Here is a 109,531-nt window from a genome sequence, read left to right on the forward strand (position 1 = left end):
CGGACGTCCCGTCGTCGTCCGTCGTCGCCATGATCGACTCGCACGATGCGGCCGTGGGCGGATGGCAGAAGCACCGCGCGCAGCTCGAGCTGCGGCACACGAAGTCGTGGGAGGCGTGGACGAAGGTCGACGGGAAGCTCCTCGAGCAGACCGACTTCGCCGAGTTCATCGAGCAGCAGTCGCTCGACGTCCGCTCCCCCGAGACCGCCGTGCTCATCGAGATCGCGCAATCGTTCCAGGCGAAGACGTCGGTCGACTTCGAGGGCGGCGAGCGCCTCGACTCCGGGCAGGTCCGCCTCGAGTACAAGGAGACCGTCACGGCGAAGGCCGGCCAGAAGGGGCACATCGACATCCCCACCGAGCTCGAGCTGCTGCTCCGCCCGTACATCGGCGGCCCGGTCTACGTCGTCGTCGCGCGGTTCCGCTACCGCCTCCGCGGGTCGCAGCTCGGTCTCGGGATCGTCCTGCAGCGGCCGCAGGAGATCCTCGACGCCGCGTTCGCCGACATCGTCACCGAGATCCGCGACGGCAAGACCGTCGTGAAGGGCGACGAGAAGACGGTCGTGCACGAGGGCATCCCCTCGAGCGTGCCGATCTTCTCCGGCCGCCCGTAGCTCAGCCGGGGCGGTGGCCGACTGCAACGGCCGCCGCCCCACCCACACTCCATCCCCTTGCGAGAGACACCAGCATGGACACCCAGGATCGCATGAGCCTGCCGATCGGCGGACTCGACCTCTCCCTCACCGACACCGGCATCGCGCTCGCGAGCCCGGACGGCAGCATCGTCGTCCGGCGAGCACGGTCCTCCGGGAAGAAGACCGACAGCCTCGCCGTGAAGGCTCGGCGGTTCGAGCAGCACGCCGACGCGATCGTCGCGGCCGTCGAGGACTGCGGCGACGTCGTCGTCGAGTCCCCCGCCTACGGCATGCCGCAGGGCGCCGTGGACCTTGGCGGGCTCCGCTGGCTCGTACTCACCCGGCTCGTCGCGGCCGGGCACCGCGTGCACGAGGTCAATCCGATGCACGTGAAGAAGTACGCCACCGGAGAGACCCGCGCGGACAAGGACGTCGTCGTCGCGATGGTCGTCCGCCGCTACCCACAGGCCGACGTCACGAACAACAACACCGCCGACGCAGTCGTCCTCGTCGCGATGCTCGCCCGCCACCTCGGCCACCCGCTCGAGACCGGCGTCCTGTCGCAGACCCGGCAGGACGCGTTCGACAAGGTCGCGTGGTCCGCATGAGCGGCCGCCCGATCACCACCCGCACGCGCATGGCGGTTGCCGCGGCCCTCATCGCCGGCAAGCGCGAACGGCACGTCGCCGCCGAGTTCGGGATCGCCCGAGCGTCGGTCCAGCGCATCCGCGACGAGCGCGGCCTCACCCCCGCCTACCGACCCGGCCGACCCACCCGAGAGGAGACCCACTCTTGAAGATCGGATCGCTGTTCAGCGGCTACGGCGGACTCGACCTCGGCGTGCAGCAGGTCCTCGGCGGCACCGTCGCGTGGCACGTCGAGTTCGACGACGCCCCGTCCGCGATCCTCGACCACCACTGGCCGGGTATGCCGAACTACGGCGACGTCACCGCGGTCGACTGGGACGCGGTCGAGCCCGTCGACGTCCTCACGGGCGGGTTCCCATGCCAGGACGTCTCCCTCGCCGGTCTGAGGCGGGGGCTGAGGGACGGCACTCGCTCCGGTCTGTGGTCGGAGTTTGCCCGGGCGATCGACGCGCTGCGGCCGTCGCTCGTCGTCATCGAGAACGTGAGAGGACTGCTCAGTGCAACGGCTGATCGGCAGATGGAATCCAGCCCGTGGGGTGTGGGAGACCGACACGATGGACCTGCTCTCCGAGCACTCGGAGCCGTTCTCGGCGACCTGGCCGAGCTCGGGTATGACTCGGAATGGTGTGGCCTACGAGCTGCCGATGCCGGCGCTCCCCACGGACGGTTCCGCGTCTTCGTCATTGCCCACCCCTCGGGCGAGCCGGGGCGCGTCAGGGACCGAGACGATGTACGCGCTCGGCGCAGTGCGCTCGGACGCTTCGAGGCCGCAGGGCGAGGTGCTGATGCTCAAGACACCGACGGCGCAGCTCGCGGTAAACGGCGGCTCGCAGCACCCGGAGAAGCGCCGCGAGGGCGGCCACGGGCCGACGCTGGCGGACGAGGTGGAGCACTTGCTGCCGACGCCGGCCGCGCACGACTCGGGGAACACCCCGGAGAACCACCTGCGGAAGAAGCCGGGACGCTCGGTAGTGACCTCACTGCAGGTGCTGGTCGACCACGATCTGATCGCGACTGGGGGCCGTATCGTCCCGCCGTCGACCGCTGGGAACGAGTCACCGGACGAGTAGCACCCGCCCCGACGAACCCGGACGGCCGCGACGGCGCACACCGCCTTGCGCCCGAGTTCGTCGAGTGGATGATGGGCCTCCCCGCCGGTCACGTCACCGGCGCGCCCATCACTCGGGCGCAGCAGCTCAAGGCGCTCGGCAACGGCGTCGTCCCGCAGCAGGCTGCTCTCGCGGTTCGGACTCTACTCGAGCGCGAGGTGGTGGCGGCGTGAGGTCAGAAGTCCATCGTTCCGGGGTTCAGGTCGCCGGGCTCGCGAGGCACCCCACGCGGGACCGCGTAGCCGCCTCCGGCCGGCGGGTTCTCGGGATCGATGCCCTGCAGTTTCGCAAGGGCTTCGACCGCCGCGTGGAGGCTGAGCAGCGCGGACTGCACGTCCGTGCTCACGGCGGAGTCCTGCCGGGCCCGCTTGATGCTCGCTTGCGCGAGACGGAGCTGGTGCGCGACGACGTTGGTCGGGTCGGGAGCGTTCATGCCCGCACCCTACCGGGGACTGCCTCGTGACCGGGCCGCGAGCGCCTTCCGAGCGCGGGTGCTCATCAAGCGCCGAGGAGAGCAGCCAGGACGTCCCGGATGGCGCTCCCGCTCTCGTCCACGAGGCATGCGGTCACGGGGAGCTCGTGCAGGTCATGGAGCAGCAGGAGCCACTGGATGGAAAGTCGGACGGTGAGGGCGCGGATGGCGGTCATGCCGGCTCTATGCCGTTGGCACCGCGGGAGGTGCTTGCTCATGCTCTGTCTACAGCGATGAGGCGCGGTTCATCTCGATGCGTTTCGTCCCCGACGAGCATCGACGTCGGACAGGGGCCTGGGCGCGCAACTGGTCTCACCCTCCGTTCTACGGACGTGCGCGCCGAAGTCTCAGGAGATGTCTCGTGATCGGCCCGAAGACATCAGCTCCTACCGCGGCTGAGGAGTCCCGTGCGTACGCGCTCGTCACGGAGCGGGACGAGGAGCGCTGCCAACGCTGCCACCGTGGCGGCGTCGCGCAGCGGGACCACCGGAAGAACCGCTCGCAGGGCGGCCGCACCGCGGCATCGAACCTGCACCTGCTCTGCCCCGATTGCCACCTCTGGAAGACGGACCACCCCGTCGAGGCGGCGCACGACGGATGGGGAGTGCCCGGCTGGGCCGACCCTGCCACGTTCCCCGCCCGCCGTTGGCTCCGGACCGAGCTTGGGACGCTCCGGCAGGCGTGGGTCCTCTACGACGACGTCGGCACCTGGCGCGAAATCAGCGCCGAGCAAGCACGAAGACAGATGGGAGGTGACGGCTGATGCCGTGGTTCAAGGTCGACGACGGGCTGCCGTCGTCGCGGAAGGTGCTCGGCATCCCTCGCCGGGACCGTCTCGCCGCGATCGGTCTGTGGACGCTCGCCGGCGCGTGGAGCGCGAAGGAGCTGCAGGACGGGGCCGTCCCGACCTACATGATCGTCGAGCTGGGCGCCACGCGACGTGTTGCCGAGGCTCTCGTGACGGCCGGCCTCTGGTCGCGCACCTCATCGGGCTACTCCTTCGTGAACTGGGACGAGTTCCAACCCACGAAGGCGGACGTGCTGTCGGCTCGGGAGAAGAACGCCGAGAAGCTGCGGAAGTGGCGGCAACGTAACCGCGCCCGAGACGAGGGTGAAACCGAGTCGGTAACCGGGTTACAGCCCGGTTCGAAAGAGGTTCGTAACCCTGCCCCCGTCCCGACCCGTCCCGACCCGACCTCTTCTCCTAACGGAGAAGAGAAGACCACCCCGCGCAAGCGCGGGACACGGCTCGACGAGCACTGGGTGCCCGAGGACGACCTCATCGCCCAGATGCGCGTCGAGTGCCCGAGCGTCGACCTCCGCGCGGAGCACCGCGTGTTCGTCGACTACTGGATCGCTCAGCCCGGGCAGAAGGGCGTGAAGACCGACTGGCCGGCGACCTGGCGCAACTGGATGCGCCGGAAGGCCGGAGACGGCCGCCCCGGCCGGGCAGCGCCCCCGTCCCGCGGGCAGCAGCGCGACGCCGAGCTCATGGCGTTCATGACCGAGCACGACCCCACCACCATGCGACAGGAGATCACCTCGTGAACGAGCCCGAAGTCCGGCGCCTCCTCGGCTACATCTCGGCCGGCTACGACAACCGCCAGCTCTCCGCCGCGACCGCGACGGTGTGGACCGAGGAGCTCGGCGACGTCGACTACGACACCGCGAAGCAGGCGGTCCGGAACCACTTCCGCAAGCCGTCGCCCCGCGCGTACCTGTCGCTGGACGTGCTGCTCGAGCAGATCCGCGTCGACACCCGCCAGACGCCGACGGCGATCGAGGAGGACGTGCGGTCCGCGAAGGCACGGGGCTTCATCGAGGCGTCGTGGCCGGCGCGGCAGGCGCTCCCTCGGCCGGTGGCGGCGCGGCTCGCTCAGGCGCGGATGGAGTTCGCGATCGCTGCGGAGGCGATCGAGGCCGGCGTCGTCGAGACCCCGCGCGCGCTCGAAGTGGGCTCGGTCGGCAGGAAGGTCCCGGAGCCGTGAGCGACGACGCGTGGGCGAACTTCATCGCGCAGCTCGACCCGGCCGCCGTCGAGGCAGAGCGGTTCCGGCCGCCCGGCGACGACGAGCGCCCCGGCTCGGTCACCGACCAGCGGATGCGGACCGCGCACGCGTTCCTCGCGTCGGACTACTGGGACCGCGTCCGAGCCGGACACCCGCTCCCCCTGACCGACGACGAGTGGGCAGCCCGGCGGGCAGCCCAGTACGCCGACGCCGAAGCCGAGATCGAGCGGCGCGGCTTCAACCAGCCAGACATCGAGGCGGCCATCCGGTCGTACTCGCAGAACCGAGCGGCAGCAGCCGCGCACCCGAGAGGACAGGCAGCATGAGCAAGCCCCGCAACCCCCGCTACTTCCCGACGATGAAGGTCCGCGGTGCTCGTCGTCGACGCATCGCTCCGTACCAGCGCGCGACCGGCAGCTTCGAACGGCTGGCAGCGGCCTTCGCCACCTTGGTCGACGAGGCGATCACCACTTCGCTCGCGGTCCGCCAACTCGACCGGACCACCTCGACCGCGACCGCTGAGGAGGACGCGGCATGAGCGGCGAGACCGTCATCACCGTCGTCGGCAACCTCACCGCCGACCCCGAGCTGCGGTACACGCAGAACGGCCTCGCGGTTGCGAACTTCACCATCGCTTCCACGCCGCGCACCTTCGACCGGCAGGCGAACGAGTGGAAGGACGGCGACGCGCTCTTCCTCCGCGCTTCGGTCTGGCGCGAGTTCGCCGAGCACCTCGCCGGCAGCCTGACGAAGGGCGCTCGGGTCATCGCGCAGGGCCGCCTTCGGCAGACGTCGTGGACGGACCGCGAGGGGCAGCAGCGCACCGGATTCGTGCTCGACGTCGACGAGATCGGCCCTTCGCTCCGATACGCGACCGCGCAGGTCACCCGCGCGCAGCGCAACGGCGGCGGTCAGCAGCAGGGCGGCGGTCAGCCGTGGGGCGGGCAGCAGCAGTCCGGACCGCAGCAGGACCAGTCGTGGTCGCCGCAGCAGGGCGCCCAGCAGCAGGGCGGCGCGCAGGGACAGGACGTGTGGTCGCAGCCCGGCCAGTACGACGACGAGACCCCGTTCTGATGCCGAAGCGGATCCAGCTCAGCCGCCGCAAGGGTTGGCGGAAGCCCGAGGGCGCGATCGTTGTCGCCCGACCCAGTAAGTGGGGTAACCCGTACTGCGTCGGCGACCTCACCCCGGTCTTCCGACGGGACGAGTGGCCGGAGCGGTACGACCGAGCGTCCGCAGTCCAGGCGTATCGCGAGACCACGGCGCGCCACCTGCGACAGGCAGCGCGGTCCGAGCTGGCCGGTCACGATCTGGCCTGCTGGTGCCCGCTCGACCAGCCCTGCCACGCCGACGTCCTGCTCGAGCTCGCGAACGGACCGACGCCGTGACCCTCACGCAGGGCAACGACCTCGGCCCGCACGACTACGGCGACCCGAAGTCCCCCACCCACCAGGCCGCGGCCGAGCAACGAGCCGCGCAAGCAGTACAGCTCCGCGAGGAGCACAACCTCAGGAGAGACCAGTGACCATCACCGAGACCTACGACAGCGACGCGCTCGCTCTCGCATCCGCCCGGGCCCGCATCGCGCTCGGGTCCGCGGCGGAGCTCGTCGAGTTCGTGCTCATGCACCGCGTGCCCGGCCGGGTCGCCTCCGACGGCCAGCCCGGCGTCCCGATGGAGTCCCGCACCGCGGCGATGCCCGTCAACGCGGTCGCGCTCGACGACGCGGACGAGATCGTCGTCACCCTGCTCGAGTGGGCGCACCGCTGGCGCACACGCCTCGGCATCGTGCAGCGGCCCCTGATCCGATCGCTCCGGTACACGTACCAGGTGCCGCTCGGGTTCCGGCCGGAGACGACGCCGGCGGGCGCCCGGGAGTCAGTCGAGCACCTGACGTACTGGCTGCTGCTGCACCACGACACCATCGGCCGGCACGTCGGCGCCGGCGCCTACTTCAACCTCGTCGCGGCGCTGATCGAGCGCGTAGCGAACCGATTCCCCGCCGACTCCCGGCCGCCGCGCCCGCACTGGCAGCGGCAGTGCCCCATCTGCGGCCGCGAGGGCGTCACCGCGGCATGGGCGCCCGAGGCCGACGTCCGCGACGTCCGCGTCTGGTGCGAGAGCTGCTCCACCGTGCTCGTGTCCACGTCCGCCGACGGCGACATCCGTCCCTCGGAGCGGCTCACGCGCAGCCGCGACCACGTCAACCCGGGCGACATCCTCCCGGCCCGGAAGCTCGTCTCCGTCGTCCGGCAGATCGCCGCCGGCACCACCGTCCCCCGCATCGAAGGAGTACCCGCATGACCGAGAAGCAGCCCACCACCGCCGAGGTGCTCAACGCGCGCCGGGTCCGGTGGAAGTTCAACCACGACCGGGACTGGCAGTACGGCCGCCCGATCTCGTACACGGACCAGCCGTCGTACATCGTCGAGCGGGAGTCCGACGGCCTTCGTGTTGGCGTCCTCGCGTCGTTCAACCCGCACCCGGTGCCCGCTGACGAGCTCTTCGGAGACGTCCCCGAGAACTGGGACCAGATCGTCGAGCTGGCGAAGGTGCTGAACACCGCGGCCGGCTTGGGCACGCCCGTCGGCGTGACCGAGATCGCACAGGCGGAAGCGGCCCTGAAGCACCTCGCTGCCGATCGCGCCGCGAACCCGACTGCAGACGCTGCGCGTGCGCTCGACGCGCTCCCCCGCGACTCGGTCATCATGGTCGAGAACGAGGGCACCCGCCACCGGTGGCTCGCGTGGCGATCGACCGCCGGCGACTGGGACGTCATCAGCCCGCGCGGTGAAGCCGACCGGATGACCAGCACCAAGCTCGCCGGGCTGGGCGCATGGCAGCTGCTGCAGACGACCGGGCCGACCGCGACCCGAAGCGTGCACGACGCGCGCGGAAGCCGTGAGGATGCGCTACTCCGCGTCCCCTGACGAGCCGTCGAGGTAGCCTGCCGGTAGGTGCGCCTTCCACCGATCGAAATCAGCTTCGTACCGGCGGGCTTCCTGTTCTCGCACCCACCATGCCTCATGGTCAGCCACCCACGCGGCGATCGACTGCAGCGAGTACCGATGGCCGAGGATCGTCAGCGCTCGCCCTCTCGAGGTGTCGAGATTCCCCATCTGATCGAGCCGATCGGCGATCGACTTCACCAGCTCTCTACCGTGCTGACCGACCGACGCAGCGCGGACGTCGAGCTCCTGCTTGAGATCACCGCTCGACCGATCGGAAACCCTGCGACTGAAGGACCCGCTGACGCCATGTCCCCCCGCGGTCACTTCGTTGTGCAGGGGATGCAGGATCTCGTCAACCGCTGCTGTCAGCCACTGACTGCACAGCAGGCCAAGCTCTGCACGATGGGCCCGCTTGGCTGCGGCATCGGCATCCTCACGCGCCTTGGTTTCCCGTTCGACCGCTCGCTGCGCAATTCGGTTGCCGTGCAGCGCGACGACGATCGCCCCCGCCCCAACCGCGATCGCTCCCATTGCTCCGAGGGTCGGCACTCCGATGTCGTGCCACCACCCGTAGGAGAACCACGGCTGCCACTCGATCGTCAGGAGCATCACGGGCTGACGCTACCGCGCGGCCGGATACACCAGAAAGGGAACCGCATCATGCACAGCCCGACCCAGCTGCACCATGACCCGCGCGACGACCTCATCCCACTCGCCACCGCAGCGCGCACCATCCGCCGCGATGAGCGCACGCTCCGGAGATGGGCGGCCGCCGGCCTCGAGGTCCGCGAGATCGACGGCACCCGTTACACGACGCTCCGACAGGTCACCGCCTGGGCCGCCGAGCACGGCCGCCGCCGAGGCCGCGCAGACCGCTGACACCCGAACAAGGGACGTCTCGAATGTCCGCGTCGTACGGTATGCTTCGCGTAAGCCACGATTCGGCCCGGACCCCAGCAGGTCCGGGCCGTTCGTGCTTCCGGGCCGGGTTGAGGATCGCACTCGGCGCAAGCAGCGGACGTCCCGGGCCGCTGACCCGGACATGGTGGTAGCCCACTCGCAGCACTCCGCGCCTGCGACAACAACCGCGGTTCTTCTTCCCCGTGCCCGCCGACACGCACCGACACCGCACCCGCCGCCGCCCCAGGCCACCTGACCGGCCACCAGTGGGGATCTCGGTCGCGCAGCGACTTCCGGACCACGGCGCCGAGCACGGGGAACCCTTCACCGGGGTGGACGTCAACGCGACGCCCGCCATGCACGCGATGGACGACCCACGACGGCCACGACTCCTGGCCGAGGCGTACCAGCGTCCACCCCGGACACCACTTCGGCAGGGACGTCAACGCGGTCCAGAAGTACCGCGAAGGACGCCCACGACGGGAGATGTGCCCCCAGGCGCACCTGCGACCCTGCCGAACTCACTCAGGCCGAGACCCCCGTGGGAAGCCACGCTGACGATGCGGACCCCGGCAGGACCGGCCGCCCACTTCGCGGACGAAACGTCGGTGGCCGACGATAGGAACGCCCCGTGTCCTGCACGAAGATCCGCTACCGCGACCGCATCGCCGCGCTCCTCGCGATGGCGAACGCACAGCACCGCGACAGTTCCAGCAGGCCGAAGACCGAACAGCGCGCCTACCGCTGCCCGCTCTGCTACGGCTGGCACCTCACGTCCCGCCGCGAGCGGAGACGCCCGACCGCCTAGGAGGCCACGCCGTGACGCTCACCCAGCTCCGCGCACTCCTGAAGGCCGCCGGCTACAAGTCCAACGTCGAGGTGGACCGCTTCGACGTGAAGCGCGCGGCCAGCGAGGTAGTCGGCGTCGACGTCATGTTCACGGACGGGCGCGTCGAGTACGTGCCACTCACCGACGCGGCAACCGACTCTCAGCCGTGAGTGACGTCCCGCTCCGCCGACTCCTCGTCAACTTCGTCTAGATCCTGCTCGATCGCTGAATCTGCGACGATCACGTCGACCTGCAGACGGATGGCCTCACTCACCATGCCTTGGACAAGCGACTGCAACCTGCGAACCTCATCGGCATCTGTGAAGCGGCTTGCCAACAGCGTCACGTTCCCCGATTCTCGTCCGAGGCGGGCACTCAGAACGGTCACCGCGCCATGCGACTCCGTCTCCACGACCCGGCGAACAGCGCGCTGGAAGCGATCACTGCGAGTCGGCATCCCGACTGAGGAATCGGACGTCCGCGTTCGTCTTGAGCGCTCGTCCGCGAGGATGGCGCGGTGTTGCGCGTCAATCGACATGGAGTGAGTAGCATCACCGGTTTCCTCGATTCTGCGCACCCGCTCAACGAGTTCGGAGAGCATGTCGCTGTCACTTCGAAGGGGCGCTTCGTCGGCGTCCTCGGGTGATGGGTCCCACGCATCGCGAATTTTTGGCCAGACGGAGCCCAGCACTGCCGCGAAGGCTTCGTCATGCAGTCCGGGATTAGCGGTCTTCGCAACCTGACGAAGGAGTTCTGCCATGTCCTCAGCATCTGCGAAGTTCGTCGCTTGGCGGGGGGCCAGCGGAGTTGTGATGTCACTGATGCGGAGGTCAAGCAATACGGTTGAAACAGGACGATCGAGACTCGCAAGCCAGCCTCCCTCGTAGTTCAGCCACGGCTCAGTCTGGTTAGAGCGCGAGACGAGGACGATGCCGTACTCCGCTGACGCAAGCTCGGCGTTGATGACTTCAATGCCCGCAGCGCCCTTGGCAATGCTCTTACTCGACACGAAGACATCCACCTCGGCCGTGCACAGGATCGGCAGTGTGTCTCGCAGGGCCTCGGCCACTGCCTTCTCTCGCGGACCAGACCAGCTGATGAAGATCTTCACCTGGCCGAGGCTACCGGTATCTGAGGCACCCTCGGCCACGTGACCCGTCGCGACCCAACGACGACAGGGGCTGACGATGACGCAGCACGAGGCCCGGGCGACGGGCATCACGGGCTGGCTGATCCGCCACCGAGAGCGGGCAGACCAGCGACTGCAGGCCACGCTCCGCCTCAGGGCAGCGACCCTCAGCCTGCGCCAGACCCTGGACCACCCGTACCGGCACCGGGATGCCGTGATCGCCTGGGCCGAAGCACGCGCCGCACTCCGCCGCGCCGACTTCCTCCTCGACGTGCGGACACGACGAAGGTGACGCTGACGTGAGCACGCAGCCACGCAACACCAGGCAGCGAGACAGAGACAGGGCAGCACTCCGGAAGCGACGCCCAGCCTGCGGCATCTGCGGTGAGCCCATCGACTACGACCTCGACTGGCGCGACCCACGATCCTTCACCGCGGACCACGTCATCCCCCTCGCACTCGGGGGTGCCGACACCCTCGAGAACAAGCAGGCCGCGCACCGAGAGTGCAACAGCAAGAAGCGGGCACGACTCGTCGCTCCCATCGTCCGACGAAGCGGCTCGCTCACACGGTGACACGAGCACGCGAGAGCGACTCGACCGAAGGGAACGATCGACACCTCGATCGACGACCCTGACCCCAGGGGGAGGACCCCCCACGCCACCCTACGAAGTACCTCCGGGGATAGGCGCTCTCTCCCCCCACGCTTTTTTCCACACTGACCGTTCCGGCCTCCCTGACCGTCTCCTGCCGACCTCCGGGGCTTCGATGACGCCGAGGAGGTGGTCCTGGTGGCTGATCGGAAGCTGCGCGCGGTCACCGAGGACGATCTGCCGGTTCGGGCGAAGACGGTCTCGGAGGCGGCTCGGACAGGCACGGTCCGGGAGCTGCTCGAGGCGACGCGTGACCGGATCGCGGTCGCGGTTGAGAACCCGAACACCCCTGCACGCGATCTCGCGGCGCTGACGAAGCGTCTGCTCGAGACGGTGCGTGAGATCGAGGCGTTCGACGCCCGGGAGGACGCAGACAATGCCAGCAGCGGCGCCGACGCAGTCGAAGACGGGGACTTCGACGTCGACGCCGTCTGACCTGCGGCTGTCGCAGTACGCGAAGAAGTTCGTCTTCCCGTCCGGCATCGCGAAGACGGTTTGGCCGCGGGTGGAGGCGAAGGGCTCGGAGATCGGGCTCGGCTTCGACTGGTGGCAGCAGCAGCTCGGCACGGTCTGCCTCGGTTACGGCGTCGACGGGAAGTACGTCGCGACGGTGGGTGGCATCGGCATGTCGATCCCCCGCCAGGTCGGGAAGACGTACTTCGTGCTCGCGATGCTCGTGGTGCTGTGCATCCTGTACCCGGGGCTGCAGGTCGTGTGGACCGCACACCACCTGAGTACGTCGACGAAGACGTTCACGTCGCTGCGCGGCATCTGCCAGCGGAAGCTCGTCCGGCCGCACCTCGCTCCGGGCCGGAAGGGGCTGCGGTCCTCCCACAGCGAGCAGCAGGCCGTGTTCCGCAACGGGTCGACGATCATGTTCGGCTCTCGGAAGATGGGCTTCGGTCGCGGCTTCGATGAGGTCGACATCGAGGTCTTCGACGAGGCGCAAATCCTCGACACGAAGGCGCTCGAGGACATGGTCGCCGCGACGAACCAGGCCCGGCACGAGCACGGAGCGCTCCTGTTCTTCATGGGCACGCCGCCTCGTGAGGCGGATCCGTCGGAGTCGTTCCGTCAGCGCCGCGACGAGGCGCACGACGGCGAGGCCGAGGACGCCATCTGGCTCGAGATCAGCGCCGACCCCGACTCGGACCCGAACGACGAGACGCAATGGCCGGTCATGAACCCGTCCTACCCGCTGCGCACGCCGCGGGAGTCGCTGCTGCGACTGCGGAAGAACCTGAAGGACGACGACTCGTGGAACCGCGAGGGTCGTGGCATCTGGGACCCGAAGAACGACGCGGTCGTCATCGACGAGCCGACGTGGAGCAAGGTCCAGGACCCGTCCTCGATGGCGATCGACCGGCTGACGCTCGCGATCGACGTCCCGCCGGACCGTTCCGTCGCCGCCGTCGCGCTCAGCGGCCTCCGCCCCGACGGGCTGTGGCACGTCGAGCTCGACGAGCAGCGCAAGGGCGTCGACTGGGTCATCCCGTGGGTCGTGAAGACGACGGAGAAGAACCAGCTCCACGCGGTCGTCGTCGACGAGATGGCCGGCCTCACCGAGGAGCGCCGCGGCCGGCACTTCCTGACCGGCACCGATGTCGAGGTCACCCTCGCAGCTGCGGAGGGACGTGACATGGCCATCGCCTGCGCGAAGTTCTTCGATGCCGTGCACGACGAGTCCGTCCGGCACACGAACCAGCCGCAGGTGAACGTCGCCCTGTCGGTCGCGCGGAAGCGGACCGTCGGCGGCGGCTGGGCGTGGAACCGCAAGGACAAGGCGTCCGACATCACCCCGATCGTCGCCGAGACCCTCGCCCTCTGGGGCGCGCAGAGCACCAACGTGAAGCGGCCGACGCGGCGCCGCACCGGAGACAGGAAGGCGGTCGTGCTGTGACCGAAACGCTCCGCGTGAACGCGCTGTCCGACGACGAGAACGACATCGTGAACGAGCTGCTGACGCAGCTCGACGAGAAGACGTACCGGAACCTCCGCCGGGCCGCGATCTACGACGGGAAGCGCGCGACGAGCCAGGTCGGCGGGGTCATCCCGCCGCAGTACCAGAAGCTCGGCCTCGTGCTCGGCTGGTGCGCGAAGGGCGTCGACGGGCTTGCCCGCCGCTGCAACATCGACCGGTTCGCGTGGACCGGGGGCGACCTCGACTCGATCGGCATGCAGGACCTCGAGGACAGCACGTTCCTGCTGTCGGAGCTGTCGCAGGCCCGCACCGACTCGCTCGTGCACGGCGTCTCCTACCTCGTCACCACCCGGGGCGGGGACGGCGAGCCCGACGTGCTCGTCACCGCTCGTGACGGCCTCAACGCGACCGGGATGTGGAACCCCCGAACCCGCATGCTCGACAGCTTCATCTCGGTGACCTCGCGCGACCTGAACGGCTCGAACACGGTGACCGGCTTCGCCCTGTACCTCCCCGACCTGGTCATCAACGCCTGGCAGGAGGACGGGTGGTGGCAGGTCGAGCGGTCCGAGCACACGTTCGGCGTCCCGGTCGAGCCGCAGATCTACAAGCCGCGCGCCGGCCGCCGCATGGGCCGGTCTCGCATGACTCGTCCCGCGATCTCGCACCAGGAAGCCGCCATCCGGGCGATGATGCGCCTCGAGGCGCACATGGACATCTACGCCATCCCGAAGATGGTTCTCCTCGGCGGCAGCGACTCGATGTTCAAGAACGAGGACGGCACCTACAAGTCGTCCTGGCAGGTCGCGATGGGACGCATCTTCGGCATCCCCGACGACGACGACACCGACCCCGAACTCGGCCGGCCGGACGTGAAGCAGTTCGCCGCGGAGTCGCCGCAGCCGCACCTCGCCCAGCTCAACGCTCTCGCCAAGCTCGAGGCTCGCGAGTTCGACCTGCCCGACCAGGACTTCGCGCTCACCGACATGGCGAACCCGACGTCGGAGGGCTCCTACGTCCAAGGACGCGACGCGCTCCTCGCCGAGGCGGAAGGAGCGATGTCGGACTGGGGCATCGGGATCCGGCGGACGGTCGCCCGGGCGCTCGCAATGAAGAACGGTCTCACCGAGGTCCCGAAGGCGTACAACACGATCGTCCCGGACTGGCGGAACCCGCTCTACCTGTCGAAGGCGGCGCAGGCCGACGCCGGCAGCAAGCAGATCTCCGCCGTGTCGTGGCTCGGCGAGACGCGCGTGGGCCTGAAGCTCCTCGGCCTGTCCGAGCCGGACATCAAGGAGGCGCTCGCCGAGAAGCAGCGCATCCAGGGCCGCGCGGTGATCGCCGCGCTCGCGAACCGGACGCCGACCAGTGGCAACGCCGAGTGAGTCGCGCGCGGACCTGCAGCTCGTCACCGCCGCGGCGGTCGAAGACGCGCAGGCCGTGTTCGCCTCCACCTCCGGGACACCCGAGGCTCGGCGGCTGCAGCTGCTCGACACCGTCCCGTCACTCATCGGCTACTACTCCGACGGCTCCGCGGCGCTCGCGGCGGACTTCTACGAGGAGTCGCGAGAGCTCGCGCGGGCGCGGACGTCGTTCCAGGTGACGGTCACCGTCGCGGACCGGGTCGTGAAGATCCGCCGCGGCATCGCCTGGGCGGCCGAGCCGCTGTTCGGCGCCACGCACGACGGCGACGACGTCGACGGTCGGCTGGCGCAGGTAGTGCAGCTCGAGACGGCGCGGCCGTACCGGGACACGATCCTCGACAACCGGAAGCGCGACCCGGACTCGATCGGCTGGGCCCGCTCGGCGGCCGGCGGCTGCAAGTTCTGCCGGATGCTCGCCGACCGCGGCGCCGTGTACCGCGAGCGCTCGGCGAACTTCGCCGCACACCCGCACTGCCACTGCACCGCCTACCCGGTCTTCAAGGGCGGCGAGCACGGCCCCGAGGCGAACGCGGTGCAGTACCTCGCGTCGAAGCGCAGCCGGACGCCGGCGCAGCGCGCCTACATCCGCGCCTACCTCAACGAGAACTACCCGGACACCCACGGGTGACACGACTTCCCCGCTGGGGAGAACGCTACGGCCGCGTTTCAGGCCGGTCTGACGTCCGACGGGACAGAAACGGAACGTACCGATGAACACCACCCCCATCACCGCCCGAGGACCGCTGTTCCAGCCTGCGCACTACCGCCCCTGGCTCCGGTTCATCGACTCCACCGACCCCGCCGACGGCGGCGCAGGTGGTGGCGACAACGGCAAGCAGGGTGACGAGGACAAGCAGAGCAAGACCTTCACCCAGGCCGAACTCGACCAGATCGTCCGGGACCGTGTCGGCCGCGAGAAGGCCAAGTACGCGGACTACGACGACCTGAAGTCGAAGGCCGAAGGCGCGAAGAGCGTCGAGGACAAGCTCTCGGACCTCGAGGGGAAGTACGCGGCCGCCGAGGCCCGCGCGCTCCGCAGCGACATCGCCGCGAAGCACGGGATCAGTGCCGAGGACCGCGATCTGTTCCTCACCGGCACGGACGAGGAAACCCTCACGAACCAGGCGAAGCGCCTGGCCGAGCGTGAGGCAGACCGGAAGAAGCAGGGCCCCCACGCGCCGCGCGAGGGCCGTCACACCATCCCGAAGGTCGACGACGAGCGCGCTGCGGTGCGCACGCTGTTCGGCTCCGGGGACTGACCTCCGAAAGGACACCACGTCATGGCCGTTTTCGGCACCAACGACGCCAAGGTGCTCATGCCGCGGAACATCGCTGACGGCATGGTCAAGGGCACCAAGACCACGTCGACCGTCGCGCGACTCTCGCCCCGTGAGCCCCAGCGCTTCGGCACGACCGACTACATCACCTTCAACGACATCCCGAAGATGGAGTTCGTCGAGGAAGGCGCCGACAAGGCCTCCCAGGGCACGTCGTTCGGCTCCGTGACCGCCAAGCCCCACAAGGGCCAGGTCACGCTGCGGTTCAACGAGGAGGTGCAGTGGCTGGACGAGGACTACCAGCTCGGTGTCCTCCGCGAGGTCGCCGACGCCGGCGAGGTCGCGCTCTCCCGCGGCCTGGACCTGGGCCTCGTGCACCGCATCAACCCGCTGAGCGGCACGGTCATCAACGGGTGGGACAACTACGTCACCGCGACCACGAAGCGCGTCATCCGCCAGGCCGGCGTCGACGCGGACGCGGAGGTGCGCGCGGCCGTCGGCCTGCTCGTCAACGACAGCAAGGCCGTGAACGGCTTCGCGATCGACCCGAAGCTCTCGTGGGACCTCGCGGGCCTGCAGGCGCTCTCGGGTGGTCAGCCGACCGGTACGCCCCGGTACCCGGGGCTCGGCTTCGGTACGAACATCACCGACTTCCTCGGGATCCCCGCCGCACAGGGCGACACGGTCTCCGGTCTCCCGGAGGCAGCGGCCGACACTCGCGTCCGCGGCATCGTCGGCGACTTCCAGAACGGCATCCGCTGGGGTGTCCAGCGGGAGCTGCCCGTCGAGATCATCCGGTACGGCGACCCGGATGGCCAGGGTGACCTCAAGCGCAAGAACCAGATCGCCCTGCGTCTCGAGATCGTCTACGGCTGGTACGTCTTCGCCGACCGCTTCGCCGTCATCCAGGAGGCCGCAGCATGACCCAGTTCAAGACGGAGCACGGCGTGCTCCTCGACGTCGACGACGAGCTCGCCGCCCGCATCGGCGGGAAGTGGAAGCCGGTCGAGGGCGCGGTCGAGGTCCCCGAAGGCGACCCGGCCGTGTCGTGGAAGGTGCCGCAGCTCAAGGCGTACGCCGTCGAGCACGACATCGACCTCGGCGACGCCAAGTCGAAGCCCGACATCCTCGCCGCCCTCGGCGTCGAGTCGGAGTGACAGGAAGGGGGCGGTCATGACCGTCGAACTCGCGAAGGTCGCGATCGAACTCGGTCGGGCCGCCCCCGACCCCGACACTGCCCTCGCGGCGCAGTGGCAGCTGTGGATCGACGACGCCGAGATGCTCATCGAGGATCGCGCCGCCGAGCTCAAGAAGCCGATGCCCGACGAGAAGAAGGTCGACTACGTCGTCCGGCAGGCCGTCGTCAAGCACATCCGCAAGCCCGACGACGCCACGCAGGTGACCGTGTCTGTCGACGACGGCTCTTCGTCGAAGACGTACCAGTCTGGCCAGGGCCGCGTCGTCATCCTCGACGAGTGGTGGGCGCAGCTCGGCCTCTTGAAGGCCAGCGGCGGCGCGTACTCCTTCGACTCGGCTCCCGGGTCCGGGTCTGTGCACGTGCCCTGGTGCAACCTCCTCTGGGGCGCCACCTACTGCTCGTGCGGTGCTGACATCGCCGGCACCCCGATCTACGAGAACCGGCCGTGACGGACCTCGGCGCTGACCTTCAAGCCGCGCTGCCCGACCTGCGCGCCGCCGCCGAGTCGAAGATGGTCGACTCCTGCACGATCGTCGAGGTCACGACCTCCGGCGATCCCGACCCCGCGACCTCGCTGCCCGCTGAGACGCGAACCACGATCTACGCCGGCAAGTGCGAGTACCGCGCCGCGGACACGCAGGCCCGCAGCGTCGACTCCGGCGGCCGACAGCTCGTCCAGCAGGGCGCCACGCTCAAGATCCCCGTCGACGCTCCTGGCTCCGCATCGGTGCGAGTCGGTCACGTCGCGACGATCAGCCTCGCCACGAACGATCCGACAGCGAGCCCCGTCGTGGTGACCGTCTCCGGCACTCACCAGCAGACGTACGCGACCGCGCGACGACTCCCCGTGGAGGTGACCAGCAGTGGCTGACGCAGTCACCATCGACACATCCGAGTTCGATCGCGCCATCGCGCAGCTCGCGAGGATCTCCGACGAGGCGCGTCCGCTGGTACGCAAGGCCGTGCAGGTCAACGTCACGAAGGTGAAGGAAGCCTGGCGCGAGAAGCTGCAGGGGACCCCGTCTGCGCCGCGGGTGCCGTACTCGATCACGTACGACACCAAGGAGCTCGCCGGCGGCGTGGAGGCCGAAATCGGTGCGACCAAGGGCACGGGCAACCAGGGCGGTGTCGCGCTCCTGCTCGAGTACGGGGCACCGAACAACCCGTCTGGACTGCCGGCCCACGGCTACGGCCTCGCCTCTCTGCAGGAGAACGTCGAGGACCTCGAGTACGGCGTCGGTGAGGCGATCGACGGGGCAGTGAAGGCGGTCGGTCTGTGAGCGAGTACGACGAGACGGTCGCGCTCCGTGCGCTGATCGAGGAGGTCCCGCAGCTCGAGGGCCGGGTCGGCGTCGGAACCGCGCCGAAGACCGCGGACGGGACCCCGCTCGCCCCGCCGTACGCCGTACTCACCGGGTCGAACGAAGCGGCCGCCACCGACCGGTTCTCGAGCCCGGTCGCATCGCGCCGGCCGTCGTGGATCGTCCACGCAGTCGGCACAACTGAGCTCGGCGCCGTGCAGGTCCTCGAGTGGATCGACGCCCGCCTGCGACCCCGCGGCCGCGGAGTCGTCCCCGTCGTGCCCGGCCGAAACACACAGCCCATCAGCCGTCTCGAGCGTCCGGGCAACGCCGAGGACAACGCCGTGCAGCCCTCGGTCTGGTACGCGATCGCTGTCTACGGCTTCGAGTCGAACCCCGCCCGATCCACCACCTGAGAAGGAGACCCGCTCATGCGAGAGAAGCCCCTCGTCGAGAAGGTCGACGTCGTGATCGGTCAGGACGGCGACGAACGCCTCGTGACCGTCGCGAAGGCGACCGCCGACCGCTGGCCGGACGTGTACCGGCCCGCGGAGACCGCGTCCGGGAAGCCGACCGCGGCCGCCAAGCGTGCCGTCGACGAGACCGAAGTCTCGCCGGTGGACGCGAAGCCGGAGGACGCCAAGCCGCGTCGTTCCCGCGCGAAGAAGTCGCCCGTCAGCAAGGACACCGGCCCGAAGACGCCGGACGAGCTGCCCGCGGCCCCCAACACGTCCTCGGCGCCCGCCGTGGCCGACACCCTCGCCGGTGACTCCGGCGTGACCACGGAAGGAGTCACGTCGTGACTCGCGATCTCATCCTGCCCCCGAGCGTCGACGTCGACGGGAACTTCGCTCTCCTCGCCGCTCCGAAGTCCGCCATCACGACCTGGCCGCCGACCCTGGCGGACGTGAAGGCCGCGACGACGGTCGACATCACCTACTCGCTCACCACGGACGGGTGGACCCACGGCAAGTCGCAGGACACCACCACGGACCCGCGCTTCGCGCTCCGTCAGGTGCTCGGCGGCTTCGGCCCCACCACGCACACGGCCTCGCTGACCTACGTCTACGGCGGCGAGGAGGACGAGGCCGACCCGCTGCTGCAGGAGGGCGAGGAGTACATCCTCTTCGCGCGCTACGCGACGCCGTGGGAGGACGAGCTGACCGCGACGGACAAGTTCGACGTCTTCCACGTCATCGCCGGCACGAAGGTCCGCAACACGGCCTCCGGCAACAAGTTCACGAAGACGCAGGCCCTCGCGCCGCGTCGGAACGTGCTCGAGGACTACACGCTCGCCGCGTAGCACCTCCCACCACGTGCGGGCGGCGGTCCTTTCCGGGAGCCGCCGCCCGCACCTGACCACGCACTCATCCCGGAGCATCCCGGAAGGAACACCATGGGCAACATCGCCAAGGCTCGCGAGGGCTACAAGCCGCCGACAGGCACGGTGCAGGTCGTGCTCGACGTCGAGCTCGCGCGAGAGCGGAATACGCTCCTGCAGCGTCAGGCGCAGGAGGAGCAGACGCTCTCCGATGAGATCGACCGCGTCGCCGCACCGGCTGCCGGCCGCACCGTCCCGCCGAAGCTGAAGAAGCTGCGCGACGAGATGGACGCGCTGCAGGTACGTCACCGCGAGCAGCTCGAGGAGCTCACCGAGCGCGAACGCGAGCACCTGCACAAGCTGCACATGACGAAGCTGTCGGGTGTCGAGTGGAGCGACCTCGCCGACAAGTTCCCGCCGCGCCTGGACGTGCAGTTCGACCTAGACCTCGGCTACAACCACCACGCGGTCGCTCTCGCCGCCGCGCGCCGGTCCACGGTGGACGTCAAGGAGGCGCTGCTCGACGGCGCGAAGCGTGACCCCGAGCAGTCGTACGTCGAGGTGAACGGGATCCCGCACCGCGTCGAGCCCGTCGACGAGGCCGACTGGGACTACATCCTCGAGATCGCGTCCGGTTGGGACGTCTCGAACATCATCAACCTGCAGATCAACCTCAACGTCCTGCAGGCGTCGAACCGGCTGGGGCGCCTGAAAAAAGACTGACCGAGGACCCCACGCTGCGGGCGCTGGTCACGCTGTCGCGAGACACCGGCAGGTCCGTCCGCAAGCTGCAGGGGTGGGAGCCGTCCGCGCGCACGTCGTACGAGTACGACGAGGCGACCGGACGGCTCTCGTCGTCCACGACGACCCTCGAGCCAGAGTTCGGTCCGACCGACCTCGAGTGGCTGCACGCCCTCCACGAGGTCGAGCGCGAGCAGGGCTCCCACGGCTTCCTGATCTCGGAAGCAACTGACCCGGACGCCGACCCGGACCGGCCCGACTCGCACTACCGGTTCCTGGCGGGAACGCCGCAGACGACGCCGGAGGGTGACGTCGTGTTCTCGCCGACGTACGACCTCGCCGAGCGCGTGAAGCAGCACTACATCTCCGACATCCGCGGCGAAGACCGAGACCCCCACGCCGGCCTGATCGTCCCCGTTCACCGGGTCCGAGTCGAGCCGCGTTCGGCTCGGAAGCGACGCCGCAGGACGCCCACTTCACCTCCACCCGAGTGAGGCCCTGAGCGGGGCAGAGAGCAGGTGCCCCGTGGCGTTCGGTTCCGACCGCAGCGTGAAGCTCACCGTCGCGGCGACGATGGACGGGTTCGTCAACGAGCTCGACCGCGGCACCCGCGCCGGTCAGCAGTGGTCTCGGTCGATCGCGGCCAACGCGAAGCAGGCCGCCGTCGCCCTGCACTCGGTCAAGGACGAGGCGAAGGAGGTGGCGGTCCCGCTCCTCGCGATCGGGACCGTCGCCGCCGCCGGCGTCGCCTACGCGGTCAAGTCCTACGCCGACTTCGACGAGAAGATGTCGTCGGTCAAGTCACTGTCGCACGCGACCGCGGAGGAGCAGCAGAAGCTCAAGCAGGCCGCGCTCGAGACCGGCACCGCCATCGGCTACTCGGCCACGCAGGCCGCGGACGCCGAGATCGAGCTCGTCAAGGCCGGCGTCTCGGCGAACGACATCTACGGCGGCGCCCTCGCGGGCTCCCTGAAGCTCGCCGCGGCCGGCCAGATTGACGTCGCCGACGCCACGTCGATCGCCGCGTCCACGCTCACCCAGTTCAACCTCAAGGGCAAGGACGTCACCCACGTCGCCGACCTCCTCGCGGCCGGCGCCGACAAGGCGCTCGGTGGCGTCTCCGACCTCGGCGAGGGCCTGAAGTACATCGGGCCGGTCGCCGCCTCGTCGAACGTCTCGCTCGAGCAGACCGTCGGTTCCCTCGCGCTCCTCGCGCAGAACGGCATCCTCGGCGAGCAGGCCGGCACCAGCCTCCGCGGCATGCTGCTGTCCCTCACCGCGCCGTCCGAGCTCGCGGCGAAGACGATGCAGCGCTACGGCATCGAGGTGTACGACGCGCAGGGCAAGTTCATCGGCTTCAACGGCGTCGCGCAGCAGCTCCACGACCGCCTCGGCACCCTCGACGACGCGCAGCGCGACGCGGCGCTCGGCACGATCTTCGGCAACGCGCAGATCACCGCCGCGACGATCCTGATGAAGGACGGCGCGTCCGCGGTCGACAAGTGGACGGCCGCCGTCAACGAGCAGGGGTTCGCGACCGAGCAGGCGCTCGGCAAGATGAACAACCTCAACGGCGACCTCACCAAGCTGAAGGCGTCCTTCCAGACCGCGGCGATCGTCACCGGCGAGGCCGCGAACGGGCCTCTCCGCGGCGCAGTGCAGGTCGTCACCGACCTCATCGACAGCTACAACCGGGCGCCCGGCGCCGTTCAGGGCGTCGTCCTCGGGGTAGGTGCGCTCACCGCCGCGGTCGCCCTCACCGGCGGAACGGCGCTGATCGCGGTCCCGAAGATCGTCGCGTTCGGCGTGGCGCTGCAGACCCTGTCCCAGTCGCAGATCCCCGGCGTCTCCCGCGCCGCAGGCCTCGGGATCAAGGCCGCTAGCGGACTCGCGAAGGGCTTCGGCGCCGTCTCCAACGTCCTGCTCGGGCCCTTCGGCCTGGCACTCGCCGCGGGCGCGCTGGCGCTGCACACCCTCGACCTCGCAGCCGACTCCGGACGCGTCTCGCAGGAGAAGCTCACCAACGCCATCTCGACGTCGGCGTCCGCGGTGGACCTCCTGGCGATGGCGGGCAAGCGGACGGACCTCTCGAAGCTCGTCGCGGGCGACACCGAGAAGCGCCTGCAGAACCTGAAGGCCGTCATCGGCGAGCTCAAGAACGAGCAGGTCGGCCTGTTCTCCTCCTTCGGGATCAAGGAGGAGTCCAAGGCGGTCACGGACCTCGGCAGTGCGCTCGCGCAGGTCGGGTCCGCGGACGCGCCGGCCGCGGCGCGTGCCTTCAAGTCGCTCAAGGAGCAGCAGCGCCTTACCCGCGCCGAGACGCTGCAGCTGCTTGACCTGATGCCCGACTACAAGGCCGAGCTCACGAATCAGGCGACAGCCCTCGGGATCAGCGCGTCGAAGTCGAACCTCCTGAAGCTCGCCACCGGTGACTACAAGTCGGCGGCGGAGTCGGCGAAGAACCCGACGAAGGAGAACGCCGACGCCCTGCAGCAGATGGACAAGTCTGCCGAGGACGCGGCGAAGGCCATCCAGGACACCTCGAACGCGCTGAAGGGGCTCACGTCCCCGACGCTCGACGCCCGGGAAGCGGAGCGCCAGTTCCAGGCCGCGATCGACGCCGTCACGCAGTCGATCAAGGACAACAAGGAGACGTACAAGGACGCTGGCACCTCCCTCGACATCCACACCGAGGAGGGCCGGAAGAACCAGGCTGCGCTCGACGGGATCGCACAGTCGGCCGAGAACGCGGCGAGCGCGCTCTACACGCAGACGGGGTCGCAGGACAAGGCGACCGCGGCGCTGCAGGCTGGCCGGGACGAGCTCATGAAGGCGCTCGGCCAGTACGGCATCACCGGGGCAGCGGCCCAGGCGTACGCCGACAAGATCATCGGCACGCCGAAGGACTGGGCCACGCTGTTCTCGAACAACGCGGCGGCCGCCGGCGGTCCGGTCGACGGGCTCAACGGCAAGATCCGCGCGATCCCTACCGGCTACAACTCGACGATCAACGTCAACGTCAGCGGGGCGGCGAACGTCGAGGCGACGAAGAACGCGATCGATCGGCTCAAGGCGGCGATCCAGCAGGCGGCAGCCGTCGGAGCGGCGACGCCGATCGTCGCGCACGCCTCCGGCGGGAACGTCGCCTTCGCTGGCGGTGGCGCGGTCTACGGCCCTGGGACGGGCACCAGCGACTCGATCGCTGCACGACTGTCCAACGGCGAGCACATCGTCACCGCGGCGGAGGTACGGGCGCTCGGCGGTCAGGCGGCGATGTACGAGCTGCGCGCTGCGATCCGCAGCAACGCGGCCGGGCAGATGACGAAGCGGCAACTCGTCGAGGCCGTCCGGTCCGTGTCGACATCTGGTGTCCCCGGGTTCGCGAATGGCGGCGCGGTCGTCACCGGCCAGTACGCACCGCCGCCGGCACAGCGGATCGTCGTGCAGGCCGGCGGTGGCGGTGGTGACGTCTTCGCTCCGACGTTCGTGTCCTCCGGCAGTCAGTCGGCGGACCTCGACCGAACGATGTTCGTGTACCGCACCCAGGTGCGAGGGAGGCGGCGCCGATGACCGGCTACTGGTCCCTGCTGTTCCCGGGGGAAGACCCGGTGGAGTTCTCGGACGACTCCGGCATCTTCCTCCGGGACGACCCGGAGCTGCAGGACTACGACATCGCCGACCAGGACGTGAGCCTCGATGGCGTCGACGGCACGCTGTTCGGCGTCGACACGCACGGCGGTGCCACGTTCGCGCTCACCTTCGGTGTCGTCGGGTCGTCGCCTGATGACGCGCGTGACCGGGAAGGCACGCTGAAGCTCCTGTGGCGCGGCGACAGCATCCGGGCGACCCCGGACGCCGTCGCCGAGCTCGTCTCGCCGCGGGGCCGTTCGTCGTTCGGGCGGCCGCGCCGGATCGCCACCTCGGATCGGCGCTACTTCGACTACCCCGCCTCGGCCGACGTCGGAGCCGAGTGGCGAGCGGCGGACCCGGTCTGGTACGGCGCCACCCGGTCCGCCGATGTGGGGCTCGTCGCTTCCCGCAGCGGCGGCATCACGACGCCACTCCGGGTCCCACTCCGCGTCGGGATCGCTTCTGGCAGCCGGTCCGTGCAGTTCGTCGTCGACAGCGAGATCCGCACGTGGCCGACGATCCGCATCAGAGGGCCGATCAAGTCGCCGACGGTCCTCGTCATCGGGCCGGGCGGGTTTCGGTGGCAGGTGTCGTTCCCGTCGCTGAACCTCGCCTACGACGACTGGGTCGATCTGACGACCGTGCCGTGGAACCGCGGCGTCGTCCGGCGCAACAGCGGCGGCAACGTCCCGCTCGGTGCTGCGTCGTCGCGGTTCGACGCCGCGTACCTCGAGGCCGGCACCTACGAGCTCGTCCTGACGGGCGTCTCACTCTCGGGCAGTCCCCGGGCGTTCATCGAGTGGCGCGACGCGCACTCCACCCCCTGAGAGGAACGAACACATGACCTGGTCGAACCCGTGGCTCGTCGGTGGCAATGCTGAGACGAGCGAGCAGACCGCTCGCACCCTCGCCTTCATCGCGTCCGGCGGTGCGGAGGGCATCGCGCAGCCCGCCGACCTGAAGGTGGTCGCCACCCCGGTTCCGAGCTCGCAGCTCGCCGTGTCGATCGGCGGCGCGATCATCCTCAACCGCGGCGCCGACAGCTACGAGCAGTCGTACGTCGGGGTGAACGCCGACCCCGACACGGTCACGATCAACCCGACGAACTCGACAGGGGTGCGCCGGGACCTCGTGGCCGTTCGTGTCGAGGACCCGAACGCGGTAGGTGGGACGCAGTGGGCGGGCAACGGCGCGGACCCGGACGAGGGCCCGTTCCTGTTCACGCGGGTCATCGAGAACGTCCCCGCGGGCACCACTCGCCTGCAGGACGTCCCGGGCCACGGCAACGACGTCGGCTTCGCGCTGGCACTCGTCACCATCCCGGCGAACACGGCGACCATCACGAGCGCGATGCTGACCGATCTGCGGCAAATCGCCCGGCCGCGCGAGACGCGCGTCGTGGCCCGCGACCTCGGCCAGTCGGTCAGCACGCTGACGCAGACCGCGGACCGGGTGTTCCCGGCGTTCCAGCCGTCGTTCGTCGTGCCGGACTGGGCCACCCACGTCGAGATCGAGGTGACGGTGTCGCAGATTTCCGCTGCGTCGAACTCGAACGGCTACGCAGCGCTGCAGCTCCGTGAGTCGGACGGGCAAACGATCATCCTCCCGGGCGACACGATGGCGTACAACGCGGACGCGTCCGGCGGCGGGAACACCCGGTTCGTGCACCTGTCGTCGACCTACGGCGACGTCCGCTCGTACCGCGGGCGCACCATTCGGCCGTCGAACGTCATGCGGAAGGCCTCGGCCGCCGCGGGCGACCTGTCCTACGACCAGTACGCGCAGATCAAGTTCGTGGCGACGTTCTACGAGCGGATCGTCTGATGGGTGACCGGTGGTTCCTCAAGCGGGCACTGACCGGCGCGACCCTGACGAACGACGCTCCGCTGAAGATCATCGAGGCGCCCACTCGCGGCCTCAACGGCGCCGGGTCGATGCGGTTCACCCTGACGGGCTCGATCGCCGCCCGGCCGTCCGACGTCGACGGTCTGCCGCTCATCCAGGAGTGGAACACGCGCGTGTACCGCGTCACCGACGAGGGGCAGGTGACGTGGGGCGGCATCGTCATCAGCTCCGACGACAGCGCGACCGAGTGGATCGTCGAGGCCGCGACCGACTCGACGATCCTGTTCGGCACCGCGTACCTCGGGCCCGTGCAGCGCCTCGCCCAGGTCGACCCCGCCGACATCGTCCGGCTGATCTTCCACCACGTGCAGGGACAGCCCGGCGGCGACCTCGGCATCCAGATCGTCGGCTCCACCGGGCTGAAGGTCGGCAGCGCCTCCTCGCGGGATGCGCTCGAGTACGAGCGCGCCTACAACGACGCCGTGAAGACCTACAAGGCCGCCGTCGCTGAGCGGAAGCGGCTGGCCGCGATCGTCGCCGACTCCCGCAAGACCTACAGCGGCTACGTGAAGCAGGGCGTCGCGGCGAACGCGGAGCTGTCTGCGGCGAAGAAGGTCAAGCCGAAGGCGACCGCCCGAATCGCCGCAGCGCAGGCCGAGGTGAACCGGATCGCGGCGCTGAAGTCGCAGCAGAACGGCTACATCAAGGACCACCAGGCGGACGTCAACGCGCAGCAGAAGGTTGTCGCGCAGGCGTCGTCCGAGAAGAAGCTCGCGTACGAGCGCAAGGTGAAGGCGAACGACCGTGCCCGCGAAGACGGCGGCGCGTATGAGCTGCTCTGGTGGGAGGCGCCCGACTGCGGCGAACTGGTCCAGGACCTCGCCGACGACGGCCCGTTCGACTACGTCGACGAGTGGGCGATGTCGGGCGACACGATCACGTCGACGTTCCACATCTACTACCCGCGCGCCGGTCGGAAGCGCGACGACGTGGTTTTCGAGCAGGGTCGGAACGTCGTCGACGTCATCGAGGCGACCGTCCCCGGCGATGACTACGCGTCCGAGGTCGTCGGGATCGGCGCCGGCGAGGGGTCCGGCTCGGTCCGACGTTCCACGTCGACGCGGACCGGCCGGATCCGCCGAGTGGCAGTCGTCACGGACAAGACCGTGAAGACGGGCGCGCAGATGGACCGGATCATCAACCGCGAGCTCGTCGTCCGGCAGCGCGTGCTCGAGGTACAGAAGCTCCGCGTGAAGCGCACGGCCGGCACCTCGTGGGACCTCGGAGACGACGTCCACGTGAAGGTGACACTCCGTGGCCACGGCCCAATCGACCTCCTCCACCGCATCGTCGAGGAGCAGCCAGACGCCACAGACCCGCGGTTCGTCGACCTGACGCTGCGCCGATCGGACTCATTCCAGTACGGAGGTTGACGGTGGCGAACGACGAGGAGCTCGGCGCGAAGGTCGCGGAACTCGAGCGGATCGTCCGACGTCTCGTGTCGGGCGATCAGCTCGGGTCGTCGACGTTCGGCGGGACGGACGAGGACGACGTCGAGTCGGTTCCGCTCAACGTGACCGACGCCCTGGCGGACGCGAACGACGCCTCGACGGCGATCCCGCTGCTGCAGGACGACATCGACGAGCACGGCGAGGCCGTGTCGGACCTCGCGGACCAGATCGACGCGACGATGGACGAGCTCGACGCCCGCCTCGAGCTCGCGGACACGAACCTCGCGGTCGCCCGGGAGGAGATCGAGGAAGCACAAGCCGCGATCAACACCGCCTTCGGGACCCGTGTCGACGGACTCTCCGACGACGTCGACACCGCAATCAGCGCCGCCGGCTCTGCGAAGACCGAAGCCGAGGCCGCCACCGACGCCGCACAAGCGGCCGCCGGGCTTGCAGGGTCGCTCGGGCAGACGTTCATCCAGGTCTCGAAGCCGACAGGTTCGAGGGCGGACCCAAAGAACCTGTGGATCAACATCAGCCCGGACAGCAACGGGGTTCCGAAGAACCAGCCGAACCGGTACGACTCGTCCATCCCGGACTGGGTGCCGATCACCGACGCCCAGGCCGTCGCCGCGGCGCAGACCGCCGCGACCGCGGTCGCCGCCGCGCAGGCAGCGAAGGACATCGCCGACCAGGCCAACACGGCCGCCGGTGTCGCGAAGACCGCCGCCGACAACGCGAACACCGCCGCGCTGCAGGCAGCCGGCATCGCGAACGGCAAGGGCAAGGTCATCTCGCAGGTGTCCAAGCCGACCGGCGCGAACGCGGCCGCGGGGAACCTCTGGATCCGCACGACCGACAACACCCCCTGGGTCTACGACACGACGATCCCGGACTGGGTGCAGGTCACCGACCAGAACGCCACGAACGCTGCCGCGGCCGCCGTGCAGGCGCAGCAGGCCGCCACCGCGGCCGCGAACGCCGCGTCTGCCGCGCAGGCGACGGCGGACAGCAAGCCCCTGATCCTGTTCTCGTCGACGTCGGGCCCGTCCGGAACCGCGCCGACCGGGTCGACGTGGTTCCTCTGGGACTCTGCGAAGAACATCGCCGGGCAGTGGCTGCAGTCCGGGACGCTCGCGAACCCTGTCTGGACCCCGCAGCAGATCACCTCGCAGGTCATCGCGAACCTCGACCTCGGCAAGCTCACCGCAGGCTCGGCAGCGATTGCCACGCTCGTCGCGCAGAAGATCGCCGCGTCGACGGCGAACTTCCAGACCGCGAACGTGTCGAACCTGTTCGTCACGTCCGGCGCGACGATGTCGCAGGCGGTCATCGACTTCCTGTTCGCGAACGTCGTGCAGGCGAAGAAGATCACCGCCGGGATGATCGACGTCGACAGCCTGAACGGCATCACCCTCACCGGCACGATCGTGCAGACCTCGGCGACCGGCAAGCGGACCGTGCTCGGCGACAACGTCATCACGTTCTTCGGGTCCGACGGCACCACCGCGGTGAAGGCCGGCGTCATCGAGGGACTGCCCAACGGCGCATCGGGCGGCATGGTGCACATCGGGCCCGCGCAGGGCGGCGGCGACGGCATCTACATCGGCACCAGGTCGCTGCCGTTCGCCGGGTCCGTCGGCTGCTATGCCGACAACGCGTGGATCCCGGCCCTGTACGTCAGCAGCGTCTACAGCGCCGGCACCGGCAAGGAGCTCGTCGGCGACACGCAGTGGCAGAACCTCAACGTCACCGCCGGCAACAACGACACCACGAACCCAGTGCAGTACCGCCGCCTCAACGGTCAGGTAGTCCTGCAGGGCCTCATCACGCCGACCGTCGTCGGTCAGACCATCGGCCAGCTGCCCGCTGGCTTCCGGCCTGGCGTCGCCCGGCAGATGTGGCTCGACCGGAACGGCGCAACGCAGTGGGTCGTCCGCGTCCAGGCAGGCGGCAACATCGCGCTCCTCGGACCGTCCGGCGGCTCGGGCGCGATCAACATGGGCGGCTTCACGCCCTTCCCCGCAGACAACTAGGAGTCACCATGACCGAGGAAGCGCTCCCCGAAGTCGCACCAGACGTCGAGCCGGCACTGCAGGTGTACCCGGACAGCACCGTTGGCGTCCTGCTCCGACAGCGCGACGACCTGCAGCGAGCGATCGACGCCGACCGCGTCACCGTCGGCATCATCGCCGCGCGCATCGACGAGGCCGCGGCCCGGGTGGCGCAGCTCGAGCAGTCGATAGACGTGCTCGGCGGCGCACCCGCGTAGCGAGCTCAACCCACCACCAGGCCGTCCTACGGGGCGGCCTTCGCTGTCCTAGGAGAGGCTGCCCATGCAGTGGAAGTTCAGCAACATCTACAGCGTCGGCCCGTCGTCGTACGGCGACCGGCGCGGCATCGAGCAGTTCGTCACGAACGCCCGCGTCGCGCTGCAGGTGTTGACCGTCATCATCCTGTTCAACGCCTACCTGAGGCAGAACGGCCGGTCCGGGTCCCTGTCGGTCAACGAGGCGAAGCGCACACGGAAGCGCCAGGACTACCTCTGGTCGATCCGGTTCATCCTCGGCGTCGTCGTCGCCCGGCCGTACACGTCGCCGCACGACGAGGTGGAGCACGGCAACGCGATCGACTTCGGCATCACGATGCCGGACGGCTCGAATCGTGCGCTCTCACCCGACGAGTTCACCGTGCTCCACGCGCTCGTCGCAGCGCACGGCGGCATCTGGACGGGGGTCAACTTCGGCGAGCAGTGGCACCACGAGATGGGCACGGCTGCCGAGCGCGAGCTGCCGTTCCCCGACGCTCGCCAGCGACTCGCGGCGAAGCCGACCACCTCCACCCCGCCGGCGGCACCTGCACCGGCCCCGAAGCCCCCAACACCGAAGGTCGAGAACGACATGCTCTACGTCACGTCGAAGAAGTCCAAGCAGCGGTACGTGATCGGTGAGCTCACCCTCACCACGCCGTCCGACACCAACGCCATCGCATACTCGCACGCGATCCCCGGCGACGACAACCTCTTCCAGGAGCTCGAGTCCAAGCAGGTCGCCGGCCTCATCCAGGACTGCCGCGAACGGCGCGACTCCCTCGGCGTCGCGATCTCCGCGAAGTTCGAGGCGGCCGTCACCAAGGCGCTCGCGACGGAGGACCGCGCATGACCGGCGAGCACGAGGCGTCCACGCCGAAGAAGTTCGACGTCGAGGCCATCTGGCACAAGGGGCAGCGGGTGCTCCGCACGAGCCTCACGACCGCGCTGACGGTCCTGCCGCTGATCCCGCAGGTCGTGCAGATCGTGCAGGGCCAGTGGCCCTCGGCGACCGGCCTGACCGCGGTCGCCGTGCAGGCCGTCGCGATCAACGCGGCGCTGACGGCGATCATCGCGCTCCCGACCGTGAACCGATGGCTCACACCCCTCGGGCTCGGCTCGGTCCCGCGGAAGGCCGCGAAGGAGGCCGCCGCCGCGAAGTCGCAGGAACTGCAGCCGGCGCTGTTCGCGCCGTCGACGACCGACTACCGGAACGACCAGGGCAGTCCCGGATCGGAGGACTGATGGTCACCACCGACCCGAAGCTCAACCAGCGGCGCCTCTGGTGGGAGCGGCTGCTCTGGATCATCGACATGGCCGCCTACGGTGTGATCGGCCTGTCCGGGGCGCTCGCACTCGTGCACGTGTCCGACTACGTCCTCGACACCCTCCTCGGCCAGCGGTGGATCATCAGCCTCTTCGCGTGGCTGATGGTCGCCGCCTGGCTCGGCCTTGCAGGCCGAGCGTCCCGCGTCTGGGCGGTCGAGTACATCGGCAACGTCGCGTCGGGCTGGGGGGCGTTCGTCTACGCCGTGGTGCTCTCCTCCGGAGCGCTCTCCGGAACGGCATCATTCGCCGCATTCGGCGTGGCCGTCGTGGCGATGCTCGCCATGGTGCGCCGGTACGCGGAGCTGCGGATCTTCACGTCCGAGCCGGGGGTGAAGACGAGGGGGTGGCTGCGTGACGTCCTCGACCGGCGCACGAAGAACGTCGTGCCGCGGAAGCACTACTGAGGGGGGACGGCATGAACTGGGACATCGTCCCCAGCCTCGCGGCCGTCGGCGGCGGCGCCGGTGTGCTCGCGCTCGCGCAGGCGATCGTCACGGTCGTCCGGCTCGTCCGGCAGGGCGTCTCCGTGCGTGAGGGCAAGCGTCGAGTCGACATCGTGCAGCAGCGCGACGAGGCACTCGCCGCGGCCATTCGGGAGCGCGACCGCGCCGACGAGCAACAGCGCCGAGCCGACGTCGAGCAGGCTCGAGCCGACTGGGCGGAGACCAATCGGCAGATCGCCGTCGAGAACGAGCAGCGTGCGCGTGAGCATGCCGCGGACCTTCGAGTCCGGCTGATCGAGGCAGGGCAAGCACGCGAAGACCTGCCTGACTGGCCTGACATGGACCGCACGATCCCTCGTGCCGAGTTCGACCGGATGCGGCGGCAGCAGGCCACATGAACGAAAGACCCCCTCGAGGCTCCTTGCGGAGTCTCGAGGGGGTCTTTCGTCGTTCCTACCTAGGCGCTCCGCTTCACACGGAAGTCCTCCGGGCGGAGACCGCCCGGCATTGATCCACTGGGCGAGCCATCACTGCGCACTCGATACCGTCGTGCGACGCCGCATGCCGCCGCGAACTCGTGCACGTTGAAGTTGGGGTCGATGGACGCGAGCTGCTGAGCTACGACCCACATGACGTTGACCACGACGGTCTCGGTCTCTTCCGGAGACAGTTGCTTGGCGCTGCGCTTCGCGCCGTCGGTCGCTCGGTTGTGGCCTGCTCGATCGGCGCGGAACGGCGCATCTGACCAATCGTGTGCCGCGATCTCCGCGGCGAAGTCCTGCGCAACTTGGCTGAGCATGGGTCCTCCTCAGGACGCTCGGTGGTCCCTGCCGATCAGGGGCCGTGATGTAGACCGTAGCCGCGAGCGCCGACACTCCGAGCTGTGCTCAGCCGAGGGTGAGCGCGATCCCGTCCTTCAGCTGCGCGGCGGTGAACGTCTGCTCGCCGCGGTTCGTGTTGCCGACGTGGACGGAGTAGAACTTCGACGTCGGCGGGATGTCGTCGACGGAGATCGCGAACTCGCAGACTGACTGGTAGAACGCGTCTCCAGAGGGCCCGTTCTGAAGCCCGTTCGGGCTGAGCTGTCCAACCGCGATCGTCTCGCCGGCTGCGTTCGCGACGGTCACCTGCGCTCCGCTCTCGATGTCGGAGTAGCCCGCCTGCGGGACGCACGGGTTCCCGATCGTGGGGTTCCCGTCCTGCAGCGGGAGGGACGCGCTGATGTCCATCGGGACGGTGATCGTCCCGGAGGCACTGAATGGCTCCGGCGTGGGCGTGGGCGTGGCGCCGACCTGACCGTCGACCGCGCACCCGCCCAGCGCGAAGATGAGCACCGGGATCGCCAACGCAGCAGATTTCACGTCGCCGAGCGTATCCAGCGGCTCGTTGGATGAGTAGCCCTCATCCACGGGGCGCAGGCGCCACGTCGTCGCACGTTGCTCCTGCATGACAGCCCCCGCGCCCGGGCTTCGCACCGGGAACGGGGGCCATCGTGGTGAAGTCGGATCAGGGAAGCTCTTCGGCGTGCGCGAAGAGCCACATGGCGATGCTCGACACATCGTGCTCTCCTCGACCGACGGCCTTCGAGAACTCTGCTGCTTCGGTCTGCGCAACCACCAGGCGGAAGCCGTTCGCTCGAAGGAAAGCTGCAGTTGAGAACCAGGCCGTTCGCTTGTTCCCGTCGCCAAAGGCCTGGGCGCGATCAATCGCATGCAGGAGCGAGGCGGCCTGCGTCCACAAGGTTGCGTGAACGAGGTGCCCGCCGAAGCCTGACATCGGCCTCGCAACCGCACTCTCGAGCTTTCCTCGGTCGTTCAGAGCAGCTGAACTCTCACGATCGTGGTACCGGATGACCTGTGCGACCGTGAGGAAGACAGTCAAGCGTTCGCGAGAAGAGACAGAGTCTCTTCCCACTCGGCACTCACGACGTCGCCGATCGCATCCGCACTGTCGTCCGTTAGCACGAACAGACTTGTTTGACGAGTCGGACCATCCGGGTCACAGATGGCACGCTGCGTGTAGAAACTGCGCAGCGTGCCGTCGTTGAGGTGTGCTTGCGACGGCGCGGTGGGTGCGAGACTGCCGCGAGCTTCTAGCCACGGGGTGTGCTCGTGCGTCAGATCGATCAAGTCCTGGTGACCCAGCTGCCCGTAGTAGGCAAGCACTGAATCGATGATCTCGCGCTGCGCAAGTGGAAGAGAGCCGTCATACGCCGGAAGCTCATAGTGCTTCTGCATCCTGAAGAGCTCACGAACTACCGGTCCATCTGGCCACGCCTCGAACTGGTTGGGGAAGATCTTCTTCCCGGTCCATGCAAGGGACCAGGCCTGGGCGAAGTAGACGAGCTTCTGAAGCTTCTTGGTGTCGTAACGAGGAAGCTTGAGCGTCTCCTCGATGTAGCTCGCAACGGTCAGCACATCAGTCATCTCGACACCTCCCAGTCCAGGTTGTGCACCGGGTAGTCCACAACTTATCCCCAACTCGAGGGGCAGTTATCCACAGTGCTACTGGACATCATACGGAACAAGCGTCGGCGAATCACTCATGTAACCGACATACCTGACGAGGTCCCGTTGGAGATCGACGCAGCGTCAGGTCACCCACGGTGCGATCCGACGGTGCGTGACCTGCCGCCGCTCCACCCACACGTGATGCGTCCTGCCGAGGTACTGCAACTGCACATAGACGGCGAGCGGCGAAGCCTTGAACGCGAACCCGACACACTTCTCGACGCCATGCCCCTCGACGTCGATGCGGACCCACACGGGAGGGTGCGGGTCGAGCTCCTGGGCGTCCGGGTCCGGCGCCATCTCGACGATGTGCGGCATCCGCGGATCCGGATGATGGGGCGGCGACCAGCGAGACTCGGGCATGCGGGGAGCGTGGCACCGACGACCGACACGACTACCCCACAGGGTTGATTCGGTCCAAATCAACCCTGCTCGGTTGGTTCCTCCTCGAGGCACCTCGCGCAGACACGTGGGCCGTCGACGCCGACCCCTGCGTGCACCCAGATGTGAGTGGAGCACGCGGCGACCGGGCGCGCATCCTCTGGGTGTCCTGGGTAGCCGTCCTCGACGACGCGCAGCTCGACCGGCCACGTGGCGTCAGCTGCCAGGCCGAGCTCGCAGGGCTCGCACCAGATGAAGTCCACCGCGACGAACGAACCGCTCGGCTGACGCTGCCACGCCTGTTCGATCGGACGCCCGCAGGACGCGCAGAACCGATTCGCGAACGGGGCGAATCGGGCGGTCATCGCCACAACGGTAGTCGCGCCCGCTGACATCGTCCCGGCGTGCACGGTAACTCACCGCTTTCATCGAAAACCGTGCCCGCGGAGCCACGCGGGATGCGCCGGGCGGGACCGTTCCAAATGGAACGCGATCGGGGATATTGCTAAGTGGCAAATCACTCATGATCGGTCAGCCCGTGAACGGGGGTTGCGGGTTCGAGTCCCGCTGCCGGCCCTCTGCACCGACGATGCTGGCCGCGCGTGATCGCCGGGAAGACGGAGGCCCGGGCGAGTGATCGCCCGGGCCTCCGGCGTACGTGGAACACGGATCAGGGGGTGTTCCTCATCGCTCGACACGGTAACCAGCCGGTCGTGAGAAGAGGATGACACCGCACCGAAACGGAAGTCCACACTCGCGTGCCGATTGCGCGGCTTTCCGCATGGACGTCGCAGCGGGCGGTCAGCGGCCTCCCGTGATCTTCCGTTCGCGCTGCGCCACACCTGCGGTTCCGTACGGGTAGTCGTCGATCCGGGGAGCGCTGGCATCGGTCAGCCTGCGGAGTTCGGACTCGTCGAGGACGAGGTCGGCGGCACCGAGGTTGTCCTCGAGCTGCGAGACCGTCCGGGCGCCGAGGATGACGCTCGTGACGGCGGGCTGGGCGAGCAGCCAGGCGAGGGCGACCTGGGACTTCGAGGCGCCGTGCGCGTCGGCGACAGCGGCCACGGCGTCGAGGACGGCCCACGTGCGCTCGTCCCCGTTGCGGGCCTCCCAGGCCTCCATGCCGCGCTGCGGGTTCTCGCCGAGGCGGGTCGCGCCGGTGGGTGCCTCGTCGCGCTGGTACTTCCCGGACAGCCATCCGCCGGCGAGGGGCGACCACGGCAGCAGGCCGATGCCGGCGTCGAGGCAGGCGGGGACGACCTCGTGCTCGATGTCGCGGACGAGGAGGTTGTACTGCGGCTGGAGCGTCACGGGCGGCGCCCATCCGTGGCCGCGGGCCTCGTACACGGCCTTGGTGATCTGGTAGCCGAGGTAGTTCGAGAACCCGTACGACCCGATCTTGCCGGCGGACACGGCGTCGTCGAGGAAGCGCAGGGTCTCCTCGATCGGGGTGAGGGCGTCCCACGCGTGCATCTGGTACAGGTCGATCGTCTCGACGCCGAGCCGGTCGAGCGAGGCGTCGAGCGCCCGCGCGAGGTGGCGGCGGGAGAGCCCGACGTCGTTCGGCCCGTCGCCCTGGGGGAAGCGGCCCTTGGTCGCGAGGACGACCTGCTGCGCCTCGGTGGGGTGCGCCGTGAGCCAGCGCCCGATGATGCGCTCGGACTCGTTGCCCGAGTACACGTCGGCGGTGTCGACGAGCGTGCCGCCGGCCGCGACGAACGTGTCGAGCATCTGGTGGGAGGTGGGTTCGTCGGCTTCGCTGCCGAACGTCATGGTGCCGAGGGTCAGCGTCGACACCGATGTCCCGCTGTTGCCGAGGAGTCTGTAGTCCATGGCCGGGACGCTACGCCCGGAGCGCGTGGACCGAGGGGATCCACGAGTACCTGTCAGCGGCCCTCGGACAGGAACGCGATCGCCGCCTGCCGGAAGTCCCGCGACGTCGGGGCGTTGAAGTGGTTGCGCCCCGGGATCTCGAAGAACCGCGCGTCCGGTGCTGCCGCAGCGAGCCGCACCGCGCTGTCCTTGATGCCGTCCTCGCTGCCCGCCGCCATGAGCAGCGGCTGCGACGGGGCGTTCGCCGGCGTCGGCTCGATGCTGTCCCGCATCCCCTCGACCATCGCGACGAGGGCCCGGAGGTCGTTCCCCTCGACGCCCGACGCCATCGTGAGGTACCCGTTCGTCACGCGGTCCTCGATCGGGGTGCCGTCCGCGAGGAACGCCCTCGCCTGGTCGACCGCGACGCGACGCATCGGGTCGGCGTCCGGGATGCCGCCGAACACGGCCCGGGAGACCCGGTCGGGCAGCCGCTCGGCGGTGTGCCAGCCGACGCGTGCCCCGAGCGAGTAGCCGAGGTAGGCGACGTCGTCGAGCAGGTAGGTGTCGATGACACTGACGACGTCCGCGACGAGGAGCTCCATCGAGTACGCGTCGGGGTCGTGCGGCTTCGCGGACGCGCCGTGCCCGCGCTGGTCGAGCGCGACGACGCGGTACCCGGCGCGGAGCAGGTCGCGGGTCCAGCCCGACGCGTGCCAGTTGAGCAGGGCGCCGGACGCGAACCCGTGCACCGCGACGACGACCGGAGCGTCCGGGTCCCCGAAGTCGTACGTGGCGATCGGGAGGCCGTCCGGGGACATCACTGCACGGGGACGGGGCGCTTCGGGGACGAGTGACATGGCGACCCCAGGCTAGCGGGGCACTGTGGTCGCCATGGACGGCTACGGAGCGGACCAGATCCGGGCGGCGGAGCGGCCGCACCTCGACGCGGGCGAACCCCTCATGCAGCGCGCGGCCGACGGGCTCGCCCGGGTCGTCGCGGACCTCCTCGACGACCCCGCCGTGCGACCGGGTGACGGACCGGGTTCGGTCCTGCTGCTGGTCGGGAGCGGCGACAACGGCGGTGACGCGCTGTTCGCGGGTGCGCGGCTGGCGTCGGCCGGGAGGCGCGTGGCGGTGCTGCGCGTCGGCTCACGCGTCCACGAGGCGGGCCTGGCAGCGGCGCTGGACGCCGGGGCGCGCCTCCTGGCGGGTCCCGGTGACAGCGGATCCACCGGGACGGACGCGGGTGCTGCGGACATCCTGCGCGCCGCGGTGCCGGACGAGGGCGGCCGCCTCGCGGCGGTCGCCGCGGAGGCGGCGCTCGACGCCGACCTCGTGCTCGACGGGATCCTGGGCATCGGGGCGTCCGGTCCCCTGCGCTCCCCCGCCCGGGAGGTCGTGGACGCGCTGCGGGAACTCGCCCGCGACCAGCGGGCCCCGTTCGTCGTGGCTGTCGACGTGCCGAGCGGCATCGACGTCGACACGGGCGGTGTCGCGGACGAGCACGTGCTGCACGCCGACGTGACCGTCACCTTCGGCGGGGTCAAGGCAGGGCTGTTGGTCGGCCCCGCGGCGACCCTCGCCGGCCGGATCGAGCTCGTCGACGTCGGGATCGCCGCGGACCTCGCGGGCGTGGAGCCACTGGTCCGTACCTGACCCGGACGGTCAGGAGGCGCCGGCGTCCACTCCGTGCACCACGTCGGGGCGCGCCTCGAGCCAGGTGTCGACGAAGTGCCGGTAGTTCGCCGCGATGAGCCGCTCGGCCGCCTCGTGGTCGAGCCCCTGCTGCACGACGTCGTCGAGCGCGTCCTGCCAGTTGCTCCGGCCGATGGCGAAGCCGACGAAGCCGTCGACCGGCGCCGCGACCCGGAGCCAGTGGTCGAGCTGCTCCTCGGGGGCGTCCCGTCCGAGCACGATGCACTGCACGCCGTCGCGCCCACCGGCCCGGACCGCGGCGACGACGCGCTCGGCGTCCTCGGAGCGGTCGAGACCCTCGAGCTTCCACACGTCCGGCTCGACGCCGTGCTCCTGCAGGTACCCGACGACCTCGACGACGAGCCCGGGGCGAACGTCGCGGTCGTAGTCGTCCGCGGCTGCCTGCTGTTCGTCGGTGCCCGGCACGAGCAGCTCGACCAGGAACGCCCGACCGGCCCCGTGCAGGGTGCGGGAGACCTCGGCGAGACGCTCCGCCTGCGCCGCACGGTCGTCGGCGTCGAACGCGGGGTTGTCCCGGACGAGGACCTTCACGAAGTCGGGGTCGAACGCGTCGACGTGCGCGGTCCAGTCGTCGCCGTACTCGAGCTCGAACCAGTCGCGGCCGGAGCGCTCGATCGGCATGGCGAGCTGGAGCCCTGCCTCCCGGACGAGCCGGGCGACGTCGGCGCCGTACCGCTCGTCCACGAGGACGCCGGTCCGGTCCCGTGACGCCCCGGCGGCGAGGGCGCCGAGGAGACCGCGGTAGACGAGCTGCTTGCCGGCCCGGACGCGTTCGGCGTCGGCCTCGTCGGCGGGCTCGCCGGAATCGTCGCCGTAGGTGTGCTCCAGGAGCGAGGACCGCTGGTCCATCGCGAGGAGGAAGAGGGGGTGCTGTTCGTCGAGGTCGGCCATGCCGCCATGCTGCTCGCGACCCCTCGATGCCCGCTCAGTGGGCGCACCCCGCCCGGTGTGAGCACCGCGCTGCCGCCGTCCGTACATTCGGGGCATGACGTTCAACGACGACTCGCAGCTGTCCGGCGGCAGGGTCAAGCGGCGCGGGCGCACGGCCGCGGTGGGTGGCGGGGCGCTCGGTGTCGGCGCGATCGTGGTGTTCCTGATCGCGCAGTTCACCGGGGTGGACCTGTCCGGGGTGCTCGGCGGCGGCAGCGGCGTCACGACGATCCAGCAGGGCGGCGACACCGTGGACGCCGCGCCCGAGTGCCGGACCGGCCGGGACGCGAACGCCTCGGTGGAGTGCCGGATGGAGGGGGCCGCCGAGTCGCTCGACGCGTACTGGTCGGCGGAGGCGCCGAAGCTCGGGGCCTCGTACACGAGGCCGGACTTCTACCTCTTCCAGGACTCGACCGACACGGGCTGCGGGACGGCGTCGTCCGCGACCGGGCCGTTCTACTGCCCGCCGGACCGCGCGCTGTACGTCGACACGTCGTTCTACGACGAGCTCCAGTCGCGGTACGGGTCGTCGGGCGGACCGCTCGCGCAGATGTACGTCGTCGCGCACGAGTGGGGCCACCACGTGCAGCAGCTGCAGGGCACGTTCGCCGACACGGACCGGTCGGGCACCGGCGCGACCTCGGGCAGTGTCCGCGTCGAGCTCCAAGCCGACTGCTACGCGGGCGCTTGGGTCGGCGATGCTGCGAACACCGAGGACGCGAACGGGCAGACCTTCTTCGAGCCGATCACCCGGTCACAGATCGACGACGCGCTGTCCGCGGCGAGCGCCGTGGGCGACGACAGCATCCAGCGGCGGGCGACCGGCTCGGTGGACCCCGACTCGTTCACGCACGGGTCGAGCGAGCAGCGCCAGCGGTGGTTCCTCCGCGGCTACCAGCAGGGCGCGACGTCGTGCGACACCCTCAGCGTGCCCGGCTCGGCCCTCTGACCGTGTCCGGCTGGGCCCGCTGAGCCCGGCGGTCAGTCGGAGCTGGCGCTGGCCGACGGGGTCGGCGTCGGCGTCGGCGTCGGGGTCGGCGTCGTGGTGGCGTCGGTCGACCCGGCCGCGCTGAGCACGAACGTCCGGAAGTCGTCGTTCGTGATCGGGTCGGTGAGCTGGTACTGCTGCCCGTTCACGAGCACGAGCGGCGTGCCCGGGAAGCTCGTCAGGTCGGTCCCCGGGATCTTCCCGTCGGAGACGTCGTTCGTGCGCTCGGTCACCCAGCGCGCGTAGGTCTGGTCGCGGATGCAGTCGGCGATCGCCCGCTGGTCGCGCACGCCGTCGACGCTGCGGACGACGCTCACGAGGTCGGCGTCGCTGAGGCCCGCGGTGCCCTCCTCGGGCTGCTCGGCGAACAGGGCGGTGTTGAACGCGAAGAACTGGTCCGGCGAACGGTCCGCGACGCACGCGGCTGCGTTCGCGGCCCGGAGCGAGTACTTCGTGCCCTGCGAGCGGTTCGCCAGGATCGCCACCGGGTGGATGTCGACCGTGGCGGCACCGGAGTCGACGAGGCCCTGGATGTACTCGCCGTTCGCCTTCTCGAACTGCCCGCACGTCGGGCAGAGGTAGTCGATGTAGGTCGTGATGTGCACCGTGCCGGAGCCGTCCGACGACGATGCGGACGGGGTGGCGCCGGTGGTCTGCGCCTTCAGGCCCTGCCCGATCGTGATGCCGCCCTGCGACATGTTCGATGGCCCGGGGCCTGCCGGCCGTGCCGAGTCGACGAGGACGAGCGTGACGATGGTGGCCGCTGCGAGGAGCACGACGCCGATGCCGATCTGGATGCCGAGCCTCGTCCCGCGCTGCCGACGCTTCTGCCGGGTGCGGTGCCGCTGCGCGCGCTGCCGGGCAGCCTCGCGGCGGTGGTTCCGACCGGCGGCTGCCCGCGCGGCACGATCAGCGGCTGCACGCTCGGGGCGGGCGTCACCCTCGGGGCGGTTGGTCATCGGTGTGGAGTCCTCCTGATCGGGTGTCCGCACGCTCCGCGCCCCCACTCGGCGGACGGACCCGGCGATTGTAGTGGGCTGCTCTGGGAACCACCCAACCAGCCGGGAACCACTGGCGCTCCACGGGGAAGTCGTGTTGTATGAGCACCGATGGTCGACGGCGACCATCCGGGGCCCCCACGGGCAACCGCTTCACTACGGATCGTCCGGCACGTACCTGCCGGTGAAGGAAGGATCGAACGCTCATGGCGTCCGTCACCTACGACAAGGCAACCCGTCTCTACCCCGGAGGCACCCGCCCCGCGGTCGACTCCCTCGACCTGGACGTCGCCGACGGCGAGTTCCTCGTCCTCGTCGGCCCGTCGGGCTGTGGCAAGTCGACCTCGCTCCGCATGCTCGCGGGGCTCGAGGAGGTCAACTCCGGCGCGATCCGCATCGGCGAGCGCGACGTCACCGACGTCCCGCCGAAGGACCGCGACATCGCGATGGTCTTCCAGAACTACGCGCTGTACCCGCACATGACCGTCGCCGAGAACATGGGCTTCGCGCTCAAGATCGCCGGTGTCGGCAAGGAAGAGCGCGCCACCCGCGTGCAGGAGGCTGCGAAGCTCCTCGACCTCGAGCAGTACCTCGGCCGCAAGCCGAAGGCGCTCTCCGGTGGTCAGCGTCAGCGCGTCGCGATGGGCCGCGCGATCGTCCGTCAGCCGCAGGTGTTCCTCATGGACGAGCCGCTGTCGAACCTCGACGCCAAGCTCCGCGTCCAGACCCGCACCCAGATCGCCTCGCTGCAGCGCCGCCTCGGTGTCACCACGGTCTACGTCACGCACGACCAGACCGAGGCCCTCACCATGGGTGACCGCATCGCGGTGCTCAAGGACGGCATCCTCCAGCAGGTCGGCTCCCCGCGCGACCTCTACGAGAAGCCGAACAACGTGTTCGTCGCCGGCTTCATCGGCTCGCCAGCCATGAACCTGCTGCCGGCCGACGTGGTCGAGGGCGGCATCAAGTTCGGCACGCTGAACCACCCGATCGACCGCGACACGCTGTCGAACGCCCGCTCCGGCAACATCACGGTCGGCATCCGCCCCGAGGACGTCATCGTCTCGAGCTCGGGCGAGGGGCTGCCGGTCACGGTCGACGTCGTCGAGGAGCTCGGCGCCGACGGCTACCTGTACGGTCACGCCGACGTGAACGGCCAGCGCACCGACATCGTCGCGCGCGTCGACGGTCGTTCGCACCCCTCGATCGGCGACACGATCGTCATCTCGCCGAAGCAGGGCCACGTCCACGCCTTCGACACCGAGTCGGGCGACCGCCTCGACGACAAGGCCGTCGTCAGCGCCTGACGCTGGAACAGACGAACAGGAGGCGCGGTGCCAGCTGGCACCGCGCCTCCCGTCTGTCAGACTGCCGAACGGAAGCAGACTGCGCGACCGACGCAACGTGCCGGACCGACGCAGTCTGCGGGACCGACGCAGTCTGCGGGACCGACGCAGCCCGCCGAACCGACGCAGCCACCGCACGACCAGGAGCCAACCGTGCCCGACTCCCTCGCCATCACCGCAGCCACCGTCGACCCGGGCCTCCTCGACCTGCCGTGGGACCAACCGCTCGAGGACTGGCCGGACGACGTCATCGTCGCGCTGCCGAAGGGCATCTCGCGACACCTGGTGCGTTTCGTGCACCTCAGCGGGTACGTCGCCGCGGTGAAGGAGACCGGGGAAGAGGTCGCGCGCGCCGAGTACGAGATGCTCCGCACGTTGCAGCGCATGGACGTCCCGTGCGTGGACCCGGTCGCGGTCATCACGAACCGCGTCGACGCGGACGGCGAACCCCTGCACCCGGTGCTCGTCACCCGGCACCTCCGCTTCTCGCTGCCGTACCGCGCGCTCTACTCCCAGACGCTCCGCCCGGAGACCGCGACCCGACTCGTCGACGCCCTCGCCCTGCTGCTCGTGCGCCTGCACGTCATCGGGTTCTACTGGGGCGACGTCTCGCTCTCGAACACGCTCTTCCGCCGCGACGCCGGGGCCTTCGCCGCCTACCTCGTCGACGCCGAGACCGGCAAGCTCTACCCCGGCGGCCTGTCGAACGGGCAGCGCGAGAACGACCTCGAGGTCGCCCGCGTCAACATCGCCGGCGAGCTGCTGGACCTCGAGGCCGGTGGTCGCCTCGACGAGAACGCCGACGCGGTCGACGTCTCGAACCGGATCGTGGCGCAGTACCGGACGCTCTGGAAGGAGCTGACGGGTACCGAGCAGTTCGACATCAAGGAGCGCTGGCGCATCAACGACCGGGTCGAGCGGCTCAACGCCCTCGGCTTCGACATCGAGGAGCTCTCGATCCACACGACCGAGGGCGGTTCACAGGTGCGCATCCAGCCCAAGGTGGTGGACGCCGGGCACCACCAGCGACGGCTGCTCCGCCTCACCGGTCTCGACGCCGGTGAGAACCAGGCCCGGCGCCTGCTCAACGACCTCGACTCGTACCGTGCACGCAACGGCCGCGAGGCCCTCGACGAGGAGATGGTCGCGCACGAGTGGGTCTCGCGGGTGTTCGAGCCCGTCGTCCGGTCGATCCCGCGCGACCTCCGCGGACGGCTGGAGCCCGCCGAGGTCTTCCACGAGCTGCTCGAACACCGCTGGTTCATGTCGCAGGCCGAGGAACGGTCGGTGTCGCTGCCCGAGGCCACGACCGCATACATCAACGACGTGCTGCGGCACCGGCGGGACGAGCGGCTGCTCATCAACCCGCCGACTTCCTCGATGACGCTACCGATCCCGGTGTCGCTCGACGACGACGTCGACGCGGACGAGGACGTGGAGGACTGGCGCGCGGGCGTCTGACGCGGTCCCCGGTCGGTCACGGCACCCCGCCGGGTGGCCGCGGACCGCTCACGACCGTCGCCTGCGGCGTCGCTCAGCGGACCCCTCGTGACCACACGACCGACACCGGCCGACGGGTCGTGACCCGAGGGGTTCGGGAGTGCGACCGCCTCGGAGGCCCGGGGGCGTCCCGGAGACCGGCGCCGGCCGTCCGGACCGCCACACCTCCACCGCCGGTGGTGATGTCGGACGTCGAGCGGTCGCAACACCCCGACAGACGCACGTCCGCCGGTCACGAACCGTCGCCTGCGGGGTGGCGCAGCGACGACTCGCGACCGTGCGGCGGGCATCATCCGACGTGTCGTGACCCCGCCGGCTCCGTGCGGGTCGCTACGCGGCGCGACGACGCCGCGCGACCTCCCACAGGGTCACGCTCGCCGCGATGCCCGCGTTGAGCGACTCGGTCGCGCTCGAGATCGGGATCGACACGATGGCGTCGCAGGTCTCGGTGACCAGGCGCGACAGCCCCTTGCCCTCCGAGCCGACGACGATCACGATCGGGCGGTCGGCGAGCTCGAGGCCGTCGAGTTCCACGTCGCCGTCGCCGTCGAGTCCGAGGACGAAGAGGCCCATCGACTTGAGCGACTTGAGCGTCTGGGTCAGGTTCGGCGCCATCGCGACCGGGGTGCGGGCCGCGGCACCGGCGGAGGTCTTCCACGCGCTCGCGGTCACACCGACCGAACGACGCTGGGGCACGATGACGCCGTGCCCGCCGAACGCCGCGGTGGAGCGGATGATGGCACCGAGGTTCCGCGGGTCGGTGATGCCGTCGAGGGCGACCATGAGCGGGACCTCGTCCTTCGCGAACGCCCGCTCGACGATGTCCTCGGACACCGCGTACTCGTACGCGGGGACCTTGAGCGCGACGCCCTGGTGCACGCTGTCGTGCCCGGTGATGCGGTCCAGCTCCGGCCGCATCAGCTCGATGATGGGCACGCCGCGGTGGTTGGCGAGCGCGAGGATCTCCTTGACGCGGTCGTCGACCTCGATGCGGGACGCGATGTAGAGCGTCGTCGACGGCGTCTTCGTGCGCAGCGCCTCGAGCACGGAGTTGCGCCCGGTGACCAGCTCGGAGTCGTCGCTCTTGCGCTGCGGCGGACGACCGGTCCGCTGCTGCGGGGCGCTCGAGGCACCGTGACGACCACGGGCCGCCTCTAGCCGCTCCTTGGCGGCCTTGCGCTTGCCGGCCGGGTGGTACGGACGGTCCTCGGCCTTCGGGGTGGGCTTGCGCCCCTCGAGCGCCTGGGCGCCCTGTCCGCCGGAGCCGACCTGCTTGTTGCCCTTGCGGCCGGACCGGACGGCGCCCGGACGGCCCTTCTTGCTCCCGGAAACGTTCTTCATGCTCAGCTCCTGTTCGGCACGGCCGTGGTCAGGCGATGCTCCAGCGTGTACCCGCTGCGGTGTCCTCGATGGTGATGCCCGCGGCGGCGAGGTCGTCACGCACGCGGTCGGCCGTCGCGAAGTCCCGTGCGGCCCGGGCGTCGGCGCGCTCCTGCACGAGGCGTTCGACGAGGGCTGCGAGCGGGGCGGCCGAGGGGTCCTGACCGCCGCTCGACCAGTGGGCCGCTCGCGGGTCGATGCCGAGCACCTCCACCATCGCGGCCACCTGATGGTACGCGAGACCGAGCGCTTCCGCATCGTCGGCGTCGAGGGCGGCGTTCCCGGCGCGGACCGTCTCGTGCAGCACGGCGAGCGCCTGGGGCACCGAGAGGTCGTCGTCCATCGCGGCCGCGAAGGTCTCGGGGACGGCGGGGGCGTCGCGGAGCGGGATCCCCTCGAGCCGGGGTTCCGCACGGGTCAGGAAGCCCTCGATGCGGTCGTACGCCGCCTCGGCCTCGGCCAGGGAACCGGCGTGGTGGTCGATCGACGAGCGGTAGTGCGCCGCGCCGAGGAAGTACCGCACGACCTCGGGTCGCGCGGAACCGAGGAAGTCCGCCGCGAAGATCGAGTTGCCGAGCGACTTCGACATCTTCTGACCGTCGACGGTCACGAGTCCGTTGTGCAGCCAGTACGTCGCGAACGGGTCACCCGCGGCGGTCGACTGCGCGAGCTCGTTCTCGTGGTGCGGGAACCGGAGGTCGAGGCCGCCACCGTGGATGTCGAACGCCGGACCGAGGTAGCGCCGGCTCATCGCCGAGCACTCGATGTGCCAGCCCGGTCGACCGGGACCCCACGGGCTGTCCCACACGGCGGTGTCGGGCTCGCCGGTCTTGCGGCCCTTCCAGAGCGCGAAGTCGCGCGGGTCCCGCTTGCCGCGGGGGTCGGCGTCGGCAGCGTCGACCATGTCCTCGCGGCGCTGCCGGGTGAGGGCGCCGTAGGACTCCCAGCTGCCGGTGTCGAAGTAGACGTCCCCGGAGCCGTCCTGTGCGGCGTAGGCGTGGCCGCGCTCGATCAGGCGCTCGATGATCTCGTGCATCTGCGGCACGCTCGCGGTCGCCCGGGGTTCGTAGGTCGGCGGCAGGATCCCGAGCGCGCGGTAGGCGGCCGTGAACTCGAGCTCGACGCGGTACGCACGGGCGAACCACGCCTCGTCGGTGCCCGCGGCCAGGTCGAGCACCTTGTCGTCGATGTCGGTGACGTTCCGGACGAGGGTGACCGAGTAGCCGCGGTACGTCAGCCACCGACGCCAGACGTCGTAGACGAGCGCCGAGCGCAGGTGGCCGATGTGCGGCGACGACTGCACCGTGGGACCACAGACGTAGACGCTCACGTGTCCGTCGACCAGGGGCACGAGGTCGACGACGGCGGCGGCGCGGGAGTCGTAGAGGCGAACGGTCACGCTCCAAGACTAGGGCGCGGCCGGTGCCGCGGTCCGTCAGACCGGCCGGACGACGGCGGTCGCGATCGCCGCGAGGCCCTCGCCGCGGCCGGTGAACCCGAGGCCGTCGGTGGTCGTGCCGGACACCGCGACCGGCGCTCCGACGACGGCGGCCAGTGCGTCCTGCATCTCCGTGCGCCGAGCGCCGATGCGCGGGCGGTTCCCGACGACCTGCACGGTCACGGACACGGGTGCGAGTCCGGCCTCGGCGAGCAGCGACACCGCACCCCGCACGAAGACGCCTCCGGCGGCTCCGGCGTACCGCGGGTCGGCGGTGCCGAAGCGGCCGCCGATGTCGCCCAGGCCGCCGGCGGAGAGCAGGGCGTCGCACACGGCGTGCGCCACCGCGTCGCCGTCGCTGTGCCCCGAGAGGCCGGGTTCGCCCGGGAAGTCGAGCAGCCCGACGCGGCACGGTGACCCCGCGTCGAACGCGTGCACGTCGACCCCGAGGCCGATCCGCACGGCGGGGCCGTCGGCGCCGTTCCGTGCCCGGACGATCGACTCGGCCCGGCCGAGGTCCCAGCGGGTGGTGACCTTGAACGCGTCCGCGTCGCCCGGGACGGACCGGACCGTGCGTCCGGCCGCCTGGAACACCCCGGCGTCGTCGGTCTCGGACCGCGCCGAGACCGCGTACGCCTGCCGGAGCGCCGCGAGCGGGAAGCCCTGCGGGGTCTGGACACCGACGAGCGCCGAGCGGTCGACGGTCTCGCGCACGACGTCTCCGTCGACGCGCTTCACGGTGTCCACGACCGGCAGCGCGGGGACGACGCCGTCACCCGACGTCTCCACGGCGTCGAACACGCGCTCGAACTGCGACGCGGGCGTCAGGCAGCGTGCGGCGTCGTGCACCAGCACGACGTCGACGGAGTCGGGCAGCGCTGCCAGGCCGGCCTGGACCGACGCGTGGCGATCCGTGCCTCCCGGGACGACCGCCGTGTACGGCACCGCGGCCCCGGCGGCCGTGGCGACCACCTGACGGCACTCGTCGAGCCGGTCCGCAGGGGCGACCACCACGACCAGGGTCGGCAGCGCCAGGGTGAAGAGCGGCTCGAGGGCACGGGCGAGCATGAGCGAGCCGGCGACCGGCACGAACGCCTTCGCCGTGCCGATGCCCAGTCGCGTCCCGGACCCGGCCGCGACGACGACGACCGCCCTGCTCACCCCGGAGGGGAGCAGAGCGGTCGTCGTGGCGTCCAGTGGTCCGGACGCGCTAGGAGGCGAGGACCTCGTCGAGGACGGTCGATGCCTTGTCCTCGTCGGTCTTCTCGGCCAGCGCGAGCTCGGAGATCAGGATCTGCCGGGCCTTCGCGAGCATGCGCTTCTCGCCCGCGGAGAGCCCGCGGTCCTGGTCGCGACGCCAGAGGTCGCGGACGACCTCGGAGACCTTGATCACGTCGCCGGAAGCGAGCTTCTCGAGGTTCGCCTTGTACCGGCGCGACCAGTTGGTGGGTTCCTCGGTGAACGGTGCGCGGAGGACCTCGAACACCTTGTCGAGCCCTTCCTTGCCGATCACGTCGCGCACGCCGACCAGGTCGACGTTGTCCGCCGGGACCTCGATCGTCAGGTCACCCTGCGTCACACGCAGCTTCAGGTAGACCTTTTCCTCGCCCTTGATGACGCGCGTCTTCACTTCAGAGATGGTTGCCGCCCCGTGATGGGGGTAGACCACGGTCTCGCCGACCTCGAATTGCATGTATCAGGCTCCGTTCCGAGACGCCCAGTTTACCACAAGGGGTGTTCGGGTAAGGGGCCGCTGGGCACTCGCCCTCCCAGGTGATCGCTAGAATGGGGTCGGACCGTCCGGTCCCCAAACGTGATCTTCCGGAGGATTCTCTTGCGAGCTCGGGTACTCGTGTCCGTCGCCGTTGCGGCAACCATCGCGCTCGGCGCCACCGGCTGCGAGTTCGTCTCGCCGGTCGGCACGGCGGAGATCCAGCAGGTCACCGACGGCGTCAACGGCCGCACGGGCTCGATCGACATCCGGAACGCGCTGCTCATCTCGGACGACGGCGAGCAGGCCCGGTTCATCGGCACGCTCGTGAACAGCTCCGACTCGGACGACGCCACGCTCTCGATCGAGGTCGGTGGCGACACCCAGACCGTCGACGTGCCCGCGAACTCCCGCGTCGACCTGGCCGCCCCGAGCGCTTCGTCCACGCCGACCCCGACGCGCGGCGCCGAGACGAACGGCGACCGCACCCAGGGCACGACCCCGGCCGCCGGCGACGACGTCGTGTTCGAGCAGGCCGACGTCACGCCGGGCTCGCTCGTCAAGGTCTACTTCTCGTACTCGGGCTCCGAGGGCGTCTCGCTCAACGTGCCGGTCCTGACCACCTCGCAGGAGGAGTACACGACGCTCGCCCCGACGCCCGCGGCGTCCGAGACCCCCAGCGGCGAGACGACCACCGGCGAGGCCACCGGCGACGCGACGGACACCCCGATCAACCCGTAGCGCACAGCGCGCAGCGCACGACGCAACCGCCTGGAGGCGCGGCGCCGGTCCCCGAGACCGGCACCGCGCCTCCGGTGCGTTGCGGCTACGCCTCGATGCGGTATCCGAGGCCGCGGACCGTGACGAGGATCTCCGGCGCACTCGGCACCCGCTCGATCTTCGACCGGAGCCGCTTGATGTGCACGTCGAGGGTCTTGGTGTCCCCGAAGTAGTCGGAGCCCCACACCCGGTCGATGAGCTGCCCGCGCGTGAGCACCCGACCGGCGTTGCGGAGGAGCAGCTCCAGGAGCTCGAACTCCTTGAGGGGCATCGGCGTCTCGGAACCGTCGACCGACACCGTGTGGCGCTCCACGTCCATCCGGATGCCGCCGACCTGGAGGATGCCGGAGTCGCCCGGGTCGTCCTCGGTCCGACGACGGAGCACGGCTCGGATGCGCGCGAGGAGTTCCCGGGTCGAGTACGGCTTCGTGACGTAGTCGTCGGCGCCGAGTTCGAGCCCGACCACGATGTCCACCTCGGAGTCCTTCGCCGTGAGCATGATGATCGGTGCGTTCGACCGGGTCCGGATCTGCCGGCAGACCTCGGTGCCGGACAGCCCCGGCAGCATCAGGTCGAGCAGCACGAGGTCGGGGTTCTCCGCGTCGAACTTCGACAGCGCCGTCACGCCGTCGGCAGCGACGGAGGTCTCGTACCCCTCGCGCTGCAGCAGGAACTCCAGGGGCTCGCTCAGGGCCGGCTCGTCGTCGACGATGAGGATCTTGGTCACGATGGCTGCTCTTCCAGTTGCTCTTCGAGTGCGGTGGTCAGGTCGGTGTCCGCCTCGGGCAGGCGGATGGTGAAGGTCGAGCCCTTGCCGGGCTGCGACCACACGCGCACGTCGCCGCCGTGGTTGCCGACGACGTGCTTGACGATGGCGAGCCCGAGGCCGGTGCCGCCGGTGGCCCGCGACCGGGCGGGGTCCACGCGGTAGAACCGTTCGAACACGCGGTCGAGGTCGGCCTCCGGGATGCCGACGCCCTGGTCGGTGACGGCGATCTCCACGAAGCCCTTCGTGCTGCGGACGCCCACGCCGACACGGGTGCCGTCCGGCGAGTACTTCACGGCGTTGGCGATGAGGTTCGACACCGCCACCTGCAGCAGGCCCGGGTCGCCCATCACCATGAGCTTCGTCTTCTTCGCGCGGACGATGTCGATGTCGCGGGCGCTGGCGACGACCTCGTTGGCGTCGACGGCGGCCTGCACGATGCGGTCGATCGACGTCTCCTCGCTGGACTCGAGCGCGTCGACGGACTGCAGACGGGACAGCTCGATGATGTCCTTCGTGAGCGCCCCGAGCCGCTCCGACTCGGTGACGAGCTGGGCGGCGAACTTCCGCACGTGCTCGGGCGAGTCCGCCGCGGCCACGAGCGTCTCGGACAGCAGGCCGATCGCGCCGATCGGGGTCTTCAGCTCGTGGGAGATGTTCGCGACGAAGTCCCGCCGGACCTCGTCGATGCGCCGGCTCTCGGTGAGGTCGTCCGCGGTGACGAGGACGTACCGGTTGCCGAGCTGCGCGGCCCGGAAGCTCAGGTAGCCGATCAGCTCACCGCGTCGGCCGCGGGGCAGCTCCATGTCCTCGGAGCCCATCTCCCCGCTCGCGCGTACCCGGTCCACGAGGTCGCGGAGTTCCTTGTGCACGAGCCGTCGGCGCACGACCAGGCCGACCGTGAGCGCCTGCGGCGAGGCGGCCACGACGGTGTTCGAGGGGTCGACGACCACGGCGGGGTTGTGCATCGTGGCGATCACCGCTGCCACACCGTCCGGGAGCGTCCGCTCCGCGACGTCGGCTGCACGCGCCGTGCGCTCGGCGGTGATGATCAGCACCACGACGCCCGCGCCGAACACCCCGCCGAGGAGCATCGACAGTGGCACGAGCCACGCGTTGTCCATGGCGCCAGTGTAGGGATGGTCACGCGCGGTTCGGACACCGTTCACCGCCCTCCCGCGCGGTTCCGGCGCCGTCCGACGAGACGTTCAACCGCACGTCACCGTTCGTTCACCTCGGGTGACGACACTCGTCCGGTACCGCAGAGAGAGGCACTCCCCCATGCGCGAAGTCTTCCAGCAGGAGCTCCAGGACGTCCAGGAGCGACTGACCGAGATCGCCGGGCTCGTCGAGTCCGCCATCACCCGCGCCACCCAGGCGTTCAGCGACTCCGACGTCGCCCTCGCCGAGGAGGTCATCGCGGACGACGCGAAGATCGACGAGGCCGCGAACAGCCTCGACGAGATCGCGATCGACATCCTCGCTCGCCAGGCCCCCGTGGCCCGCGACCTCCGCGTCGTCGTGACCGCGCTCCGGGTCAGCTCCTCGCTCGAGCGCATGGGCGACATGGCCGAGCACATCGCGCAGCTCGCCCGCCAGCGCTTCCCGGAGAAGGTCGTGCCGAAGGGCCTCCGCGGCACGTTCAAGAAGATGGGCGCCCACGACGTCGCCATGGCGCAGAAGCTGACGCGCCTGCTCGCGACCGAGGACATCGCGCTCTCGGCGGAGATCCGCGACGAGGACGACGCCGTCGACGAGCTCCACGCGAGCGTCTTCGACTTCGTGCTCGGCGAGACGTGGAAGGGCAACCCGATCGACACGGTCGACGCGACCCTGGCGTCCCGCTACCACGAGCGCTTCGCCGACCACGCGGTCTCGATCGCGAAGAAGGTCGAGTACCTGGCGACGGGCGACTGGGCAGGCGCGTCCTCGGTGACGGTCTCCCCGGCCTGAGTCGGCACTGCACGACGGGAGTCGGCCCGCACCGCGCGTACGCGTGGTGCGGGCCGACTCCCGTTTTGCGGTCTCCCCGCTCGGACGGGAGGATCGTGGCATGGCTCAGGTCGCGATCGTCGTCAACGGGATGCCCGGTTCGGGCAAGAGCACCGTGGGCGCCGCCCTCGCGGAGGTCCTCGGGTGCCCGTTCCTGTCGAAGGACCGGATCAAGGAGCCCTTGGCCGACATCGCCGGCCCGATGATCGCCTCGCGCGACCTCGGCGCGATCGCGATGGACACGATGTGGTCGATGGCGCGGGCCGTCGAGAACGGGGTCGTCCTCGACGCCGTCTGGCTCCCGTCACGTGACCGCGCCCTCCTGGAGGCAGGGCTCGCCTCCGCAGGGTCCCCTCGCGTCGTCGAGGTGTGGTGCGACGTCGACCGCGCGACCGCCGACGAGCGGCTGCGGGAGCGCTACGAGCCGGGCACGCTCCCGGTCCGGCACGACGTGCACGGCGACCTCGCCTCGGTGCTCGCGTTCTGGGACGAGCACGGTCCCACGGCGGGGCCGGTCGGCCTGCCCGGCGCCCCGGTCGTCCGGGTCGACACCGCGAAGCCCTACGACGTCGGCGCCCTCGTGCAGGAGATCGCCGCGCACTTCGTCTGACGCACGAACGCCCCGCCGGTGTCGGCGAGGCGTTCGTCGTGGGACGGGGTGCTACTTCTTGGCGCCCTGGGCGGCGACGGCAGCGGCACCCGCCGCGGCGGCCTCGGGGTCGAGGTAGTACGAGGGCTTCGTCGGACGGAAGTCGTCGTCGAGCTCGTACACGAGCGGGATGCCCGTCGGGATGTTGAGCCCGGCGATGTCGTCGTCGGAGATGCCGTCGAGGTGCTTGACGAGCGCGCGGAGCGAGTTGCCGTGCGCGGTGACGAGGACGGTCTTGCCGGCGGCGAGGTCCTTCGTGATGTCCGACTCCCAGTACGGCAGGAGACGGTCGATCACGAGCTTGAGCGACTCGGTGCGGGGCAGTTGGTCGCCGAGGTCGGCGTAGCGGCGGTCCCCGGCCTGCGACCACTCGGCGTCGTCGGCGATGGGGGGCGGCGGCACGTCGAACGAGCGACGCCACTCCATGAACTGCTGCTCGCCGTACTGCTCGAGCGTCTGGGCCTTGTCCTTGCCCTGCAGGTCGCCGTAGTGGCGCTCGTTGAGCCGCCAGTCGCGCTTCACCGGGAGCCAGGCGAGGTCGGCCTCGAGCAGGGCGATGTCGGCGGTCTGGATCGCGCGGGTCAGGAGCGAGGTGTACAGGACGTCCGGCACGATGCCCGACCCGGCGATGAGCTCGCCGGCGCGCTTCGCCTCCTTCTCGCCCAGCTCGCTGAGTCGGACGTCGACCCAACCGGTGAACAGGTTCTTCTGGTTCCAGTCACTGTTGCCGTGACGGAGCAGGACGAGCGTGGAGGTCATGCACCCGAGTCTACCGAGCGGGTGCGCCTCGCTACCCTGGGGCCATGCCCATCGGGAACGTCACGCGCGGGACCACCGGGGTCAACCGGCTCCGTCGCGTCGACCGGTGGATCGCCGCGCTCCCGGTCCTCCGCCGGACCGCTGACCCGCTCGTGGCCGACATCGGGTACGGCGCCCGCCCGACCACGACGCTCGAGATGCGCGACCGGCTCGCCCGCGTCCGCCCGGACGTCGAGGTGACCGGCATCGAGATCGAACCCGAGCGGGTGGCGCTCGCGAACGCCGGCACGCGGGACGGTGTGACCTTCCGGCTCGGCGGCTTCGAGACCCCGACGCCAGGGGGTCGTCGTCCCGCGGTGATCCGGGCGTTCAACGTCCTGCGGCAGTACGACGAGTCGGCCGTCGTCGACTCCTGGCGGATCATGCAGGACCGCCTGCAGCCCGGCGGCGCGCTCGTCGAGGGCACGTGCAACGAGGTCGGACGGGTGGCCTCGTGGGTGACGCTCGACGACGTCGCCCCGCGGTCCTTCACGGTGTCGCTCCGGTTGGCCGGGCTCGAGGTGCCCTCGGTGGTGGCGGAGCGGCTGCCGAAGGCGCTCATCCACCGGAACGTCCCCGGGGAACGCGTGCACGACTTCCTCCGCGACCTCGACCTGGCCTGGGCGGTTGCGGCACCGCTCGGCACCTACGGCCCGCGGCAGCGGTGGCTCGCGGCCGTCGGGGGCCTGCGGGACCGCGGCTGGCCGGTGCTGCACGGGGGCTCGCGGTGGCGCCTCGGCGAGCTCACCGTCCCGTGGGAGGCCGTGGCCCCGGCCGACTGACGCCGGGGTCGCCCGCGTCGCGCGGTGCGAGGTCGCACGGTGCGAGGTCGCGCGGCGGGACGTCGCACGGTGCGAGGTCGCGCGGTGGGACGTCGCACGGTGCGACGTCGTCCACACGGTGCGAGGTTGCAACGCCGCACCGTGTGAGAAACCCCGCACCGAGCGGCCGAGCGGCTTCGCGGCCGAGCGCAAGCCACCGCGGGCGTCGGCGCGCTACGAGCGGCGGACCGCGCCGAGCCGTGGCAGCCGCGGCACGTTCGCCGTCGCCCCGGCACCCGGCGGCACGATGACCTGTTGCGCCGCGGTCACGACCACATCGTCCGCGTGCAGGGTCAGCGTCGCGTCCGGGTCGAGGGACCGCTTGACGACCGCGAGCCCGATCGGCCCGAGCTCGTGGTGCACGGCCGAGGCGGCGAGACGGCCGACCTCGTTCTCCCCGAGCAGCACCGGCGTCCCCGGCACCGGCAGCACCGCGTCCGACCCGTCGAGGTGGAGCAGCACCGCACGACGCGGCGGGTGCCCGAGGTTGTGGACCTTCGCGACCGTCTCCTGACCGCGGTAGCAGCCCTTCGACAGGTGCACGGCGGACCGGAGCCAGTCGAGCTCGTGCGGGATCGTGCGCTCGTCGACGTCGGAGAGCGACGGACGCCAGGCGGCGATCCGCAGGGCCTCGTACGCGAGGAGGCCCGCGGCGGCCACGTCGGACGCAGCGATCGCGGCCGCGGTGCCGGGCTCGACCACCGCGATCCGGAGGGTCCAGTCGGACGCGGGGTGGGCCTCCAGGGCGGCGTAGCCCCAACCGCCGGGCGCGACCTCCGACCACGGGTCGACCCACTCGGCCGCCGCGTCGGCGGGGCCGACGGCACCGTCGAACCGACCGAGGGTGACGAAGTCGGCGGAGCGGTCGGCGACCTCGACGCGCAGCATGAACCGCATCGTGTCGAGCCACGCGGCGAGCGGCGCGGCATCGGCGGGCTCGGTGAGCAACCAGGTGGCCGTGCCGTCGTCGACGACGCGGGCGGCGTGCTCGACCCGGCCGGAGGCGTCCAGGACGAGCGTCTCCGTGGAGACCCCGGGCACGAGACCGAGCAGGAGCTGCGAGGTGATCGAGTTGAGCCACGAGAGCCGGTCGGGGCCGGTGACGGTCACGACGCCGAGCCCGAGTTCGACGACCGCGCGACCCCGATCGAGGAGTCGCTGCTCGGCGAGCGGGTTGCCGTAGTGCGCGGCCACACCCGTGTCGGCGGCCACGAAGCCCGGCCGCGACGCGAACGGCGTCGGCATCAGTCGACCTTCGCGAGCTGCCCCGAGGCGTGCGAGGTCAGCTCCCGTCCGAGCGCCGCGATGTCCCACGCCCAGAACAGCTTGCCCTCGACGAGGCCGTACAGCCGCGTCGCCGCGGAGTACTCCTTCGCGTTCGGCGAGCGCACGACGGTGTCGGTCGCGAGGTCGATCCGACCCTTCGCCACCCGTCCGACGTAGAGCTCGTTCACGCCCGTCGGGTGCACGATCGCCGCCTCGACGTCGAAGCCGTCGGTCGCGTTGCGCAGGGTCTCGACGCTCTGGGTCGTGCTGAACGGGGTCGGCCCGTCGCCCAGGAGCATCGCCGGGCCGCGGTCGCCGGGCTCGTGCGGCCGGTCGAGCCGCCAGTAGCCCATCTCGGCCGCGAGCGGGGTGTGCTCGTCGTCGAGCAGCCACGTCGTGGACGAGTAGTTGAGGTAGGGCAGGCCGTCGTGGCTGAAGCTCACGCGCTGGCCGAAGTCGTACTTCCGGGGCTCGTCCTCGTCGCCGACGGGGTACTCGACGACGCCGGTGCCCTCCCAGACGCCGACGAGCCAGGACAGCGGCACGAGTTCGGGTGCGAGGCCCTCAGGCAGTTCGATCAACGCTGACCCTTGAACAGCTTCACGACGACGGTCACCGAGATGAACGCGATCGCGAGCGACGCCAAGCCGAGGAGGCCCACGTAGAAGAGCTCGAGCGCAAGCAGCGAATCCATGCCCCGAGTCTACGCGGCGCGGCTCAACGCGCCAGGAGCACCACGGCGGTGACGAGCACGACGACGAACGCGCCGGACGAGGCGATGCTGATCCGTTCGACCAGGCCGTCCTTCGTCGCCGTGATGAGCTGCAGCACGAAGCTGACGAGCACGCAGAGCACGAAGACGAGGAGGAGCCAGGCGAACGAGTCCTTCTGCGCGAGCGTGATCACGAGGACGGCGCCGACGACCGCGAGCAGCCACACGGGGAGCACGGACGTCAGCTTGAGGCGACGCTGGTCGGCGGGCGGCACGGGCTCGGTCACGCGCCCCATCATGACAGAGGGTGTCCGGGCGCCGGGCGGGGCGGCGGTGGGGCGGGCCCGGTCGCGGGCCGGGCCGCCCGCGCCCGCTGGGTACCGCGCCAGCGGCCGCGGCCGCGGCCGCGTCCGCATCCGCATCCGCGGGCGCACCGTCCGCCCGGACGGCGGGCCGCTTCCCGAGCATCACTAGGATGTGTCCACGTCGTCCCCCACGCTCTGGAGGTCCTGTGGCCCAGCTCCTGGTACTCACCTCGGCCGCGCCCGGCGACGTCCTGCCGAGCCTCGGTCTCCTGAGCCACCGGATCCGCCACGTCCCCGCCGAGGCCGCGCAGCTCGTGAACGCGCCGCAGAGCGACCTGGTCTTCGTCGACGCCCGGGTCGACCTCGTCGGCGCCAAGGCCCTGTGCAAGATCCTCGTCACCAGCGGGTCGCCGACGCCGATCGTCCTCGTGGTCACCGAGGGCGGCCTGACCGCGGTGAACAGCGAGTGGAACGTGGACGACGTCGTGCTCGAGTCGGCCGGCCCGGCCGAGGTCGACGCCCGCATCCGGCTCGCCGCCGGTCGTGCGGCGAAGCAGCCGGCCAGCACCAAGATCCAGGCGTCCGGCGTCGTCATCGACGAGGCCAGCTACTCGGCGAAGGTCCGCGGACGGCCGCTCGACCTCACCTTCAAGGAGTTCGAGCTCCTCCGCTTCTTCGCGACGCATCCCTCGCGCGTGTTCACCCGCGAGCAGCTGCTCAGCGAGGTCTGGGGCTACGACTACTTCGGCGGCACGCGCACGGTCGACGTGCACGTGCGACGGCTCCGCGCCAAGCTCGGTGACCTCGAGTCGCTCATCGGCACGGTCCGGAACGTCGGCTACCGCTTCAACGTCTACGAGGACGAGGCCGAGCGACTGGCCGGACAGTGACGATCGCGCTCGACGCGTTCACGGTCGCGGGCGAGCCACGGCCGTTCTCCGACCAGACGCTGGTGGACGTCCGAGCCGGGCGCGCGACGGTGCTCGGCGACGAGCACGGGGTCGCCGTCGTGCGCGACGGGGAACTCGAGGTGGCGGTCGCCCTGGAGGCCCGTGGGCGCGGCCTCGGGACCGCCCTCGTCACGCAGGCGCTCGCCCTGGGCGACGGGGCGCCCGGCGCGTCGTCGCGTGCTCCGCGGCTCGCGTGGGCGCACGGGGACCACCCGGCTGCACGGGCGCTCGCGGCGCGGTTCGGCTGGCGTGCCGTCCGCACGCTGCTCCAGCTCCGGGCGCCGGTGCCGTCGGTCGCGCCGGACGTGGCGCTGCCGGACGGCTCCTCGCTCGCGGCGTTCCGGGCCGGTGACCCGGAGGACGAGGCCGCCTGGCTCGAACTCAACGCCGCCGCCTTCGCGCACCACCCCGAGCAGGGCCGGATGACGCTCGACGACCTCCGTGCCCGCGAGGCCGACCCCTGGTTCTCCGGGGACGACCTCCTGCTCGTGCGGGATGCGACCGGCCGGCTCGCCGGGTCCTGCTGGCTCAAGGTCGAGGACGGCACGGGCGAGTTCTACGCCGTGGCCGTCCGGCCCGACCTGCAAGGACAGGGACTCGGCGGGGTGCTCATGCGCGCCGGGTGGGGGCGACTGGTCGGGCGCGGCCTCACCGCCGCCGCGCTGTACGTCGAGGGCGACAACGAGCCCGCGCTGGCGCTCTACCGGCGGTCCGGGTTCACGCAGCACGCGATCGACGTCCAGTACGCGGCCGCCTGACCCCTGCACACCGGGTCCGTTCACGCCGCGTTTCCACAGCCGTCACGAACAGCCCTCGTCGCGGAGGCCGCGGGTGGCAGGATGTGGGCATGGACACCGAACCGCAGCTCGACGGCGAATCCGTCGCACCGGACCTCGACGACTTCGACGAGGTCGTCGAGGTGGAGCACGAGTCGCTGCCCTCGGACCGCTACTTCGACCGCGAGCTCAGCTGGCTCCGGTTCAACCAGCGTGTGCTCGAGCTCGGTGAGGACCGCACGCAGCCGCTGCTGGAGCGGGCGAACTTCCTCGCCATCTTCGCGTCCAACCTCGACGAGTTCTTCATGGTCCGCGTCGCCGGGCTCAAGCGCCGCATCGACACCGGCATCGCCGTGCCGACGAACGTCGGGCGCGCCCCGAGCGACGTCCTCCGCGACATCGCCCAGAAGGCCCACGAGCTGCAGGACCGCCACGCAGCGGCGTTCATCGACTCGCTGAAGCCCGACCTCGACGCCGCGGGCATCCACATCGAGCACTGGTCCGACCTCGACGAAGCCGACCGGCTGCGCATGCGCGAGTACTTCAACGAGCAGATCTTCCCGGTGCTCATGCCGCTCGCGGTCGACCCGGCACACCCGTTCCCCTACATCTCGGGGCTGTCGCTCAACCTGGCCGTGCGGGTGCGGAACCCGAAGTCGCAGCGGCAGGAGTTCGCGCGCCTCAAGGTCCCGCAGAACTTCTCCCGGTTCATCGCCCTGCCCGACGACGGCTCCGGGCGGCAGCGGTACATCCCGCTCGAGGACCTCATCGCGAACCACCTCGACGACCTCTTCCCCGGGATGGAGGTGCTCGAGCACCACGTGTTCCGCGTGACCCGCAACGAGGACGTCGAGATCGAGGAGGACGAGGCCGAGAACCTCATCCAGGCCCTCGAGCGCGAGCTCCTCCGCCGTCGGTTCGGACCGCCCATCCGCCTCGAGATCACCGAGGACATGGACCCGGTGACGCTCGACCTCCTCGTCCGCGAGCTCGACATCACGGAGCAAGAGGTCTACCGCCTCCCGTCGCCGCTCGACCTCGGCGGCCTGTTCGAGATCGCGAAGATCAGCCGACCGGACCTGCACTACCCCAAGCACGTGCCGACCACGCCCGTGCAGTTCCAGCCGGGCGAGCCGAACACGAAGCCGGACCTGTTCCGAGCGATCGGCCGGTCGGACGTCCTCGTGCACCACCCGTACGAGTCCTTCGCGACGAGCGTGCAGGCGTTCCTCGAACAGGCGGCTGCCGACCCGAACGTCCTCGCGATCAAGCAGACGCTCTACCGCACCTCGGGCGACAGCCCCATCGTCGAGGCCCTCATCGACGCCGCCGCCGCGGGCAAGCAGGTGCTCGCCCTCGTCGAGATCAAGGCGCGCTTCGACGAGCAGAACAACATCGGCTGGGCGCGCAAGCTCGAGAAGGCCGGCGTGCACGTCGTCTACGGCCTCGTCGGGCTGAAGACGCACTCGAAGCTCGTCCTCGTCATCCGTCAGGAAGGCGGGACGCTCCGGCACTACAGCCACATCGGCACCGGCAACTACAACCCCAAGACCTCGCGCATCTACGAGGACATGGGCCTGTTCACCGCCGACGACACCGTGGGCAAGGACCTGACCCGCCTCTTCAACGAGCTGTCCGGCTACGCCATCGAGAAGAAGTTCAAGCGGCTGCTCGTCGCGCCGCTGCACCTGCGCAAGGGACTGATCAAGCGCATCCAGGCCGAGGCCGACAACGCCCGCGCGGGCAAGCCCTCGGGCATCCGGATCAAGGTCAACTCGATGGTCGACGAGCAGATCATCGACGCGCTGTACCTCGCCAGCCAGGCCGGCGTGCCCGTCGACGTCTGGGTGCGCGGCATCTGCTCGCTCAAGCCGGGGATGGAAGGCGTCTCGGAGACCATCCGGGTCCGGAGCGTCGTCGGCCGGTACCTCGAGCACTCGCGGGCGTTCGCGTTCCACAACGACGGCGACCCGGTCGTGTTCATCGGCTCCGCGGACATGATGCACCGCAACCTCGACCGGCGCGTCGAGGCCCTCGTGCGCCTGTCCGACCCCGCCCACGTGGCCGAGGTCCAGGACATGTTCGACCTCGCGATGGCCGACACGACGAGCTCGTGGCACCTGGAGTCCGACGGCGAGTGGACACGCCACTCGACCGATGCGGACGGGCGCCCCCTCGCGGACGTGCAGAATGTCCTCATGCGCAAGATCTCGGCCCGGAAGCGCTCCACTCGGTGAGCGGCGGTCCCGCGGGTCCCGTCGTCGCAGCCGGAGCCGTCGTCTGGCGTGAGCAGGACGGGCGGCCGCTCGTGCTGCTCATCCACCGCGGGCACCACCACGACGTCTCCTTCCCGAAGGGCAAGGTCGACCCGGGCGAGAGCGTCCCGACGACCGCGGTCCGCGAGATCGACGAGGAGACCGGCTACCGGGTCCACCTCGGGGCGCCGCTCGGCACCGCCGAGTACGTCCTGCCGAACGGCCGCGACAAGGTCGTGCACTACTGGTCCGCCCGGGTGTCGAACAAGGAGTTCGAACGCGCCGGGACGTTCCGGCCGAACGACGAGGTCGCCGCGGTCGAGTGGGTGTCGATCGACGACGCCCGCGGCCGGCTGACCTACGAGCGCGACGTCGAGGTCCTCGACCGGTTCGCCGACCGCGCCGCCGCCGGCGAGCACAAGACCTTCGCCCTCATCGCACTCCGGCACGCGAAGACCGTCCCCGGCTCGGACTGGGACGGACCGGACGCCACCCGGCCACTGCTGCCGGTCGGCCGCTCGCAGGCCCGGGCGGTCGTCGCACCGGTCGCGGCGTTCGGCCCGAAGAAGATCGTCTCGAGCACGGCGGCGCGGTGCCTCGCGACCGTCGAGCCCCTCTCCGCACGGACGAAGGTCGGCGTCTCGTCGACCCCGGACATCAGCCAGGACGCCCACGACCGCGGCGCCGCCAACGTCAAGGGCGTCGTGCTGCGTCGGATCGACAAGGCGAAGTCGACCGTCCTGTGCTCGCATGGGCCCGTCCTGCCCGACATCATCGCCCGCATCGCCGGCGCGACGGCCGACGGCAGCCGACACTTCGACCTCCGTCGGGCAGCGATGCTCTCCGTCGGCGACTTCGCCGTGATGCACATCGCCGGCGGCAAGCTCGTCGCCGTCGAGACGCACCGGAACACCATCGCCTCGTAGGCCTCGGACAACGCCTTCCCAGGCCGACCGGCCCGTCGCCGGAGGCCTCGCGGCGGCGGTGATCCGTGCCTCCCGGCCGACACCGCCGAGCATGCGAACGCATGCGCCGCGCGCGGGCGCAGTGGCCCGATCCTGCACCCGCACCGGCCTGCGCGTCCACGCGCCGCGAGCGGGGCAAGCCCTCGTTCACCTCCCGTTCACCCCCGGGCACCTCCCGGGTCACCTCTCGTCCCTACAGTCGCTCCCGGGTCAGCACCGGCCCGCGGGACCCGCAGCGGTCCCACCTGCACTGACATTCCCGAAGGGACCCCTGTGAACATCAAGCGAATCGGCACGGTCGCGGCGATCGCGATCGTCGGCGCCGTCGCGCTGTCCTCCTGCGCCTCGAACGAGGGCGGCGCGGGCGACAACGCCTCCGGCTCGTCGAGCTCGGGCACGGACTACTCGAAGCTCTCCGGCACCCTGACCGGCTCGGGCTCGTCCGCGCAGCAGACCGCGCAGGCCACGTGGACCGCCGGGTTCCAGAACGTCGCTTCCGGCGTCACGGTCAACTACTCGCCCGACGGCTCGGGCGCCGGCCGCAAGAACTTCATCTCGGGTGCCGCGGACTTCGCCGGCTCCGACGCCGCCCTCTCGGACGACGAGCTCTCGGGCTCGTTCGCCAAGTGCGCCGCGGACTCCAAGGCCATCGACATCCCGGTCTACATCTCCCCGATCGCGATCGCCTACAAGGTCGACGGTGTCAAGGACCTCACGCTCGACGCGAAGACCATCGCGGGCATCTTCTCCGGCAAGATCACCAAGTGGAACGACTCGGAGATCAAGGACCTGAACAAGGACGCCTCGCTCCCCGACGCGAACATCACCGTCGTGCACCGCTCGGACGACTCGGGCACGACCGAGAACTTCTCCGAGTACCTCGACGCGAACGCGAAGGACGTCTGGGGCAAGGAGCCGAGCCAGACCTTCCCGTACCAGGTCGGTGACGCCGCCGCGAAGACCTCGGGTGTCGCCTCCTCGATGGCCAGCGCCTCGAACGCCATCACCTACATCGACGACTCGGGCGCGGGCTCGCTCGACAAGGCGAAGCTCATGGTCGGCGACAAGGCCACCACGATCTCGGCCGAGGGTGCCGCCACCGTCGTCGCGGACTCCGAGACGGTCTCGGGCCGCGCGGACAACGACCTCGCGATCGACATCAACCGCACCGACACCGCCGACAACGCGTGGCCGCTGGTGCTCGTCTCCTACGCCATCGCGTGCCAGGAGTACAAGGACTCGGCGACGGGTGAGCTCGTGAAGGGCTACCTCGACTACGTCGTGTCGAAGGACGCGCAGGACGCCGCCGCGAAGGAGGCCAAGTCGGCCGCCCTCTCGAGCGACCTCTCGGAGAAGGCCGCGAAGGCCGTCGCCTCCATCAAGTAACGCCCGCTGAGCGCCCGGACGCCGGTCCCACCCATCTCGACCGGCGTCCGGGCACTCGCCCGTCACGGCACCACCTCCCCACCTCCCCCGCTCTCCCGTTCCCGGGCGATCCTCCGACAGGAGTCCCATGACGACCGCACCGGCCCGCGAAGGGGCCACCGTCATCCCGAAGCCCAAGGCCGTCGTCCGCATCGGCGACCGGGTGTTCTCTGCCGCCTCGGTCATCTCCGGCGGCCTCATCCTCGTCGTCCTCGTGCTCGTCGCCGCGTTCCTCGTCTGGCAGAGCATCCCGGCGCTCGTCGCCAAGGCCGGCACGCTGCCGAACGGTTCCGCCAACTTCTGGGACTACGTCGGCCCGCTCGTCTTCGGCACGGTGTGGTCCGCGCTCATCGCGCTCGTGATCTCCGTCCCGCTGGCGCTCGGCATCGCGCTCTTCATCTCGCACTACGCACCGCGGCGGCTCGCCCCGGTGCTCGGCTACGTCGTCGACCTGCTGGCAGCGGTGCCGTCGGTCGTCTACGGCCTGTGGGGCATCGTCGTCCTCGCGCCGTTCGTGAAGCCGTTCTACGTCTTCCTCAACACGTACTTCGGTTGGTTCCCGCTCTTCTCCGGACAGGTGACCGGCACCGGCCGCACCATCCTCACGGCGTCGATCGTGCTCGCCGTGATGGCGATCCCGATCATGACCGCCGTCATGCGCGAGATCTTCCTGCAGGCGCCGACCCTCAACGAGGAGGCCGCCCTGGCCCTCGGCGCGACCCGGTGGGAGATGATCCGCCTGTCCGTCCTGCCGTTCGCGAAGTCCGGCATCGTGTCCGCGATCATGCTCGGCCTGGGTCGCGCGCTCGGCGAGACGATGGCCGTCGCCCTCGTGCTGTCGGTGTCGACGAACGTGACCCTCCAAGTGCTCACGTCGCTCAACCCCTCGACCATCGCCGCGAACATCGCCCTGCAGTTCGCCGAGGCCTCCGGCACCGCCCTGAACGCCCTCGTCGCGTCGGGCCTGGTCCTCTTCGTCATCACCCTGGTCATCAACATGCTCGCGCGGTACATCGTCCGCAAGCGAGTGAGCTGAGAGGTACGGCCCGATGTCCCTCGCCCTCCGTCAGTCCGGCATGACCGGCAACGCCTACGCCAACGGCAAGCTCCACAAGTCGGTGCCGTGGCTCCTCCTCATCGGCTCGTGGGTCGCGCTGATCGCCGTCTTCGCGCTGCTCAACGCCGGCGGTGCCGTGAAGGACTTCAACGTCGTCGCCGCGCTGTTCCTCGGCACGGTCCTGTTCGACGTCCTCATCGTGGTCGTCTCGCGGATCGTCGAAGGTGGCCGCAAGGCGGTCGACCGCCTCGTCACCTCGCTCGTCGTCACGGCGTTCGTGATCGCGGTGCTCCCGCTGGTCTCCCTGCTCTGGACGGTCCTCGCCGACGGCCTCGCCCGCTTCGACGCGGAGTTCTTCTCGTACTCGATGCGCGGCGTCATCTCCGAGGGCGGCGGCGCCGTGCACGCGCTCGTCGGCACGCTCGAGATCACGCTCTTCGCGGCCCTCATCTCGGTCCCGATCGGCCTGCTCACCTCGATCTACCTCGTCGAGTACGGCAAGGGCGCGCTCGCGAAGGGCATCACGTTCTTCGTCGACGTCATGACGGGCATCCCCTCGATCGTCGCGGGTCTGTTCGCCTACTCGCTCTTCGCCCTCTTCCTCGGCCCCGGCGCCCGCTTCGGCCTCGTCGGCTCGATAGCCCTGAGCGTGCTGATGATCCCGATCGTCGTGCGCTCCACCGAAGAGGTGCTGAAGATCGTCCCGATGGAGCTCCGCGAAGCCTCGTACGCTCTGGGTGTGCCGAAGTGGCTGACCATCGTGAAGGTCGTGCTGCCCACGTCCCTCGCGGGCATCACCACCGGTGTCATGCTGTCGATCGCCCGGGTCATCGGCGAGACCGCGCCGCTGCTCGTCACGGCCGGGTTCACCGCATCGATGAACTACGACCTCTTCAAAGACCCGATGATGACGCTGCCCGTGTTCGCGTACACGCAGTACTCGCAGCAGGGCGCCAACCCGGTCCCGTTCGTGGACCGGGCGTGGACGGCCGCGCTGCTCCTCATCCTCATCGTGATGGCGCTCAACCTGCTCGCGCGCTTCATCACCCGCCTCTTCGCCCCCAAGCTCCCCCGCTAGCGCGGCACCGACCACCACTCCGAAGGAATCCACGTGTCCAAGCGCATCGAGGTCGACGGCCTCAACGTCTACTACTCGAAGTTCAAGGCGGTCGAGGGTGTCGACATCACCATCGAACCCCGCACCGTCACCGCGTTCATCGGTCCGTCCGGCTGCGGCAAGTCCACGTTCCTCCGCACCCTGAACCGCATGCACGAGGTCATCCCCGGCGCCTGGGTCGAGGGCTCGGTCAAGGTCGACGGCGACGACCTCTACGGCGCGGGCGTCGACCCGGTGCTCGTGCGACGTCAGGTCGGCATGGTGTTCCAGCGGCCGAACCCGTTCCCCACGATGTCGATCAAGGACAACGTGCTCGCGGGCGTGAAGCTCAACAACAAGCGCATCTCGAAGTCCGAGGCCGACGACATCGTCGAGCGCTCCCTGCAGGGCGCGAACCTCTGGAACGAGGTCAAGGACCGCCTCGACAAGCCCGGCATGGGCCTCTCCGGCGGTCAGCAGCAGCGTCTGTGCATCGCCCGCGCGATCGCGGTGCAGCCCGACGTGCTCCTCATGGACGAGCCGTGCTCGGCACTCGACCCGATCTCGACGCTCGCCATCGAGGACCTCATCGAGGAGCTGAAGAAGGAGTACACGATCGTCATCGTGACCCACAACATGCAGCAGGCCTCGCGCGTCTCCGACAAGACGGCGTTCTTCAACATCGCCGGCACCGGTCACCCCGGCAAGCTGATCGAGTACGACGACACCGCGACGATCTTCTCGAACCCGTCCGTGCAGGCCACCGAGGACTACGTCTCCGGCCGCTTCGGGTGATCGGCTGACGCAGCGTCACGCACGCTCGGCCCCGTCGGACCACGGTCCGGTGGGGCCGTCGGCATCGTAGGGTGCGCCGAGGAGCTTCGACGGTCGTGCTCGTGCGACGCCGCCGCTGTCAGACGACAACGGGCCGGTCGCTCCGTGCGGACGCGGCAGGTTGCACGCGCCCAACAACGACGCCGCCGCTGTCGGACGACAGCGGCGGCGTCGTGAGACAGCGGCAGCGAACGATGCGACCGCCTGGGGCCAGCGATCTCCCGGGACCGACCGCCCGGGGCCAGGGCCCGCCCGGCGCTACGCGTCGAGCGGGACCGCGGCGATCGGCGTGGTCGTCGGCTGCTCGGAACCACCGGCCGGCTCGACCGTGATGCCCACGGTCACACCGTCCTGCAGGTCGCCGGTCAGCACAGCCGAGTGGACGCCGTCGGAGGACTGCTCCATGAGGCCAGCGGGCTTGATCGCACCACCGGACGCCTTCGACGCGATGTACCAGAGCTCGTAGGTCTTGCCCTTCGGCGCGGCCTGGACCCCGTCGAGGATCACGGCCGACTTGCCGATGTCCTTCGACCAGACGACGGTGGCGGTGCCCCCTCCTTCGACCGGCGTGCTGCTGCGCTGGAAGTCCGACGCCGCGTAGATGCCGTCGAGGACGCTCGAGCTCTGCGACGAACCAGCACCCGGGCCGGGCTCCGAACCGGGGTTCAGGACACCACCGACGCTGAGCCCGACGCCGAGGAAGACCACCGCCACGGCGGCTGCCGCGGACATGGCCGCTGCCGGGCGCTGGAACCAACGACGGCGAGCCGCGGACTCCGCCGGACCCGGCACCACGGAGGACGTGGGTGACGGGGCGGAAGCGGATCGTGCCTCCAGGCCGTCGTCGAGCGCGGGAGTGTCCGCGAAGGACGCAGCGGGAGCCGCGACCTGCGGCGTGGTCTGGATCTGCGCCATCAGCGATGCCTTGAGCGACGCCGGCGGCTCGATCGGGTCGGTCGAGTACGCCAGCTGCAGCGCGGTCTCGCGCAGCGAGTCGGCCTCGGCCCGGAGGTCGGACGAGAACGCGAGCGCGTCCTCGACCTGGGTGCGCTCCTCATCGGAGAGCGCATCGAGCGCGTACGAACCTGTCAGGGAGGACGGGTCGTCGTGTCGGTCGGTCATGAGGTCACCCCCATCTCGTCTCGGAGTCGGATCATCCCGTCGCGGAGACGGGTCTTGACGGTGCCGATCGGGACACCGAGTTGTTCGGCCATCTCGCTGTGCGAGAAGCCTCCGTAGTACGCGAGCTGCACCGCCTGGCGCTGGAACTCGGTGAGCTTCGCCAGTGCCCGGCTCACCCGCTCGTGCTCGATGCGGATCTCGACCGATTCGGTCACCTGGTCGAAGCCGGACTCGAAGTCACGGATGCCGATCCGGGTGTCACGGTCATGCGAGGCCTGTGAGGCCCGCACCCGGTCGACCGCGCGGCGGTGCGCCATCGTGAGGACCCAGCTCGCGGCGGTCCCACGGCTGCGGTCGAACCGGGTGGCCTGCTGCCAGACCTCCAGGAAGACCTCCTGCGTGACCTCCTCGGACTGGGCACGGTCCCGCAGGAGCCGGGTCACGAGGCCGAGCACACGCCCGGAGAGTTCGTCGTACAGGTCGGAGAAAGCCGCCTGGTCGCCGTTCGCAACCCTGGTGAGGAGTTCATCGGGCGACGGCGGCGCCGGCTCGGCAGAGCCCCAGCGCTTCGTGTCGCGTTCCACGATGGCAAGCATTGCAGGTTTCCCCCCTCTCGGTGCACGGGGCGCTGCATGTGCTCAGGCATCGTGCAGCTGTTCGGGTGTGTGGGCGAGGGGGCCACGTGGTCCGCAGGGAATTGACCGACTGACGCCGGACCGGGCCGCGTGGGACCCCTCGCTGTGACCGGGACAGGGCCTGGCCACGGTGATGATTCGGTGCCCTCGACCGGGCGGATTGGACGGGTCCTGGATCGGTGCGGTGTCCGACGTGCGAGAGCGGATTCGACGTGTCCAGGGTCGTTCCGTAGAGTGGACGTCGCCGGGCCGCAGCAAGCCCCGGGCTCCAAATTTCGCCGCTTCGAGCGGCCTCGCGCCGAGAGGCGCTTCTGCGGCCCGGTTCTTCTGTGTCTGCCGGTCGGTCGGCCGGTGCTGTTCCGTCGTCGGTGGCGTGCTGTCGGTGGCGTTCCGTCGGCGCCGTTCCGTCGATGGGCGGGACGGCCTGGAGGCGCGGGGCGGGGTCGCACCGTGCCTCCCGTCCGGCGGCGGGTGCTGTCCGGACGCGGCGCGCGCGGGATCAGTCGAGGCTGTCGCGGCGCCAGAGCGCCGCAGCCTCCGTCAGGTCCGCCGCGAGTTCGGTGAGGCGGAACGCCCGCGTCGTGAGCTCGGTCGCACGCGCGGACGCCGTGAGGTCGGCCTCGTCCGCGACCGCCGTGGCTCCCGCCGCGGTCAGCCGGCAGAACGCCGCGCCGCGGTCCAGCGCCACGGCGAGGTCACCCGTGTAGAGGCCGTGCAGGATCCGGTCCGCGAGGGTGAGGATCTCCGCCGGACCGGTCGGCTGCTCGGCGCCCGCGACCGCTTGGTCGATGGTGCCGATGCGCTCGGTGCCGCGCTGGAAGAAGTACGCGATCTCGTCCGGGGCCTGCCGGATGACCGTGCGGACGAGGTAGATGCGCCAGAGCGCCCCGGGCAGCGTGTGCGCCCCGACCCGCGCCCAGAGCTCCGCGATCGCATCGATGCCGTGCACGTCCGTGTAGGTCACGAGTCGCTCCACCACCGCGGGGTCCGGGTCCTGCCGCACGCGGTGGAGCAGGGCGTTCGCCGTCTCGTGCGCGACGCGGTTCACCACCGCAGGGTCCTCGCCGCCCTGGATCGCGGCGAACTCGGCATCGGTGAAGTGGACGGGACGGTGGTGATCGCGAGGCACCGCGACAGTGTAGGCGCGGCCACCGACGCCCCACGTCCCCCGTTCGCCCAGAACGCAACGAGCGCTCCGCGGGTACGGTGCTCCGGCAGGGAGGGACCACTCCCGGACGTCACGGAGAGGACCCCCATGAACGCCCTGCTCATCATCCTGGCCGTGATCGCGGTCATCCTGCTGTTCGTCGGTGGCTTCGCCGCAAGCCTCAAATTCCTGCTCTACGTGGGCATCGTGCTCGCCGTCATCGCACTCGTCCTCTGGCTACTGCGGACGCTGACCGGCCGTCGGAGCTGACGAGCCCGGTCCCCGGTGCCCGTGTGGAGGCCCGTACCCGCTAGCCTTGCGGGTGCGGGCCTCTAGCTCAGTTGGTAGAGCACCGGACTTTTAATCCGAGGGTCGTGGGTTCGAGCCCCACGGGGCCCACCGTTCCCGAACACCGCCTTTTCATCCGAGGGTCGTGGGTTCGAGCCCCACGGGGCCCACCGCTTCGCCCCACAGGATGCGCCCGGACCGGTTTCCCTAGGATGTCGGTCGTGTCGTGGCGGAACAGACGAGCGCGAGCGGGGACGGACCACCCCGCCGTCCAGCGTCCCCGCCGCTCCCGGCTGCCCCTCGTGGGCCTCGGCGCGATGGCGGTCGGTGTCGCCGGACTCCTCGTGCTGCTGCCGAGCGTCTCGAGCGCCTGCCAACCGACCGTCTCGCCACGCAGCGAGTCGGCGGTGCGCACTGCCTCGGCCATCGCCACCGGGTCGGACGTGCTCGTCATCGGCGACTCGTACTCGACGGGCGTCGGCTCGTCGAGCGGTCGACACGGCTGGGCGCAGGACCTCGTGGCGGATCGGCACTGGAACGCGACGATCGACGCCTACCCCGGCACCGGGTACGTCGACACCGGTCGGCCGAGCACGTCGTACTACTCCTACGAGGCCCGCATCGAGCGGATGGCGCGACGGATGACGCCGGACCTCGTGATCGTCCAGGGCAGCCAGAACGACTGGCTCGTGGACGCGGCGACCCTGCAGGCCACGGTCGAGCGCACGCTCCGGAAGGTGCAGCAGCAGTGGCCGAACGCGACCGTGATCGCACTCGGGCCCTCAGCGCCGTACCCGCGGTCCACGGCGAACAGCGGGATCTCGGCTTCCGTGGCCGCCGGAGCCGAGGCGGTCGACGTGCCGTACATCGACGCACTGTCGGACGGCTGGTTCACCCCGTCGAACAGCCGCCGCTACGTGTCGGACGACGGCGGGCACCTCGACGACGCCGGGTACCAGTACCTCGCGGACCGTGTCAGCGCGGCACTCGACGACCTGGCCTCGGCGCCGAGCGGCGACGAGCACTGCGCCTGACGTCCAGGACGCTCGGTCCGGGGTACAAGTCGTCCACAGGCACCTCTTGTCCGTTCCACGGCACAGCCCAGTGTGCGTTCAGCGGTCTGTTGGGTTGACGCCGATAGTGTCGTTCCCGGATCCGAGCAACGGGTCCGGCACCACAGCACCATCGAAGAACGAACGGGGTACACCGTGATCGAGCCCATCGAAGCCACGCACACCAGCGCCGACGGCGCGCGCCGCATCGTCGAGCTCGCAGCAGCAACCAAGACGACCATGAGCGACGAGCTGCTGCTCGACACGCTCCGCCGCAACGCGAAGGTGTCGACGCGGCACATCCGCGAGGACTTCCTCGAGGTCGCCAACACCACCACCGTGCTCGGCTACGTGTGTCGGCAGCGCTCGGAGTACATCGCGCTCCGTGGCGACGACCCGGCCTGGGCGCAGGAGGTCGGGCGTTACCGCACCGAGTCCCTCGCGGTCGAGGCGCTCCGCATGCGCCGCGCCTGACGCCAGCGCCGCTCCTGGTACCGCACGCGGTACGCCGAAGGCCGCCCCGAACCGGGGCGGCCTTCGTCGTGTGCGGCCGCGCGCTCGGGCAGCTGCGTGCCCGAGACTCGGCCTCAGCGACCGATCTCGGACCGCCGACCACGAGAACGGTCGCTGAGCGCGAGACTCGGCAGCGCGAGCGCGAGACTCGGCAGCGCGAGCGCGAGCGCGCGACTCGGGGCCTGCGGCAGCGCGCGGAACCCTCAGGACCAGACGCGCCGGATGCCCCAGGTACCGGTCCAGGTCTCGTCGGGCTCGAGCCAGCGCAGCCCCTCCCCGGAGTTGAGCGCGTTCGCCGGCGCCGTCATCGGTTCGACCGCCACGGCCAGCCCGGTGCCGTCGCCGCGGGGGAACGTCCGGGACGTGAAGACCTGCACGTACGGGAACGACTCGTCCTGCCAGAGCTCGACGCCGTCGCCCTCGGGTCCGTGGAGTGTCGTCCGCCGGACGCCGTCCTGGTCGGCCGCGATGTCCGTGTAGGCGGTGTCGAGGTCGGAATCGCCCGCCCGGCGCCCCCCGCGCAGGTCGGAGTCCGTGCCGGTGACGTCGAAGGAACCGTCGGGCACCTTCTGCTCGTTCGTCGAGAAGGCCGTGGCGGCGTCGAGGGTCACGACGAGGTCCTCGGCGGGGGTGTCGCCCGCGCGCAGGTACGGGTGCGCTCCCACGGCGAACGGCGCTCGGACACCGGAGCGGTTCGTGATCGTGTGGGTGACGCGGATGCCGTCGTCGACGAGCTCGTGGTGCACGCGGGTCTCCAGGGTGAACGGCCAGCCGTGCTGCGGGTGGATCGTCGCCTCCTGCTCGATCGACGACTCGGTCTGCGACACCGTGCGGTACGGGGCGAAGCGGAGCAGCCCGTGTGAGGCGTTGCCGTACTTCGGCTCGGAGACGTCGAGCTGTTGCGCGACTCCGTCGAGCTCCCAGCGACCGCCGGCGACACGGTTGGGCCAGGGCACGAGCACGATGCCGTCCGCTCCGGGCGGTGCCTGGTCGACGTCGAACGGCTCGGTGAGGTCGAAGCCGGCGACCCGGAGTTCCCGGATACCGGCGGCGACCTCGGTCACGACGGCCTCGACGACGCCGTCCGGTCCGGCGTGGCGGAGGTGGTACTGGCCTCCGGTGGGGGCTGCGGTCATGGCGGGCTGGTCCTTCCTGGGCAACGCAGTGGTTCAGCGCTCGTCGGCCACGACGACCTCGACCCCGGCGGCGCGCACGGCGTCCACCTGGTCCGCCGAGGCCTCGGCGGTGACGACGACGTCGATGTCCTCGAGCGCACGGACGACCCCGAGGTGGGCACGGCCGAACTTCGACCCGTCCGCGACCACGACCGTACGCCGTGCCGTCGCCGCGAGCATCCGCTTCGTCTCCGTCTCGGGCAGGTTCACGTTCGTCAGACCGTGGTCCACGTCGACGCCCGTCCCACCGAGGAACACGACGTCGGCGGCGATCATCGGCACGACGGTGTTGTTGAACGGCGCGACGAGCGAGTGCTGGAGCGGCCGGAGCGTGCCGCCGGTGACAATGACCGTGAAGCGTGGGACGGCGGGCTCCAGCGCGAGCGCGGTGGTCAGGGAGTTCGTGACGACGGTCACGTCGACCAGGTCGGTGCGCGCGACGAGGGCGGACGCGACGGCTGCGGGCGTGGTGCCGACGTCGAGCACGACGCACTCCCCCGAGCGCACGAGGGCAGCGGCGGCGCGACCGATCGCCGCCTTCGCGACCTGGTGCTCCACGGCCGTCTCCTCGAGGGGCCGTTCGCCGGACCCGGCCACGAGACGGACCGCACCGCCGTGCACCCGCCGGATCCGGGCCTCCAGGTCGAGTGCGGCGAGGTCCTGCCGGACCGTCACCTCGCTCGTCCCCAGCGCCGCCGCCAGGGCGGCCGTCCGGACGAGCCCGGGTGCCCCCTCGACGATGGCGACGATGCGGTCCTGGCGGAGGGGCGCCGGGAGCGCGCCGTCGAGGAAGAGGTCGTCGTCGCTCACGCCCCCAGTTTCGTCCGCTTCCGTCTGCTTTCGCAACACTTCGGATCGCGGTAGGATCCTCCGGTGATCACCAAGCGCGCGACGAAGCTCGCGGACGGCCGCGACCTCTTCTACTTCGACGACGCCGACTCGACACTGCCCGTGGAGCGCAGCATCGACCAGCGTGTGCTCGATCCACGGCCGGAGACCGCCCGCATGCGGCAGGACGTCCTCACGGGCGAGTGGGTGTCGATCGCGGCGAGCCGGCAGAACCGGGTGTTCCTGCCGCCGGCCGACCAGGACCCCCTCGCGCCGCAGACCGCGGCGAACCCGTCGGAGATCCCGAGCCAGTACGACGTCGCGGTGTTCGAGAACCGCTCGCCGTCGTTCGGCCCGATGCTCGGCGGACCCGACGGAGCCGAGGACGCCCCGCCGTCGCTCGACGCCCTGACCGAGGTCGGGCTCAACCGGCAGTTCCGCAGCGTCGGCCGGTGCGAGGTCGTCTGCTTCTCCCCCGCGACCGAGGGCTCCTTCGCGTCGATCTCCGAGTCCCGCGCCCGCACGGTCGTGGAGGCCTGGGCGGACCGCACCGCCGCGCTCTCCGAGCTGCCCGGCATCCAGCAGGTCTTCCCGTTCGAGAACCGCGGCGAAGCGATCGGTGTCACTCTGCACCACCCGCACGGCCAGATCTACGCCTACCCGTACGTCACCCCCCGCACGCAGCGACTCCTGGCCTCGATCGAGCGCTTCGGCCCGGACCTCTTCGAGCAGCACCTCGCGAACGAGCGGGCGTCCGACCGTGTCGTCCTCGCCGGCGAGCACTTCACCGCGTTCGTGCCGTTCGCCGCACGCTGGCCGATCGAGGTCCACATGCTGCCGCACCGGCACGTGCCGGACTTCGCCGGGCTCACCGACGCCGAGAAGGACGAGCTGGCACACATGCACCTCCGGCTCACCCGCGGGATGGACCAGCTCTACGGGGACCCGACGCCGTACATCGCCGCCTGGCACCAGGCGCCGGTGCACACCGCCCGTGACACCGTGCGGCTCATGCTGCAGATCACGTCCCCGCGCCGCGCGGCGGACAAGCTCAAGTTCCTGGCCGGCAGTGAGGCCGCCATGGGTGCCTGGATCGGGGACCTCGTGCCCGAGAAGGCGGCCGAGTTCATCCGAGGAGGGATCGAACGCGCATGACGTTCCAGCAGGTCTACGGGTACGAGCCGACGGTGCGGTACTCCGCGCCGGGTCGGGTCAACCTCATCGGCGAGCACACCGACTACAACGACGGGTACGTACTGCCCTTCGCGATCGACCGGCGGACCGTCGCCTCGATCGGGCAGCGGGACGACCGGGTGCTGCGCGTCGCGTCCGCGTTCGACCCGTCGTCGGTCGTCGAGCTGACCCTCGACGAGCTCGACCCGTCGCGGATGCACGGCTGGTCGGCGTACGTCCTCGGCATCGCCTGGGCACTGCGTGAGCAGGCCGGAGCGGACCTGTCGGACAAGCACGGGTTCGACGTGTTCATCGAGTCGGACGTCCCCGTCGGCGCCGGCCTGTCGTCGAGCGCGGCGATCGAGTGCGGCGTCGCCCTGGCGTTCAACGACCTCTGGGAGCTCGGGCTCGACCGCAAGACGCTCGCCCGGGTGGGTCAGTACTCCGAGAACCACGCGGTCGGTGCCCCCACCGGGATCATGGACCAGTCCGCGTCGCTGCTCGGTGAGCAGGACGCGGTCGTGTTCCTCGACTGCCGCACGCTCGACACCGCCGTGGTCGACCTGGCGCTCGAGGCGAACGGCCTCGAGGTCCTCGTCATCGACACCCGGGTGGAGCACGCCCACGCGACCGGCGGCTACAAGGCCCGCCGTGAGTCGTGCGAGCGCGGCGCGCGCATCCTCGGCGTCGAGGCCCTCCGCGACGTGAGCGTCGAGGACCTCCCCCGCGCCGAGGAGCTGCTCGACGACGAGACCTTCCGCCGCGTCCGGCACATCGTCACGGAGGACCAGCGCGTCCTCGACACGGTGCGCACCCTCCGCGAGGACGGCCCGCGCGCGATCGGATCGCTGCTCGTGGCGTCGCACGAGTCCATGCGCGACGACTTCGAGATCTCCGTGCCGGAGCTCGACCTCGCGGTCGCGACCGCTGTGGAGCACGGCGCCGTCGGCGCACGGATGACGGGTGGCGGGTTCGGTGGAGCGGCGATCGCGCTGGTCGACCGGGAGGCCCGTGGCGCGATCGCGGACGCCGTCACGTCCGCCTTCGCCGCGGCCGGGTACCGCGAGCCGACCGTCTTCACCGTGCACGCCGCGCAGGGCGCCCGGCGCGACTGACGGGCGGCGCGCCGTCGCCGGCGCTGCGTCGTGTGCGGTGCGGTGCGGTGCGGCGCGGCGCGGCGCGGCGCGAGCGGTGCGCAAGGCACCCTCCGAGTCCGCACAACCAAAGGTGCTTCGCACCATGGGATCCCGTGGTGCGGGGCTCCTTTGGTCGTGCGGCGCTGCACAGCACAGTGGCCAGAGCGGGAGCACGCCGGTCACGCCGGGCGCGCGGGTAGGCAGGCCGGCGGGTGCGTTCAGCCCGTGTAGTCGGCGTAACGGGACACCAGGTCCACGTTCCCGATGACGAACGGGTGCGGGTTGCCGTGTTCGACGGCCCACTGCACCCAGGTCATCTCGACCGGGATGAGCAACCACACGAGCACGGTCGTCCCGATGACCCCGGCGAGCGCCAGACCCATGACGGTGTGTTCGTCGAACCGCGGGGCTCCTCGGCGGGCGATCGCGACGACGAACCCCACGACCGCGAAGCCCACGGTCAGGAGTGTCCATCCGACCCACGGGTGGCTCGTGATCGTCGTCTCGACACCGTCGCGCGAGAACCCGGTCGACCACCTCGCGCCGAACTGCTGGACGACGAGTGCGAGCAGGACGATGAGCACCATCCACCGCGCGTCCTTCGTGAGCTGCGAGGGCTCCGGGCGTGCTCGGAGCACCGGCTCGGTCAGCGCTCGTTCGTCCCCCATGGGGCGACCGTAGCACCCGGCGCGCGGTCTGGCGGAGGTGATCCGTGCCTCCAGTCCGGGGCGGACGCGACCGGAACGCGGAAGCGACAGATCCCCGTGGGCGGGCCAGGGCGATCTGTCGCTTCCGCGAGGGTGGCCGTCAGCGCAGGTGGCGCTCCGCCGCCTCGACGACGTTCTTCATGAGCATCGCGCGGGTCATCGGCCCGACGCCACCCGGCGTCGGCGACAGGAACCCGGCGACCGAGGCCACGGCGGGGTCGACGTCGCCGCGGAGCTTCGCCTTCCCGGTGGCCTCGTCGACGACGCGGCTGATGCCCACGTCGATGACCGCCGCACCGGGCTTGACCCAGTCCGGCTGCACGAGCCCGGCGACCCCGGCAGCGGCCACGATGATGTCCGCCCGTCGGCACTCGGCGGCGACGTCCTCGGTCAGCGAGTGGGTCAGGGTCGCGGTCGCCTCGAGGCGGGTGAGGAGCAGACCGAGCGGGCGCCCGACCGTCAGGCCCTGCCCGATGATCGTGACGTGCTGCCCCCGGATCGGGACGTCGTACGCCTCGAGCATCGCGACGATGCCGCGCGGGGTGCACGGCAGGGGCGCGTCGATCGTGCCGGCACCACCGGGGACGGCGAGCACGAGCTCACCGAGGTTCGTCGGGTGCAGGCCGTCGGCGTCCTTCGCCGGGTTCATGAGTTCGAGCATCGGGATCGGGTCGATGCCCTGCGGCAGCGGGAGCTGCACGATGAAGGCAGTCACCCGGGGGTCGTCGTTCATCTGCAGGATCGCCGCGCGGATGTCGGCCGCGGAGGCCGTCTCGGGCAGGTCGATGCGGACCGAGTCGAGCCCGATCTGCGCCGAGTCCTTGTGCTTGCCGGCGACGTAGGACACCGAACCCGGGTTCTGGCCGACCATGATCGTGCCGAGTCCGGGTCGGAACCCGTGGTCGTGCAGGCGGTCGATGCGGAGCTTCAGGTCGTCGAGCGTCCGGGCGGCGAGGGCGGCGCCGTCGATGCGGACGGCAGAGCCCTCCCCCGCCCAGAGCGCCCGCGGCAGGTCAGCCACGGCGGCGCTCACGCGTAGAGCGGGAACGCGTCGGTCAGGGCCTTCACCCGGGCCGACAGCGCGGCGATGTCCGGGTTCGGCATGAGCGTCAGCGCGATGATGTCCGCGACCTCGGTGAACTCGGCGTCGCCGAACCCGCGGGTCGCGAGCGCCGAGGTGCCGATGCGGACACCCGAGGTGACCATCGGCGGACGCGGGTCGAAGGGCACCGAGTTGCGGTTCACAGTGATGCCGACCTCGTGCAGGAGGTCCTCGGCCTGCTTGCCGTCGACCTCGGACTCGCGGAGGTCCACGAGCACCAGGTGCACGTCGGTGCCACCGGTGAGGACGTCGATCCCCGCAGCCTTGGCGTCGTCCTGGGTGAGGCGCGTCGCGAGGGCCTTCGCACCGCGGAGCGTACGCTCCTGGCGGTCCTTGAACTCCGGCTGGCCGGCGAGGAGGAACGCGGTGGCCTTGGCGGCGATCACGTGCATGAGCGGGCCACCCTGCTGCCCCGGGAAGACCGCGGAGTTCAGCTTCTTGAAGAGCGACTCCTCGTTGGACAGGATGATGCCCGAGCGCGGGCCGGCGAGCGTCTTGTGCACGGTCGAGGACACGACGTGTGCGTGCGGCAGGGGCGACGGGTGCAGCCCGGCGGCGACGAGGCCGGCGAAGTGCGCCATGTCCACCCAGAGCGTCGCGCCGACCTCGTCCGCGATCTCGCGGAACTTCGCGAAGTCGAGCTGGCGCGGGTAGGCCGACCACCCGGCGATGAGGACCTTCGGCTGGTGCTCGATCGCCTTCGCGCGGATGTCGTCGTAGTCGACCTCGAAGGTCTCCGGGTCGACGCCGTACGACACGGCGTTGTAGATCCGGCCGGAGAAGTTGAGCTTCATGCCGTGGGTCAGGTGACCGCCGTGGGCGAGCTCCAGGCCGAGGATCGTGTCGCCCGCGGAGGCGATGGCGTGCAGGACCGCGGCGTTCGCGCTGGCACCGGAGTGCGGCTGGACGTTCGCGTACTCGGCGCCGAAGAGCGCCTTGGCCCGGTCGATCGCGAGCTGCTCGGCGACGTCGACGAACTCGCAGCCGCCGTAGTAGCGCTTGCCGGGGTAGCCCTCGGCGTACTTGTTCGTGAGCACGGAGCCCTGCGACTCGAGGACGGCCCGGGGGACGAAGTTCTCGGACGCGATCATCTCGAGGGTGTCGCGCTGACGGCCGAGCTCCTGCTCGAGGACCTTCGCGATCTCGGGGTCGACCTCGCTGAGCGGGGCGTTGAAGCTGGTCTGCGTGGAGGCAGGGGGCAGATCGGTGATGGACACGGGACTCCTCGTTGTCGGTTCCGCCGCGCGCAGCACGACGAGGTGGACGGGTGGGCGCGGCCCAGGCGTACGGCCGCGCACCGTGTCAGGTGTCGCTCCCCGATGGTGACCCATCCAACGCCAGTCGCGACCCCTCGATCGTACCGAGCGGGCCGGTTCGTGTCACCCTGGAGGCATGACCCTGCTGCACCCCGACGTCGACGAGCGGACGGCGACCCGCTCCGACACCCCGTGGGTCACCGTGGTCTGGGACGACCCGGTCAACCTGATGTCGTACGTGACCTACGTCTTCCAGTCCTACTTCGGGTTCGGGCGCGCGAAGGCGGAGCGGCTCATGCACCAGGTGGACGAGGACGGTCGGGCGATCGTCGCGACCGGTGCCCGCGAGGCCATGGAGGCCCACGTCGAGGCGATGCACGGCTACGGCCTGCAGGCGACCGTCGACCGGGCACCGACCCCGTGACGCCGTTCGTCCGCCGCGCCGACGGCGTCCACCTCGGCATGTCCGCCGGGGAGCGGGCCGTGCTGACGTCGCTGACCGAGCAGCTCCGGCAGGTGCTCGACGGCGACCTGGGCGCCGACCCCGTCGCCGCGCGGCTGTTCCCGGACGCCTACCCCGACGACGAGGCGGCGAGCGCCGAGTTCCGCCGGTGGACACGGTCGGACCTGCTGACGCAGAAGACGGCGAACGCGGCGATCGTGCACGAGTGGTTGACCGGGGTGCGCGACGGCGGGTTCGCCCCCGAGGACGAGCAGGCGTGGCTGCGGTGCTTGACGGACCTGCGGCTGACGATCGCCGAACGCCTCGGCATCACCGACGCGGCGAGCGAGGAAGCGTCGTACCGCGCCGAGGCCGGGGTCGGCCTGCGGGACGTCTACGACTGGGTCGGGTACGTGCAGGAGCACCTGGTCGGCACGATCACCGGTCGGTGAGCGTCAGGCAGCGGCACGGGGACCGAGCAGTTCCTCGCGGTGCCGGCGAGCCCAGTCCGCGAGCGAGCGGGGAGGCTCCCCGGTGATGCGCTCGACCTCGTCGGTGAACGCGTCCACGCCGTCGAGGCCCCGTCGCGCGACTCGACCGAACTGCTGACGGAGGCCCTCGGCCTGCCAGGCGTCGACCCCGCTCGCGCGGAGCACGGTCCGGAACACCCGGCTCGGCAGGTGGAGGTAGCGGACCGGTCGCCCGAGCCCCTCCGCGAGCCCGCGTGCGACACCAGGGCCGTCGAGGAGCTCGGGGCCGGTGAGCACGGGCTCCGCACCGGTGTGGTCGCCGCGGAGCAAGACCGTCGCGGCGACGGCGGCGATGTCGGCCGTGTCGATCCACCCGATGACGCCGCGGCCCATCGTCTGCGGGAAGATCCCGCGTCGGATCGCCGGCATGGACGCCACGAGGTTCGTCATGAACCCGGACGGATGGAGGATCGTCCGCTCGAGCCCACTCGCTCGGATCGACTCGTCCACCTGCCAGATGGCGGCGGCCCACGGCATCGGCGAGTGCTCGGCTGCGTCCCCGCCGGACAGGTGGACGACCGCGCGGACACCGGCAGCACGGGCTGCGTCGACGGCGGTCCGCCCGTGTTCGGCCTGCCGTGGCGTCGCGGCCGTGACGAGGAAGAGCTGGTCGACGCCGTCGAGCGCCGCGGTCAGGGCCGCGCGGTCGCCGAGGTCGGCGAGGCGCGCGTCGATGCCCTGTGTGGTGAACGCGTCCACCTGTTCGGGGCGGCGCGCGATCACGCGGACGCGGGCTCCTGCGCCGAGGAGTCGCTCGACGGTCTGACCGCCCACGTCACCCGTGGCCCCGGTCACGGCGATGACGCCGTCGCTGTGCTGCACCATGATCCTCCCTAGTATCAGTTTTCTGATATCAAAGGCTACGCCGGTAGCCTGGGGTCGTGCCCCGGGAGTTCTCAGCGACGCGCGACGACGTCGACGCGATCGCCGCATGGACGGTGATCCGCGCTGCCCGCACGCTCGCCAGACGCCTCGGTGAGGTGCTCGCACCGCTGGGACTCAGCCCCGTCGAGTTCGGGGCACTCGTGCAGCTGGCGGCCGGCGAGCGGCTCACCCAGGCCGAACTGGCCCGTGCGGTCGGCATCCGCCCCCAGAGCGTCACCACCCTCGTCGCGGCACTCGCGGACCGCGGACTGCTCGACCGGGGCCCCGAGCGCGGACGCGGACGGCCGTCCCGGATCACCCTGACGAGCACGGGTCGGGCACTGCTCGCCGAGGCGTTCCCGGTCGTGCTCGCGAGCAACTCGTGGTTCGCCGGCGACGCGGAGCCCCTGTCCGCGATCCTGGCGCCGTTCGTCGGGGATGCGACCGGCCCCGCGGACGTGGTTCCCTGATCGACAGGCAGCCTTGCAAGTTCTCCTGTCGAAGTAGTACCGTGGCGGAATGACTTCTGATGGAGCACCCGACCTCGCCAGCGCGCTGCTGACGATCCACGGCCGCATCCGCCGGACCCTGCTCACGGGCAAGTCCGACGAGGTCACCGCATCGCAGACCGCGGCGCTCGGCCGACTCCTCCGGTACGGCGAGAGCACGGTCGCCGACCTCGCCCGCGCCGAGGGTGTCCGCCCGCAGTCGATGGGCGCGACCGTCCAGGCGCTCGTCGACCTCGGGTACGCCGAGCGCCGGCAGGACCCCTCCGACGGGCGACGGACCCTCGTCCGCGCGACCCCGGCGGGCGCAGCCGCGCGCGAAGACGCATGGTCGGCCCGCAGCCGGGTGCTCGCGGACCGGCTGGCCGCGCTCACCCCGGAGGACCGCGCGACCGTGGCCCGCTCGCTGGAGATCCTCGAGCCGCTGGTGGAACCGTGACCGCGACCACCCCGGTCCCCGTCCCCGCGCCCGCTCCGACCGACGGCGGCGGCAGCGGCTTCGGCCCGAAGCTCCTCGTCCCGGTGCTCGTCGGCCCGCTGCTCAACCCGATCAACACGACGATGGTGTCGGTCGCCCTCGCGCCGATCTCCCGCGACCTCGGGATCGGTGCGGCGCAGGCGATCTGGCTCGTGGCGGCGCTGTACCTCGCGAGCGCGGTCGCCCAGCCGACGATGGGCAAGCTCGCCGACCGGTTCGGCCCGAAGAAGGTGTTCCTCACCGGTCTCGTGATCGTCGGCGTCGCCGGGGTCGTGCCCGAGTTCCTCACCGGGTTCGGCGGTGCGGTGACAGCCCGTGTGCTGATCGGGATCGGCACGTCGTCGGCCTACCCGGCGGCGCTCACGACGCTCCGACAGCACTCGGCGCGGATCGGGAAGCCGACGCCGCCGCTCGTCCTCGGCGCGCTCTCGATCACGTCGCTCGTCTCCGCCGCTGCCGGGCCGCCGCTCGGCGGAGCGCTTATCGCGGCCTTCGGCTGGCACGCGATCTTCCTCGTCAACGTGCCGCTCGCGGTGTTCGGCATCGTGGTGTCGCTGCTGTGGCTGCCGTCCGACCGGCTGCGCCCGCAGAACGACGACGACCTGCCGGTGCTCCAGGCGCTCGACCCGGTCGGGATGCTCCTCATGACCGGGACCGTGTCGGCACTCCTGGTGTTCCTGCTCGACCTCTCGGCCGGGCTCTGGTGGCTGCTCGGGACCGCGGTCGTGCTGCTCGTCGCGCTCGTGCTGTGGGAACTGCGCGCCGTGAAGCCGTTCGTCGACGTGCGGATGCTCGCCCGCAACGGCGCGCTCTCGCGGACCTACCTGCGCCTGTTCCTCGTGTACCTGCTGGCCTACACGATGACCTACGGCTTCTCGCAGTGGGTGCAGGACGTCGCCGGCTACCCGAGCGACGCCGCCGGGTACATCCAGCTGCCGGCGGCGATCGTCGCCGGCGTCGCCTCGTTCCTGGTCGCGCGGAAGACCGCCGTCCGCGGGCCGCTCATCGCCGCGGCCGTGGTGCCGATCGTCGGCGGGCTGCTCCTGCTCCTGCTCGACTCGGGGTCCCCCGTGGCCCTGCTCGTGCTCACGCCGGCGCTGTTCGGCGTCCCGCAGGCCTTCGCGTCGGTGTCGAACCAGGCGGCGCTGTACCGGGTCGTGCCCGCGGAGTACATCGGCACCGCGGCCGGGCTCTCGCGGACGAGCGTCTACATCGGCGCGATCGGTGCGTCGTCGCTCATCGGCGGTGTGTTCGGCACGGCTCCCACCACGGCCGACCTACACGTCCTCGCGTGGGTGATCGTCGGCGTCGCCGTCGCGGCGAGCGCCCTGACGATCGCCGACCGCGCGCTGTCCCGTCCGGACGTGGTCTGACCGTGCAGCGTCGCGCGGGCATGGCTCTCGCAGCGTCGCGAACGCCGTGCCCTTCCGTGAGGTGGCAGTTCCGGTTCGATCAACGCGGCGTTCGCGAACCAGAACTGCCACGGACCGATCGCATCGTCCGCGCGCGGCGCGGGCTGCGTGGCGCACGGCACGCGCCAGGCGGCCGCCCCCAGGCGGCAAGCGTCGCGACCCGGATCCGGCCCGCGTCTCCCGGCCGGACCGCCAGCGCGACCACCCCGGAGCCGCGGCCGGACCGACGGACCCGCACCGCGCCTCCCGGCCGACCCTGGACGTGCAGCCCGGCCATCAGGCCGCCCCGGGCCGAGCAGCACCGCCGGGCCGGCGCGCGACAGCGTGCCCGGTACCCTGATCCGGTGACCGACCCGACGCCCGCGCACACCGCGGCCCTCACGCACTGGACCCTCACCCTCGTCTGCGACGACCGTCCCGGGATCGTGCACGCCGTGTCCGGAGCCGTCGTGGCCGCGCAGGGCAACATCACCGAGTCGCAGCAGTTCTCGAGCGCCGACACGAACACGTTCTTCATGCGCCTCCAGGTCATGGCCCCGGTCGACCGCGCCACCTTCGAGGACGCCCTCGAACCCGTGGTGCAGCGCTACGACGCCCGGGTGCAGCTCGACGTGGTCGGGCGGCCCCTCCGCACGCTCGTCCTCGTGTCCAAGGCCGGACACTGCCTCAACGACCTGCTCTACCGGCAGCGCGGTGGACAGCTGCCGATCGAGGTCCCCCTCGTCCTCTCGAACCACCCCGACCTGCAGGAGCTCGCGTCGTTCTACTCGGTGCCGTTCGAGCACCGTCCGGTGACCGACGCCGAGACGAAGCACGACATGGAGCAGCGGATCCTCGAGGCCGTCGACGAGCTCGACATCGAGCTCGTCGTCCTCGCGCGCTACATGCAGATCCTCTCGCCGGGGCTCTGCGCCGCGCTCGAGGGCCGTGCCGTGAACATCCACCACTCGTTCCTCCCCGGCTTCAAGGGAGCGAACCCCTACCGCCAGGCGCACGCGCGCGGCGTGAAGCTCATCGGCGCGACGGCGCACTTCGTCACGAGCGACCTCGACGAGGGGCCGATCATCGAGCAGAACGTCGTCCGGGTCGACCACACGAAGGACCCCGCCGAGCTCGTGTCGATCGGGCAGGACGAGGAGTCCCGCACCCTCACCCAGGCCGTCCGGTGGATCGCCGAGGACCGCGTGCTCCTCGACGGCGCCCGCACCATCATCTTCAAGTAGGCACCGTGTCCGCACCGCAGAGCCCCGTCGACTGGTCCGAGACCCCCGACCCGCACGCCGTCCGCCCCCGACGTACCGGCGCCTGGGACGTCCTCCGGGCCGTGGTGTGCGCGTTCGGCCTGTTCTCGCTCGGCTACTGGGGCTACCTCGCCTGGCCGTACCCGCTGCCGGCGCTGTTCTTCATCGTCGGCGCCCCGCTCTTCGCCGCGGTGGTGTGGTTCTTCTTCCGCTCGCCGCGGTCCCCGGTCGAGACGGACATCGTCGGCAAGACGATCGTCGAGGTCGCACTCGTCGTCGCCGCCGGTGCCGCCTGGGTGTCGATCGGGCACCCGGTCGTCGGGCTGGTCTTCATCGTGGTCGCCGCGGTGTCCGGCGTGGTGCAGTTCCGCCGGGAGGCGCGGTGACCGGCATCGGCGTCGCCGACGGGTCCGGCCTGGAGGCACGGCGCACGCTGGTGCGGTCGGCCCGCGTCGTCGACGCGGCCGGCACCACGGCCGACGGCTGGGTCCTCGTCGACGGTGACGTCATCCGTGCGGTCGGCTCCGGCCCCGACGTCCCCGCGGCGGACGAGGTCGTCGACCTCGGTGACGCCGTCCTGGTGCCCGGGTTCGTCGACCTGCACGGGCACGGCGGCGGTGGGGTGTCCTACGAGGACGAGTCCTTCGCGGCGGCCCTCGCGGTGCACCGGGCGCACGGCACGACCCGGTCGGTCCTGTCGCTCGTCGCGAACCCGCTCGACGCCCTGGTGACCTCGCTCGACCGCGTCCGCGAGGTCATGGCGTCCGACCCGCTCGTCCTCGGTGTGCACCTCGAGGGGCCGTTCCTCTCCCCGCAGAACAAGGGCGCCCACAACGCAGCGTTCCTGCTCGACCCGACACCCGACGCCGTCGACACGCTGCTCGGGGCCGGCGCGGGCGTGGTCCGCCAGGTCACGATCGCCCCGGAGCTCCCCGGCGCACTCGACGCGATCGAGCGGTTCGTCGCGGCCGGGGTCACCGTCGCCGTCGGCCACACGGTCTGCTCGTACGAACAGGCGAGTGCGGCGTTCGACGCCGGCGCGACCCTGCTCACGCACGCGCACAACGCCATGCCGGGCATCCACCACCGCGCGCCGGGCCCGATCCCCGCCGCGGTGGCCGACGACCGGGTGACGCTCGAGCTCATCCTCGACGGCGTGCACGTGCACCCGTCGGTGGCGTCCCTGCTGCTCGACGCCGCGTCCGGCCGCGTCGCGCTCGTGACCGACGCGATGGGCGCCGCCGGGGCAGCTGACGGCTCGTACACGCTCGGCTCCCTCGCGGTGACCGTCGAGCACGGGGTCGCCCTCGTCGCCGGGACCGAGACCATCGCCGGGTCGACGCTCACGCAGGACCTGGCACTCCGCAACGCCGTCGCCCTCGCCGGGCGGTCACTGCCGGACGCCGTGGCTGCACTGACCGCGGTGCCCGCGCGGGCACTCGGGCTCGAGGACCGGCTCGGCAGGATCGCCCCGGGGTACGCAGCCGACCTCGTGGCGCTGACGCCGGCACTCGAGGTGACCCGGGTGTGGGGAGCCGGGCGTCCGATCGGCTGATCGTCCGGCCGCCGCGTCGCTCGGGAACGGATCTGTCACACGGGGGCGCATCCGGACACTCACTGTTCGGAGGCAATCGTGAACACACAGAGGGGGCCGGGCACCGTCCCGGACACAGCACTCGTCGCCGCCGTCGCGAAGGGCGACGGGGAGGCGTACACCGCACTGCTCGACCGACACTCGCGTGCGGTCTTCCGCTACGCATGGGGGCTCGCCGACGAGCGGTCGGACGTCGACGACATCGTCCAGGAGACGTTCCTCGTCGCCTGGCGGCGGCGGAAGGACATCGGGCTCGTCGGCGCATCCGCGCTGCCGTGGCTGCTGACCACGACGCGGTACGTCGCGATGAACACGAACCGGCAGCGACGGTCGAACCGGACCGACCAGGTCGACGAGCACAGCGGTGCGTCCGAGGCCTGGTACCGCCAGGTCGCGCATGACGAGGCCGTGCACCAGCTGCGGTGGGTCCGCGCGGAGATCGCCGCGCTCGAGTCACCCGATCGCGAACTCTGCGAGCTCTGTCTGCTGCAGGGCCGGTCCTACGACGAGGCCGCCGCGATGCTCGGCCTCACCCCCACGAACGCGCGCAAGCGCATCCAACGGTCGCGCGCGAAGCTGAAGTCGAGCCGCGCGCTGCACGAGATGGAGCAGACACTGTGATCACCGCACCGCCGCCCGAGGGTGCCGCCCTCGACGAAGCCATCCGTCCGATCCGACGCGCGGTGCTCGACCGCACGGTCCGCCGTCACCGCCGCTCCCGCTGGACCTTCGGGGCGGTCGGGTCCGTCGCGGCGGTCACCGCCCTCGCCACGGTCATCGTCGGCGGCGACCTGACCGGGACCACCGAGCGCGTGCCGGTCGTGGGGTCGCACCCGCAGGCCGCCACCGCCGCCGAGGTCCTGCGCAGGGCCGCCGACGAGACCGTCCGGGCGAGCGATCCGACGGTCGGGCCGGGGCAGTACCTCGAGGTGTCCACGAAGCGGGAGAGCCAGGCGTTCTTCGGTGACGCGAACGAGTACTCCGCGCTCGTGCCGTACACGATCACGGTGTACCGGCCCGCGGACGTGTCGGCCGAGTGGACCCTCGTGCGCACGTCCGGCGAGCCGACACGGTTCTTCCCCGCCGCTTCCGCCACCGAGGCCGCCGCGGAGTGGAAGGACGAAGGGTCGCCGTACCCGACCGGGACCCTGCACGGAGCGGGCGGTCAGTTCGAGGGGTACTCGGAGTGGACCCCGGCGCACCTGACCGAGATGCCGAGGGACCCGGACGAGCTGTACACGTGGGTGTCGGAGCACGCCACCGGTTCCGTGAGCCACGCGGAGGCGATGACGACGCTGATCTCCGACGACCTCGCGACCGGGCTCGTCCCCGCGGACCTCCGGAGCGCCCTGTACGAGGTGCTCTCGAAGATCCCGGGGACGACGATCACCCACGACGCGGTGACGCTCGACGGCCGCACCGGCACCGCGATCGGCCGGGACGAGCCGAACCGCGACGGCGAGCACTCGGAGATCGTGATCGACCCGGACACCGGGGCGTACCTCGGTTCGCGGACACTGACCGGCTCGGCGAGCCGAGTGCTCCCGACGGGGACGGTGCTCGACTCGTCCGCGGTCACGACGTCCGTGGTGGACCGGGTCCCGCAGGGCTGACCGGGCAGTACGGAGCGGTGGCGTCCGGGTTCCCCGGGCGCCACCGTCTCGTGGGGACCGGGTGCCACCGTCTCGTGGGGACCGGGTGCGATCGACTTCGCCAGCGGCGAGGCCCATCGCCGGTACGCGCATCGTGGACAAGCCGCACGGTAGGTTGCGGGAGTGGGCTTGCTGCAGGACCTGTACGACGACGAGGATGCCGGTCTCGACCAGACCGCGCGACTCCGCTCCGTCCAGGCAGCGTTCCGACCGGTGCCCGTCGACACGACCGGGTGGACGTCCGCGTCCGCCTCTCGCGCAGCGGCCGGGGTGTCGGGCGACCTCGCCGAGATCGTCGTCGCACCGGACGGTCGGTCGGCGACGCTGACCCTCGGTGACGTCATGGGGAAGGGGACCCCGGCGGGACTCCTCGCCGCGAACCTCCTCGGCGCACTCGACGCCCTCGCCCGGGAGAACCCCGCGGTCGCGGTCGAGGGGGCGGAGAACGCCGTCCGGGCACGGTTCGAGCGCGCCTCGGCGTTCGCGACGCTGTTCCACGCGAGGGTCCGCCTGGCCGACGGCGCGGTCGAGTTCGTGGACGCGGGCCACGGGTTCGCCGCGATCGGGCACGCTGACGGGCGGACCGAGCGCATCGCGTCGGTCGACCTCCCGATCGGACTGCAGCCGCGGGGGTTCGCGCGGCTCCCCCGGCACGTCGACCTGGGCCCCGGGGACGTCCTCGTCTGCGCGTCCGACGGCATCCTCGAGCTCCCGGACGCGACCTTCGACACCCTGACCGACCTGGCGGCCCGGCTCGTGGCCGTCCCCACGCTGACGGACGGACTCGCGGCGTTCATGGCGAGCGCCCCGGAGCGTGTCGACGACGACCTCACGCTCGTCGCGCTCCGACGGGAGCACGGCACCGCCGGGCGGACCACACCGGACGGCCCCGAAGGGAGCACACGACGATGAGCCTCCGATCCCTCGTGTTCACGACGGCCCGGACCGGCCGCCTCGACCAGGCCGGGCTCCTGCGGCTCCTGGCCGTCGAGCGCGCTCGGAACGCCGACCTCGGCATCACCGGGGTGCTCGCGCTCGACGACGTGAACGTGTTCGGCATCGTGGAGGGGCCGGCCGAGGTGGTCCGTGACCGTGTCCGCGAGGTCGCCGCCGACCCGGCGAACGTCGACGTGCAGGTCGTGCTCGACGACCCGATCGAACACCGGGCCTTCGCCGACTGGTCCATGGCGTTCCGCACGGACGACCCGGCGATCCTCGCCCTTCCCGGCTTCGTGGACCTGTTCGACCCCGAGCGCGTCCCGGGCCCCGGCTCGACCGCGACCCGGTCCGGAGCGCTGCTCGAGTGGTTCCTCCGCACGCCGCCGGGGCAGCTGTCCACACGGCGCAGCACCATCCCGGTCCGCGACCGCATCCTGCAGGCGTCCATCGAGGTCCTCCGCGACGTCGGTCCGGCGCGCGCATCGCTGGGAGCGGTCGCCGATCGGGCGGGCCTGTCCGAGGAGGAGGTCGCGAAGCACTACCAGACGGTCCCGGTCCTCCTCGCGTCGACGCTCGCGACCTGGTTGGACCAGGTGATCGCCCCGTTCGCGCCGATGGCCGTGACGGACGGCACCGTCGCCTACCTCCGGCGGCTCGTCGTCGCCTTCGCCGAGGACCCGGCCCTCGACCGGCTGATCGTCTCGTCGCTCGCGCCCGCGGCCGATCCCGGCGAGCCTGCCGGCGAAGCGTTCCTCGCCAGCTACCGGGCGTTCCGGGCGGGGATCCGCTCGTCGCTGGAGCACGACATCGTGGTGGGCCGCGAGCCGAGGACGATGGACCCCGCCAAGGGAGCGCAGCAGTTGCTCGCCCTGTTCGACGGCTTGCGCATCCAGAACCTGTTCGACCCGGAGCCGGACGTCGCGGCGACGTTCGCCCGCGCGGCCGAGCGGCTCCGGACCGGCTGGTCGGAGCCCTACTCGTCCTGACGGACCGCCGTCAGACCGACGCCTCGGTCCCCTTCGCCTTCCCGACGAGCACGTCCACGACACCCGCCACGAGCGCCGCCGCGACGAACACCAGGGCGACCCCGAGGCCGAGCGGCAGTCCCTGCGCGTAGTCGCCCTTCGAGCTGGCGAGCGCCGAGTAGAAGACGCTTCCGACCGCCGCGATGCCGATCGCCGAGCCGACGCGCGCGCCGACCTGGATGAGCCCACCGGCGGAGCCGCCCTGCTCGACCGGCACCTCGGACAGCGTCAGGGTCTGGTTCGGCGAGATCGTCAGGCCGGAGCCGACACCCGCGACGAGGAGCGGCACGACGAGCCACCACCCGAGGTCCGACCGGTAGTGGTTCGCGACGACCCAGATGACCCCACCGAGCCCGATGAGCACCAGGACGGTGCCGACGACGATGAGCTGCCGTCCGAAGCGCGAGACGATGCGCCCACCGACGGTCGACGCGATCCCCGACCCGATCGCGAACGGCACCGAGGTCGCCCCGGCCAGCAGTGCGGAGTAGTGCAGACCGGACTGCAGTGCCAGCGTGAGGACGAAGAACAGCGGGGTGAAGCCGGCGAAGTACACCGTGGCGAGGCCGACCCCGAGCGAGAACGACCGGCGCCGGAACAGACCGAGGTCGACCACGGGTTCCTTGCTGCGGCCGTAGTGCCGCTCCCAGAGGACGAAGAGCACGGCGAGCACGACCGCCGCGACGACGAGCAGGTACTTCGCGTTGCCCTTCCACTCCTGGGACTGGACGAAGGGCAGCAGGAGGGCGACCACCGCGGCCCCGAGCAGGGCGATGCCGACCGGGTCGAAGTCGTGCTTCCGCCCACGCTCGGTCTTGGGCGCCGCGGGCAGGTACCGGAAGGCCAGGAGGACCGTGACCAGTCCGACGGGCAGGTTCACGAAGAAGACGAAGCGCCAGCCGTTCTCGGTGCCGAACGCGGTGATGAGGAGGCCGCCGACGAGCGGGCCGATCGCGGTGGCGATGCCGACGGTGGCGCCGAAGAGCCCGAAGGCGGTGCCCCGCTCCTTGCCGCGGAAGAGCTGCTGGATGAGGGCGGTGACCTGCGGGGTGAGCAGACCGCCGGCGAGCCCCTGGACGAGCCGGGCGATGACGAGCACCAGGCCGTTCGGGGCGAAGCCGCAGAGGGCGCTGGCGAGCGTGAACAGGCCGACGCCGATGACGAACATCCGCCGCCGTCCGGACGCGTCACCGAGGCGGCCGCCCGGGACGAGCAGGAGCCCGAATGCCAGGGCGTAGCCGGAGAGGATCCACTGCACGGCCTCGGGGCTGGCGCCGGGGAGACCGGAGGAGATGGACTGCAGCGCGACGTTGACGATCGAGACGTCGAGCAGGACGATCCCGCCGCCGAGCAGGCAGATGACGAGGGCCTTCCAGCGGTTCGGGTCCGGCTGGCCGCCGTCGGGACCGCGGCGGTCCGGCTGGTCACCGTCGGCGTCCCGGCCGGTCGACGACGAGGGCGTCGAGGGCACCTCGACGGCCGCCACGTGGTGGGCGGTGTGGTGTGCGACGGTGGGAGCCGCATCGGGCTCGACGGGTTTGCGGTGTTCGGCAGCCATGACATCGCCACGCTAGGCGCACCGCCGTGCAGGCTTCGCAGCGTGCACGCGCAGCACGTACCCCGGTCCGCCGCAGCGTGCACGCGCAGCACGTACCCCGGTCCGCCGTCGCCTGCGAGGATGGCCGCATGAGCGTCATGGTCTCCGCGTTCGACGCGCAGCGCACCCGTACGAGCGAGAAGTACACGACCTACCCACCGGAGGTCCTGCCGATGTTCGTCGCCGAGATGGACGCGTTGCTCGCGGAGCCGGTCCGGGACGCCCTCGTCGCGGCGGTCACGAACGGGGACACCGGCTACGTGGGACACGGCAGGGCGCTCCCGGAGGCCTTCGCCGACTTCGCCGCCGAGCGGTGGTCGTGGCGTGTCGACCCCGACCTCGTCCGCACGACCACGGACGTGTCGGTGGCGGCGGTGGAGACGCTCCGCCGGGTCATCGAGCCCGGCGACCAGGTCGTCGTCATGCCGCCCGTCTACCCGCCGTTCTGGGAGTACGTGGCGGAGGCCGGCGGCTCGGCGACCGAGGTACCCCTGCTGCCGCCGACGGATCCCGGGGACGCGTCCAGCACGACCGCCGGCTGGCGGATGGACCTCGACGGCGTCCGACGGGCGTTCGAGGACGGCGCCCGCACGGTGCTGCTGTGCAACCCGCACAACCCCCTGGGCCTGGTGCACCCCCGCGACGAGCTCGCTGCTCTCGCCCGGCTCGCGGCCGAGTACGACGCGGTGGTGGTCTCCGACGAGATCCACGCCCCGCTCACCCACGCGGACGCGGTCTTCACGCCGTTCCTCGACTCCTGCCCGGTGGCAGCCGACCTCGGCGTCGCCCTGACGAGCGCGAGCAAGGCGTGGAACCTCGCCGGCACGAAGTGCGCCCTGCTGATCGGCGCGTCCGAGCGGGCACGGGCCTGGTTCGACGGGATGCCCGCCGAGGTCGTCGAGCGGACCGGCATCCTCGGCTACACCGCGAGCGTGGCCGCCTTCCGTGCGGGCGGACCGTGGCTCGCGTCCCTGCTCGCGGAACTCGCCGCCAACCGCCGGACCCTGGCCGAACGCCTCGGGGAGGTGCTGCCCGGCGCCCGGTACCGGCAGCCGCAGGCGTCGTACCTCGCCTGGGTCGACCTCGGCGCGCTGCCATTCGGTGACGACCCCGCGCCGGTCCTGGTCGACCGGGCGCGGGTCGCGCTGTCACGAGGCCTGGACTTCGGTCGCCAGGGCGCCGGACACGTGCGGCTGAACTTCGGCTGCTCGGCCGAGACGCTCGACGAGGCGCTCAGCAGGCTCGCGACGGCCCGCTGACCCGCCGGCTCACTCGAACCGCTGCCACGCCGGCTTGTTGTCGTACGTGTAGCGGTAGTAGTCCGCGAGTCGGAGGCCGGCGGCCGCCTCTTCGTCCACGACGACGGTCGCGTGCTCGTGCAGCTGGAGCGCCGACCCGGGGACGAACGACGACAGCGGCCCCTCGACCGCGGCCGCGACGGCGTCCGCCTTGGCCGAGCCCTGCGCGACGAGCACGAGCTCGCGGGCCTCGAGGATGGTGCCGAGCCCCTGCGTCATGCAGTGGGTCGGCACCTGGTCGGGCGAGTCGAAGAAGCGGGCGTTCGCCGCGCGGGTGGACGGCGCGAGGGTCTTGATGCGCGTGCGGGACGCGAACGACGACGTCGGCTCGTTGAACCCGATGTGCCCGTTCGCGCCGATCCCGAGGATCTGCACGTCGACCCCGCCGGCGGCACGGATCGCGGCGTCGTACTCCTTCGCGGCGAACTCGAGGTCCGCAGCGCGGCCGTCAGGAACCCGGACGCGCGCCGGGTCGAACCCGAGCGGACCGACGACGTCGCGGGCGATCACCGAGGCGTAGGACTCGGGGTGCTCGAGCGGGATGCCGACGTACTCGTCCAGCGCGAAGCCCCGGGCCTCGGCGAACCCGATCTCGCCGGCGTCGACGCGGCGCTGCAGGTCGGCGTAGATGCCCTGCGGGCTGGACCCGGTGGCGAATCCGATGACGGCGGACGGCTTCTTCGCGACGACCGACGCGATCTTGGCCGCGGCGACGCGACCGACCTCCGCCGGCGTGGGCAGGATGATGATCTCCACGATCACACCATACTGGTCATGACCAGTCCGCGACAGGGTCGTGCCGTAGCGTGGTGCCATGCCGACCCCCGACTTCGTCCTGGCCCTCCGCGAGCGGATCGGGAACGCCCCGCTGTGGCTCACCGGCGTGACGGCCGTGGTCACCCGGGGCACGGGCGCCGAGCGTGAGCTCCTCGTCGTCCGGCGGGCGGACACGGGCGCCTACACCCCGGTGACCGGGATCGTCGACCCGGGCGAGGAGCCCGCCGTCGCCGCTGCCCGCGAGGTCCTCGAGGAGGCCGACGTGGTCGCCGAGGCCGAGCGGCTCGCGTGGGTCCGGGTCCTGCCCGAGATGACCTACCCGAACGGCGACCGTGCGCAGTACCTCGACCTCGTGTTCGCGTTCCGGTACGTCTCGGGCACGCCGTTCCCGGCCGACGGCGAGAACACCGAGGCTGCCTGGTTCCGGCTCGATGCCCTCCCGCCCATGTCGGAGGACATGCGTGCCCGGGTCGACGCCGCGCTCTCGGACGAGGTGGCGACACGCTTCCAGCGCTGACGCGCTGGCGCGCTGGCGCGCTGACGCGCCCGTCCACCGGTCTGGAGGCACGGCGCGGGCCCGCACCGCGCCTCCCGTCCGTCGGTGCGGAGCCGAGACCCGGCCCGGTCGCGGAGCCCGCTAGGCGAGCGGCGCGACCGCGACGGGCGCGCCCGTCAGGCGGAGCGCGACCGGCTCGCCGACGACACGTCGGTCGCCGACCGCGTGCTGCACCGCGACGATCGTGTCGTCGTCGAGTCGCACCGTCGTCCGGCGGACGGACCCGAGGAAGCTCGACGAGACGACCGTGCCGGTGACGCCCTCCACCGCGAACGCGACGTCCTCGGGGCGGACGAACGCGGTGACCGGGCCGTCCGCAGCCGAGCGGTCGAGCGCCGGCACGGTGAAGCCGTACACGAACACGTCACCGCCCCGGAGGTCGCCGCGCATCCGGTTCGACTGGCCCACGAAGTCGGCCGTGAACGCCGAGACCGGCGCGCTGTAGAGCTCCTCGGGGGTCCCGATCTGCTCGATGTCCCCGGCGTTCATGACGGCGATCCGGTCGGAGACGGCGAGTGCTTCCTCCTGGTCGTGGGTGACGAAGACCGTGGTGATGCCGAGGTCGCTCTGGATGCGGCGGATCTCGTCGCGGAGCGAGACGCGCACCTTCGCGTCGAGCGCCGACAGCGGTTCGTCGAGCAGGAGCACGCGGGGTCGCGTGACGAGCGCGCGGGCGAGTGCCACACGCTGCTGCTGGCCGCCGGAGAGCTGGTGCGGGAAGCGGTCGGCGAAGTCCGCGAGGTGCACCATGTCGAGTGCGTCGATCACCCGCTCGCGGCGGGCGGCGGCGGGGACCTTCCGCATCTCGAGGCCGAAGGCGACGTTCTGCCGCACCGTCATGTGCGGGAACAGCGAGTACTGCTGGAAGACCATCCCGATGTCGCGGCGGTTGACCGGGACGGTGCCGACGTCCTCCCCGTCGATGCGGATGGTCCCGGCGTCGACGGCCTCGAGTCCGGCGAGTGCGCGGAGTGCCGTGGTCTTGCCGCAACCGGACGGGCCGAGCAGGGAGAGGAACTCCCCGGGACGGACGGAGAGGGAGAGTCCGGCGAGGGCTCGGTGTGCGCCGTAGTGCTTCTCGACCGCGTCGAGCTCGACGGTGGCGCCGGTGCTCGCGAGCGACGCCGGTGCTGCGGGGGCGGTGGTGGTCATGCGGACTCCTTCGGGCTGCGCCGGCGGCGTGCACCGACCCGGCCGATGACGACGAGCAGCAGGAAGCCGAACACGAGCGCGGCGACGGAGAAGATCGCGGCGACGTACGGGTCGGTCTGCTGCACGAGCACGAGCGCGGTCTGGAACGTCGTGCGGGAGAGGAACGAAGCGAGCGTGTACTCGCCGAGGACGACCGTGATGGTGAGGAAGCACGCGGCGGTGATGCCCCGGCGCAGGTTCGGCAGGAGGACCCGCCACGTGACCGTCCACCACGAGGCGCCGAGGGAGCGCGCCGCCTCGGACAGGACGGTCATGTCCATCGCGCTGATGGCGGCGGCGACCGGGCGGAACGCGAACGGCAGCGACACGATCCCGATGGCGAACGCGAGTGTCCACGACCCGGACCCGAGCAGCTGCGCGACGACCTGGTACACGGGGATGAACCCGACGACGAGCACGACGAGCGGCACGGTGATCGGGACGAGGCACACGAACTCGAGCAGGCGGCGGAGCCTCGGGTAGCGGAGCGCGGTGATGATCTGCGCCGGGAGCAGCACGAGGAGGACGATCGCGACGGTGATGGCCGCGATGACGAGCGAGGCGACGAGGCCGTCGAAGACCGGCTGGTAGGTCGTCGCGTTCACCGGGTCGGCGAGCGCGGTGTAGTGGTCGAGGGTGAGCCCGCCGTCCGTGCCCTGGCGGAACGTGAACTGCACGAGGGCGACGAGCGGGACGGCGAACACGAGCCCGACGACGACCAGCACGATCGCGGCGGTGACCCGGGACGGGGCCGGGCCGAAGCGCCCGGGGCGAGCCGTGCCTCCCGGCCGACCCGCGCCCGCGGACCGGGCACGGGCTGCGATCGCTGCGTCCACGGCGGCCGTGCCGCTCACCGCGGTCATCGCTGCCACCGCGCTGCGCGTCGCTGGAGGAGCGCGTAGGCGCCCATGACGACGGCCATGACGACCACCATGCCGAGGGCGAGGACCCCGGCGACGTTCTGCAGCCCGATGATGGTCTCGCTCGTGAGCTGCGCCCGGATCGTCAGCGGGACGATGCCGCCCTGCGAGATGAGCGCCGCGGCGGTCGCGAACGAGGAGAACCCGTTCGCGAACAGGAGCAGCAGCGATCCCCAGAAGGCGGGCGCGAGCACGGGCAGCGCGATGCGCCGCCAGTAGGTCGCACGGGACGCGCCGAGCGTGGCCGCGGCCTCTCCCCACTGCGTCTTGACGCCCTCGAGCGCGGGCATGAACGTGAGGACCATCAGCGGCACCTGGAAGTAGACGTACGGGAGGACGAGCCCGGGGACCGTGTAGAGGAACGCGCCGCCGGCGTTGAGGTCGACGTGGAACACGGACACGAGCCACGTGGTGACGAGGCCCTGCGCACCGATCGTCGCGATGAACGCGAACGCGAGCATGACGCCGCCGAACTGGGCGAGGACGCTGGAGGCGGCGTCGATCATCGAGCGGACGAGCCCGTCGGGTCGGAGTGCGGTGAGCGCCCAGCACACGAGTCCGCCGATCACCGCGCCGATCACCGCGGAGACCGCGGACAGACCGGCGGACGCCCCGAAGGCCCGCAGCACCGTCGGGTCGGCGAAGGCGGCGAGGTTGGCGAAGGTGAACGTGCCGTCGCCGGTGAAGAACCCGCTGCCGACCGCGATGACGGCGGGGACGGCGAGGAACAGCAGGACGTACGCGGCGAACGGGGTGAGGCCGAGCCAGGCGACGCCGCCGCGGCGCCGGACACGGGGTCCGACGCCGCGACGGACGGTGGTACCGGCAGCCGGGGCGGGCGCCGCGGTGGTGGCGGCGGGCCCGGCGGTGACGGGGGCGTGCGCCCCGGGTGCCGATGCGGTGGTCATGCCGGTCAGGACCCCATCGTGGCGGACCACTTGGCGGCCAGGACCTTCGCGGCCGCCGTGACCTGGTCATCGGTCAGCTCGACGTAGTCCTTGGGCATGCCGCCGGCGGCCGAGAGGGCGTCCTGGTCGACCTTGCCCGACTTCTCGAGCGCCGCGAGGGTCGAGGGGAAGGCGCCGGCCTGCAGGTAGAGGTTCTGCACGTCGGGGCTCGCGATGTACTCCTGCCACAGGCGGGCCGCTGCGGGGTGCGGCGCGTCCTTGTTGATGGCCTGCGAGTAGTAGGAGCCGAGCGCCTGGCCCTCGGGGACGACGGTCTTCCAGTTCTTGTTGCCCGATGCGCCGGCGGCCGGTCCCCATGCGAGGTTGTTGTACGACCACTGCACGACGACGGGGGTCTCGCCCGAGGCGACCGTGGCCTGCGTCGGCAGCACGTTCTGGAAGTTGCCGGCCTGCTTCAGCTTGCCGAAGTACTCGACACCCTTGGTGATGTCGTCGGCCGAGCCGCCGTTCTCCAGGGCTGCGAGGTACACCGCCGACGCGGCCTGGTTCGCCTGCGTCGGGTCGCCCGCGATCGAGACCTTGCCCTTGTACTCGGAGCCGAGCAGGTCGTTCAGGTCCTTCGGGGCGTCGGTGATCTTGGACGAGTCGTAGCCGATGGACATCAGGCCGGTGTAGTCACGCGTCCACTTGCCGTCCGCGTCCTTGAGGCTGTCCGGGATGTCCGACCAGTTCGCGACCTTGTAGTCCGTGAGGAGGTCGAGGTTCTGCTGCAGCACCGCGTTGCCGAGGTCGAGCACGTCGGGGGCGGTCGACTGGCCCTTCTGCGACTTCACCGCGGCGACCTCGTCGGCGCTCGAGCCGTTCGGGTTCGCGGAGTTCACCTTGATGCCGTACTCCTTGCTGAAGCCGTCGATGATCTTGCCGTAGTTCGCCCACGACGGCGGCAGCGCGATGACGTTGAGCTGTCCCTCCGCCTTCGCGGCCTTCACGAGGGCGTCCATGCCGCCGGCGGACTGGGCGCTCGTCGCGGTCTTCCAGTCGGAGTCGTCCTTCGTGGACGCGCTGCTCGTCGCCGAGCAACCGGCGAGGGTGACGATCGCGGCGGCCGCGAGGGCGATGCCGGCGAGAGTGCGCTTGTGCTGCACGGGGTGTGCCTTCCGGGTCGGGGTCCGTTCCGCACGACTGTGCGACTCGGTCGGACACGAGGATGACCGGGGCCGGTTTCCGGTCCGCAGCGGCGCGGTGAACGGGGGCCGAACTCTTGCGGCGTGGTCGCTCAGGTGCTTGGCTCGCGCCATGCGGTTCACGACGACGGTCCTGCAGGCACGGACGACGGCCACCGGTCTGCCGGTCCCGCCCGAGGTCATCGAGGCGCTCGGCGCCGGGAAGCGTCCGGCGGTGGTCGTCACGCTGGACGGCGGCTACACCTACCGGTCGACCGTCGGCGTGATGGGGGCGCAGTCGCTCGTCCCGCTCTCGGCAGCACACCGCGAGGCCGCGCGCGTGCAGGCCGGGGACACCGTCGAGGTCACGCTCGAGGTGGACACGACGCCGCGGACGGTCGCCGTGCCGGACGACCTCGCGGCAGCCCTCGACGCGGCCGGGGTGCGGGCGGCGTTCGAGACGCTGTCGAACTCACGGCAGCGGGCGGTGGTGGACCCGGTGCTCGCGGCGAAGGCACCGGAGACGCGGGCGCGCCGGGTGGCGAAGGCCGTGGAGTCGTTGCGGGCCTAGGCGGCCGGGGCTGCCGGGCCAGGGGCGGGCGGAGCCAGGGGCGGGCGGAGCCAGGGGCGGGCGGGGCCAGGGGCGGGCGGGGCCGGGGCCGGATCAGGCGCCGAGCTCGACCAGGACGCGCGGGATCTCCGTGACGAGCTCGCTGGCGACGTAGCCGAGCGGCCCCACCTGCACGGCCAACCGGTCCCCCGCTGCGGCGTGCACGTACGACGACCACGCGACGGCCTGCGCCGGGTCCGCTCCCCACGCGAGCAGCCCGACGATCGCGCCCGAGAGCACGTCGCCGCTGCCGCTCGTCCCGAGACCGCCGGCACCCGTGCCCTTGAGCCAGGTCCGGCCGCGGGGCGTCGCGATGGCGTCACCGAGTGCGACGACCGCGCCGAACCGTTCGGCGATGTCGACGGCGTCCGCGACGGTGTCCTCGCCGCACGCCCGCCCGAGGAGGCGTTCTGCCTCACCGGAGTTCGGCGTCATGACGAGGCGCCCCCGCAACGGCTCGAGTTCCTGTCGGAGGTCAGCCGCGACGCCGAGCGCGAAGGCGTCGAGCACGACGACCGTGTCCGGTCCGACCGCCCGGGCCAGGCTGCCCACCAGGTCCCGCGTCCCGTCCGGCTCGTCGAGCCCCGGGCCGATCAGCACGGCGTCGGCGCTGGCGGCCACGTCCGCGATGCCGTCACCGGCGCCGATCGCGACGTGGCCGTCGGCATCCTCGTCGAGGGGCTCCACCCCCGACTCGGGGACCGCGACCGCGACCGTCGACGCCACGCTCCGCGCGACGGCGAGAGTGAGGCGCCCGGCTCCGACCCGCAGGGCGGCGAGCGCCGAGAGCACGGCTGCGCCCGGCGTCCGTGCCGCGCCGCCGACGACGAGGACCTGCCCGCGACCGTACTTGCCGACCCCGGCCTCGGGGAGTGCCCAGTCACGGAGGAAGTTCGGGGTGATGGGGTCAGCGGACACGCGCATCGTCCTTCCGGCCACCGTGCTCGGTGACCTCGTCGTCGTCGAGGTGGCCGACCGAGGAGAACTCCTCGAGCGACCACGGGGCACCGACGGCATCGCGTCGGAGTCGGGTGAGCGAGGCGTTCGCCACCGTGTGCGTGCGGGCGAACTCGGTGAGGGCGGGTTCGTCGAGGTCGAGGCACACGGCGACGGTCAGCATGACGACGGCGTCGTGGGCGGCGACGACGAGCCGGTCGGTGTCCTCGAGCCGGTCGATGTCGACGAGCGCGGACCGGAGCCGCAGCATCACGTCGGCCCACGACTCCCCGCCCGCCGGCCGGTGGTAGTACTTGCCGAGCCACTCGCGACGGCGCTCCTCGTCGGGGTACCGGTTCCGGACACCCTGCCGGGTGAGCAGGTCGAGCACACCGAGCTCACGGTCGCGGAGCCGTTCGTCGGTGCGACGTGCCGGTTCGGCGAGCGCGCCGTGCTCGAGCGCGATCGTGATGGTCTGCTGCGCACGGAGGTACGGCGACACCCAGAGCGCGACGGGCACGTCGTCGAGGCCCCGGTCGGCGAGCTCGGTGCCGAGTGCACGGGACTGCCGCTCCCCGAGTGGGCTCAGGGGGACGTCGGCGTCCCGGTGCCCCGCGTCGATGACGTCAGCCCCGTCGGCCTCGGCGCGGGCGGCCGCGACGTTCGCCTCGGACTCGCCGTGCCGCACGAGCCAGATCTCCCTGACAGCCATGCGCGCCACGGTAGTGATCCGCACCTGGACCGGTTCGCCGCCGCACGTCGCGAGCGCTGCGGACCTCCGACCAGGTACGCCCGGGATGACCGGGTACGCCCGGGACGATCAGGTACGCCATCGCCCCCTCCCACCCCACACCCACGGACGCAACGCGGCGCCGGGGGAACGCACCCGAGCTCCCCCGACGCCGCAGCCTCGCGCGCGGACCGCGGACCGCGGACCGCGCCCCGCGCCCCGCCGGCCCCGCTGCCTCGGGACCGGCGGGACCCCGCTAGGCCCGCCGGACCCGCAGCGTGACGATCTCGAACGGTCGCAGGGTCAGCACGACCGGCTCGCCGGCGCCCCACGACGACGCCTCGACCGGACGCTCGAGCAGGTCGACCGCGGTGACCGACGCGACGTCGAACCCGAACGACACCCCGACGTCCGTCGCGCGTCCGCCGGCGGCCTCGTAGAGCCGCACGACGACGTCCCCGGAGCGGTCCTCGGCGAGCTTCACGGCCTCGACGAACACCTGCGGCGACGACACGGTCACGAGCGGGTCGACCGTGGTGGTCCCGGGAACCGACCGCACCGGCAGGTTCAGCCGGTACCCGGAGTCGGCGGCCTCGAGCGCCGTGGCGCCGACCCGCAGCACCGTGCGGAAGACGTGGTGTCCCTGGTCCGCGTCCGGGTCGGGGAACGTCGGCGCCCGCAGGAGCGACTCGCGTACGAGGGTCGTGGTGCCGCCGTCCTCCCGCGTGGCACGGGTGATGTCGTGCCCGTAGGTGGAGTCGTTCGCGACCGCGACACCGAAGCCTGCCTCGGCGACGTGGACCCAGCGGTGGGCGCTCGTCTCGAAGCGGGCGGAGTCCCACGACGTGTTCTGGTGCGTCGGACGGTCGATGTGCCCGAACTGGATCTCGCTCGAGGCGACGCTCGCGCGGACGTCGAGCGGGAACGCGAGCTTGAGCAGCTTCTGGTGCTCGTGCCAGTCGACCTCGGTCTCGATGTGCAGTTCCGCCTCGCCGTCGACGGCCGAGAAGCGGGTGGTGATCGTCGACGACCCGAACGCGCGCGACACGACGACGGTGTCGCCGTCGACCGTCACGTCGGAGGCGGTCAGGACCGTGCCGTTGCGCTGGTAGGCGCGGTCGATGTCCCACGCCTCCCACTGGTTCGGGGTGTCGCGGAACACCGTGTACTCCGCGCCGGCGGACCCGGGGGCGATCGCGTCGCGGCCGCTGTCGTTCGCCGTGAGGGACACGACGTGTCCGGCCCCGTCGATGGTCGCGGTGACCACGCCGGTGTCGAACACGAGGTGGTCGCCGTGTCGGACGGGAGGCACGGCGCGCGCCTCGTCCGTCGGCGAACCACCCAGGGCGGTCACCCCGCCCGCCGCGACCGGGGACGCGTTGAAGCGGACGAGTCGCCCGTCGGCACCGCCGGCCGTGCTCGCGGGGCCGGCGGCGGGGGCGTCGAGGAGGCCCGTGGCGCCGCCCTCGGTCGCCGCTGCGGACGCGCCGACCCCGGCGAGCGCCGCGGCGCCGCCGTTCGCGAGCGCGGTGGTCGCGGTGCTGATGAGCCCCTCGAGGACCTCGGCGACGCGGGCGTAGTTCGCCTCGGCGACCTCGTACACCCAGGCGATCGACGACCCCGGCAGGATGTCGTGGAACTGCTGGAGGAGGACGGTGTGCCAGGCCTCCTCGAGCTCCTCGTACGGGTAGTCGAGCCCGTGCCGGACCGCCGCGGTGGCGGCCCAGAGCTCGGCCTCGCGGAGCAGGTGCTCGGAGCGACGGTTGCCCTGCTTCGTCCGGACCTGCGACGTGTAGGTGCCGCGGTGGAACTCGAGGTACATCTCGCCGGACCACACGGCGGGTTCGGGCAGGACGCGCTCGAGTTCCTCGAACACGTCGGCGGGTGTGCCGAGCGTCACCCGGGGTGAGCCGTCGAGGTCGTGCTGCCGTCGGGCCGCCGCGACCATCTCGCGGGTGGGACCGCCGCCGCCGTCCCCGAACCCGTAGAGCAGCATCGCCGTGTTCGCGACGCCGCGCTCCTTGTTCTGCCGCTCGCCGCGGTGCAGGTCGGCGGGCGAGACGTCCGAGTTGTAGGTGTCCGCCGGGGGCAGGTGCGTGAGGACCCGGGAGCCGTCGATGCCCTCCCAGTGGAACGAGGTGTGCGGGATGACGTTCGTCTCGTTCCACGACGGCTTCTGCGTGACGAACCACTTCGAGCCCGCGGCCCGGACGATCTGCGGCAGGGCGCCGGAGTAGCCGAACGAGTCGGGCAGCCAGGCCTCGGGGGTGTCGATGCCGAACTCCTCGAGGAACAGCCGCTTGCCGGCGACGAACTGCCGGGCGAGGGCCTCGCCGCCGGGGAGGTTCGTGTCCGACTCGACCCACATGCCGCCGACCGGGATCCACCGGCCCTCGGCGACGCGCTGCTTGATCCGCTCCCAGATCGACGGGTAGCCGTCACGGATCCAGGCGTACTGCTGCGCGGACGAGCAGGCGAACGTGAAGTCGGGGTCCCGGTCCATCAGGTCGAGCACGTTCGAGAACGTCCGGGCGCACTTGCGGATCGTCTCGCGGACGGGCCACAGCCACGCCGAGTCGATGTGGGCGTGCCCGACGGCGATCGCGCGCTGGGCCGAGCCGGAGGCGCCGACGGCGAGCAGGGGTGCGAGGACCTCGCGGGCTGCGGCGGCCGTGCCGGCGACGTCGTCCGGATCGAGGGCGTCGGCGGCGCGCTCGAGTCCGCGCAGGATGTCCGCGCCCCGGGTGCCGTCGGTCGGCAGCTCGGCCATGAGTCCGCGGAGCACCCAGAAGTCCTGCTGGAGCTCCCACACGGTGTCGTCGCGCTCGACGAGCTCGATCCGTCGGACGAGGTAGATCGGGTCGGAGCCGGCGGTGGCCTTCGAGCCGAGCGGGGTCGCGCCCTGGAACTCGTCGCCGCCGATGTCCGGGTTGGCCGCGGCCTCGACGTAGAGCTCGAAGGACCCGCCCGGGCCGACCTCGAGCGGGACGGTGTCGTTGAGCGGCTCGATGCCCTTGATCGTGGTGCCGTCCGGCCGCCAGGCGAGGCCCTCGGCCTGGAACCCCGGCTGCCGCTTCGTGAACCCGAGGTCCACGAGCAGTTCGGCGGTGGTGCCGGACGCGGTGCCGAAGTCGTCCGGGACGGTGCCGCGGATGCGGAACCAGGTGGTGCCCCAGGGCCTCCCGCCCCAGGCGCCGCCGTCGAACGGCGTGTAGTCGGCGGCGACCGCGGTGGCGAACGGCACCGGTTCGTCGGGCACCTGCCACGCGTCGACCGTCACCGGCGCCGAGCGACGGTGCACGGCGGGGTCGATGCGGTCGCGGACCAGCCGGGCGATGCGGGCGTGGACGAGCGGTTCGTCGGAGTGCATGGAGGAGTCTCCTTCTGTCTCAGCCCTTGATGCCGCCGGCGAGGGCGTTGCCGCCGCCGAGGCCCCGGGACACGAGGACGTAGAGGGCGATGACCGGGACGGAGTACACGATCGAGAACGCGGCGAGCTGCCCGTACGCGACGGCGCCGTTCTGGCCGAAGAAGTTGAAGATGCTGACCGCGGCCGGCTGCTTCTCGGGCGAGAGGAGCAGCACGAAGGGGACGAAGAAGTTCCCCCACGCCTGGATGAACACGAAGATGAACACCACGGCGATGCCCGGGCGCATGAGCGGGATGACGATCCGCCACAGCGTCGTGAGCATCGAGGCGCCGTCGGTCCACGCCGCCTCTTCGAGGGAGACCGGCACCGAGTCCATGAAGTTCTTCGCCATCCAGATGGCCATCGGCAGGCTGGTCGCGGCGAGGAAGAAGATGCAGCCCCACACGTTGTCGATGAGGTTGAGCGACACGAACAGCGCGTAGACGGGGACCATCATCGCGGTGATCGGCAGGCCGGTGCCGAACAGGATGCTGTACAGGAACGGCTTGTTCACCCGCATCTTGTACCGGGACAGCGGGTAGGCGGCGAGGATCGCGACGACGACCGTGACGACCGCCGTGCCGCCGGAGAGCAGCAGGCTGTTCCCGAGCGGGATGAACGACAGGTCGGGGGTGAGCACCTTCGCGAAGTTGTCGAGCGTGAACTGCGTCGGCATCTTCACGGACAGCGACGCCTGCGTGTCGAGCGAGGCGAGCACGAGCCACAGCAGCGGAACGGCGAAGCACACGGCGATGACGAGCAGCACGACGTTCGACACCCAGCGCATCGTGCGTCCGCGCGGGGAGGTCATGTGGAGTGCGCCGGGGGCGGTCACCGCCCGGGTGGCGTTCGCGACCGGGCGGTCGGCAGTGAGGGCCATGGTCAGTCCACCTCCGGCTTCAGTGCCTTGATGTAGATGATCGAGAAGACCGCGCCGACGATGAGCAGGATCGTCGCGATCGCCGTCCCGAAGCCGAGCTGCGAGAACTTGAACGCCTCCTGGTACGCCAGGATCGGCAGCGTCGACGAGTTCGTGCCGGGGCCGCCGCCCGTCATCACGAAGATGAGCGTGAAGACCGACAGCGTCTGCAGCGTCGTCAGCATGAGGTTCGTCGAGATCGAGCGTCGGATCACGGGGATCGTGATGTACACGAGCCGCTGCCATCCGGCCGCGCCGTCGACCTCGGCGGACTCGGTGATCTCCTCGGGGACCTCCTGCACGGCGGCCGAGTAGACGAGCATCGAGAACGCGGTCCCGCGCCAGATGTTCGCGAGGATGACCGAGAGCATCGGGAACGTGTAGAGCCAGTTCGGCCCGCTGATCCCGAAGACCTTGAGGAACTCGTTGAGCGTGCCCTGGTCGTTGAAGAACGCGTAGGCCGCGAACGACGCCACGATCTCGGGGAGCACCCACGCGGCGACCACGAAGGTGCCGACGATCGACCGCACGATCTTGTTGGCGCTGCGCATGAGGAGCGCGAGCCCGAGGCCGAGCACGTTCTGCCCGACGACGGCCGAGGCGAAGAGGAAGACGATGGTGAGGACGACGGACTTCGGGAAGTCCGGGTCCTGGAAGAGCTCGACGTAGTTCTTCAGCCCGACGAACTGCTGGTCGGAGGCCCCGACGCCGGTGAGCGCCGAGTTGGTGAACGACCCGTAGAACGACGAGATGACGGGGCCGAGCAGGAAGATGACGAGGAGGACGACGGCCGGCAGGAGGGGGACGGCCCGTCCGACGTTCCGCATCGGCTTCCGCTTGCGCGGTGCCGGCGGGTCGGTGCGCTGCGGCGCACCGGGCGCCGACAGCGTCGGCGCGAGGGGGGTACTGGACACGGTTGGTTGCCTTCCGGGTGCGGAGAGGGTTCCGAAGGTGGGGGGTGACGGACGGGAGGCGCGGCGCACGACGCGAGCCGCGCCTCCCGTCCGTCAGGTGGTGACGTCCGTCAGCCGGCCGAGACGGTGTTGTCCTTGCCGACGACCTGCTCGACGGCCTGGTCGTAGGCGGCAGCGGCCTGCTTCGGTGTCTGCTGACCGGTCATGACGGACTCCATCGCGACCTGGATGGCGTTCGAGACCTGCGAGTAGTCGCTCGTCGCCGGGCGGAAGTTGGTGTGCTCCACCAGCCCGGAGAAGAACTTGAACGTGGGGTTCGCGTCCGTGTAGGCGCTGTCCTCGGCGACGTCCTTGCGGACGGCGATCTGGCTGTTCTCGGTGTCGTACTTGAGCGAGCCGTCCTTGTCGAGGAACTTCGCGATGAAGTCGAACGCGGCCTGCGGGTTCTTCGAGTTCTTGCCGATCGCGAGCGTCCAACCACCCGACATCGAGTTGTAGCCCGGTTCCTGGCCGTTCTGGGTCGGGAACGCTGCCTGGCCCATCACGTCGTTCCACTTCGCCCACGGGGCGGTACCCGTCTTGAGCCACGTGCCGGACTGCCACGAACCGTCGAGGTCGATCGCGAGCTTGCCCTGCGGCAGCCACGTCTGCGCGATGGTCGTGCCGACGTTGGTGTCGAGCGCCTGCTGCGGTGTCGGGCCGAGGCCGCCCTGGTAGACGTCCTTGACGAACTGGAGCGAGTCCTGGAACTGCTTCGAGCCCGTCACCCACTTCTTGTCCTTGTAGAGGGTGTTGCCGGCACCGTCCGCCCCGTAGAGGAGCATCTCGAAGCCCTGCATGGTCGAGGCCTCACCCTGCGCCTTGCCCGAGTAGATGTTGAACGGGATGACGCCGGAGTCCTTCTCCTTGATGGTCTTCGCGGCGGCGAGCACGTCGTCCCAGGTCTTCGGCTGCCACGGGACCGGCAGGCCGACCTTCTTGAAGATGTCCTTGTTGTACCAGAGCGCCCGGGTGTCGGTGCCCATCGAGACGCCGTAGGTCTTGCCGTCGACGCCCTCACCGGCCTGCTTGGCGTTGTCGTAGAACTGGTCCCAGTCCTTCCACTTCGCCGTGTACTCGTCGAGGGGCAGGAGGTACCCGGCCTGGGCATCCGCCTTGATGAGGAAGGTGTCCTCGTACATGACGTCGGGGGCGGTCGCCGGCGCCTTGTTCATGAGCGCGAGCTTCGTGTAGTAGTCGTTGCCCTGCGCCTGGATCGGCACGAGGGTGACCTTCTTGCCCGGGTACTCCTTCTCGTACGCCGTCTTGACTTCCTTCATCTGGGCGTCGAGCTGCTGGAAGGCGCCGAACTTCTGGTAGGCGATCTTGATCGTGTTGCTCGAGGCGGAGCCTGAGCTGGAACAGCCCGCCAGCCCGACCGCGGCGACTGCCACGGCTGCGAGGCCGGCGATGATTCGGGTGCGGCGTTTCATCGGTGCTCCTTTGCACGGGATGTCCGCGGGCTCCGTCACCCGCGCGCAGGATTAGTCCACCGTATTGACTTATCCGTGTCAAGAGCGGATTTCGGGCGTTCGGGTCGCGAACCGTGTCGGGGCGGCGGTCGTGTCGGGCCGGCGGTCGTGCCGGGCCGGCGGTCGTCCGGGCCGGCGGTGGTGTCGCGCCGGCGGTCGTGTCAGGCCGGCGGTCGTATCGGGCCGGCGGTCTCGGAACGACGTCCTCGATGTCGTGCGACAACGGTGGCGTCGTTCATTGCGCCCGTGTGGAGCCCGCGTCCGCAAGGGACGACACCGCCGTCGTCGAACGACGACGGCACGGTCGTTCCGCGTCGGCGCCGCATCGACATCGGCCGCGGCGACCTCGCCGACCCGACCCGACCCGCTCAGCGCCGGATCAGCAGCGTGCTCGCCCGCGGCGACAGCGCGGCGTCGAGCACGAGGCACGCCGCCCCCACGGCCGCGACGTCCGCACCACGGTCGGTGTCCTCGACGGCGATCGGGTGCTTGGGCACGAGCAACGGCGAGTCGACGATGGCGGACCGGGCAGCGGGCAGCGCCGCCGAGGCGATCCGCGACCAGAACGGCCCGCCGAACACCACGCGGTCGAGGTCGAGCAGGTTCACGATGAGCACCGCCGCGTTCCCCATCGCCCGTCCGGTGTCGGCCGCGAGCGCGCAGGCCTCCTCGTCCCCCGCGGCGATCGCGGCCGCGAGCACGTCCCACGCCCGGTCGACGGAGGCGGCGTCCGACACCGGCCCGAGGTCGAGCCCGCGGGCGGCGGCGACCTGCACGAGCCGGTCGGGTGCCACCGCGGCACCGACCTCGCCCCGCGTGCCCGAGCCGTCCGGGGTCCCCGCGAGCGGCCCCTGGTCGACCATGATGTGTCCGGCGTCACCCGCGTTCGACCCCACACCCCGGACGGGCTCGTGGTCGAGGACGAGTCCGACGCCGAAGCCGGTCCCGAAGTACACGAACGCGAAGTTCCGGGCGGCGGACTCGCCCGCGAGGAACATCTCGCCGACCGCGGCCGCGGTGACGTCCTTCTCGAGCAGCACCGGGTAGCCCGTGGCCCCGGCCAGGGCGTCCCGCAGGGGCACGTCCCGCCACCGGGGCAGGAACGGCGGGTCGAGGACGACGCCGGCCTCCGCGTCGATCGGCCCCGGGCTCGCCACGCCCACCCCGAGCACCGCGTCCACGTCCACCCGCGCCCCGGTCACCAGGGCGTCGACGGCGCCGGCGATGGTCCGGACCACCTCGGCGGGGTCGTCCGCGCTCGGCGTGGAGGTGGTGCTCTGCGCGACCACCGTGCCGGCCAGGTCGAGCAGCACGTAGGTGACGATCGCAGGGTCGACGTGCACGCCGACCGCGTACCGGCTGGCCGCCTCGAGCCGCAGGATCGTCCGGGGCTTGCCACGGCCGGAGACGACCGTGCCGGACTCGACGATCATCCCGGCCTCGATGAGGAACCGCGTGACGTTGGAGACCGTCTGCGCGCTCAGCCCCGTGCGCCCGGCGAGTTCCACGCGGCTCAGGCCCTCCGGCGAGCGTCGGACCGCGTCGAGCACGACCGTGCGGTTGAAACCCCCGATCGACGGGAGGTTCGCCCCACGCCGGTGCTCTGTCATGCCGCGACCATACCGCGCCGGTCCGCCCGACCCGGCGGTCACAACGGTGCGGTATCGGAGTGCACGGTGCACTGGCCCCCGGACTGGCCGCACGGATACCCTGGCGACATGGCCGAACTCCGTCTCGAACAGCTCTCCGCAGCGACCGCCGCCGCGGCCAACTCCCTGACGCTGAAGCCGGGGCAGGAACAGTTCGTGCAGCCGACGACGTACGCTCAGGCCGAGTCGGACGTGAAGCCCAGCTCCGCGTGGACGCGCGTGGTCCTCGACGGCGACGAGGTGGTCGGCATGATCATCGGCACCTTCGACGCGGACAACTCGGAGGAAGAGCTCCGGAGCGCCATCTGGCGCGTCAACGTCGCGGCGAGCGCACAGGGCCGGGGGGTCGGTCGCTTCGCCGTGCACGGCCTCGCGGAAGAAGCCCGCAGTCGTGGGTTCGAGCGGCTCACGGTCGTGTACGAGCCCGGCGGCGACGACAGCCCCGAGGCCTTCTTCCGCGCGATCGGCTTCGAGGTCCTCCGCGAGACCCAGTACGGCGACCACTTCGCGGTGCTCACCCTCGGGTGACCGCTGCCCCGCGCGAGCCGGTCGACTTCGGCGCGGCGGTCGCCGACGTGGTCCGCTCGATCCCGTCCGGCCGGGTCATGACCTACGGCGACGTGGCCGCGGTGCTCGGGTCACGTGCCTCGCGCGCGGTCGGCAAGGTGATGGCCCACGAGGGCGCCGCCCTGCCCTGGTGGCGCGTGGTCCGGTCCGGCGGACACCCGCCGGTGCACCACGAGGCCCGAGCGCTCGAGCACTACCGTGTCGAGGGCACCCCCCTCGTGCACGGGGCCACGGCCTGGAGGCTCGACATGCGTCGAGCGCGCTGGTCGCCCGACCAGGGTGGCAGGTCGGGCACCGCGACCGGCGGGGCGGACGCAGGCCGTGCCTCCAGGCCGGACCCCGGCTACGACCCGACGGACCCGGGGTTCCCGACCGACCCGTTCTGAGCGGCCGCGTCGAGGGGCGCACCGTCCGGCCCGGGCACACCCGCACCGGACCCAACCGCCACCGCGGCCGTGGCGGCGACGTCCGTGACCCCGCCCGACTCCGTGGGCCGCAGGTCGCGGATGCGCCGCGCCGGGACGCCGGCGTAGAGGCCGCCGGAGCGGAGGCGGCCGGCCACGACGGCGCCCGCCGCGACGACCACGTCGTCCTCGACGACCGCGCCGGGGAGCACCATCGTGCGGGCGCCGATCCAGACCCGTTCACCGATGGCGACCCCGCGTCCAGAGGCCGTCCGGTCCCAGTCACCGGTGGCGTCGATGCCGTGGTGGCTGGTGACGATGAGGACCTGCATGCCGATCGCGGTGTCGTCGCCGATGGTCACGGGCGCGACGGCCTCGATCGAGACGTGCTTGTTGCAGAAGACACCGGTGCCGATGGTGAGGTTCCGCGCCGACCCGGTCAGGGCGAACCCGACGCCGGGACCGGACCCGACGTGGGCGCCGGCGAGGTTGAGCAGCGCCCGCCGGACGACCCTGGGGATCAGGGCCGACCCGAGCAGGGTGCTGAAGAGGACGTGCTCGGTGCCGTACGTCAGGTCTTCCCGCAGGCGCGCGGTGGGGCTGCTCGGAGAGTGGGTCACACGCGAACAGTAGGACCGCGACGTGTCCGGGACCTCCCGTCGGCGACACTCTTGCGGGTTCCCGCCGCAGGCTGCGTCAGGCGTCGAAGCGCGCGCCCTTCGCCTTCGGCGGCAGGAGGAAGAGCACGAGGAGCACGAGGGAGCCGATGCCGAGCGCGACGTGGAGGAACTGCCAGAAGCCGGACAGGTTCGCGTCGTGCAGGCGCCGTGCGCCGAGGGCGAGCGAGCCGACCAGCGTCGCGAGCCCCCAGAGCACGAAGAGGTACGCGCCGACCTGGTTCTCGAACAGCGGTGCGTCGGGCGTGAAGGCCTGCGGGACGAGCTGCAGCGCGAGGCCGATCGCGAACGACGT

General features: G+C 71.0%; 130 protein-coding genes, 1 tRNA gene, 1 pseudogene and 1 riboswitch (2 of these 133 only partly in view). Of the genes and pseudogenes, 85 read left to right on the forward strand and 47 right to left on the reverse strand.

What is annotated here, in order from left to right; all coding sequences use genetic code 11:
• From MON03_RS14915 to MON03_RS14940, 6 genes and pseudogenes are all read left to right on the forward strand, one after another.
• Window positions 1–614 carry the 3' portion of a DUF2303 family protein gene (locus MON03_RS14915; RefSeq protein WP_242089195.1) on the forward strand. It extends 253 nt beyond the left edge of the window, so the window shows 614 of its 867 coding nt (coding positions 254–867); its start codon lies beyond the left edge, outside the window; it ends in the stop codon at window positions 612–614.
• 74 nt (window positions 615–688) lie between these two features.
• Entirely contained in the window at window positions 689–1,243 is a 555-nt protein-coding gene (locus MON03_RS14920) for a hypothetical protein (protein ID WP_242089197.1), read from the forward strand.
• Complete coding sequence (locus MON03_RS14925) at window positions 1,240–1,431, forward strand: hypothetical protein (protein ID WP_242089199.1); 192 nt, start codon at window positions 1,240–1,242, stop codon at window positions 1,429–1,431. The genes MON03_RS14920 and MON03_RS14925 overlap by 4 nt, the downstream gene beginning before the upstream one ends.
• Window positions 1,428–1,970: pseudogene (locus tag MON03_RS14930) on the forward strand (DNA cytosine methyltransferase); the annotation flags it as partial. The gene MON03_RS14925 and the pseudogene MON03_RS14930, both read left to right, overlap by 4 nt.
• A 40-nt stretch (window positions 1,971–2,010) precedes the next feature.
• Window positions 2,011–2,352: a hypothetical protein gene (locus MON03_RS14935; RefSeq protein ID WP_242091507.1), complete on the forward strand. Its 342-nt coding sequence runs from the start codon at window positions 2,011–2,013 to the stop codon at window positions 2,350–2,352.
• Between the two features lie 68 nt (window positions 2,353–2,420).
• Entirely contained in the window at window positions 2,421–2,564 is a 144-nt protein-coding gene (locus MON03_RS14940) for a hypothetical protein (protein ID WP_242091508.1), read from the forward strand.
• Between the two features lie 2 nt (window positions 2,565–2,566).
• Here MON03_RS14940 and MON03_RS14945 read toward each other — a convergent pair whose 3' ends face one another.
• Entirely contained in the window at window positions 2,567–2,824 is a 258-nt protein-coding gene (locus tag MON03_RS14945; RefSeq protein ID WP_242089201.1) for a hypothetical protein, read from the reverse strand.
• Between the two features lie 65 nt (window positions 2,825–2,889).
• Window positions 2,890–3,039: a hypothetical protein gene (locus tag MON03_RS14950; protein WP_242089203.1), complete on the reverse strand. Its 150-nt coding sequence runs from the start codon at window positions 3,037–3,039 to the stop codon at window positions 2,890–2,892.
• Between the two features lie 185 nt (window positions 3,040–3,224).
• Here MON03_RS14950 and MON03_RS14955 point away from each other — a divergent pair, with 185 nt between their 5' ends.
• Genes MON03_RS14955 through MON03_RS15000 form a run of 10 tightly spaced genes read left to right on the forward strand, consistent with a single transcriptional unit; the run spans window position 3,225 to window position 7,802 of the window.
• On the forward strand, window positions 3,225–3,626 hold the full coding sequence (locus MON03_RS14955; RefSeq protein ID WP_242089205.1) for an HNH endonuclease: 402 nt from the start codon (window positions 3,225–3,227) through the stop codon (window positions 3,624–3,626).
• On the forward strand, window positions 3,626–4,411 hold the full coding sequence (locus tag MON03_RS14960) for a hypothetical protein (protein WP_242089207.1): 786 nt from the start codon (window positions 3,626–3,628) through the stop codon (window positions 4,409–4,411). Before MON03_RS14955 ends, MON03_RS14960 begins: the two co-directional genes overlap by 1 nt.
• Window positions 4,408–4,851: a replicative helicase loader/inhibitor gene (locus MON03_RS14965; RefSeq protein ID WP_242089209.1), complete on the forward strand. Its 444-nt coding sequence runs from the start codon at window positions 4,408–4,410 to the stop codon at window positions 4,849–4,851. The genes MON03_RS14960 and MON03_RS14965 overlap by 4 nt, the downstream gene beginning before the upstream one ends.
• Window positions 4,848–5,198: a hypothetical protein gene (locus MON03_RS14970; protein ID WP_242089211.1), complete on the forward strand. Its 351-nt coding sequence runs from the start codon at window positions 4,848–4,850 to the stop codon at window positions 5,196–5,198. The genes MON03_RS14965 and MON03_RS14970 overlap by 4 nt, the downstream gene beginning before the upstream one ends.
• On the forward strand, window positions 5,195–5,410 hold the full coding sequence (locus MON03_RS14975) for a hypothetical protein (RefSeq protein ID WP_242089213.1): 216 nt from the start codon (window positions 5,195–5,197) through the stop codon (window positions 5,408–5,410). The genes MON03_RS14970 and MON03_RS14975 overlap by 4 nt, the downstream gene beginning before the upstream one ends.
• The gene (locus MON03_RS14980; protein ID WP_242089215.1) at window positions 5,407–5,946 is read left to right on the forward strand and encodes a single-stranded DNA-binding protein; all 540 of its coding nucleotides are present in this window, start codon (window positions 5,407–5,409) and stop codon (window positions 5,944–5,946) included. The genes MON03_RS14975 and MON03_RS14980 overlap by 4 nt, the downstream gene beginning before the upstream one ends.
• Entirely contained in the window at window positions 5,946–6,260 is a 315-nt protein-coding gene (locus tag MON03_RS14985) for a DUF4326 domain-containing protein (protein WP_242089217.1), read from the forward strand. The genes MON03_RS14980 and MON03_RS14985 overlap by 1 nt, the downstream gene beginning before the upstream one ends.
• Window positions 6,257–6,397, forward strand: coding sequence for a hypothetical protein (locus MON03_RS14990; RefSeq protein WP_242089219.1), 141 nt, complete (start codon window positions 6,257–6,259; stop codon window positions 6,395–6,397). Before MON03_RS14985 ends, MON03_RS14990 begins: the two co-directional genes overlap by 4 nt.
• Window positions 6,394–7,176: a hypothetical protein gene (locus tag MON03_RS14995; protein ID WP_242089221.1), complete on the forward strand. Its 783-nt coding sequence runs from the start codon at window positions 6,394–6,396 to the stop codon at window positions 7,174–7,176. Before MON03_RS14990 ends, MON03_RS14995 begins: the two co-directional genes overlap by 4 nt.
• Window positions 7,173–7,802, forward strand: a complete 630-nt coding sequence (locus MON03_RS15000; protein WP_242089223.1) for a hypothetical protein — start codon at window positions 7,173–7,175, stop codon at window positions 7,800–7,802. The genes MON03_RS14995 and MON03_RS15000 overlap by 4 nt, the downstream gene beginning before the upstream one ends.
• Here the strand turns inward: MON03_RS15000 and MON03_RS15005 are convergent.
• A complete protein-coding gene (locus MON03_RS15005) occupies window positions 7,785–8,435 on the reverse strand; it encodes a hypothetical protein (RefSeq protein WP_242089225.1) in 651 nt (216 codons plus the stop codon). The genes MON03_RS15000 and MON03_RS15005 overlap by 18 nt on opposite strands.
• Window positions 8,436–8,483: 48 nt before the next feature.
• On the opposite strand from MON03_RS15005, the gene MON03_RS15010 reads away from it, so the two are divergent.
• The 3 genes from MON03_RS15010 (at window position 8,484) to MON03_RS15020 (ending at window position 9,722) form a co-directional block, all read left to right on the forward strand.
• Entirely contained in the window at window positions 8,484–8,702 is a 219-nt protein-coding gene (locus tag MON03_RS15010) for a hypothetical protein (RefSeq protein ID WP_242089227.1), read from the forward strand.
• Between the two features lie 652 nt (window positions 8,703–9,354).
• Window positions 9,355–9,531: a hypothetical protein gene (locus MON03_RS15015; protein ID WP_242089229.1), complete on the forward strand. Its 177-nt coding sequence runs from the start codon at window positions 9,355–9,357 to the stop codon at window positions 9,529–9,531.
• An 11-nt stretch (window positions 9,532–9,542) separates the two neighbouring features.
• Window positions 9,543–9,722, forward strand: a complete 180-nt coding sequence (locus MON03_RS15020) for a hypothetical protein (protein WP_242089231.1) — start codon at window positions 9,543–9,545, stop codon at window positions 9,720–9,722.
• Here MON03_RS15020 and MON03_RS15025 read toward each other — a convergent pair.
• Window positions 9,713–10,663 carry a toll/interleukin-1 receptor domain-containing protein gene (locus tag MON03_RS15025; RefSeq protein WP_242089233.1) on the reverse strand — a complete coding sequence of 317 codons (951 nt, stop codon included), beginning with the start codon at window positions 10,661–10,663 and terminating at the stop codon, window positions 9,713–9,715. The genes MON03_RS15020 and MON03_RS15025 overlap by 10 nt on opposite strands.
• A gap of 76 nt (window positions 10,664–10,739) precedes the next feature.
• On the opposite strand from MON03_RS15025, the gene MON03_RS15030 reads away from it, so the two are divergent.
• From MON03_RS15030 to MON03_RS15160, 27 genes are all read left to right on the forward strand, one after another.
• Window positions 10,740–10,973 (forward strand): hypothetical protein, encoded by a 234-nt coding sequence (locus tag MON03_RS15030; RefSeq protein WP_242089235.1) that lies wholly within the window; start codon window positions 10,740–10,742, stop codon window positions 10,971–10,973.
• Between the two features lie 7 nt (window positions 10,974–10,980).
• Window positions 10,981–11,256 (forward strand): HNH endonuclease, encoded by a 276-nt coding sequence (locus tag MON03_RS15035; protein WP_242089237.1) that lies wholly within the window; start codon window positions 10,981–10,983, stop codon window positions 11,254–11,256.
• A gap of 207 nt (window positions 11,257–11,463) precedes the next feature.
• A complete protein-coding gene (locus tag MON03_RS15040; protein ID WP_242089238.1) occupies window positions 11,464–11,769 on the forward strand; it encodes a hypothetical protein in 306 nt (101 codons plus the stop codon).
• A complete protein-coding gene (locus MON03_RS15045) occupies window positions 11,711–13,234 on the forward strand; it encodes a hypothetical protein (RefSeq protein ID WP_242089239.1) in 1,524 nt (507 codons plus the stop codon). Before MON03_RS15040 ends, MON03_RS15045 begins: the two co-directional genes overlap by 59 nt.
• On the forward strand, window positions 13,231–14,640 hold the full coding sequence (locus tag MON03_RS15050) for a phage portal protein (protein ID WP_242089240.1): 1,410 nt from the start codon (window positions 13,231–13,233) through the stop codon (window positions 14,638–14,640). Before MON03_RS15045 ends, MON03_RS15050 begins: the two co-directional genes overlap by 4 nt.
• Window positions 14,624–15,307 (forward strand): VG15 protein, encoded by a 684-nt coding sequence (locus MON03_RS15055; RefSeq protein ID WP_242089241.1) that lies wholly within the window; start codon window positions 14,624–14,626, stop codon window positions 15,305–15,307. The genes MON03_RS15050 and MON03_RS15055 overlap by 17 nt, the downstream gene beginning before the upstream one ends.
• A gap of 82 nt (window positions 15,308–15,389) precedes the next feature.
• Window positions 15,390–15,938, forward strand: a complete 549-nt coding sequence (locus MON03_RS15060; RefSeq protein ID WP_242089242.1) for a hypothetical protein — start codon at window positions 15,390–15,392, stop codon at window positions 15,936–15,938.
• 21 nt (window positions 15,939–15,959) lie between these two features.
• Complete coding sequence (locus MON03_RS15065) at window positions 15,960–16,880, forward strand: phage major capsid protein (protein WP_242089243.1); 921 nt, start codon at window positions 15,960–15,962, stop codon at window positions 16,878–16,880.
• Window positions 16,877–17,113 (forward strand): hypothetical protein, encoded by a 237-nt coding sequence (locus tag MON03_RS15070; protein ID WP_242089244.1) that lies wholly within the window; start codon window positions 16,877–16,879, stop codon window positions 17,111–17,113. The genes MON03_RS15065 and MON03_RS15070 overlap by 4 nt, the downstream gene beginning before the upstream one ends.
• Before the next feature lie 16 nt (window positions 17,114–17,129).
• Entirely contained in the window at window positions 17,130–17,603 is a 474-nt protein-coding gene (locus tag MON03_RS15075) for a Gp19/Gp15/Gp42 family protein (RefSeq protein WP_242089246.1), read from the forward strand.
• Window positions 17,600–18,025, forward strand: coding sequence for a DUF6093 family protein (locus MON03_RS15080; protein WP_242089248.1), 426 nt, complete (start codon window positions 17,600–17,602; stop codon window positions 18,023–18,025). Before MON03_RS15075 ends, MON03_RS15080 begins: the two co-directional genes overlap by 4 nt.
• Window positions 18,018–18,434 (forward strand): hypothetical protein, encoded by a 417-nt coding sequence (locus MON03_RS15085; protein WP_242089250.1) that lies wholly within the window; start codon window positions 18,018–18,020, stop codon window positions 18,432–18,434. Before MON03_RS15080 ends, MON03_RS15085 begins: the two co-directional genes overlap by 8 nt.
• Complete coding sequence (locus tag MON03_RS15090) at window positions 18,431–18,871, forward strand: hypothetical protein (protein WP_242089252.1); 441 nt, start codon at window positions 18,431–18,433, stop codon at window positions 18,869–18,871. The genes MON03_RS15085 and MON03_RS15090 overlap by 4 nt, the downstream gene beginning before the upstream one ends.
• Window positions 18,872–18,886: 15 nt before the next feature.
• Window positions 18,887–19,258 (forward strand): hypothetical protein, encoded by a 372-nt coding sequence (locus tag MON03_RS15095; RefSeq protein WP_242089253.1) that lies wholly within the window; start codon window positions 18,887–18,889, stop codon window positions 19,256–19,258.
• The gene (locus MON03_RS15100) at window positions 19,255–19,758 is read left to right on the forward strand and encodes a phage tail tube protein (RefSeq protein WP_242089254.1); all 504 of its coding nucleotides are present in this window, start codon (window positions 19,255–19,257) and stop codon (window positions 19,756–19,758) included. Before MON03_RS15095 ends, MON03_RS15100 begins: the two co-directional genes overlap by 4 nt.
• Before the next feature lie 93 nt (window positions 19,759–19,851).
• Window positions 19,852–20,499, forward strand: coding sequence for a hypothetical protein (locus MON03_RS15105; protein WP_242089255.1), 648 nt, complete (start codon window positions 19,852–19,854; stop codon window positions 20,497–20,499).
• On the forward strand, window positions 20,412–21,011 hold the full coding sequence (locus MON03_RS15110; protein ID WP_242089256.1) for a hypothetical protein: 600 nt from the start codon (window positions 20,412–20,414) through the stop codon (window positions 21,009–21,011). The genes MON03_RS15105 and MON03_RS15110 overlap by 88 nt, the downstream gene beginning before the upstream one ends.
• 31 nt (window positions 21,012–21,042) lie before the next feature.
• Complete coding sequence (locus MON03_RS15115) at window positions 21,043–24,087, forward strand: phage tail tape measure protein (protein WP_242089257.1); 3,045 nt, start codon at window positions 21,043–21,045, stop codon at window positions 24,085–24,087.
• Complete coding sequence (locus MON03_RS15120) at window positions 24,084–24,974, forward strand: hypothetical protein (protein WP_242089258.1); 891 nt, start codon at window positions 24,084–24,086, stop codon at window positions 24,972–24,974. Before MON03_RS15115 ends, MON03_RS15120 begins: the two co-directional genes overlap by 4 nt.
• Before the next feature lie 13 nt (window positions 24,975–24,987).
• Entirely contained in the window at window positions 24,988–25,971 is a 984-nt protein-coding gene (locus MON03_RS15125) for a hypothetical protein (RefSeq protein ID WP_242089260.1), read from the forward strand.
• Window positions 25,971–27,425: a hypothetical protein gene (locus tag MON03_RS15130; protein WP_242089263.1), complete on the forward strand. Its 1,455-nt coding sequence runs from the start codon at window positions 25,971–25,973 to the stop codon at window positions 27,423–27,425. Before MON03_RS15125 ends, MON03_RS15130 begins: the two co-directional genes overlap by 1 nt.
• Before the next feature lie 2 nt (window positions 27,426–27,427).
• Complete coding sequence (locus MON03_RS15135) at window positions 27,428–29,479, forward strand: hypothetical protein (protein WP_242089265.1); 2,052 nt, start codon at window positions 27,428–27,430, stop codon at window positions 29,477–29,479.
• Window positions 29,480–29,487: 8 nt separating this feature from the next.
• On the forward strand, window positions 29,488–29,715 hold the full coding sequence (locus MON03_RS15140; protein WP_242089267.1) for a hypothetical protein: 228 nt from the start codon (window positions 29,488–29,490) through the stop codon (window positions 29,713–29,715).
• Between the two features lie 64 nt (window positions 29,716–29,779).
• On the forward strand, window positions 29,780–30,604 hold the full coding sequence (locus tag MON03_RS15145) for a hypothetical protein (protein ID WP_242089269.1): 825 nt from the start codon (window positions 29,780–29,782) through the stop codon (window positions 30,602–30,604).
• Window positions 30,601–30,996: a hypothetical protein gene (locus MON03_RS15150; RefSeq protein ID WP_242089271.1), complete on the forward strand. Its 396-nt coding sequence runs from the start codon at window positions 30,601–30,603 to the stop codon at window positions 30,994–30,996. Before MON03_RS15145 ends, MON03_RS15150 begins: the two co-directional genes overlap by 4 nt.
• Window positions 30,996–31,484 carry a hypothetical protein gene (locus MON03_RS15155; RefSeq protein WP_242089273.1) on the forward strand — a complete coding sequence of 163 codons (489 nt, stop codon included), beginning with the start codon at window positions 30,996–30,998 and terminating at the stop codon, window positions 31,482–31,484. The genes MON03_RS15150 and MON03_RS15155 overlap by 1 nt, the downstream gene beginning before the upstream one ends.
• Window positions 31,485–31,495: 11 nt before the next feature.
• Window positions 31,496–31,921, forward strand: coding sequence for a hypothetical protein (locus MON03_RS15160; RefSeq protein WP_242089275.1), 426 nt, complete (start codon window positions 31,496–31,498; stop codon window positions 31,919–31,921).
• A 59-nt stretch (window positions 31,922–31,980) separates the two neighbouring features.
• On the opposite strand, the gene MON03_RS15165 is transcribed toward MON03_RS15160, so the two are convergent.
• From MON03_RS15165 to MON03_RS15195, 7 genes are all read right to left on the reverse strand, one after another.
• The gene (locus tag MON03_RS15165) at window positions 31,981–32,322 is read right to left on the reverse strand and encodes a hypothetical protein (protein ID WP_242089276.1); all 342 of its coding nucleotides are present in this window, start codon (window positions 32,320–32,322) and stop codon (window positions 31,981–31,983) included.
• Between the two features lie 88 nt (window positions 32,323–32,410).
• Window positions 32,411–32,884, reverse strand: a complete 474-nt coding sequence (locus tag MON03_RS15170; protein ID WP_242089278.1) for a hypothetical protein — start codon at window positions 32,882–32,884, stop codon at window positions 32,411–32,413.
• Window positions 32,885–33,029: 145 nt separating this feature from the next.
• Window positions 33,030–33,437 carry a type II toxin-antitoxin system death-on-curing family toxin gene (locus MON03_RS15175; protein WP_350355058.1) on the reverse strand — a complete coding sequence of 136 codons (408 nt, stop codon included), beginning with the start codon at window positions 33,435–33,437 and terminating at the stop codon, window positions 33,030–33,032.
• Window positions 33,401–33,949 (reverse strand): Panacea domain-containing protein, encoded by a 549-nt coding sequence (locus tag MON03_RS15180; protein WP_242089282.1) that lies wholly within the window; start codon window positions 33,947–33,949, stop codon window positions 33,401–33,403. Before MON03_RS15180 ends, MON03_RS15175 begins: the two co-directional genes overlap by 37 nt.
• Before the next feature lie 165 nt (window positions 33,950–34,114).
• Window positions 34,115–34,351 carry a hypothetical protein gene (locus tag MON03_RS15185; protein WP_242089284.1) on the reverse strand — a complete coding sequence of 79 codons (237 nt, stop codon included), beginning with the start codon at window positions 34,349–34,351 and terminating at the stop codon, window positions 34,115–34,117.
• 864 nt (window positions 34,352–35,215) lie between these two features.
• On the reverse strand, window positions 35,216–36,247 hold the full coding sequence (locus MON03_RS15190) for an aldo/keto reductase (protein WP_242089286.1): 1,032 nt from the start codon (window positions 36,245–36,247) through the stop codon (window positions 35,216–35,218).
• 53 nt (window positions 36,248–36,300) lie between these two features.
• Complete coding sequence (locus tag MON03_RS15195) at window positions 36,301–37,086, reverse strand: alpha/beta fold hydrolase (protein ID WP_242089288.1); 786 nt, start codon at window positions 37,084–37,086, stop codon at window positions 36,301–36,303.
• A 34-nt stretch (window positions 37,087–37,120) separates the two neighbouring features.
• Here MON03_RS15195 and MON03_RS15200 point away from each other — a divergent pair, with 34 nt between their 5' ends.
• Window positions 37,121–37,885, forward strand: a complete 765-nt coding sequence (locus tag MON03_RS15200) for an NAD(P)H-hydrate epimerase (protein ID WP_242089289.1) — start codon at window positions 37,121–37,123, stop codon at window positions 37,883–37,885.
• A gap of 9 nt (window positions 37,886–37,894) precedes the next feature.
• On the opposite strand, the gene MON03_RS15205 is transcribed toward MON03_RS15200, so the two are convergent.
• Window positions 37,895–38,836 carry a 2-deoxy-5-keto-D-gluconate 6-phosphate aldolase domain-containing protein gene (locus tag MON03_RS15205; protein ID WP_175327656.1) on the reverse strand — a complete coding sequence of 314 codons (942 nt, stop codon included), beginning with the start codon at window positions 38,834–38,836 and terminating at the stop codon, window positions 37,895–37,897.
• Window positions 38,837–38,930: 94 nt separating this feature from the next.
• On the opposite strand from MON03_RS15205, the gene ypfJ reads away from it, so the two are divergent.
• Window positions 38,931–39,824 carry a KPN_02809 family neutral zinc metallopeptidase gene (ypfJ, locus tag MON03_RS15210; RefSeq protein ID WP_242089292.1) on the forward strand — a complete coding sequence of 298 codons (894 nt, stop codon included), beginning with the start codon at window positions 38,931–38,933 and terminating at the stop codon, window positions 39,822–39,824.
• 32 nt (window positions 39,825–39,856) lie between these two features.
• Here the strand turns inward: ypfJ and MON03_RS15215 are convergent, their stop codons facing one another.
• A complete protein-coding gene (locus MON03_RS15215; protein WP_242089294.1) occupies window positions 39,857–40,822 on the reverse strand; it encodes a DsbA family protein in 966 nt (321 codons plus the stop codon).
• Between the two features lie 245 nt (window positions 40,823–41,067).
• Here MON03_RS15215 and MON03_RS15220 point away from each other — a divergent pair, with 245 nt between their 5' ends.
• Window positions 41,068–42,168, forward strand: coding sequence for an ABC transporter ATP-binding protein (locus MON03_RS15220; protein WP_022903451.1), 1,101 nt, complete (start codon window positions 41,068–41,070; stop codon window positions 42,166–42,168).
• Window positions 42,169–42,360: 192 nt separating this feature from the next.
• Window positions 42,361–43,668 carry a DUF4032 domain-containing protein gene (locus tag MON03_RS15225; protein WP_031273365.1) on the forward strand — a complete coding sequence of 436 codons (1,308 nt, stop codon included), beginning with the start codon at window positions 42,361–42,363 and terminating at the stop codon, window positions 43,666–43,668.
• A gap of 369 nt (window positions 43,669–44,037) precedes the next feature.
• On the opposite strand, the gene rlmB is transcribed toward MON03_RS15225, so the two are convergent.
• The 4 genes from rlmB to MON03_RS15245 are packed head-to-tail and all read right to left on the reverse strand — an operon-like array spanning window position 44,038 to window position 48,218.
• A complete protein-coding gene (gene rlmB, locus MON03_RS15230) occupies window positions 44,038–45,048 on the reverse strand; it encodes a 23S rRNA (guanosine(2251)-2'-O)-methyltransferase RlmB (protein ID WP_058726170.1) in 1,011 nt (336 codons plus the stop codon).
• A gap of 28 nt (window positions 45,049–45,076) precedes the next feature.
• A complete protein-coding gene (gene cysS, locus MON03_RS15235; RefSeq protein WP_242089296.1) occupies window positions 45,077–46,486 on the reverse strand; it encodes a cysteine--tRNA ligase in 1,410 nt (469 codons plus the stop codon).
• Between the two features lie 36 nt (window positions 46,487–46,522).
• Window positions 46,523–47,722 carry a 2-C-methyl-D-erythritol 4-phosphate cytidylyltransferase gene (gene ispD, locus MON03_RS15240; protein WP_502798702.1) on the reverse strand — a complete coding sequence of 400 codons (1,200 nt, stop codon included), beginning with the start codon at window positions 47,720–47,722 and terminating at the stop codon, window positions 46,523–46,525.
• 13 nt (window positions 47,723–47,735) lie between these two features.
• Window positions 47,736–48,218 carry a CarD family transcriptional regulator gene (locus MON03_RS15245; RefSeq protein ID WP_017888066.1) on the reverse strand — a complete coding sequence of 161 codons (483 nt, stop codon included), beginning with the start codon at window positions 48,216–48,218 and terminating at the stop codon, window positions 47,736–47,738.
• A 159-nt stretch (window positions 48,219–48,377) separates the two neighbouring features.
• On the opposite strand from MON03_RS15245, the gene MON03_RS15250 reads away from it, so the two are divergent.
• Window positions 48,378–48,977: a hypothetical protein gene (locus MON03_RS15250; RefSeq protein WP_242089298.1), complete on the forward strand. Its 600-nt coding sequence runs from the start codon at window positions 48,378–48,380 to the stop codon at window positions 48,975–48,977.
• Window positions 48,978–49,062: 85 nt separating this feature from the next.
• Here the strand turns inward: MON03_RS15250 and MON03_RS15255 are convergent, their stop codons facing one another.
• Together MON03_RS15255 and MON03_RS15260 are read right to left on the reverse strand one after the other, a co-directional pair.
• Window positions 49,063–49,743: a response regulator gene (locus MON03_RS15255; RefSeq protein ID WP_022903445.1), complete on the reverse strand. Its 681-nt coding sequence runs from the start codon at window positions 49,741–49,743 to the stop codon at window positions 49,063–49,065.
• Window positions 49,740–50,906, reverse strand: coding sequence for a sensor histidine kinase (locus tag MON03_RS15260; protein ID WP_022903444.1), 1,167 nt, complete (start codon window positions 50,904–50,906; stop codon window positions 49,740–49,742). Before MON03_RS15260 ends, MON03_RS15255 begins: the two co-directional genes overlap by 4 nt.
• Window positions 50,907–51,063: 157 nt before the next feature.
• Here MON03_RS15260 and phoU point away from each other — a divergent pair, with 157 nt between their 5' ends.
• Both phoU and MON03_RS15270 read left to right on the forward strand, forming a co-directional pair.
• A complete protein-coding gene (gene phoU / locus MON03_RS15265) occupies window positions 51,064–51,735 on the forward strand; it encodes a phosphate signaling complex protein PhoU (protein WP_022903443.1) in 672 nt (223 codons plus the stop codon).
• 100 nt (window positions 51,736–51,835) lie between these two features.
• Window positions 51,836–52,384 carry a P-loop nucleotide/nucleoside kinase family protein gene (locus tag MON03_RS15270; RefSeq protein ID WP_022903442.1) on the forward strand — a complete coding sequence of 183 codons (549 nt, stop codon included), beginning with the start codon at window positions 51,836–51,838 and terminating at the stop codon, window positions 52,382–52,384.
• 51 nt (window positions 52,385–52,435) lie between these two features.
• On the opposite strand, the gene MON03_RS15275 is transcribed toward MON03_RS15270, so the two are convergent.
• Window positions 52,436–53,182 (reverse strand): phosphoglyceromutase, encoded by a 747-nt coding sequence (locus MON03_RS15275; protein WP_022903441.1) that lies wholly within the window; start codon window positions 53,180–53,182, stop codon window positions 52,436–52,438.
• A gap of 44 nt (window positions 53,183–53,226) precedes the next feature.
• Between MON03_RS15275 and MON03_RS15280 the strand changes: the two genes are divergently transcribed.
• Window positions 53,227–54,003 (forward strand): class I SAM-dependent methyltransferase, encoded by a 777-nt coding sequence (locus MON03_RS15280; RefSeq protein ID WP_242089300.1) that lies wholly within the window; start codon window positions 53,227–53,229, stop codon window positions 54,001–54,003.
• 213 nt (window positions 54,004–54,216) lie between these two features.
• On the opposite strand, the gene ygfZ is transcribed toward MON03_RS15280, so the two are convergent.
• The 3 genes from ygfZ to MON03_RS15295 form a co-directional block, all read right to left on the reverse strand.
• Entirely contained in the window at window positions 54,217–55,287 is a 1,071-nt protein-coding gene (ygfZ, locus tag MON03_RS15285) for a CAF17-like 4Fe-4S cluster assembly/insertion protein YgfZ (protein WP_242089302.1), read from the reverse strand.
• Window positions 55,287–55,889, reverse strand: coding sequence for a heme-binding beta-barrel domain-containing protein (locus MON03_RS15290; protein WP_022903438.1), 603 nt, complete (start codon window positions 55,887–55,889; stop codon window positions 55,287–55,289). The genes ygfZ and MON03_RS15290 overlap by 1 nt, the downstream gene beginning before the upstream one ends.
• Before the next feature lie 136 nt (window positions 55,890–56,025).
• On the reverse strand, window positions 56,026–56,307 hold the full coding sequence (locus tag MON03_RS15295; RefSeq protein ID WP_148286137.1) for a hypothetical protein: 282 nt from the start codon (window positions 56,305–56,307) through the stop codon (window positions 56,026–56,028).
• A gap of 224 nt (window positions 56,308–56,531) precedes the next feature.
• Between MON03_RS15295 and MON03_RS15300 the strand changes: the two genes are divergently transcribed.
• From MON03_RS15300 to pstB, 8 genes are all read left to right on the forward strand, one after another.
• Window positions 56,532–57,215: a response regulator transcription factor gene (locus MON03_RS15300; RefSeq protein ID WP_022903435.1), complete on the forward strand. Its 684-nt coding sequence runs from the start codon at window positions 56,532–56,534 to the stop codon at window positions 57,213–57,215.
• Window positions 57,212–58,033, forward strand: coding sequence for a mycothiol synthase (gene mshD / locus MON03_RS15305; protein ID WP_175327646.1), 822 nt, complete (start codon window positions 57,212–57,214; stop codon window positions 58,031–58,033). Before MON03_RS15300 ends, mshD begins: the two co-directional genes overlap by 4 nt.
• An 89-nt stretch (window positions 58,034–58,122) precedes the next feature.
• Window positions 58,123–60,288, forward strand: a complete 2,166-nt coding sequence (locus MON03_RS15310; protein ID WP_242089304.1) for an RNA degradosome polyphosphate kinase — start codon at window positions 58,123–58,125, stop codon at window positions 60,286–60,288.
• Window positions 60,285–61,232 (forward strand): NUDIX hydrolase, encoded by a 948-nt coding sequence (locus MON03_RS15315; RefSeq protein ID WP_242089306.1) that lies wholly within the window; start codon window positions 60,285–60,287, stop codon window positions 61,230–61,232. Before MON03_RS15310 ends, MON03_RS15315 begins: the two co-directional genes overlap by 4 nt.
• Before the next feature lie 312 nt (window positions 61,233–61,544).
• Entirely contained in the window at window positions 61,545–62,657 is a 1,113-nt protein-coding gene (locus MON03_RS15320; RefSeq protein ID WP_022903431.1) for a phosphate ABC transporter substrate-binding protein PstS, read from the forward strand.
• Window positions 62,658–62,784: 127 nt separating this feature from the next.
• The gene (pstC, locus tag MON03_RS15325; RefSeq protein ID WP_022903430.1) at window positions 62,785–63,732 is read left to right on the forward strand and encodes a phosphate ABC transporter permease subunit PstC; all 948 of its coding nucleotides are present in this window, start codon (window positions 62,785–62,787) and stop codon (window positions 63,730–63,732) included.
• A gap of 13 nt (window positions 63,733–63,745) precedes the next feature.
• Window positions 63,746–64,831 carry a phosphate ABC transporter permease PstA gene (gene pstA, locus MON03_RS15330; protein WP_022903429.1) on the forward strand — a complete coding sequence of 362 codons (1,086 nt, stop codon included), beginning with the start codon at window positions 63,746–63,748 and terminating at the stop codon, window positions 64,829–64,831.
• A gap of 33 nt (window positions 64,832–64,864) precedes the next feature.
• Window positions 64,865–65,644 (forward strand): phosphate ABC transporter ATP-binding protein PstB, encoded by a 780-nt coding sequence (pstB, locus tag MON03_RS15335; protein WP_022903428.1) that lies wholly within the window; start codon window positions 64,865–64,867, stop codon window positions 65,642–65,644.
• Window positions 65,645–65,941: 297 nt separating this feature from the next.
• Here pstB and MON03_RS15340 read toward each other — a convergent pair whose 3' ends face one another.
• From MON03_RS15340 to MON03_RS15350, 3 genes are all read right to left on the reverse strand, one after another.
• Window positions 65,942–66,805 (reverse strand): anti-sigma factor, encoded by an 864-nt coding sequence (locus MON03_RS15340; protein WP_022903426.1) that lies wholly within the window; start codon window positions 66,803–66,805, stop codon window positions 65,942–65,944.
• Window positions 66,802–67,401: an ECF RNA polymerase sigma factor SigK gene (sigK, locus tag MON03_RS15345; RefSeq protein WP_022903425.1), complete on the reverse strand. Its 600-nt coding sequence runs from the start codon at window positions 67,399–67,401 to the stop codon at window positions 66,802–66,804. Before sigK ends, MON03_RS15340 begins: the two co-directional genes overlap by 4 nt.
• 538 nt (window positions 67,402–67,939) lie before the next feature.
• Window positions 67,940–68,569, reverse strand: a complete 630-nt coding sequence (locus MON03_RS15350) for a DNA-directed RNA polymerase subunit beta (protein WP_175327642.1) — start codon at window positions 68,567–68,569, stop codon at window positions 67,940–67,942.
• A gap of 126 nt (window positions 68,570–68,695) precedes the next feature.
• On the opposite strand from MON03_RS15350, the gene MON03_RS15355 reads away from it, so the two are divergent.
• From MON03_RS15355 to MON03_RS15370, 4 genes are all read left to right on the forward strand, one after another.
• Complete coding sequence (locus MON03_RS15355; RefSeq protein WP_022903423.1) at window positions 68,696–68,857, forward strand: hypothetical protein; 162 nt, start codon at window positions 68,696–68,698, stop codon at window positions 68,855–68,857.
• 56 nt (window positions 68,858–68,913) lie between these two features.
• Window positions 68,914–68,986, forward strand: a tRNA-Lys gene (locus MON03_RS15360).
• A 110-nt stretch (window positions 68,987–69,096) separates the two neighbouring features.
• A complete protein-coding gene (locus tag MON03_RS15365) occupies window positions 69,097–69,909 on the forward strand; it encodes an SGNH/GDSL hydrolase family protein (protein WP_187289801.1) in 813 nt (270 codons plus the stop codon).
• 174 nt (window positions 69,910–70,083) lie between these two features.
• A complete protein-coding gene (locus tag MON03_RS15370) occupies window positions 70,084–70,401 on the forward strand; it encodes a hypothetical protein (protein WP_175327640.1) in 318 nt (105 codons plus the stop codon).
• A gap of 242 nt (window positions 70,402–70,643) precedes the next feature.
• Here the strand turns inward: MON03_RS15370 and MON03_RS15375 are convergent, their stop codons facing one another.
• Window positions 70,644–71,576 carry an aldose 1-epimerase family protein gene (locus MON03_RS15375; RefSeq protein WP_022903420.1) on the reverse strand — a complete coding sequence of 311 codons (933 nt, stop codon included), beginning with the start codon at window positions 71,574–71,576 and terminating at the stop codon, window positions 70,644–70,646.
• Window positions 71,577–71,609: 33 nt separating this feature from the next.
• Window positions 71,610–72,425: a DeoR/GlpR family DNA-binding transcription regulator gene (locus MON03_RS15380; RefSeq protein WP_242089308.1), complete on the reverse strand. Its 816-nt coding sequence runs from the start codon at window positions 72,423–72,425 to the stop codon at window positions 71,610–71,612.
• A 63-nt stretch (window positions 72,426–72,488) separates the two neighbouring features.
• Between MON03_RS15380 and galT the strand changes: the two genes are divergently transcribed.
• On the forward strand, window positions 72,489–73,598 hold the full coding sequence (gene galT / locus MON03_RS15385; protein WP_242089310.1) for a galactose-1-phosphate uridylyltransferase: 1,110 nt from the start codon (window positions 72,489–72,491) through the stop codon (window positions 73,596–73,598).
• On the forward strand, window positions 73,595–74,731 hold the full coding sequence (galK, locus tag MON03_RS15390; protein WP_242089313.1) for a galactokinase: 1,137 nt from the start codon (window positions 73,595–73,597) through the stop codon (window positions 74,729–74,731). The genes galT and galK overlap by 4 nt, the downstream gene beginning before the upstream one ends.
• A gap of 239 nt (window positions 74,732–74,970) precedes the next feature.
• Here galK and MON03_RS15395 read toward each other — a convergent pair whose 3' ends face one another.
• The 3 genes from MON03_RS15395 to glyA form a co-directional block, all read right to left on the reverse strand.
• Entirely contained in the window at window positions 74,971–75,420 is a 450-nt protein-coding gene (locus MON03_RS15395) for a hypothetical protein (protein WP_242089314.1), read from the reverse strand.
• A gap of 139 nt (window positions 75,421–75,559) precedes the next feature.
• A complete protein-coding gene (locus tag MON03_RS15400) occupies window positions 75,560–76,492 on the reverse strand; it encodes a tetrahydrofolate dehydrogenase/cyclohydrolase catalytic domain-containing protein (protein WP_022903414.1) in 933 nt (310 codons plus the stop codon).
• The gene (gene glyA / locus MON03_RS15405; RefSeq protein WP_277927294.1) at window positions 76,489–77,772 is read right to left on the reverse strand and encodes a serine hydroxymethyltransferase; all 1,284 of its coding nucleotides are present in this window, start codon (window positions 77,770–77,772) and stop codon (window positions 76,489–76,491) included. Before glyA ends, MON03_RS15400 begins: the two co-directional genes overlap by 4 nt.
• Before the next feature lie 58 nt (window positions 77,773–77,830).
• Window positions 77,831–77,916, reverse strand: a riboswitch (ZMP/ZTP riboswitch).
• Window positions 77,917–77,953: 37 nt separating this feature from the next.
• Here glyA and clpS point away from each other — a divergent pair.
• Both clpS and MON03_RS15415 read left to right on the forward strand, forming a co-directional pair.
• Complete coding sequence (gene clpS / locus MON03_RS15410; RefSeq protein WP_242089317.1) at window positions 77,954–78,241, forward strand: ATP-dependent Clp protease adapter ClpS; 288 nt, start codon at window positions 77,954–77,956, stop codon at window positions 78,239–78,241.
• The gene (locus tag MON03_RS15415; RefSeq protein ID WP_242089319.1) at window positions 78,238–78,711 is read left to right on the forward strand and encodes a DUF2017 family protein; all 474 of its coding nucleotides are present in this window, start codon (window positions 78,238–78,240) and stop codon (window positions 78,709–78,711) included. Before clpS ends, MON03_RS15415 begins: the two co-directional genes overlap by 4 nt.
• Before the next feature lie 3 nt (window positions 78,712–78,714).
• Here the strand turns inward: MON03_RS15415 and MON03_RS15420 are convergent, their stop codons facing one another.
• A complete protein-coding gene (locus MON03_RS15420; protein ID WP_175327631.1) occupies window positions 78,715–79,614 on the reverse strand; it encodes an NmrA family NAD(P)-binding protein in 900 nt (299 codons plus the stop codon).
• 56 nt (window positions 79,615–79,670) lie between these two features.
• Here MON03_RS15420 and MON03_RS15425 point away from each other — a divergent pair, with 56 nt between their 5' ends.
• The 10 genes from MON03_RS15425 (at window position 79,671) to MON03_RS15470 (ending at window position 88,461) form a co-directional block, all read left to right on the forward strand.
• On the forward strand, window positions 79,671–80,123 hold the full coding sequence (locus MON03_RS15425; protein ID WP_175327630.1) for a MarR family winged helix-turn-helix transcriptional regulator: 453 nt from the start codon (window positions 79,671–79,673) through the stop codon (window positions 80,121–80,123).
• 49 nt (window positions 80,124–80,172) lie between these two features.
• Complete coding sequence (locus tag MON03_RS15430; RefSeq protein ID WP_242089321.1) at window positions 80,173–80,598, forward strand: MarR family winged helix-turn-helix transcriptional regulator; 426 nt, start codon at window positions 80,173–80,175, stop codon at window positions 80,596–80,598.
• On the forward strand, window positions 80,595–82,010 hold the full coding sequence (locus MON03_RS15435; protein ID WP_242089323.1) for an MFS transporter: 1,416 nt from the start codon (window positions 80,595–80,597) through the stop codon (window positions 82,008–82,010). The genes MON03_RS15430 and MON03_RS15435 overlap by 4 nt, the downstream gene beginning before the upstream one ends.
• A gap of 383 nt (window positions 82,011–82,393) precedes the next feature.
• Window positions 82,394–83,272, forward strand: a complete 879-nt coding sequence (gene purU / locus MON03_RS15440; RefSeq protein ID WP_175327627.1) for a formyltetrahydrofolate deformylase — start codon at window positions 82,394–82,396, stop codon at window positions 83,270–83,272.
• Window positions 83,273–83,277: 5 nt separating this feature from the next.
• Window positions 83,278–83,676 carry a YrdB family protein gene (locus MON03_RS15445; RefSeq protein ID WP_242089325.1) on the forward strand — a complete coding sequence of 133 codons (399 nt, stop codon included), beginning with the start codon at window positions 83,278–83,280 and terminating at the stop codon, window positions 83,674–83,676.
• A complete protein-coding gene (nagA, locus tag MON03_RS15450; RefSeq protein ID WP_242089327.1) occupies window positions 83,673–84,845 on the forward strand; it encodes an N-acetylglucosamine-6-phosphate deacetylase in 1,173 nt (390 codons plus the stop codon). Before MON03_RS15445 ends, nagA begins: the two co-directional genes overlap by 4 nt.
• Window positions 84,846–84,923: 78 nt before the next feature.
• On the forward strand, window positions 84,924–85,505 hold the full coding sequence (locus tag MON03_RS15455) for an RNA polymerase sigma factor (protein ID WP_242089329.1): 582 nt from the start codon (window positions 84,924–84,926) through the stop codon (window positions 85,503–85,505).
• Window positions 85,502–86,497 (forward strand): CU044_5270 family protein, encoded by a 996-nt coding sequence (locus MON03_RS15460; protein ID WP_242089331.1) that lies wholly within the window; start codon window positions 85,502–85,504, stop codon window positions 86,495–86,497. The genes MON03_RS15455 and MON03_RS15460 overlap by 4 nt, the downstream gene beginning before the upstream one ends.
• 162 nt (window positions 86,498–86,659) lie before the next feature.
• Window positions 86,660–87,448, forward strand: coding sequence for a PP2C family protein-serine/threonine phosphatase (locus tag MON03_RS15465; RefSeq protein ID WP_175327623.1), 789 nt, complete (start codon window positions 86,660–86,662; stop codon window positions 87,446–87,448).
• Complete coding sequence (locus tag MON03_RS15470) at window positions 87,445–88,461, forward strand: BLUF domain-containing protein (RefSeq protein ID WP_242089333.1); 1,017 nt, start codon at window positions 87,445–87,447, stop codon at window positions 88,459–88,461. The genes MON03_RS15465 and MON03_RS15470 overlap by 4 nt, the downstream gene beginning before the upstream one ends.
• Before the next feature lie 10 nt (window positions 88,462–88,471).
• Here the strand turns inward: MON03_RS15470 and MON03_RS15475 are convergent, their stop codons facing one another.
• Window positions 88,472–90,058, reverse strand: coding sequence for an MFS transporter (locus tag MON03_RS15475; RefSeq protein WP_242089335.1), 1,587 nt, complete (start codon window positions 90,056–90,058; stop codon window positions 88,472–88,474).
• A 128-nt stretch (window positions 90,059–90,186) separates the two neighbouring features.
• On the opposite strand from MON03_RS15475, the gene MON03_RS15480 reads away from it, so the two are divergent.
• Entirely contained in the window at window positions 90,187–91,356 is a 1,170-nt protein-coding gene (locus tag MON03_RS15480) for a MalY/PatB family protein (protein ID WP_242089337.1), read from the forward strand.
• A 9-nt stretch (window positions 91,357–91,365) separates the two neighbouring features.
• Here MON03_RS15480 and nagB read toward each other — a convergent pair whose 3' ends face one another.
• Window positions 91,366–92,151: a glucosamine-6-phosphate deaminase gene (gene nagB / locus MON03_RS15485; protein ID WP_242089339.1), complete on the reverse strand. Its 786-nt coding sequence runs from the start codon at window positions 92,149–92,151 to the stop codon at window positions 91,366–91,368.
• Between the two features lie 58 nt (window positions 92,152–92,209).
• Here nagB and MON03_RS15490 point away from each other — a divergent pair, with 58 nt between their 5' ends.
• Entirely contained in the window at window positions 92,210–92,689 is a 480-nt protein-coding gene (locus tag MON03_RS15490; protein WP_022903777.1) for an NUDIX hydrolase, read from the forward strand.
• 120 nt (window positions 92,690–92,809) lie between these two features.
• Here the strand turns inward: MON03_RS15490 and MON03_RS15495 are convergent, their stop codons facing one another.
• From MON03_RS15495 to MON03_RS15510, 4 genes are read right to left on the reverse strand one after another with little or no spacing between them, the layout of a single operon-like run.
• A complete protein-coding gene (locus tag MON03_RS15495) occupies window positions 92,810–93,880 on the reverse strand; it encodes an ABC transporter ATP-binding protein (protein WP_242089342.1) in 1,071 nt (356 codons plus the stop codon).
• Entirely contained in the window at window positions 93,877–94,782 is a 906-nt protein-coding gene (locus tag MON03_RS15500) for an ABC transporter permease (RefSeq protein ID WP_175327665.1), read from the reverse strand. The genes MON03_RS15495 and MON03_RS15500 overlap by 4 nt, the downstream gene beginning before the upstream one ends.
• Window positions 94,779–95,747: an ABC transporter permease gene (locus tag MON03_RS15505; RefSeq protein WP_175327617.1), complete on the reverse strand. Its 969-nt coding sequence runs from the start codon at window positions 95,745–95,747 to the stop codon at window positions 94,779–94,781. The genes MON03_RS15500 and MON03_RS15505 overlap by 4 nt, the downstream gene beginning before the upstream one ends.
• Before the next feature lie 5 nt (window positions 95,748–95,752).
• On the reverse strand, window positions 95,753–96,892 hold the full coding sequence (locus MON03_RS15510) for an ABC transporter substrate-binding protein (protein WP_175327616.1): 1,140 nt from the start codon (window positions 96,890–96,892) through the stop codon (window positions 95,753–95,755).
• 151 nt (window positions 96,893–97,043) lie between these two features.
• Here MON03_RS15510 and MON03_RS15515 point away from each other — a divergent pair, with 151 nt between their 5' ends.
• On the forward strand, window positions 97,044–97,481 hold the full coding sequence (locus MON03_RS15515) for a YdeI/OmpD-associated family protein (protein WP_175327615.1): 438 nt from the start codon (window positions 97,044–97,046) through the stop codon (window positions 97,479–97,481).
• Window positions 97,482–97,574: 93 nt separating this feature from the next.
• On the opposite strand, the gene MON03_RS15520 is transcribed toward MON03_RS15515, so the two are convergent.
• The 7 genes from MON03_RS15520 to MON03_RS15550 all read right to left on the reverse strand — a co-directional run bounded on the left by MON03_RS15520 (window position 97,575) and on the right by MON03_RS15550 (window position 107,549).
• Window positions 97,575–98,444 (reverse strand): NAD(P)H-hydrate dehydratase, encoded by an 870-nt coding sequence (locus MON03_RS15520; RefSeq protein WP_242089344.1) that lies wholly within the window; start codon window positions 98,442–98,444, stop codon window positions 97,575–97,577.
• Window positions 98,428–99,168 carry a histidine phosphatase family protein gene (locus MON03_RS15525; protein WP_242089346.1) on the reverse strand — a complete coding sequence of 247 codons (741 nt, stop codon included), beginning with the start codon at window positions 99,166–99,168 and terminating at the stop codon, window positions 98,428–98,430. Before MON03_RS15525 ends, MON03_RS15520 begins: the two co-directional genes overlap by 17 nt.
• A 274-nt stretch (window positions 99,169–99,442) precedes the next feature.
• The gene (locus tag MON03_RS15530) at window positions 99,443–102,556 is read right to left on the reverse strand and encodes an alpha-mannosidase (RefSeq protein ID WP_242089347.1); all 3,114 of its coding nucleotides are present in this window, start codon (window positions 102,554–102,556) and stop codon (window positions 99,443–99,445) included.
• Between the two features lie 19 nt (window positions 102,557–102,575).
• Window positions 102,576–103,475, reverse strand: a complete 900-nt coding sequence (locus MON03_RS15535) for a carbohydrate ABC transporter permease (RefSeq protein ID WP_022903177.1) — start codon at window positions 103,473–103,475, stop codon at window positions 102,576–102,578.
• 2 nt (window positions 103,476–103,477) lie between these two features.
• Window positions 103,478–104,428, reverse strand: coding sequence for a carbohydrate ABC transporter permease (locus MON03_RS15540; protein WP_502798676.1), 951 nt, complete (start codon window positions 104,426–104,428; stop codon window positions 103,478–103,480).
• Window positions 104,429–104,538: 110 nt separating this feature from the next.
• Window positions 104,539–105,900: an extracellular solute-binding protein gene (locus tag MON03_RS15545; RefSeq protein WP_175327612.1), complete on the reverse strand. Its 1,362-nt coding sequence runs from the start codon at window positions 105,898–105,900 to the stop codon at window positions 104,539–104,541.
• A gap of 407 nt (window positions 105,901–106,307) precedes the next feature.
• On the reverse strand, window positions 106,308–107,549 hold the full coding sequence (locus MON03_RS15550; protein ID WP_242089350.1) for an ROK family transcriptional regulator: 1,242 nt from the start codon (window positions 107,547–107,549) through the stop codon (window positions 106,308–106,310).
• Window positions 107,550–107,657: 108 nt separating this feature from the next.
• Here MON03_RS15550 and MON03_RS15555 point away from each other — a divergent pair, with 108 nt between their 5' ends.
• On the forward strand, window positions 107,658–108,116 hold the full coding sequence (locus MON03_RS15555; protein ID WP_022903173.1) for a GNAT family N-acetyltransferase: 459 nt from the start codon (window positions 107,658–107,660) through the stop codon (window positions 108,114–108,116).
• On the forward strand, window positions 108,113–108,541 hold the full coding sequence (locus tag MON03_RS15560) for an MGMT family protein (RefSeq protein ID WP_242089352.1): 429 nt from the start codon (window positions 108,113–108,115) through the stop codon (window positions 108,539–108,541). Before MON03_RS15555 ends, MON03_RS15560 begins: the two co-directional genes overlap by 4 nt.
• Here the strand turns inward: MON03_RS15560 and MON03_RS15565 are convergent.
• A complete protein-coding gene (locus MON03_RS15565) occupies window positions 108,499–109,179 on the reverse strand; it encodes an acyltransferase (protein WP_242089354.1) in 681 nt (226 codons plus the stop codon). The two genes, MON03_RS15560 and MON03_RS15565, sit on opposite strands and share 43 nt — an antisense overlap.
• Window positions 109,180–109,255: 76 nt before the next feature.
• On the reverse strand, window positions 109,256–109,531 hold the 3' portion of the coding sequence (locus MON03_RS15570) for a DUF805 domain-containing protein (protein WP_242089357.1). Its footprint extends 150 nt past the window's final position; 276 of the gene's 426 nt are visible here — the last part of the coding sequence; the start codon falls outside the window, past its right edge; it ends in the stop codon at window positions 109,256–109,258.

Origin of the sequence: Curtobacterium sp. DN_7.5 (assembly GCF_022655355.1) — a bacterium.
GTDB classification, from domain to species: Bacteria; Actinomycetota; Actinomycetes; order Actinomycetales; family Microbacteriaceae; genus Curtobacterium; species Curtobacterium luteum.

What these genes read in the sequence shown, in the direction of transcription:
- MON03_RS14920 (WP_242089197.1), top strand. Translation starts at nt 689, where the DNA reads ATGGACACCCAGGATCGCATGAGCCTGCCGATCGGCGGACTCGACCTC.
- MON03_RS14925 (WP_242089199.1), top strand. Translation starts at nt 1,240, where the DNA reads ATGAGCGGCCGCCCGATCACCACCCGCACGCGCATGGCGGTTGCCGCG.
- MON03_RS14935 (WP_242091507.1), top strand. Translation starts at nt 2,011, where the DNA reads ATGTACGCGCTCGGCGCAGTGCGCTCGGACGCTTCGAGGCCGCAGGGC.
- MON03_RS14940 (WP_242091508.1), top strand. Translation starts at nt 2,421, where the DNA reads ATGATGGGCCTCCCCGCCGGTCACGTCACCGGCGCGCCCATCACTCGG.
- MON03_RS14945 (WP_242089201.1), bottom strand. Translation starts at nt 2,824, where the DNA reads ATGAACGCTCCCGACCCGACCAACGTCGTCGCGCACCAGCTCCGTCTC.
- MON03_RS14950 (WP_242089203.1), bottom strand. Translation starts at nt 3,039, where the DNA reads ATGACCGCCATCCGCGCCCTCACCGTCCGACTTTCCATCCAGTGGCTC.
- MON03_RS14960 (WP_242089207.1), top strand. Translation starts at nt 3,626, where the DNA reads ATGCCGTGGTTCAAGGTCGACGACGGGCTGCCGTCGTCGCGGAAGGTG.
- MON03_RS14975 (WP_242089213.1), top strand. Translation starts at nt 5,195, where the DNA reads ATGAGCAAGCCCCGCAACCCCCGCTACTTCCCGACGATGAAGGTCCGC.
- MON03_RS14980 (WP_242089215.1), top strand. Translation starts at nt 5,407, where the DNA reads ATGAGCGGCGAGACCGTCATCACCGTCGTCGGCAACCTCACCGCCGAC.
- MON03_RS14985 (WP_242089217.1), top strand. Translation starts at nt 5,946, where the DNA reads ATGCCGAAGCGGATCCAGCTCAGCCGCCGCAAGGGTTGGCGGAAGCCC.
- MON03_RS15000 (WP_242089223.1), top strand. Translation starts at nt 7,173, where the DNA reads ATGACCGAGAAGCAGCCCACCACCGCCGAGGTGCTCAACGCGCGCCGG.
- MON03_RS15010 (WP_242089227.1), top strand. Translation starts at nt 8,484, where the DNA reads ATGCACAGCCCGACCCAGCTGCACCATGACCCGCGCGACGACCTCATC.
- MON03_RS15030 (WP_242089235.1), top strand. Translation starts at nt 10,740, where the DNA reads ATGACGCAGCACGAGGCCCGGGCGACGGGCATCACGGGCTGGCTGATC.
- MON03_RS15045 (WP_242089239.1), top strand. Translation starts at nt 11,711, where the DNA reads ATGCCAGCAGCGGCGCCGACGCAGTCGAAGACGGGGACTTCGACGTCG.
- MON03_RS15060 (WP_242089242.1), top strand. Translation starts at nt 15,390, where the DNA reads ATGAACACCACCCCCATCACCGCCCGAGGACCGCTGTTCCAGCCTGCG.
- MON03_RS15065 (WP_242089243.1), top strand. Translation starts at nt 15,960, where the DNA reads ATGGCCGTTTTCGGCACCAACGACGCCAAGGTGCTCATGCCGCGGAAC.
- MON03_RS15070 (WP_242089244.1), top strand. Translation starts at nt 16,877, where the DNA reads ATGACCCAGTTCAAGACGGAGCACGGCGTGCTCCTCGACGTCGACGAC.
- MON03_RS15075 (WP_242089246.1), top strand. Translation starts at nt 17,130, where the DNA reads ATGACCGTCGAACTCGCGAAGGTCGCGATCGAACTCGGTCGGGCCGCC.
- MON03_RS15095 (WP_242089253.1), top strand. Translation starts at nt 18,887, where the DNA reads ATGCGAGAGAAGCCCCTCGTCGAGAAGGTCGACGTCGTGATCGGTCAG.
- MON03_RS15105 (WP_242089255.1), top strand. Translation starts at nt 19,852, where the DNA reads ATGGGCAACATCGCCAAGGCTCGCGAGGGCTACAAGCCGCCGACAGGC.
- MON03_RS15120 (WP_242089258.1), top strand. Translation starts at nt 24,084, where the DNA reads ATGACCGGCTACTGGTCCCTGCTGTTCCCGGGGGAAGACCCGGTGGAG.
- MON03_RS15125 (WP_242089260.1), top strand. Translation starts at nt 24,988, where the DNA reads ATGACCTGGTCGAACCCGTGGCTCGTCGGTGGCAATGCTGAGACGAGC.
- MON03_RS15130 (WP_242089263.1), top strand. Translation starts at nt 25,971, where the DNA reads ATGGGTGACCGGTGGTTCCTCAAGCGGGCACTGACCGGCGCGACCCTG.
- MON03_RS15140 (WP_242089267.1), top strand. Translation starts at nt 29,488, where the DNA reads ATGACCGAGGAAGCGCTCCCCGAAGTCGCACCAGACGTCGAGCCGGCA.
- MON03_RS15145 (WP_242089269.1), top strand. Translation starts at nt 29,780, where the DNA reads ATGCAGTGGAAGTTCAGCAACATCTACAGCGTCGGCCCGTCGTCGTAC.
- MON03_RS15150 (WP_242089271.1), top strand. Translation starts at nt 30,601, where the DNA reads ATGACCGGCGAGCACGAGGCGTCCACGCCGAAGAAGTTCGACGTCGAG.
- MON03_RS15155 (WP_242089273.1), top strand. Translation starts at nt 30,996, where the DNA reads ATGGTCACCACCGACCCGAAGCTCAACCAGCGGCGCCTCTGGTGGGAG.
- MON03_RS15160 (WP_242089275.1), top strand. Translation starts at nt 31,496, where the DNA reads ATGAACTGGGACATCGTCCCCAGCCTCGCGGCCGTCGGCGGCGGCGCC.
- MON03_RS15165 (WP_242089276.1), bottom strand. Translation starts at nt 32,322, where the DNA reads ATGCTCAGCCAAGTTGCGCAGGACTTCGCCGCGGAGATCGCGGCACAC.
- MON03_RS15180 (WP_242089282.1), bottom strand. Translation starts at nt 33,949, where the DNA reads ATGACTGATGTGCTGACCGTTGCGAGCTACATCGAGGAGACGCTCAAG.
- MON03_RS15185 (WP_242089284.1), bottom strand. Translation starts at nt 34,351, where the DNA reads ATGCCGCACATCGTCGAGATGGCGCCGGACCCGGACGCCCAGGAGCTC.
- MON03_RS15190 (WP_242089286.1), bottom strand. Translation starts at nt 36,247, where the DNA reads ATGGACTACAGACTCCTCGGCAACAGCGGGACATCGGTGTCGACGCTG.
- MON03_RS15195 (WP_242089288.1), bottom strand. Translation starts at nt 37,086, where the DNA reads ATGTCACTCGTCCCCGAAGCGCCCCGTCCCCGTGCAGTGATGTCCCCG.
- MON03_RS15200 (WP_242089289.1), top strand. Translation starts at nt 37,121, where the DNA reads ATGGACGGCTACGGAGCGGACCAGATCCGGGCGGCGGAGCGGCCGCAC.
- MON03_RS15205 (WP_175327656.1), bottom strand. Translation starts at nt 38,836, where the DNA reads ATGGCCGACCTCGACGAACAGCACCCCCTCTTCCTCCTCGCGATGGAC.
- ypfJ (WP_242089292.1), top strand. Translation starts at nt 38,931, where the DNA reads ATGACGTTCAACGACGACTCGCAGCTGTCCGGCGGCAGGGTCAAGCGG.
- MON03_RS15215 (WP_242089294.1), bottom strand. Translation starts at nt 40,822, where the DNA reads ATGACCAACCGCCCCGAGGGTGACGCCCGCCCCGAGCGTGCAGCCGCT.
- MON03_RS15220 (WP_022903451.1), top strand. Translation starts at nt 41,068, where the DNA reads ATGGCGTCCGTCACCTACGACAAGGCAACCCGTCTCTACCCCGGAGGC.
- rlmB (WP_058726170.1), bottom strand. Translation starts at nt 45,048, where the DNA reads ATGAAGAACGTTTCCGGGAGCAAGAAGGGCCGTCCGGGCGCCGTCCGG.
- MON03_RS15245 (WP_017888066.1), bottom strand. Translation starts at nt 48,218, where the DNA reads ATGCAATTCGAGGTCGGCGAGACCGTGGTCTACCCCCATCACGGGGCG.
- MON03_RS15260 (WP_022903444.1), bottom strand. Translation starts at nt 50,906, where the DNA reads ATGGACAACGCGTGGCTCGTGCCACTGTCGATGCTCCTCGGCGGGGTG.
- phoU (WP_022903443.1), top strand. Translation starts at nt 51,064, where the DNA reads ATGCGCGAAGTCTTCCAGCAGGAGCTCCAGGACGTCCAGGAGCGACTG.
- MON03_RS15270 (WP_022903442.1), top strand. Translation starts at nt 51,836, where the DNA reads ATGGCTCAGGTCGCGATCGTCGTCAACGGGATGCCCGGTTCGGGCAAG.
- MON03_RS15275 (WP_022903441.1), bottom strand. Translation starts at nt 53,182, where the DNA reads ATGACCTCCACGCTCGTCCTGCTCCGTCACGGCAACAGTGACTGGAAC.
- MON03_RS15280 (WP_242089300.1), top strand. Translation starts at nt 53,227, where the DNA reads ATGCCCATCGGGAACGTCACGCGCGGGACCACCGGGGTCAACCGGCTC.
- ygfZ (WP_242089302.1), bottom strand. Translation starts at nt 55,287, where the DNA reads ATGCCGACGCCGTTCGCGTCGCGGCCGGGCTTCGTGGCCGCCGACACG.
- MON03_RS15310 (WP_242089304.1), top strand. Translation starts at nt 58,123, where the DNA reads ATGGACACCGAACCGCAGCTCGACGGCGAATCCGTCGCACCGGACCTC.
- pstC (WP_022903430.1), top strand. Translation starts at nt 62,785, where the DNA reads ATGACGACCGCACCGGCCCGCGAAGGGGCCACCGTCATCCCGAAGCCC.
- pstA (WP_022903429.1), top strand. Translation starts at nt 63,746, where the DNA reads ATGTCCCTCGCCCTCCGTCAGTCCGGCATGACCGGCAACGCCTACGCC.
- MON03_RS15340 (WP_022903426.1), bottom strand. Translation starts at nt 66,805, where the DNA reads ATGACCGACCGACACGACGACCCGTCCTCCCTGACAGGTTCGTACGCG.
- sigK (WP_022903425.1), bottom strand. Translation starts at nt 67,401, where the DNA reads ATGCTTGCCATCGTGGAACGCGACACGAAGCGCTGGGGCTCTGCCGAG.
- MON03_RS15355 (WP_022903423.1), top strand. Translation starts at nt 68,696, where the DNA reads ATGAACGCCCTGCTCATCATCCTGGCCGTGATCGCGGTCATCCTGCTG.
- MON03_RS15375 (WP_022903420.1), bottom strand. Translation starts at nt 71,576, where the DNA reads ATGACCGCAGCCCCCACCGGAGGCCAGTACCACCTCCGCCACGCCGGA.
- galK (WP_242089313.1), top strand. Translation starts at nt 73,595, where the DNA reads ATGACGTTCCAGCAGGTCTACGGGTACGAGCCGACGGTGCGGTACTCC.
- MON03_RS15395 (WP_242089314.1), bottom strand. Translation starts at nt 75,420, where the DNA reads ATGGGGGACGAACGAGCGCTGACCGAGCCGGTGCTCCGAGCACGCCCG.
- clpS (WP_242089317.1), top strand. Translation starts at nt 77,954, where the DNA reads ATGACCCTGCTGCACCCCGACGTCGACGAGCGGACGGCGACCCGCTCC.
- MON03_RS15420 (WP_175327631.1), bottom strand. Translation starts at nt 79,614, where the DNA reads ATGGTGCAGCACAGCGACGGCGTCATCGCCGTGACCGGGGCCACGGGT.
- MON03_RS15430 (WP_242089321.1), top strand. Translation starts at nt 80,173, where the DNA reads ATGACTTCTGATGGAGCACCCGACCTCGCCAGCGCGCTGCTGACGATC.
- MON03_RS15470 (WP_242089333.1), top strand. Translation starts at nt 87,445, where the DNA reads ATGAGCCTCCGATCCCTCGTGTTCACGACGGCCCGGACCGGCCGCCTC.
- MON03_RS15475 (WP_242089335.1), bottom strand. Translation starts at nt 90,058, where the DNA reads ATGGCTGCCGAACACCGCAAACCCGTCGAGCCCGATGCGGCTCCCACC.
- MON03_RS15480 (WP_242089337.1), top strand. Translation starts at nt 90,187, where the DNA reads ATGAGCGTCATGGTCTCCGCGTTCGACGCGCAGCGCACCCGTACGAGC.
- MON03_RS15490 (WP_022903777.1), top strand. Translation starts at nt 92,210, where the DNA reads ATGCCGACCCCCGACTTCGTCCTGGCCCTCCGCGAGCGGATCGGGAAC.
- MON03_RS15495 (WP_242089342.1), bottom strand. Translation starts at nt 93,880, where the DNA reads ATGACCACCACCGCCCCCGCAGCACCGGCGTCGCTCGCGAGCACCGGC.
- MON03_RS15500 (WP_175327665.1), bottom strand. Translation starts at nt 94,782, where the DNA reads ATGACCGCGGTGAGCGGCACGGCCGCCGTGGACGCAGCGATCGCAGCC.
- MON03_RS15505 (WP_175327617.1), bottom strand. Translation starts at nt 95,747, where the DNA reads ATGACCACCGCATCGGCACCCGGGGCGCACGCCCCCGTCACCGCCGGG.
- MON03_RS15515 (WP_175327615.1), top strand. Translation starts at nt 97,044, where the DNA reads ATGCGGTTCACGACGACGGTCCTGCAGGCACGGACGACGGCCACCGGT.
- MON03_RS15520 (WP_242089344.1), bottom strand. Translation starts at nt 98,444, where the DNA reads ATGCGCGTGTCCGCTGACCCCATCACCCCGAACTTCCTCCGTGACTGG.
- MON03_RS15525 (WP_242089346.1), bottom strand. Translation starts at nt 99,168, where the DNA reads ATGGCTGTCAGGGAGATCTGGCTCGTGCGGCACGGCGAGTCCGAGGCG.
- MON03_RS15530 (WP_242089347.1), bottom strand. Translation starts at nt 102,556, where the DNA reads ATGCACTCCGACGAACCGCTCGTCCACGCCCGCATCGCCCGGCTGGTC.
- MON03_RS15535 (WP_022903177.1), bottom strand. Translation starts at nt 103,475, where the DNA reads ATGGCCCTCACTGCCGACCGCCCGGTCGCGAACGCCACCCGGGCGGTG.
- MON03_RS15545 (WP_175327612.1), bottom strand. Translation starts at nt 105,900, where the DNA reads ATGAAACGCCGCACCCGAATCATCGCCGGCCTCGCAGCCGTGGCAGTC.
- MON03_RS15550 (WP_242089350.1), bottom strand. Translation starts at nt 107,549, where the DNA reads ATGACAGAGCACCGGCGTGGGGCGAACCTCCCGTCGATCGGGGGTTTC.
- MON03_RS15555 (WP_022903173.1), top strand. Translation starts at nt 107,658, where the DNA reads ATGGCCGAACTCCGTCTCGAACAGCTCTCCGCAGCGACCGCCGCCGCG.